Origin of the sequence: Deinococcus arcticus (assembly GCF_003028415.1) — a bacterium.
Classification (GTDB): Bacteria; Deinococcota; Deinococci; order Deinococcales; family Deinococcaceae; genus Deinococcus; species Deinococcus arcticus.
Genome location: NZ_PYSV01000010.1, coordinates 54331 through 149559, shown reverse-complemented (window position 1 = coordinate 149559; position 95229 = coordinate 54331). Strand labels below are relative to the sequence as shown.

Here is a 95229-nt window from a genome sequence, read left to right as displayed (position 1 = left end):
CTTCGTCTCTTGACCTTCTGTTCTTCATCAGGACCTTTGCGGCCCTGTGATTCGCAATTTCTCGCTCGCTTCCATCGGTTGTCATGCACCTCGCCTCGCTTGAGGCTCAGAAAAGATACAGGTCATTCCGCTGCTTGTCAACACCCTGTCCTCAAGCTTCCTTTCGGTTGGCGCCTGGGGGCCCGTGGTAGCCTCTGCCCATGCAGCTCAACGTGGTGTTTTTTGCGCGTCTGAAGCGGGAAACTGGAATAGAGGGGCTGGCGTTGCACGTTCCGGAAGGCAGCGATGTCCGGGCAGTGGCCGCGCAGATAGAGGCGCAGCTGGGCGTGAGCCTGCGCGGCTGCATGGTGGCGGTCAATGAGCAGTACGCCCTGCCCGACACGGCGCTGAACCCAGGCGATGAGGTGGCCTTCCTGCCCCCTGTCGCAGGCGGTTCGGGTGAGGACGACTCCACCTGCTGCGGTGTCACCGACGAGCCGCTGAGCCTGGCCGCCGCAGACGCCTTTCTGGTCCGGCCGCTTTACGGCGCACAGGCCTACTTTGTGGGAACGGTGCGCAGCCCCAACGCGGGTAAGACGGTGCAGTGGATTGACTACGAGGGCTACGTGCCCCTGGCCCTGAACGTGATGCGTCATGCAGCGCAGGCTGCCCGCGAGCGCTTCGGTGACTTACGCCTCTATCTCTGGCACCGGGTGGGCCGCCTTCGCCCCGGCGAGGCCAGCATCCTGATCGGGGTGGCCAGTCCCCACCGCCGGGCTGCGCTGGAAGCGTGCGACTTCCTCATTGAACATCTGAAGGTGCATGTGCCGGTCTGGAAACACGAGCGTGACGACACCGGGGAGCACTGGGTGGCCGGACAGACAGCCCACGAGACGCTGTAGCCCTGGACTCCAATCAGCTCTCCCCGGCGCCCATCAACTGCTCCGTCTTTCCCTCTGTCCCCAGACATCTGCAAGGCCCTTTCGCTTGGATCAACGGGTCAGGATCACCTGCTCATACGGACTGCCGTACATTCCCCGACTCCGTCTCTGTTCCTGCTCTGCTCCGCAGTGCCGCGAGTCCCTCCGGTCGGAACGATGCCGTCACACATGAGGGAATTATTCGGAACTCGTATCAGGGGTATGGCCTCACCTCTGCCATGGGCACAGGCCCACAGCGCGCGGTCTCAGGATGAGCGCCTTTTCTGGGCCTGTTCGTGCAGGAAGTACGGCGAGGGCCCAAATTGACGGGCATGGGCCTCGAAAGCCAGATAGTAGCGGCCGGCCAGAAAGATCATCATTAGGGTAATTACGCCCAGCGAGGCGAGTTGCGGCCAGCCGGCGCTGCCCACGAGCAGGCCATTGAACACCGCGTGCAGAATCACGCTGACGGCCAGCCCCCGCACCACCCAGGCGCGGCCCCGTTGCCAGTGCAGCCCACCCAGCGCGTAGCCCTGCGGCGCACTGAACAGGGCGTGGGCCAGCGTGGCGAACACCGCGTGCCACGCCCCGGCGCCGCTGCCAAAACCCAGGGTATAGGTGACGTTTTCCATCAGGGCAAAGCCCAGGGCGGCGGTCACCGCGTAGACAAGGCCGTCCATGGGTTCGTCAAAGCTCAGCTCTGTGATGGCCGTGGTGGCAGCCACAAACTTGAATCCTTCTTCCAGCAGCGCCGTGAGCAGCAGCACCAGCGCAGCCACCAGCGGCAGAGGCGAGGCCAGCCAGTGCCCCAGACTGGCTTCGAAGGCTGCGGCGATCACCCAGGCCAGCATGCCCCAGGCGAAGGTGCGCGCCAGCAGCCACAGGGGTTCTGGGTGGCGGTCGCGCCGCACGAAAAACCACAGCCACGCGAAGGTCAGCGCCACCGACAGCAGCAGCGGCAGTGCCAGCGAGAGGCGCACCTCAGCGCGCCAGCAGCTGGGCGGCGCGGCTCTGCAGCGGCGCGCTGGCCAGGTGGGTCAGCGCCAGGGCCAGGGCGTCGGCGGCGTGGTTGTTGAACAGTTCGCGCACGCCCAGCGTCGCCTTGACCATGTAGATCACCTGCTCTTTCTCGGCGCGGCCGGTGCCCACCAGCGAGCGCTTGACCTGCATGGGGCCGTAGCTGTGCACCGGCACCCCCGCCTGGGCGCAGGCCAGTTGCACCACCCCGAACGCCTGCCCCACCTTGAAGGCCACATCCGCCTGCTTGCGCAGAATCTGGTCCTCGATGGCCACCGCGTCCGGGCGGTATTCGGCCAGCAGACGCGACAGTTCCTCGTGGATGTACTGCAGGCGCCGGGGCATGATCCAGGCACTTTCCGTGGTCAGGCACACGTGGTAGAGGTGCTGGGCCTTGCGGACATCACCCTCGACCAGCCCAAGGCCGAGGTTCGCCAGTCCAGGATCAATCCCAAGCACAATCACCCTGTCAGCATACGCGAAAGAGAAAGCAGCCAGGAAAAAACCCCCGCTGGGCGGGGGCAAACACAGAGGGGCAGGGGTTGCCCGGGACGATTACAGCCGGCTCTTGGGGTCGAAGGCGTCGCGCAGGCCGTCGCCCAGGAAGTTAAAGGCCAGCACCGTGATCAGGATAATCAGGCCCGGATACAGCGCGAGGTAGGGGTGTTCCAGCACCACTTCGTTGGCACGCGACAGCATGTTGCCCCAGGTGGACACAGGCGGCTGAATACCGAAGCCCAGGAACGACAGCGCCGCCTCGCCCAGGATGGCGCCGCCCACGGCCAGCGTGCCGTTCACGATGATCACAGCGATGATGTTCGGGGCAAGGTGACGGAACATGATGCGCGCGCTGCGGGCGCCCAGGGCACGGGCGGCGTCCACATATTCAAGGTTCTTGAGTTTCAGGACCTCGCCGCGCACCAGCCGCGCCGTGCCCATCCAGCCGAAGAAGGTAAACAGGCCCACGATGATAAAGACGCTGGCATTGGGGTATTCCCGCAGGCGCTGCAGCGTGGGGTTGTCGCTGGACAGCAGCAGGCCGCTGATGGTGAGCAGCAGGGGCAGCTCTGGAATGGAGAGCATGATCTCGATAAAGCGGCTGATCACGGTATCCACCCGGCCACTGAGAAATCCGGCCAGCAGACCCATCAGGGTGCCCAGCGCCACGCTGAACAGCGCAACGGTGAAGCCCACCAGCAGGCTAACGCGGCTGCCGTACACGATGCGCGAGAGCAGATCGCGGCCCAGTTCATCCTGCCCCAGCACATGCTGGGGGCCGGGCGGCGCAAAGAAACCCGTCAGGTCCTGTTCGTTGGGGTCGTAGGGGGCAATCCAGGGCGCGAAGATCGCCGTCAGAATCAGTAGGGCAATCACCACCAGGCTGACCATGGCAGCCTTGTGCTTGCGCAGGCGGCGCATGGCAATGCTCATGGTGGAACGGCTCTGGGCACGGGGCGGAGCAGCAGGAACAGTCGTGGTCATGGGCAGGTCCTCACGAGTACCGCACGCGGGGGTCAACCAGACCGTAAGCAAGGTCGGTCAGAAGCTGAAACACCACGGTCAGCAGGGCCAGCAGCATCAGGCAGACCATCACCACGTTGAAATCCTTGCTGACCAGGGCGTCCAGAATGGCCTTGCCCATCCCGGGCCAGGAGAACACGTTCTCGGTAATCACGGCGCCGCCGAACAGGCCGGGAATCGCCAGCCCCATCAGGGTCACGATGGGCGTGACCGCGTTGCGCAGCGCGTGCTTGTAGAGCACCCGGCGGTCGGCCAGCCCCTTGGCGCGGGCGGTGCGCACATAGTCCTGCGTGAGGGTTTCAAGCATGTTGGCGCGCATGAAGCGCAGGGTCACGGCGATCTCGCGCAGCATCAGAATCATCAGCGGCAGCAAGAGGTACTTGATCTTGTCCAGGGTCACGGCCAGCCAGCCCGCCTCTGGGGGCAGGTCGCCGCCCAGGCCGCCGGGCGGCAGCGCCACCAGCCCACCCGTGGCCTGCGGCAGAAAGATGGCAAAGAAATACATGGCCAGGGCGCCCACCCAGAACACCGGCGCGCTGACAGCCACAAAGGCGAAGAACGTCAGCACGTAGTCCAAGAGGGAATACTGGCGCACGGCACTGAAAATACCCAGCGGCACCGCAATAAGGGTGCTCAGCAGCAGGGCGGGAACAGTCAGCAGCAGGGTGTTGGGCAGGCGGTTCTGGAACACAAAGTCCAGGGCGGGAATACCGTGGTCCTGGGAGTATCCGAAATTACCAGTAACGGCCTCTTTGAGCCAGAAGAAATAGCGGGTGTACCAGGGCTGATCCAGGCCGTAAGCGGCCTTCAGGCGGGCAATGTCTTCGGGGGTGATGTTGCTGTTGCCAAACACCAGTTGATCCACCGGATCGCCCGGCTGCAGGGCAGTGAGCATAAAGATCAGCAGGCTGATGACCAGCAGCAGCGGAATCATCTGCAGAACGCGGCGAAGTGCGTAGGTTCCCATATGTGTCCTCTAAACGGTGGGCCGGGGCCCAAGAAAGGCGGGAAGCGCCGCCGCAGTGGCGAGGCTTCCCGCTCCGGGTGGCCGGGGGCACGCAGGCGGTGCCTGGGCGCCCCCGGCAGAACCGGCTTACTTCTGCTTGTACTCCTCGGCGGCGCCTCTGGAGGCCCAGCCGATCTTGGCCGAGTTCCAGCTGGGGTACAGGGTGTAGGCGCTGAAGGTGTAGTTCACCAGACCCGGCACCTTGGTGTACACGTTCACGCGGTAGTACAGCGGCAGGGCCGGCACCTCGCTGTTCCAGATGGCCTGCATGCGGTCAAAGAGCTTGATGCGGTCCGCGAGGTTGAATTCCACCTGCGCCTGCTTGTGCAGGCGGTTGTACTCGGCGTTGTTCCAGCCCGCGTTGTTCTGGCCGGCGTAGCCGTTGGCGGCGGTGGGAATGCCCTCGCCCTTGAACAGGTTGCCTTCTTCAAAGATGGGGTTGCCGGTCCAGGCATACATGGCCAGGTCCCACTTGCCTTCCTGGCCCTTGCTCAGGAAGTCGGGGCCGAAGAACACGCTCGACGGGTAGTTCTGGATGTTCACCTGCACGCCCACCTGCTTCCACTGGGCCTGCAGAATCTGCTGCACGCGCTCGCGCACGGTGTTGCCAGCGGTGGTGCCGAAGTTCAGGCTGAGCTTCTTGCCACCCTTTTGCAGGATGCCGTCCGGGCCGGGGGTCCAGCCCAGGGCGGCGAACAGCTGCCGGGCGCGCGCCGGGTTGTAGTTGTAGTCGTTGACATCCTTCTTGTACAGCTTGGAAATGGGGTTGACCCAGCTGTTGGACACTGCCTGACGGCCCTGGAACAGCGCCTTGGTCAGGGCGTCGCGATCAATGGCGTACAGCAGCGCCTGACGCATGCGGGGGTCGTCCAGGTCCAGATCCTTGGCCTTCTGGCCCCGGGTGTTCACGTCAATGTGCTCCCACACCGCGCCGGGCACGAAGTAGGTCTTGTACTTGCCGCGCTCGGTGCGGGCGAGGTCCACGCCCTGGTCGAAGGTGAGGCCCACGGCGCTCACCGCGTCCAGCTGACCGGACAGGATGTTCACCTTCAGGGTGTTGGTGTTGGGGATGAAGCGGTAGGTGACGGTCTGGATGTACTTCTCCTGATCCTTGGGGTGCATCCAGTAGTTGGGGTTGCGGGTGAGGGTCAGGCTGTTGCCGCTGCGCCACGCCGTGGGGCGGAAGGGGCCGGCCACCACCTTGGGCAGGTTGCGCGCCGTGGTGTAGCTGGAGATGAACTTCTTCCACTCCTCGTTGACCACCTTGGCGTCTTTCTCGTTTTTCGTCTTGGCGTCAAAGGCGTTCCAGGCGGCGCCCATCACGTGGCTGGGGGCCAGGCCGGGGCTGGTCTGGTCCGCAAACAGGTACGGGGGCTCGTAGGTGATGGTGAAGGTGTCGCCATCCGCCACTGAGATCTTGGCGCGGTTCCAGGGCGAGCGGTCGGGCACCGGCACACGGTCGTCGTTGACCAGGCGGTGCCAGAACTGGAAGTCAGCCACCTTGATGGGCGTGCCGTCGCTCCACTTGGCATCCTTGCGAATGGTGTAGGTCACGGAGTTGCGCACCACGTCGCCCGCCGCATTCCTGACAATCTTGTAATCGCCGTTGGCAATGCTGGGCACGCGGGTGGCAATGTCCGCATAGGGCTCGCCGTCGTCATCCAGGCCAATCAGGGCGGCGCCCATGTAGCCGTTGATCTCGCTGGTAATGGCGAGGTTGTTGGTGTTCCAGGGATCGTAGATGTTTGGCGGTTCCTGCGACGTGCCCACCACGAGGCTGTTGTTGGCTGGGCCCGCCAGAGCGGCGCCAAGCAGGAATGCGGTCAATGCCAAGGTCTTCTTCATATGAGCCTCCGGTCCAGCGGGCAGCACTGCTTTCCCTATGTGATGATGAAAGTCAGTATAAGGCCCGCTGAAGGCGCGTCAAGAAGAACTCGGGTCAGCGCCTGCCGGGGCTGTGCCTGGGGCGACCGCGCCCAACCAGAAAAGCCGGCCAGAGAATCTCCCTGACCGGCCCACGCTGGTGTTCGTGACTGCCTGTTAGTGGCTGCCGCAGCCGCTGCTGCCCTCGCTGTCAGGCGACTGACTGCCGTCGGTACGGAACGAGGAGCCGCAACCGCAGGCCGACGTGGCGTTGGGGTTGTTCACGGTGAAGCCACCGCCCATCATGTTCTCCACGAAATCCACCTCGCTGCCGCGCAGGAGGGGCAGGCTCATGCGGTCAACCAGCAGCTTCACACCCCGGTCGTACACGATGGTGTCGCCGTCCAGCTCGCGGTCATCAATGGCCATGCCGTACTGATAGCCGCTGCAACCGCCGCTCTTGATAAACACGCGCACGCCCGCGTTTTCCTTGCCGCTGCTGGCCAGGATGCTCAGGGCCTTTTGCGCACCAAATTCGCTGATGCTGATGTCATGGGCAGGCACGCTGCCGGTGTGTTCGGGAGTAGTGGTCGCCGTCATGCGTGAAGCGTAACACCATTGGAGAAATAAAAACGTGCGTGGAAAGCAAAGTCGGAGCGGACCGGCTGGGCGCCAGACGTGAGGTTCATCTGCACCGAACAGCGCCGCCGCGCGCTGAACAGGGGCAGCGCCGCTTACATTCCTTGAGCGTCCTCCTGTTAAGATAGACCCATGACGAACCCCTACGCCGAGTGGTTCGAGCAGCTCCGCAGCGAATACGGGGAGCAGCTCCGCGCCATGCCCCTCCCCGACGGTCTGCCCGAGCATCTGCGCCAGCTGATCAGCGCGCACGACGAGGACGCCATTCAGTTCATGATCAAGCTGGCGTGGCAATTCGGCGCCCAGGTCGGTTACGCCGCTGGCAGCCGTGAAGGCGTGTCGCCGGCCCTCAAGATCAACCCCAACCGCGTTGAGGCTTAAATCTTCTCTGCCCCGCCGCTCCCGCCCCGTGTGTGGAGCGGTGTTCAGTTGGTCGGCTGGCGAGCCTGGGCCCAGCAGCCCAATTCTGGCTCGGGGCTGGGCAGCAGGCCGAGGGCCATCAGTTCCTCCAACACCACGGCAGCGAACGCCGCGAGGCTGGCCGGATCAGGCACCTCATCCGTTGCCAAACCCAGGCGGCGGGCTTCGGTAGCCAGATGACGCGCCAGATCGTTCATGGGCCCAGTCAAGCACAGCCAGCGCTGACGATGGGGTAGCTGCCAAGAGAAGCCGCCCTGGCGAGATCACCAGGGCGGCCGGGAAAAGGCGGGTTCAGTCGTCCGCGTGGGCGTGGGCCAGTGCGTCACGCTCGTCGGCTTCGCGCAGGGCACGGATGCCGCGCACGATGCCCAGGGTAGCGAAGTAGCTCACGAGCGGTACGCCGATGGTCAGAATCCAGAGGATCGTGTTGGCGCTGGCTTCAGGCAGCAGGCCACTCTGAACCAGTTCCACCTTATAACCGGCCACTGACAGCACGATCATCATGGCCATGAATGCCACGCCAGCTGCCAGCCGCACCGGGTGGTTGGTGGGGTTCTCGGCGTAGTACTGGTTATCCTTGGCGCGGTCCAGCATGGGTACCGCGAACATGGCGCCAATAATCAGGCCCGGGAAGACCATGGCGCCCACGAATTCGGCGCTGATAATGCCGCCCAGAACTTCCAACTCGAAGCCAGGAATAATGGCCAGAGCGCCGAACACCCACAGCAGATACCAGTCAGGCTTGATGCCACTGATGGGCTGTGCGCTGGGCGGCCCGTAGTGCTCAATAGGATGCACGGGAATAAAGGCCGAGAACAGCACGACCAGGCCCGTGAACAGCAGGACCAGCAGCAGCATGATGGGCGTTTGCTGCGTGCTCAGTGGCACCCCTACAATCTTCTTGTAGGCAATGCGCTTGGCGTACTGCGGCTGGGTGTGCTTCTGCTTGATCATGATCAGCATGTGGGCACCCGTCAGGGCCAGCAGAATGCCAGGTAGCAGCATGATGTGGTAGCCATAAATACGGGGGATGATGCCCTCGCCCGGAAAACGACCCGCGAAGGCTGCCTGCGCCAGCCAGTCGCCCACCCAGGGCACAGATTTCACGATGGCGTAAATCACGCTTACCGTGTTGTAGGCGTAGTTGTCATAGGGCAGGATGTAGCCAGTCACAGCGGTCAGGGCGGCAAAGATCAGCAGCAGCATGCCAATCCACCAGTTGATTTCGCGGGGCTTCTTGAATGCACCTGTGAAGTACACGCGCATCATGTGAATCACGGCCGCCGCCACCATGATGTTTGCCATCCAGTGGTGAATGCGGCGCAACATGTCACCAAAGGGCATCGCGTTGATTTTCAGCGCAGAGTGGTAGGCCGCTGGAATCATGTTGGGCTCTGCCCGCGTGCCTGGGTCGAATGAATTTACCACTGGAGAGTTGCTCGGCTCATAAGACAGCGCCAGCAAGATACCGGTGATAATCAGGACGATCAGACTGAACAGCGTGATCTCACCCAGAAAGAACGAGTGATGCACGGGGAAGGCTTTGCGCAGGAACTTGTCGTTCAGGCGCGAGATATGCAGACGATCATCCAGCCACTGGTTCATCCCAAGATCTCCTTCACCCGCTGCAGATATGTTTCCCAGTCCAAGTTATTCAGAAAGCCGAACGGTGCAGACACAAAGGTTTCAGTGACCACGAGTCGGTCGCCCTCTACCTTGATCGGCAACTGTGGCATGGCGCGGGGAGGTGGCCCACCTATCACCTTGCAACCCTGCAGAGGATCGTAAAGCCCAGAGTGGCAGCTGCAGAACAGCTTGCTGGTGTCTTTGGCATAGTTTTCCGGGCTGCAACCAGCATGGGTGCATTTGTTGGAATACACGACGATGCCGTCTTCCGCGATCCCTTCCAGCTTGAGTTCAACGTGCTCGCCTTCTCCCGGCACCTTGAAGCTGTCCTTGCGAAACCGCTGAACCCCTACCAGATTGTTGGGCTCGGCCTTTCGAATGACATCATTACCATCTTGGTCTTTGCCCATGGGCCAAGCCTGAATCACCCGGTCGGTAATCTCCGAAGGGCGGATAATCTGCCCCTCCTTGGCCGCTGTGGCATGCACCAGGATGTCGCCGGCACGCGGCGGCGCCTTGTCTGGCGTGATACGTAAGACAGGTTTGGCACCGCCCAGGGCACTCACTAGGCCTAGCGTGCCCACAGCGGCCGCCCCACCCATGGCCGCGTTTACGAAGCGGCGGCGCGTCATTTCCGGGTCTTGTTTCTTGTAACGGGTCATGTCTCTACCTCTCTTACCAGGGGAATTCGCCGCTGGCGTCTTCAACGAGCACTTCGCCGTCCATGAAGAACTTCTTGTACAGCGCGATGCTGGCCGCCAGCATCAGCAGGATCATGGCCGCGTAGAAGCCTTCCATCGTGACATTGGGCATCACGGGTTCCTTGGCCGCCCAGCCCGCAAAGTCGGTGATCATCTGGCGCACGAACAGAATGCTGAACAGTACGGTCAGGCCCAGGGTCGTGATGATGCCCAGGGTTGCCAGGGGCGTGGAACGGACCTTGTGAATGCCGGGGTGCAGTTCCTGCCCTTCAGCCCACACGCTGTACAGCCCGATCAGGCCATACGTCAGCAACACCATGACGAAGGTGGCCAGGAAGATCTCGGGCAACTTCAGATCCTCGGGAACGAAGCGGCTGCGATTTTTCAGGACCGCCGGGTCAATCTTGCTCTGGCTGGCCTGGATAACTGCGGGGGTCAGCGGCTCCTCAATCTTGTTGCCCCAGGAGTTCAGGACGTAGTTGGCCACCGCAAAGACCTGACTTTCATTCAGCTGAGTCTGCGCGGGCATTGTGCCTTTGCCCTTCACGATGACGTTGTAGACGTAAGCCGGGTCCTTGACGATCTTGGTATTTCCTGCCAGAGCTGGGCCCAACCCACCTTGGCCCTCTGCGCCGTGGCACCCAGCACAAGAACCGTTGCTATAAACATCTTTACCGACAGTCGGCCACTCCTGACTGATCTTGGCTGCCGCCGCCGGGTCAATCGTCACCGGCTTGGGCGCTGTTTCCTTGTTGAACAAGAACAGCAGGATAATCCACATAATGGCCGCACAGACGATGGCGACCCAGGGCATGACAGCGTCGTTTCTTTCCACGTTCCCTCTCCCTCAGCGTGAAGTGGCCTGTACAGTTCCGCTCCGCTTGGCGGACGGGAAAACCTGCGCTCAACTGGCCTAATGCGGGTCAGCATACCACGCGCCGAACACGCGCCCAGCCGCGCTCTCCAGGCAGAAAGCAGGGCTCTGGCACCCTGCATGATGCGCCTGACCGAGCGGTTAAATGTCCCCCCCTGACCCCACCTGCCCCAGTTCGGCCAGCAGGGGCCACAGGGCGGCGGCCAGGGCCAGGACATCGCGGTTTTCCGGGTGTTCGCGGGGGTCGCCGCCGTCCCGGGACAGCAGGGCCACCAGGAGGGGCCGGGGGGTCCAGAGCACGCCCACATCGTGGCGAACACCCAGCAATTCGCCGCTCTTGCTGGCCACGCGGAAGCGCAGCTGGCCTTCCTCATCGCGCGGAAGGCGGCGGCCAATCAGGTCGCGGTACTGCTGGCGCTCCAGAATGCTCAGGGCCAGCGCCGTGTGTGTGGGGTCCAGCCACTCGCCCGCCACCAGGGCGCGCAGCACCTCGGTCTGGTCGCGGGCGGTGGTGGCATTACGCTCGCCCCGGCGCTGGGCCTCGTTCTGCAGGTGCGGCGGGCGCTGCAAGGGGCCCACCAGTCGGGTGCCGCCCAGGCCGTGGGCGGCCAGCCAGTCGTTCACCGCCTCCAGTCCCAGCGCTTCAATCACCATATTCGTGGCGGTGTTGTCGCTCACTACGATCATCAGGGTCAGCACGTCCTGCCACGTGAGGGCGAGGCCCGGGGCCAGTTCGTGCAGCACCCCGGCGCCCCCGGCGCGGTCTTCGGCCGTCATGGTCACGCGGCCATGCAGGGGCAGCCGGCCGGTCTGCGCCGCCTGCAGCGCCATCACCAAGAGGGGCACCTTGATGGTGCTGGCGGCCGGAAACACCTCGTCGGCCCCGGTGGCCACCAGTTCAGTGCCGTCCAGGGCACAGACCCGCAGCCCCACGCGGCCGGGAAAACCGGCCCCACGCAGCCGCTCGTGGAAGGCCGCCAGCCCACCCAGCACAGTCAGTCCTCCGGCCACGACAACCCCGAAAGCGCTGCAAACGGATGGGCCGTGCCCACCGGGCGCAGGGTGCAAAACGGCAGCGTGCCTTCCGGCTCGACCCGGTGCAGGCAACCGGGGCACTCTGGAAACGCCTGCTCGGTATAGGCGAGATCCGGCTCCGCGCTGGGCAGGCTCCACTCGCGGCCACAGCCGGCCTGAAAGGTGACGGGGGCGGCGGCCGGCGGGCGCACGTGGCGGTTCTGTGGGCCCTTTCTACTCAAGGTTGGCAATGCCCTCGCGAATGGCGTACAGCGCCGCCTGGGTGCGGTTGTTCAGCTGCAGCTTGGTAAAGATTTCCGAGAGGCGGTTGCGCACCGTCTTCTCGCTGATGTCCAGGCGCAGGGCGATGTCCTGGTTGGAAAAGCCCTGGGCCAGCAGCTTGAGGATCATGGTTTCACGCTCGTTCAGGTCGGCGTGCTTCTCGCTGGGCAACTCCTCGCGCTTGTCGCGGAAGTCGTCGAGCACGTTCTGGGCCATGTCGGCGTCCAGGAGCGCCTCGCCGGCCGCCACCCGGCGAATCACGTCCAGCAGGGTGGTGGCGTCGGCGTCCTTGAGCACGTAGCCGCGCGCGCCAGCCTTGACTGCCTCGAACACATAGCGGTCCTGGCGGTACATGGTGATCATGATGACCCGGGCCTGCGGGTCAATTTCCAGAATGCTCTGGGTGGCTTTCACGCCGTCCAGATCGGGCATCTGAATGTCCATCAGGATCACGTCGGGGTGGGTGTCGGCGGCGTAGCGGATGGCCTCGCGGCCATTGGCGGCTTCGCCAATCACGCGCATGCCCTCGCTTTCAAGCAGGCTGCGCAGTCCCTGGCGGAACAGCGCGTGGTCATCCACGAGCAGAACGCGAATCATGGCCCCAGTGTAGGGCAGCCCCCGGGCCCACACCGTGGCAAAGGCGGGCAGGAATTTGTAAGCGCGCCCCCTGTACACTGGCAGGGTGATCACGTGGTTTGATGCGCTGCTGGTGACCCTGTGGGCTGTGTTGACGGCCCTGGGCGCGCGGCGCGGGCTGGCGGGGCTGGCCTGGGGCGCCGGGGGGCTGGCCGCCTGCTTTCTGGCCAATGCCCTGGTGGACAGCCCGGCGGCCGCGCTGCTGGCGGCCCTGCTGGGCGTGGGCGTGGCAGTGGCGACCCTGCGCCTGATTCCCACGCCGCTGGAGCACCCCTGGCACCTGGGCGCGGGGGCGCTGGGCGGCTTTCTGCTGGGCGGCGCCCTGATCTCGGCGCTGGCGCTGGGCTTTCCGCTGGACGTGAAGGTGGGCACCCAGGGCACGCGCGCCGTGTATCCGTCGGCCAGCCTGCAGCCAGCGCTGTACCGCGCCGTACGCGATTCGGCCCTGCAGGGCAGCCTGCGCAGCGTGTGGGGCAGCAGCCCCGCCCTGAAGACTCTGCTCATTCCCGACCAGACCCGCCCCCGCTGAGCCCCCGGCGTTGAGCGCCGTCACCCGGCCTGGGGCTCCTCAGCCTGGGGCGCAGGTGTTTCGGCGTGGGGCGTGGCGCGCTGGCTGAGCACCGTGGCAACCACCACCAGCACGCCCCCCAGGGCCCCGCGCAGCCCCACCTGCTCGCGCAGCAGCGCGTAACTGAAGGCGGTGGCGGTCACCGGTTCCAGGGCGTAGATCAGGCTGGCCTCGGCGGCGCTGACGTGGCGCTGGCCCACCGTTTGCAGCAGGGTGGTGACCGCTGTGGCGGCCACGCCCAGGTACAGCAGCGGCGCCCAGGCGTCGGGGGGCGGCAGCACGGTGGCCGGGGCGCTCAGCAGCGCCCACCCCCAGGCCAGGCCTGTCACGCTGAGCACCTGCGCGGCCGTGAAGGGCAGGGCCGCGTGGCGGTGCGCCGTGCCCTCCAGCGCCACGATGAACCCGGCGTAGGTGACGGCGCAGGCCAGCGCCCAGGCGTCGCCCACCACCCAGGCGCCGCCCTCCCAGGACAGCAGGCCCAGCCCCGCCACCGCCAGCGGCAGCGCCGCCCACAGGGTCAGCGGCAGGCGGCGGCGCTGGGCCAGGGCCAGCCACAGCGGCACCAGCACCACGCTCAGGGCCGTGAAAAAGGCTGCGCGGTTGGCGGTGGTGGTCTGCAGGGCGATGGTCTGGGTGCCGTAACCCGCAATCAGCCACGCGCCCAGCATCAGACCGTCGCGCCACAGGGGGTGGGCGGGGACTGGCAGGGTCCGGGGCGTACGCGGGCGCCACAGCAGCAGTGGCAGCAGGGCCACGGCCGCAATGGAAAAGCGCCACGCGATCAGCAGCGGCGCGCTCAGGCTCTCGCCCAGCGTCTTGACCACAGCGAACGTGCTGCCCCACAGGCAGGTGACCAGCAGCAGAAGCAGCGCGCCGCGCGCACGGGCAGACATGGGCGGCAGTCTAGACCAGCGTGGACCGGGGGCTGGGGTCTATGTATTCAGGTGACGGTACAGGGCCGCCCCCGTGCCCACCGCTCCCGCCACAAACACCAGCAGCAGGGCGTACAGCGGCGCGTCCTGGGTCAGGAGCAGCACCAGCAGGGCCATGGTCAGCCCCTCACCCAGCAGTCCCGGCACCGAAAGTCGGGGCAGGGCCCGGCCCAGCGCCAGCACACTCAGGGGGGCCAGCACACAGGCCAGCAGGGTGACCAGCCAGAGGGTCCAGGGCATGGGGGCAGTGTAGAGCGGCTGCACCCACAGAGCAGGGAATAGAGTCCAGAACAGCCACCAGGAGCTCAGAAGTGGGCGGTTGACCCGGAAGCTGGGCCCGGCACTCCGCCGCATACGGACGGCCGTCCATGTCCGGAACATCCGGGAAGAAGGGGGATGTTTCCTGCCTTCGGCTGGGGGCAGTCCAATGCCCGGACCGCCGTCTTTTTTCCTGCGCCGCCGCTCTGCGCGTCCCTCAGGTCAGAACAATCCCGTCACGCATGACGGGATGTTTCGGAAGTCGTCTCAGTCGAGCGGTTCCAGTTCATTCACCGGCCCCTCGCCCTCCTCGCCCGAATCGTCAAAGCCATCGGCAGGCAGGGGCTCGGGGTCTTCCGGTGCCTCCAGGGCAGGGTCGGTTGGCGGCTCGGGCAGCGGTTCTGGTTCGGGCACCGGCGCCGGCTCGGGCAGCGGTTGAGGCTGCGGGTCCGGCTCGGTGGGTGGGGGCGGGGTCACAGGCACGGCGGGGTCAGGCTCGGCGGGCACGGGGTCCTGCGGCGCGGCGGGGTCCTCGGGCAGGGGGGTGGGGTCAGGCGGGGGTTCTTCAGGCAGGGGCGCCGGTTCAGGTTCCGGGGCCGCCGGGGTGGGCTCGGGCTGGGGGACGGGCTGGGGTTCGGGTTCGGGCGGTGCCGGGGCCGGCTGGGGAGCGCGGCGGCCAAAGAAGCCGCCCTGGGCTCCGCTGCCGTCGCGCGCCACCGGGGGATCGTCGCCCTCGCCAGCGCGAAAAGCCATGTTCACCTGCCGCACCACGCGGTACTCAATGCCCTCTGGCTCGCGGAATGAGGCGGCGGGCTGGCCCTGCAGCGCCCCGGCCACCGCCTGCTGCCACACCGGCGTGGGCACGTCGCCACTGGTGGCCCAGGCCGGCAGCGCGCCGCCCTCCTGCCGGCCCACCCACACCGCCCCGGCCACGGTGGGCGTGACCCCCGCAAACCACAGGTCCTTGATGTCGTTGGTGGTGCCGGTCTTGCCGCCCACAGGCCACCCCGGAATGCGGGCGCGGGTGGCCAGTCCGCCCTGCGGAGCTGAAAGGTCATTGACCACGCCGCGCAGCATGTCCAGCCCCAGCCACGCCGTGCGGGTATCCCAGACCCGCTTCGCCACCGGGGCGGGACGGGTGTACAGCAGCTTGCCGCGCGCGTCTTCTACCTTGCGCACCAGCGTGGGCTCGTAATACAGCCCGCCGTTGGCGAAGGTGGCGTAGGCCGCCGCCATCTGCAGGGGGCTGGCCTCCAGGGTGCCGATGCTGAGGGGCAACCCGGCGTTGGCCGGTGGGGTAAGGTTCAGCTCGCGCAGCTTGGCCTCAAAGGTGTTCAGGCCCAGTTCCTGGGCCATGCGCACCGTCGGGAGGTTCAGCGAGTGGTCCAGCGAGTAGCGCAGGGTCACGTAGCGCCCGGTCCAGCGGCGGTTGTAGTTCATGGGCTGGTAGTCGCCGCGAATGGGCGCGTCCAGCACGGTGTCGCTCTGCTTCCAGCCCTTTTCCAGGGCCAGGGCGTACAGCAGCGGCTTGATCGAGCTGCCCACCTGCCGCCGGGCCTGGGTGGCGTTGTTCCAGTCGCCGGGGCGCCCGCCCGTCAGCTTCTGGCCCACCAGCGCCAGCACCTCGCCGCTGTCGGGCCGCACCAGGGCCACGCCCAGGGTGGCGCCGCCGGGCAGCCGGGCGTCCTTGCTGGCCTGTTCGGCGGCGGCCTGCGCCTGGGCACTCATGCCGGTATAGATGCGCCCGCCGCCATACAGCGCCTTGCGCCCAATGACCGGCAGCAGTTCCTTTTCCACCGCCTGCAGGTAGGAGAAGTTGGCGTAGTTGCCTGCGCCTTCCAGCCGCTTCAGGTTCTCGTCCAGCCGCTCCGGGCGCTCCAGGGTGGCCGAGCGCAGCGTGCCGTCGGCGTTCCAGCCGATGCGCCAGCCTGCCGGGTAGATGGGCGTTTTCCAGGCGGCGTCGGCCTCGGCCTGGGTGATCTGGCCGTCCTCGACCATCCGGGCCATCAGGTTCTTCATCAGGGGGCGGTACGCCTTGAAATCCTTGTAGCGGCGGTTGGGCGCCGGAATGATGGTCGCCAGATACACGCTTTCGGCCAGATTCAGCTCCGAGGCGCTCTTGCGGAAATACGCATGCGCCGCGCCCCCCGCACCGATGATGTCGCGGCTGCCCCCATCGCCCCAGTAGATAACATTCAGGTAGGCGTTCAGAATCTGGCCCTTCTCGAAGTTGCGCTCCAGCTGATAGGCCAGCACCGCTTCCTTGAACTTACGCTCGGGGGTGCGGGCGCCTTCCAGATCGTCGAGCAGCGTGTTTTTCACGACCTGCTGCGTGATGGAGCTGCCGCCTTCCAGGTCATTCTGCAGCAGGCCCTTGAGGAGGCCGCGCGCGATCCCAATGGCGTCCACGCCGCTGTGCTGGTAAAAGCGTCGGTCCTCGCTGGTCACCACAGCCTTTTGCAGCCACGGGCTGATCTGTGAGGCTTTGAGCAGATTGCGGTTCACGCTGCCCCCGCTGCTGAGGCTGGGGGTCAGGGTGCCCACCAGGGTGCCGGCGCGGTCGTACACCCGCGTCTGGCCGCTGAATTCCAGCACGTCCAGGTCCGAGACGCTGGGCAGGTCGCGGCCCCAGGTGTACCACAGCCCCCCGGCGCCCGCTGCACCTGCGAGCAGCAGCGCGGCCAGTCCATTGAAAACCCTCATCCGGGTCACTGTACCCGCTTCCGGTGAGCGCTGATGGGCACGGCGTCACGGACAGGGGCGCGGGGCGGGGCCGTCATGCGGGGCAGTCTGCCACGCCGCCCACAGGCCCCTCATCCCCCCAAAGCATGAGCGGGGCTTGATGGAACGCCCCGGGTCGCCCCCACGTGGCCCAGGAGAGCCAGGGAACATATGCCCGCGCGCCCAGCGCGTACCATGGGCCGTTAGCGCGCCATGACCCACCCTGCCCCCACCTCTGCCCCCGACACCGCCCGCCTGTTTGCTCCCATCGTGAAGGGGGTGGGGCAGGCCATTGGCGATTACCGCATGATTGAAGACGGCGACCGGGTAATGGTCTGCCTGTCCGGCGGCAAGGACAGCTACACGCTGCTGGACGTGCTGCTGCACCTGCAAAAACGGGCGCCCATTGACTTTGAGCTGGTGGCGGTCAACCTGGACCAGGGCCAGCCGGGCTTTCCCAGGGACGTGCTGCCGCGCCACCTGCGCGAACTGGGCGTGCGCTTTGACGCGCTGAGTGAAGACACCTACAGCGTGGTGAAGGACAAGACGCCTGAGGGAAAAACCACCTGCGCGCTGTGCAGCCGCCTCAGAAGGGGCATTCTGTACGCGCACGCCCGCAAGATTGGCGCCACCAAGATCGCCCTGGGCCACCACCGCGATGACATTCTGGAAACGCTGTTCATGAACCTGTTCTTCGGCGCCCGCCTCAAGGCCATGCCGCCCAAGCTGCAAAGCGACGACGGCACGAACGTGGTGATCCGCCCGCTGGCGTATGTGGCCGAAAGCGAGATCATCCGCTATGCCCAGGCGCGCGCCTTTCCCATCATTCCCTGCAACCTGTGCGGCAGTCAGGAGAACCTGCAGCGCAAGATTGTGGGCGAGATGCTCCAGGGCTGGGAGCGCGAGCACCCCGGACGCCTGAACAACATCCTGCGGGCCCTGACCCGCGTGACCCCCAGCCACCTGCTGGACCGCGCGCTGTTCGATTTTGCCTCGCTGAGCGTGACCCCGGCCGAGGGCGACACCGGCTTTGACGCCGAGCGTTACCCCGAGCGCGAATTCCTGACTGACCTGAACGAACTGAGCCTGCTGGGCTAAGACGAGTTCCGAACAAAGCCGTACCCCATGACGGGATGTTTCCGACCGGAGGAACTCGCAGCGCTGCGGAGCAGAGCAGGAAAGGAGACAGCTGCCCGGGCATTGGGCTGGAGCAGTGCCGCAGGCGGGAAACCTCCCCTTCTTCCCGGATGTTCCGGACATGCACGGCCGTCCGTCTAAGTGCCTCGCACCGGGAAACGTTGCTGCGCCCTTCTGAACCGTTGGCCTGGGGGAGGGGCGAGGGACTTAGGCTGCGGCATGCGCGCCCTTCCCTTTGCCCTGGCTGTGCTGGGTTCAGCTCTGGCCCTCTCCCCTGCCCCGCTGCGCTGGAGTGCCCCCGCCGCGCTGCTGGGCTTCGGCGGTCAGGGGCAGGTGGTGACTGCTCCACTGGTGACAGGCCGGGGCCCGGACTTCTCGCAGCTGGAGGTGCGCGGTCCCAACACCGGCAGGGTCACGCAGACCCTTACGCTGCCCACCGCCAAGGCCGGGCCGCCCCTGGCCCCGGCCTGGACGCCGGACCTGAACACGCTGGCGTGGCTGAGCCAGCCGGGGCCAGGACAGGCGCCCACCCTGCATGTGCGGCGGGGAGAAACCCTGCGCACTCTGGGCGGCCCGGGCCAAGGCCTGGAAGGTGCACAGGTCCTGGCCCTCAGCCCAGATGGCCAAGCGCTGTATGTGGGCAACTTCAACGGCGACGTGCAGGTGTGGAACACGGACAGCGGCGAGCGGGAACACACGCTGCTGCAGAACAGCTGGGGCGCCGAACGTCTGCGGCCCAGCCTGGACGGCACACGGTTGTTCGTGGGGACGCGGAGCCACGCCACGGTGTACGACACCCGCACCTGGGCGGCCCAGGCCCTCCCGGGCGCCTTTGCCAAAACCGCGCGCTCGCTGGCCTTTACCCCGGACAGCCGCGCCCTGTATGTGGCCGACGGCCACGACCCGGTGCGCCGCTACGCCCTGACCACGCCCGGCCGCGTGACCACGCTGCCGCGCCCCACCGCACCCTGCGACATGCCCTTCTGGCAGGGCCGCTGCGCGGCGGGCCCCGTTACCCTGAGCCTGAGTGCCGGTGGCCGCACGCTACTGGTGGGGTACTTTAGCGGCCTCGCCGTGGTGTACGGCGCAGCCACCGGGCGGGAACAGGGCCGGCAGGCTGGCACGCTGCCGTTCTTCACGGCCATGACCCCGGACGGCCAGACCCTGCTGAGTGGCGGGGTGGGCGGCACGCCCCTGCAGGCCCGGCCGCTGCCCCAGGCCGCTTGATCCATGCCAGGCGCGGCTGTCCGCGCTGTTGGGGTCAGGCACGGCCAACGACTCGCCGCGCGCATTCGTCTCAAGGTCCACATCATCGCTCCGGTGAAACACCGGGACCGGCCGCTGCTGGGTGGAGGTGAGAGCGGCCATGGTGTCAGGGGCGTCCCCGCCGCGCACCGGCAGAGCAGCCCCGCAGGGCAACGTGAGGGGCCGCCGTCTGTCCAGCACAGACGCGGCCCCCTGGCAGAGCCGGTTACCCCTGCTCGGTATAGGCCCCCAGCCGGCGAAAGCGCGCCGCACGGCTCTGTTTCAGTTCCTCCGGGCTTTGCCCCATCAGCTCGCGCAGGTGGCGGCTGACCGCCTCGCCCACCGCCTGGGCCGCCGCGTCGGCGTTGCCGTGGGCGCCGCCCGCCGGCTCGGGAATCACCTCTTCCACGATGCCCAGCTCCAGCAGGTCCGGGGCAGTCAGCTTCAGGGCCTCGGCGGCCAGGGGGGCCTTGCTGGCATCCTTCCAGATAATGCTGGCCGCGCCCTCAGGGGAAATGACCGAGTACCACGCATTTTCCTGAATCAGCACCCGGTTGCCCACGCCAATGGCCAGCGCGCCGCCCGAGCCGCCTTCCCCAATCACCACGTTCACCACCGGCACGCGCAGGTTCAGCATGCGGCGAATGCTCTCGGCAATGGCCCAGCCCTGGCCGCGCTCCTCGGCTTCCAGGCCCGGGTAGGCGCCCTGGGTGTCCACCAGCGCCACCACCGGCAGACCAAACTTGTCGGCCAGATCCATCAGACGCACGGCCTTGCGGTAGCCCTCGGGGTTGGCGCTGCCGAAGCGGCGCTTGATCTTGCTTTTGGTGTCGCGGCCCTTCTGCTGCAGCAGCAGCATCACGGGCACGCCCTGCCAGCGCGCCGGCCCGCCGATCAGCGCGGGGTCGTCGCCGTAGCGGCGGTCGCCGTGCAACTCGGTAAATTCGGTGCACAGGCGCTCCACGTAGTCCAGCGCGGTGGGCCGCCCGGGCGCGCGGGCCAGCCCCACCCGGTCCCAGCGGCTGAGTGGCTCCCGGGCCTGCTCGGCTTTGAGACGCTCCACCTCCGCGCGCAGGGGCACAATGGCGGCGTCCAGGTTCTGCCCGGTCCGCTGGGCGGTGCCTTCCAGATCGCGCACGCGGGCTTCAAGTTCACGCAGGGTGTCCACGGTCCGGGTCATGCGCCCGCCCCCACGGCCGTTTCCCGGCGGGTCAGCAGCCCCAGCAGCGAGGCCAGATACGCGCGGTGCTCGCGGCGGTCCACCACCGCGTCTACCATGCCGTGCGCCAGAAGGAACTCAGCGCGCTGAAAGCCCTCAGGGAGGCTCTGGCGAATGGTCTGCTGAATCACGCGCGGCCCGGCAAAACCAATCAGGGCGCCGGGCTCGGCCACGATCACGTCAGCAATGGTGGCGAAGCTGGCGGTCACGCCGCCCGTGGTGGGGTCGGTCAGCACACTCACGTAGGGCAGGCCGCGCTCGGTCAGGGCTTCCAGGGCCACAGTGGTTTTGGCCATCTGCATCAGGGAGAGCGCACTTTCCTGCATGCGCGCCCCGCCGCTGGCGGTCACGATCACCAGGGGCGTGCCGGCCTCGGCGGCGTGCTCGGCGGCGCGGGCAATCTCTTCGCCCACCACACTGCCCATGCTGCCCCCCGAAAAGGCGAAGTCCATCACGGCCACGGTTACCGGCAGCCCCAGGATGGTGCCGCTGCCAGTCAGGATAGCGTCGGGGCGGCCGGTTTTCTTCTGGGCGCGCCTTAAGCGCTCCGGGTAGCTCTCGGTGTCCTGGAACCCCAGGGCGTCGGTGGGGTGCACCCGCCCAGAACGCTGGACGAAGCTGTCTTCATCCAGCAGCACGCTCACGCGCTGGCCGGCGTCCAGGCGCAGGTGGTGGCCGCACTTGGGGCACACGAAGGCGGCCGCTTCCAGTTCGCGGTTGTATAGCCCCTCTTTGCAGGCGGGGCACTGGGTCCACAGGTCGGGCACGTCGGAGCCCGGCTGCACCTGCGGGCGACGGCGACGAAAAAAACGGTCAAGGGCCATGCGGTCAAACTCCTCTTTGGGATGAACTGCCTACCCGCGCATTCTAGGGCGGGCACCCGCAGAGGGCTGCACCGGGTTCAAGTGCCGGGCGCCGCGCCGCTTCAGCCCAGCCTGGTTTTCAGGTAGTCGTCCAGCTGCGCCAGTTGCAGGTTCATGTCGCGCCCCAGGGCGTCTACGCGGGCGCTCAGGGCCGCCACCTCGCTGCTCTGCCCGCTGCCAGCCTCCAGCGCCTGCAAGCGGCGGTCCAGGTGCTCTTGCAGCTGGGCAAAGCGGCTGCCCTCCTGGCTGTCCAGGCTCACGCGCAGGGCTTCCATATCGCGCAGCAGCCGGGCGCTGTCGGCCTGGGCACGCAGGCCCGTCAGCCCGGCCCAGAAGTAGAACAGCAGCGTCATCAGCGTGGCCAGGACCAGCAGCACCAGCCCCATGGGCACGCCCCGGTAGGTCACGAAGCCCAGGCTCAGGGTGTGCGGGTACATCAGGGCGTTGGTGTTCAGCACCGCGAACAGCCCCAGCAGCACCAGCAGAGCGATCAGCACGGCGGTCCGCATAATGGGGGCAGCCTACACCGCGCCCAATAGGGCGCACTTGCGCAAACGTTCACGCATCCGCCTTGCCCCACCACTGTCCGGTGTAGGCTGCGGCTTGTATGTCACTCGTCGTGCTGGTCACCCTTCCCCCGGAACGGGCGCTGGATCTGGCCCGGATTCTGGTCAACGAGCATCTGGCTGGCTGCGTGAATATCGTGCCGGGCCTGCAAAGCGTGTACCGCTGGCACGGCGAGGTCGCCGAGGACCCTGAGAGCCTGCTGCTGATCAAGACCACCGGCGAGCAGTACCCCGAGCTGGAAGCGCGCATCAAGGCCCTGCACCCCTATGAGGTGCCCGAGATCATCGCCCTGCAGTACGACCGCGCCCTGCCAGAATTTCAGTCATGGCTGCGCGGGGCCCTGGAACCGGGGCCGCGTTAAACCTCTCAGGCAAAGCGCGCCGCCCAGAGAATGCCGGGCGGCGCGCTTTGCCTGCTGTGCCTTACTGGAAGTTGCTGAGCACCACGCTCACGTCTTTCAGGGTAAAGGCCATGGTGCAGCCCGCCAGCTCGTTCTGGCTGGCGCGAATCTTGGCTTCCACGGACGCGGTGTTCCTGCCGCCGGAAGTCAGCACGGTAAAGAAGTTGACCACCGTGCCCGCATCGGGGGCCGTCACGTTCAGGGTGCCTGCCGAGACGTCATAGGTGGCGGTGCCCACCCCTTCAGACTTCCTGGTCAGGGTGAAGGCGGCCAGATCACGGTCCGCGCCGCTGTCGAACGTGGCCTTGTTGGCGGCGTCGCTGGCCTCCAGCTTCACGCGGCGCACCGTCAGGTTGACCTGTTGGGGCTTGGCGCACAGGCCATTGACATCCACCCTGGCAAACCCGGTCTTGAATTCCAGACCCGTGGGTTTGATGTTCAGAGGCAGCTCGGGAATGGTGATGTCATCGAAGGGGGCGCCGGCGGTGCTGTAGCTGACGGTGCCCACCACCGCTTCAATCGTGAGCGGCGAGGACGCCACCAGCTGCTTGCCTTCCAGACCAGCAGGGTTGCTGACCGTCTGGGGCGGAATAAACGAGCCCACAACCCGCCCGCAGCCTGACAGGACCAGCGCGGCGCTCAGGGCGGCAACCGAAACAATGACCTTTTTCATGGGAACTCCTTGAAACACAACGGGGCCAGAGGGCGAACTACCCGGACCCCTCAAGTGTACAGAAAGGCTCAAGGCCAGCCCATGAAGTGGCTCACGACAGGGTCAGGCGGCAATAAAAATCCCCGCCACATCTGGGCGGGGGGACTTCTCTTGTGGCGGGCCCTGTAGGACTTGAACCCACGACCTACGGTTTTGGAGACCGCCGCTCTACCAACTGAGCTAAGGACCCTTCTCGCGCCTCACAGCAGCGCGGGCCTGTGCAGAGTAGCAGAGCCCCCGACAGGCGTGCAAGGGGGCCACAGACACGCCGGGGCTGTCCCAGCAGGCCGATCACGGCTGCCGCCCAGCCCTGCGCCAAACGGCTTAGACGACCCCCCGCCCAGGCCCAAATACTCTAGGTTAAGCGGTGATGACCGCCAAGCAAGCGGCGCAGCGGCCCCGGGGCGCGAGGACGCGTGCAGCCCAGGTGTTGAGCGCGCTGGAGACCCTGTACCCCGACGCCCGCACCGAACTGGAGTTCCGCACTCCCTTTGAACTGCTGGTGGCTACGGTGCTGAGTGCCCAGGCCACCGACGTGAGCGTGAACGCGGCCACACCCGCCCTGTTCGCCGCCTACCCCGATGCCCAGGCCATGAGCCGGGCCGAGCCCGAGGACATAGAGCCCCTGATTCGCCGCATTGGCCTGTACCGCGCCAAGGCCCGCCATCTGGCGGCGCTGGCCCGGCTGCTTCTGGAGCGCCACGGCGGCGAGGTGCCCAACGACTTTGACGCCGTGGTGGCCCTGCCCGGCGCCGGGCGCAAGACAGCCAATGTGGTGCTCAGCAACGCCTACGGCTTTCCGGCCATTGCTGTGGACACCCATGTGGGCCGCCTGAGCCGCCGCCTGGCCCTGAGCACCCAGACCAACCCCGACAAGGTGGAGGCCGATCTGCAGGCCCTCTTTCCACGTAAGCGCTGGGTGTTTCTGCACCACGCGCTGATTCTGCATGGGCGCCGGGTCTGCACGGCCCGCAAGCCCGACTGCCCGGGCTGCGTCATGAATCCCTTTTGCCCCAAGGTGGGTGTGGCATGAAGGGGCGCGGCCTGTCCTGGCACTTTTCCCGGCAGGTGTGGCTGTTCCTGATCTCGGTGTTCGTGTTCGGACTGTCGCAGGCGTTCACGGCCCTGTTCCTGAACTTCTACCTGCGCGCCCTGGGCCTGGGCGCCGAGTGGCAGGGGCTGATGAACGCTCTGCCCGCCGTCACCCTGGCCGCCCTGAGCCTGCCGGCCGTGGCCCTGGCCCGGCGCATCAGCAACGCGCACACTCTGAAGGTGGGGGCCGCGCTGGGCCTGGTGGGCACCGCGCTGCTGGTGGGGGCCACCGGCCCGGTGCTGGTGATCCTGGGGGCCATCGTGCAGGGGGCCGGCGCCGCCCTGAGCATCGTGGCGGGCTCACCCTTCATGGCCAACCACAGCAACGAGCGCACCCGCGTGACCCTCTTCAGCGTGCAAAGCGCCCTGATGACCGGAGCCGGGTTCCTGGGCAATCTGCTGGGCGGGCAGGTGCCCTCGGCCTACGCAGGCTGGACCGGCACCGAGCCGGACGGCCTGGGCGCCCTGCGCGCGGCGCTGGCGGTGGCTGCCGGCCTGCAACTGCTGGGCCTGCTGCCCGTGCTGGGCCTGAAGCCCACGGGCAAAACGGTGCGGGAGGGGCGCAGTTTCCGCGTGCAGGACAAGCGCACCATGGCCCGGCTGGTGCTGCCCAACATTCTGGTGGGCCTGGGGGCCGGGGCCACCATTCCCTTTCTGAACGTGTTTATCGAGGGCAAGTTTGGCATCAGTTACGCGGGACTGGGCACACTGTTTGCCTGGACCAGTTTGGCCACCGCCGCCACCGCGCTGCTGCAGCCGCTGCTGGTGCGGCGCCTGGGCCAGTTGCAGGCCGTGCTGCTGGTGCAGGCCACCAGTCTGCCGTTTCTGGCCCTGCTGGGCTTTGCCCCCAGCCTGTGGCTGGTCACGGCCGCCCTGTTCACGCGCGGCGCCCTGATGAACGCCGCGGGCCCGGTGTATTCCGCCTACGCCATGACCGCCCTGCCCGAGGATGACCGGCCCATGTACTCGGCGGTCAACGTGATTGCCTGGGACCTGGGCTGGGCGGCCAGCAGCGTGCTCTCGGGCGTGGTGCGCGGGGCGCTGCCCTTTGGGGCCGCCTTTCAGCTGCTGTTTGCCTGGACCCTGCTGATGTACGCCGCCAGCGTGCTGGCCATCTATCTGGGCCTGTACCGGCCAGCGCGCATGAAGGCGGCCCCAATTCCCACTTCACCGCCCGCCTGAACGTCTGTGCCCGGAAGGGGGGTAGACTGCGAAGTGATGAGTGATACGTCTCCCCTTCGCCGCCTGCACCGCGTTCAGGAGCTGGACCTGAACCTCGACCGCCTGCGCGACGAGGAACGCAATATTCCCGACGATCTGCGCGGAGCCCGCGCCGAGCAGGAGCGCCTGAACAACGAGCTGGAAGACACCGAAATTACCCTGGAAGGCGTGGACCGGCAGGTGCGCCAGCAGGAGCTGGACCTCGCCGGCACCCGCGAGCAGATTGCCCGCGCCCGCGAGGAGCAGGAGAAGAACGCCTTTGATGCCCGCGCGCAGTCGCAGTACGGCAGCCGCATTCAGATGCTCTCCGAGCGCGCCGACGAGATGGAAGAGGACCTGGGCCCCTTAAAGGCCCGGCAGCAGGAACTGAACGAGCGCTCGGCCGCCCTGCGCGCCCAGCACCGCGCCCTGCGCCCCACCCTGAACGAGCTGGAAACGCGCGACGAGGCCCGCGTCCAGGACCTGCGCGACCAGGGCGCCGCCGACCGCCAGGAACGCGCCGATCTGGTCGGGGCCCTGGACGCCCGCACCGTACGCGAATACGACCTGATTCGCCGCGCGAAAAAGGGCCTGGGCGTGGTGGAGATCAAGGCCGGGCGCTGCAGCGGCTGCAACGTGAACCTGCCGGTCAACGTGCAGCAGAAAGCCGCCCAGGGCAAGCTGCCCCCGGTGAAGTGCCCCAGCTGTGGCCGCTTCCTGATCCGCCTCGATCTGGCGTAAGAGGCTGGTGCGCCCGCCCTGTCCAGTGCGCTGGGGGGCGGGATTTTTCAGGCCATGGGCCATGAGTTCTGGGGGATGGCTCATGGCCCAGAGCCCACGGCCCTCTTATACGGATTCCGTTCATTTCCGTAACATCCGGGAAAGAGCCGAATGTTCCTCCAATTCCCGGAAATCCGCATCTTTTCCTGCTCCCTTCGGTCGAAAAAATTCCGTAACTCGTTACGGAATTTTTCGGAACCCGTATTAAAATTCGTCCCGGTCAAATACAGCCGCAATCTGCTCGCGGCTCAGGCCCTGGCCCAGCAGGATCAGCAGCAGCAGCCGGGCCTTGTGGGCGTTGAGAAAACTGGCGGGAATGGCCCCGGCCGCCACCAGCGTGGCGCCGCCGCCCGCGTAGCCATAGACCGGCAGCACGGGCCCGGCGTGGGTGCGCGTGGCAATGACCACGGGTTTCTCGGTGGCCTGAATGAGGGGCAGCAGCTCTGCGGGCAGGTTGCCGGTGCCCAGGGCGGCGATCACCAGCCCATCGGCCTGGGCGGCGGCCCCGGCGTAGCCCTCGCCCGTCCAGCCCGCGTAGGCGTACAGGATGTCCACGCGGCTGGTCAGGTGGGCCGGGTGGTAGGTGGCGCGCGGCTCGGGCATGGCGAAGTAATGCACCCGGGCGCGCGTGCCGTCACGGTCAATGCGGCCAATAGGCCCCGGGTACCCGCCAAAGGCGTCCACGGCGGTGGTGTGAATCTTGGTCACGGTGCGGGCGTCGAAAATATCGCCGCCGATCACCACCAGTGGCCCCCGGCCCCGGCTGCTGGCGTGCAGGGCCACGTGCGCGGCGTCCAGCAGATTGGCCGGGCCGTCCCAGGACACCTCCTCGGCGTGGCGCATGCTGCCGGTCAGAACCACCGGAATAGGCACGTCCAGCAGCAGGTGCAGGGCAAAGGCGGTTTCTTCCAGCGTGTCGGTGCCGTGGGTGACCACCACGCCGTCGTGGGCTGGCGCCAGGTCGCGGATCAGCGCGGCCAGCTGGCCCATGTGGGCCGGGGTCACATGCGGGCTGGGCAGGTTGAAGGGCTGGGCGTCCGTGACCTGCACGCCGCCCAGGCCCGGCAGGCTGGGGGGCTGCTGCGGGGTCAGGCCGCGCCCATCGGGGCTGGGGCGGCTGGCGATGGTGCCGCCCGTGTGAATCACCGCGAGCCGGGGTGGGGTGGACATGGCCGGCATGCTACCGCTGGGGCGGGCGGGCTGGCAGGGCAGCGGGCAGGGTCAGCGCCGCAGGCGCACCCACACGAGGGCCAGTCCGAACACCGCCGCGCCCAGGGGCAGTTCGGCCAGCAGCGCGGCCCCCACCTCGGTGCCGCCCCGGGTGCGCTGCCACAGGCCAATGCCCACCCACAGCAGGGCGGCGGCCAGGGCCATCAGCAACTGGCGGGCCAGCGGCGGCACGCGCCCCTTACTCCCGCGCCGCGTCAATCAGGGCCTGGGCGCCCTGGTTCAGCATGTCGGTGGCCAGCTCGGCGCCCAGATCGGCGCATTCGCCGGGGTCGCCCTGGGTGGTGCCGCGAATCACCTTGGTGCCGTCCAGCGCGCCCACCCAGCCTTCCAGGGTCAGCACGCCGCCCTTGACGCTGGCGTGCGCGCCCACCGGCGCCATGCACCCGGCGCCCAGCCCGGCCAGGAACTCGCGCTCGGCGGTAATGCGGTCATCGGTGGTGTGGTCGTGGATGGCGTAGGCCACCTCGATACTCAGGTCGTCATCGGCGCGGGTTTCCAGGGCCAGGGCGCCCTGGCCGGGGGCGGGCAGCAGGATATCGGGTTCCAGGAATTCGTCAATGCGGTGGCGCATCTCGGTGCGGATCAGGCCAGCGGCGGCCAGGATGATCGCGTCGTACTCGTCGCCGGCCAGCGCAGCGAGGCGGGTGTCGATGTTGCCGCGCAGGTTCACGATCTGCAGATCGGGGCGGTAGGCGCGCAGGAACGCCTTGCGCCGCACGCTGCTGGTGCCCACCCGGGCGCCCTGCGGCAGCTCCGCAAGCTTTTTCATGCCTTCTTTGCCGATCAACACGTCGCGCGCGTCCACCCGGCGGGGAATGGCGCTGACCTCCAGGCCCTCAGGCTGCTCGGTGGGCAGGTCCTTGAGCGAATGCACCGCAATGTCAATGCGCCCCCCCAGCAGGGCGTCCTCGATTTCCTTGACCCAGAACCCCTTGTCGCCTTTCTGGGCCATGGCTTCCAGGCTGCCCCGGTTGCGGTCACCGCCCGTACTGATCGTCTGGATGCGGAAGTCCGTGTCGGGCCATTCCTCTTTCAGCCGGGCCACCACCCAGTGGGTCTGTGCGAGCGCCAGAGTCGAGCCGCGCGTGCCTACCGTCACCATCCGCATAACCTGGCCAGTATACGGGCTGGGAACCGAACAGGCGGTCAGCCAGGTCCCGGCGCCCGGCACAATGGCGGTAGATGACGAGCTTGACGCACGCCTTGACCTGGGGGGTGGGCCTGGGCCCTGGCCCCCTTGAACCCGCCGACCTGTTCCTGCTGCGCGAGCTGGGGGTGGGCGCTGCCCGCGTTGCCGTTCCCTGGGCCGCCACGCAGCCCACGGGCCGGGGCCGACTGAACGCGGCGGCGCTGGGCCTTTACGACCGCCTGACCGACGACCTGCTGGCCCTGGGCGTGCAGCCGTGGCTGAGCCTGGACGGCGAGCTGCCCCCGGCCGTGGACGCGGCGGGCGGCTGGCTGTCCCGCGACACCGCTTCCCGCTTCGAGGAGTACGCCTCTTGGGTGGGTGAGGCGCTGGCGGACCGCGCGGCGGCCTTCTTGACGCTGTGGCCCACGCTGGGCACGCCCCCGGCGCCACCGTTCCTGAGCAGCTTCCCGGCGCACCACCACCGCCTGCTGGCGCACGGCCTTGCGGCCCGGGTGCTGCGCGAAACCGGCGCGCAGCAGGTGGGCCTGGGCCATCACTTCGCCCCGGCGTGGCCTGCCCGCGACCACGACGCCGACGGGCAGGCCGCGGCCCTGGTGGCCGCGTGGCGCAGCGGCCTGTGTACCGGGCCCGTGCTGCGCGCCGCCTACCCTGCCCCGGTGGTGGCCCTGCTGAACGAGCACGCCCCCGCCCTGCTGGACGCCGTGCGCCCCGGGGACCTGGACACCATCGCCACGCCACTGGACCTGCTGGGCGTGGGGTACGACCAGCCCGCCTGGGTGCAGGCCCGCCCGGGTGCGCCGCTGGGCCTGGACGTGGGCCCGGTGCCTGAACGTGAGCGCAACGGCGCCGAGGGGCTGACACAGGTGCTGACTGACCTGAAGGCACAACTGGGAGAGGCGGGGCCGCCGCTGCTGGTGGCGTTGGAGGGCGTATGGGCCGCTGCCCCCTTGCCGGATGGCCGGGTGCCGGACAGTGGGCGGGTTCGCTTTCTGGAGGGGCATCTTCCGGCGGTGGTGGAGGCGGCAGAGCGGGGGGTGGCGGTGCGGGGGGTTCTCGTGGGGGAACTGCTGGACCGGGGGGAGGGGCAGGGGTTGGTGAGGTTGGATGAAGGAACGGGAGCGCGGGTTCGGAAGGGGAGTTTTGGGTGGGTGGCAGGGGTGGTTCGGGGGGGATGAGGGCGGCGCTCCCTGGCGTTGCCCCACCCCCCCAGCCCCCCTCCCCCAGAGGAGCAGGGGGGAGTTTTCCGCTGCGCTCGGCCGTTGACTGACGGTGTGGGGTGGCCCGGCTTCGCCCCGCGATGTACGCCGTCGCCTTTCTCCGCCCATCACCGTACGCCCGTGCGCTGCGCGCACGACGGCTTCCGTTGCTGGCCCTGTAGAGGCTCAGGGCAGGGGTGCTTAAGACACGATTAAGGGCAGCTTCGGCTATTGGCTGTTGTGTTGTTCAAAGGAGAACCCTCTGGGCCGCACCAAGCCTTCTTGCCCCACCACGGCCCGGGTCCAGACGAGGCCGTCGTGCGCGCAGCGCGCGGGCCATTACGCTGGACGGCAGGATGGCGTCGAAGCCGGACACGTCACTTGGTTGAGCAACCCCAGCCGACTTCAGTCGAAACTCTTGCCTAGCGCAGCGCCGCTCCCCCCGTCCCCTCTGCTGCGCAGCTCTGCGAGTCTGGGGATGGGGGGCTGGGGGGGTGGGGCAAGGCAGCAACCGTCACCACAAACCACCCCCCAACTCCCCCCATGCGCCACTCGGCAGATGCGCCCCCCACCCCCTGCCCCCTAGCCTGACCTCATGACCCCGCCTTCCCCCGACTCCTCGCCCCCACCCGAACGGCCCAGAAGCGCCCTGGCCGTGCTGGGCACCTACCTGGGGCCTTTGAAGTGGCAGGTGGTTACCCTGGCCGCCCTGCTGCTGACCGGCACCGCCCTGAACCTGCTGCTGCCCCAGTTGCTGCGGCGCTTTGTGGACAGCGCCAAACTGGGCGCCGGGGCCGACGTGAGCCTGCTGGTGGGGCTGGCCGGGCTGTACATCGCGCTGGCCGTGGGCGTGCAGCTCATGACGGCCGGGGCCACCTATGTGGGCGCCCGGGTGGGCTGGACCGCCACCAACCGCCTGCGCGCCGATCTGATGGCACACCTGCTGTCGCTGGACATGCGCGAGCACAAGGAACGCACCCCCGGCGAGATGATCGAGCGCATTGACGGTGACGTGACCGCCCTGAGCAACTTCTTCTCGCAGTTTGCGGTGCGGGTGTTCGGCGCGGCGCTGCTGCTGACGGGCGCCCTGGTCATGTTCTTCCGCGAGGACTGGCGGGTGGGCCTGGGGGTGACCCTCTTTACGCTGGTCACGCTGGGCGCCATGAACCGCGTGCGCAAGCTGGGCGTGGAGCCCACGCGTCTGGAGCGCGAGGCCAGCGCCCGGCTGTTCGGGTTTGTGGAAGAGCGCCTCTCGGGCCTGGACGACATTCGCAGTCTGGGGGCCGGGGAGCACCACCTGCGGCGCTTCCTGCAGACGCAGCGCAGCTTCTTCACCCGCTCCGTGACCTCGTGGCGGCGCCGGAGCGTGGTGTGGCAGCTGAGCATGCTGCTCTTTGCCATTGGCTATGTGGGCGTGCTGACCGCCGCCGTGGGCCTGTACGCCGCCGGGGCCATCTCATTGGGCACCGCCTTTCTGATGTACCAGTACATGACCCTGGTGGAAGAACCCATTGACCAGCTCACCCAGCAGTTGCAGGACCTGCAAAAAGCCGGGGCCAGCCTGGGGCGCGTGTCTGAACTGCTGGCCCTGAAGAGTGCCGTGCTGGGCGGCCCGGCGCCGCTGCCCCCCGGGCCGCTGGCACTGGACTTTGACCACGTCACCTTTTCCTATGCCCCGGAAGACCCGGCCGCCCAGCCGGTGCTGCGCGGGGTGTCGTTTCACCTGCCTGCCGGGCAGACCCTGGGGTTGCTGGGCCGCACGGGCAGCGGCAAGACCACCCTCACGCGCCTGATCGCCCGCCTGTACGACGCCACCCAGGGCGAGATCCGCCTGGGCGGGGTGAACGTGACCCACACGCCCCTGCACGACTTGCGCCGCCGCGTGGCGGTGGTGACCCAGGACGTGCAGCTGTTTCAGGCCAGCGTGCGCGACAACCTGAGTTTCTTTGACCCGGAGGTCAGTGACGCGGCGGTGGAAGCTGCGCTGCGTGAGGTGGGTCTGGGCCCGTGGCTGGCGCGCCTGGAAAGCGGCGTGCGCACGCCCCTGCCCACCGGCAGTCTCTCGGCGGGCGAGGCGCAGTTGCTGGCCTTTGCCCGTGTGCTGCTGCGCGACCCCAGCCTGATCATTCTGGACGAGCCCAGCAGTCGCCTGGACCCCGCCACCGAGGCCCTGCTGACCGCCGCCATGACCCGGCTGCTGTCCGGGCGCACCGCCATCATCATTGCCCACCGCCTGGACACCGTGGCGCGCGCCGACCGCATTCTGGTGCTGGGCGACGGCCAGATTCTGGAACACGGCGCCCGGGACGCCCTGGCCCATGACCCGAACAGCCACTACGCCGCGCTGCTGCGCGCAGGCGTGCTGGATGAGGGCGAAGGGGTGCTGGCATGAGGGGGATGTGGGCCGTGGGTTGTGGGCTGTGGGAACCACACGGCGCTCTGCCGCCGGCCCTACACCCCACCACCGACAACCCACACCCATATGGAGCCCCCGCATGACCACCACTCCCCTGCCCCCACCCACCGAACGCACCTTCGCGCTGTCCAGAGAGCTGTTCAAGTACCGCCCCGGCCTGTTCGCCTTCAATCTGCTGATGTGGAGCATGGTGCACGCCTCGCCCGCGCTGCTGACCCTGGCGGTCAGTGGCATCTTCGGCGCGCTGGAACGGGCCGATGAGCTGCAGAGCGCCGGGCAACGCCTGGACCCGGCGGTTGCCGCCGCCTGGGTGGCCCTGGGCTGGTTTGCCTTCGTGCGCCTGAGCCGCTTTGGCATTTTCTATGGGGCGTTTCGCGCCTGGATTGAACTGTGGTACACGCTTGACGCCCTGGTGCGGCGCAACCTGCTGGGCTACCTGCTGACCGCCCGGCGCAGCCGCCGCCTGCCCGACACCCCCGCCGAGGCAGTCAGCCGCTTCCGCGACGATGTGGACGATGTGGCCGGCTATACCGAGGTCTGGGTGGACGGTGCGGGCTTCGTGCTGTACTCGGTGGTGGCGATCACCCTGATGGCCCGGGTGGACCCGCTGATTACCCTGCTGGTCTGCGCGCCGCTGCTGCTGATGGTGCTGTTCGTGCAGCGCCTGTCGCCCACCATCCGCAGCTACCGCCGCCGCATGCGCGAGGCCACCGCCCGCGTGACCGACTTTATCGGGGAGACCTTTGGCGCGGTGAGCGCCGTGAAGCTGGCCGCCCAGGAAGGCAGCATGGTCACGCACCTGCGCGCCCTGGGCGAGACGCGGCGCCACGCCGCCCTGCGCGACGTGCTGCTGACCGAACTGATCCGGGGCGTGAACACCAACATGGTGAACCTCGCCGTGGGGCTGGTGCTGCTGCTGGGCGCCAACAAGGTGCGCGGCGGCGCCCTGGGCATTGAAGACTTTGTGCTGTTTATCGGCCTGCTGCCGCGCCTGACCGGCTCCATGGGCTTTTTTGGCGACGCCATTGCCCGCCACCGCCGCACCGGGGTCAGCTACGACCGCATGACCCGCCTCCTGCAAGACGCCCCGGACACCACCATCGTGGCGCACCACGCGGTGTACCTGCAGGGCGACCCGCCGCCCGCACCCCCGGCCCCGGCGGCCCAGCCGCTGCAGGAGCTGCGGGTGCAGCACCTCACCGCCACCCACCCGGGCGGGCTGGGCATTCAGGACGCCAGTTTCACCCTGCGCCGCGGCGAATTTGTGGTGGTGACTGGCCGCATTGGCAGCGGCAAGACCACCCTGCTGCGCGCCGTGCTGGGCCTGATTCCGGTGCAGGGCGGGCAGGTGTTCTGGAACGGTGAGGCCGTGGAGGACCCTGCCACCTTCTTGGTGCCGCCCCGCAGCGCCTACACAGCCCAGCTGCCCAACCTGTTTTCCGACACCCTGGCCGAGAACATCACCAGTGGCGCTGACCCTGCCCACCTGGAGCGCGCGGTGCAGCTGGCGGTGCTGGAAGCGGACCTGGGGGCGCTGCACAGCGGCCTGGATACCCCGGTGGGCGCGCGCGGCGTCAAACTGTCCGGCGGCCAGATTCAGCGCGCGGCCGTGGCCCGCATGCTGGCCCGCCCCGCCGATCTGCTGGTGTTTGACGACGTCTCCAGCGCCCTGGACGCCCGCACCGAAGCCCAGCTGTGGCAGGGCTTGAGCACCACCGACGCCACCTGTCTGGTGGTCAGCCACCGCCGCGCCGCCCTGCTGCGCGCCGACCGCATTCTGCTGCTGCAAGCCGGCCGCGTGACCGACGAGGGCACCCTGCCACAGCTGCTGGAGCGCAGCCAGGAGATGCGGGCACTGTGGGCGGAGGAAGGGGAGTAAAGGGGGGTGAGACGTGGGTTGTGAGGTGTAGGGAAAGACGGGAGTAGGGCGTAGAGACAGCAGGAGGCGAGGGCCAACACGTCCCTCGCCTCCTGCCTTTGTGTTTTGAAGTTGAAAGTAGAACCTGCCGGGCCGCACCAAGTTGCCAGTGCTCCTTCACCGCCCGGGTCCAGACGAGGCCGTCGTGCGCGCAGCGCGCGGGCCATTGCGGTGGGGCGGAAGATGGCGTCGGAGCCGGACACGTCCCTTGGTCGAGCAACCCCAGCCAACACCAGTAAAAACTCTTGCCCAGTGCTAACGTCGCTCCCCCCTGCCCCTCCGGGGTAGGCGGGCTGGGGGGGTGGGGCCAGCCCGCAAGCCCCACCCTCACCCCCCTCAAATCTCCTGCAGCGGAATCGCTGCCAGCCACGCCGGCACCTCATCCGGCGCATACGTGTCAAACACCAGCCGCGTCAGCGCCACCAGCGGATACCCCCCCAGTTCGCCTCCCTCTTTGCGCCGGTCCACGATGCAGGCAATCCCCACGCACCGCCCCCCCGCCGCCTCCGCCGCCCGCACGGCCTTCAACACACTGCCGCCCGTGGTCAGCACGTCCTCCACCGCCACAAAGGTCTCCCCGGGCGCCACCGTAAAGGCTTCCCGGATCTTCATGCCGCCCTGCCCGTCTTTCTCGGCAAAGAGGGCGCGGGTGCCATAGTGGCGGGCCGTTTCGTAGGCCAGCACCACCCCGCCCATCGCCGGACCAATGATGAACTGGGCCTGAATCCCGGCGTCCCTGACCGCCTGCGCCAGTGCCCGCCCAATCTGCTCGGTGTACTGGGGGTGCTGCAGCACGGTGGTGCTTTGCAGGAACTTGGGGCTGTGGCGCCCGCTGGCCAGCAGAAAGTGACCCTCGTGGTAGGCGCCGGCCTGCTGATACAGCTCAAGAACGTTCATGAGGGCAGTATTCCCCATTCGGCGCCCGGGCCGCTGGCCTAAACCACCTGGCCGATGCGCGCGGGGCCCGGCGTGCGCTCTGATAGACGCTGCAGGCCAGAGGCCGCCCCCCGGCATCAAGAAAGCCATAGGGCGCGCGGGGCCACTGGCGGGAAAGAATAGGCGCAGTCCGCCGGGCGCCTCTGATCCGGGCCTCCTGTGCTTCCACAGCATCTTGGAAAGGCGCACAGATGCTTGTCCATCGCCGGCGGTCTGGCCCTGCTGGTGTTTGCTCGCCCCTCGCCCTCGGCGCACCCGAGTTCCATCTGAGACTGAGAGGTAGAAAGCAGCGTGAATCAGGCGTTTGTGGATGCAAGCTGGCACGAGGTGCCCACGGAAGAGGGGCTGAGCGGGATCGGCGGCTGGGGCCTGATCCTGATCGTGCCGGGCGCGCTGCCGGCCCGGGTGCAGGGCCAGCTGCGCGCGCCGGACAACAACGCCGCCGAGGTGCGCGCGGTTCTGGAGGCGGTGCGCGCCGCGCCCCCGGGGCAGCCCCTGACCGTGCACACCGACAACGAGGCGGTCATTGCCTCGGTGGGGCGGGGCCGGGGTCCGGAATTTCTCTCGGAGGCCGCCCGCGAGGTCCGCGAGGAGGCCGAGGTGCGCGGCGTGGACCTGCGCGTGCGCTACGCCCCCCGCACCCGGCGCCACATGCAGGCCGCGCACCTGCTGGCCAACGACGCCCGGCGTGGCCTGGGCACCCCTGGCCTGACCGAAACCCGCTCCGACGTACTGATCGAGCAGCGCGCCGCCGGCGACGAGGCCCGCGTGAGCCTGCGCCGCCCCGGCGAGCGCGTGACGGCCCACGTGCCGCTGGACTTTGCCTCGGAGGTGCCGCCCAGTGCCCAGGCGCTGCTGGCGGCGGTGGGGCTGGCCCTGCCGGGCGAGGTCCTGGTGGTGCGCCGGGCCAGCAAGGTGGCCCAGGCCCTGTGGCAGCGCCCCGAACGCGCCCTGCGCCCCGGGGCCCAGGCCCTGCTGCAGGGCGCCCGGCGCGCGGCCGATGAAAGCGGCGTGCAGGTGGAATTTCTGGGGGTGGGGTAGCGCAGGGAGTACGCTGAAACCATGCGCCTGAGTTCATTTGCGGTGGAAGTGGGAGGCGCCCCCGCCCCGGGGCGGCAGGGCACCCAGGTGCGGGCGTGGGGCGAGACGGACCTGCTGCTGGTCTCGGCCCCGCTGCCGGGCGTGCTGCGTGTGCGCCTGGTGCCAGAAGCGCGCGCCAGTGCGCTGTCCTTTCCCCGCCCCGCGCCCAAAACTAGCTTTGCCCTGCGCCCCGGGCTGCCCGAGGGCGTGAGCCTGAGTGCCAGCGAACAGGGCCACGACCTGCTGATCATTGGCGGGGGCCTGGGCCTGAAGCTGGACCGCCGCACGGGCGAGTGGCAGGTGCTCAGTGGCAGCGGCCCCGGCGCGCGGGTGCTGGCCGAGGCGCGGGCCTGGACCGGCGAGCCCCCACGCGCTCACCCGGCGCTCTCGCCGGATCAGGTGCAGCTGCGCCGCACCCGCCTGAGCCTGACGGCCCCCGAGGGCGCGGCGTACCTGGGCTTTGGCGAGAAGGTGGGCCCGCTGGACAAACGCGGCCTGCACCTGACCTTCTGGAACACCGACTGCTTTCCCCACCACCTGGAAACCGATCCGCTGTACGTCTCCATTCCCTTCACCACCGTGCTGCAGGGGGGCCGCGCCCACGGGCTGTTCGTGGATGAATCCTGGCGCCTGGAAGCGGACGTGGCGCGCACGCACCCGGATGAACTGCGCGTGGCCTCGGCGGGGCCAGAGCTGGACCTGTACGTGATCGCCGGGCCCCGCCCCGCCGACGTGCTGCGCCGCTACGCGGAACTGACCGGCACAGCCCCCATGCCGCCGCTGTGGGCCCTGGGCGCCGCGCAGAGCCGCTGGGGTTACCGCACCGAAGGCGACCTGCGCGCCGTGATTGCCGGCTACCGCGAGCGCGGCCTGCCCCTGGACAGCGTGTACGTGGACATTGACTACATGGACGCCTACAAGGTCTGGACGGTGAACCGCGCGAACTTCCCGGACCTGCGGGCGCTGGTCAAAGAGGCAGCGGGCCAGGGGGTGAAACTGGTGCCCATCGTGGACCCGGGCGTGAAGGTGGAAGCGGGCTACGAGGTCTACGAGGAAGCCGTGCGCGGCGACCATCTGGTGCGCACCGCCCGGGGCGACGTGCTGGTAGGCGAGGTCTGGCCGGACCCGGCAGTCTTCCCCGACTTCACCCGCCCCGAGGTGGTGGCGTGGTGGGCGGGCCATCACCGCTTTCTGGCCGAGGCCGGCATCCAGGGCCAGTGGAACGACATGAACGAGCCCGCGTGCTTTTCCCTGCGCCAGCCGCAGCCCACTGAGGGCAAGACCCTGCCTTATGGCGCCCGGCACGGCACCCGCACCCACCTGGAAGTGCATAACGTGTACGCCAACGGCATGAACGAGGCCAGCCGCGCCGGTTACGCCCGCTTCAGTCCGGGCATCCGGCCCTGGATTCTCACGCGGGCGGGCTCTGCGGGCATTCAGCGTTCGGCGGCGGTGTGGACCGGCGATAACGCGGCCAGCTGGGGGCATCTGGCCCTCAGTCTGCCCATGCTGGGCGGCCTGGGCCTGAGCGGCGTGCCGTTCGTGGGGGCCGACGTGGGCGGATTTGGCGGCGACAGCACGGGCGAACTGCTGGTGCGCTGGTATCAGGCGGCGCTGGGCTATACCTTCGTGCGCAACCACGCGGCCCTGGGCACCGCCGACCAGGAACCCTGGCGCTTTGGCGAGCCCTACACGGCGCTGGTGGGCGCGGCGCTGAACCTGCGTTACCGGCTGCTGCCGCACCTGTACACCCTGGCGCACGCGGCCACCCGCACCGGGCTGCCGCTGCTGCGCCCGCTGGCCCTGCACTTCCCCGGCGACGAGGACGCGCTGCGCGAGGACAGCCAGTACCTGCTGGGCGAGGGCCTGCTGGTGGCCCCGGTGCTGCGCAGCGGCGGGCGCCGGCGCCAGGTGTACCTGCCAGCGGGCCGCTGGGCCGAGGTGTTCAACCTGGGCCGCTTCGGGGCCATCCACGGGGGCGAGCGGTTTGTTACTGCGCCCGCGCCGCTGGACACGCTGCCTCTGTACCTGCGCGCGGGCGAGGCGCTGGCCCTGACCCAGGGGGCCCCGCACACCACCACCGCGCGCTGGGCAGACCTGACATGGCTGGTCCACGCCGGGCCCCACGGCTTCGTGGGCCAGCTGTACGAGGACGGCGGCGACGGCCCGGTGCGCGGCCGGATGACCCGGCTGCTGGGCGAGCGCCACGGCACGCAGGTGCTGATTCGCCGCGAGGTGGAGGGCGAGAGCTTCCCCGAACCGCGCGTGACCCTGCGTGTGGCGGGCCTGGGGCATGTGCGCCGCGCCGAGGGTGCCGTCAACTACACCTACGAGGACGGCGTGCTGTCCCTGACCCTCCCGGCGCGCTGGTCGGCCGTCACCCTAGAACTTGATGAAGACGAGGAGAGCGGCCCCGACCCCGACGCCCTGGAGGTTGAGGACCGCTAAACCAGGGCGCCGGACACCCTCTTCAAGGCGTCCGGCGCGTGACAGGCCACAGGGGCCGGGCTTTAGCGGCTGGCTTTATCCTGCGGCGCGGCGGTTACGGTCACCCGCTGGCCCTGGCGCAGGCCCTTAAAGGCCACGTCGGCGTGGGCCGTGACCGGCTGGCCCAGCGCGTTGGCCGCGTCCTGGGCCACGGTCTGCACGAAAAATTCCATGTCGCGCACCACGGGGTGCCCCACAAAGGCGTCTATGTAGCTGTCCAGGCTGAACAGTTCCAGCAGCCCCGGGCCCGCCTCGTAGCGCAGGGCCAGGGTGCTGCCGGGGCCCGGGTTGCCGGTGGCCGGGCACAGGGGAGGCAGGTGCAGCACATGCTCCACCAGGGTGCTCAGGTCCGGGCGGGCGTTGGCAATCACCCGCAGCCGGGCGGCGGGCTCAGGCGCCTCACTCACGCCGCGATGGACCGCGCCGCGTGCCGCAGCCGGATCGCGAACAGCGCGGCGATCAGGAACTTGGCCACGATGTCGGCAAAGATAATCTGGGTGATCTCGTTGCTGCTTTTATCGCCCCAGAACGCCAGCAGGGTAAACAGAATCGAGTCCAGCGGCACGCTGAGCGCGTTGCTGGCCAGCACCCGGGTCCACCAGCGGCGCCGGATCAGGCGCTGGTACACGGCCGTGTCGGCCAGCTCGCTCACCAGAATCGCCAGGAAGCTGGCGCCAATAAAGCGCCACGAGGTATCCGTGACCAGGGCGAATGCCGTGTTCACCAGCAGCGCCGTGCCTATGGCGAGATACACGGCGTTCAGGCCGCCCGCGCGGTGAATGCGGTCGCGCAGGGTGAACACGGCGGCGAAGAAGATGGTGCCCACGCTGAGCAGCCCAAACACGGGCAGCGGAATGAAGGTGTTCAGCGTGAAGTTGGCGAGCAGAATGCTCAGGGCATACAGGGCAATCAGGAGCAGGGGCAGCGGGGCAAGCAGGCCCCGAGCGGGAGAATGGTTCATAGATGCCTCCAGCCACAGCGACAAAACAGGTCGCGGGCCGCCCCGCAGGGTAGCAGATGCGCCCTTGTGGGGAACTCATACGGGTTCCGAAACATTCCGGAACGTGCTCCGGAATTTTTCCGACCAGCGGAAGAAGGAAAAAATAGGGATTTCCGGGAATTGGGCTGGAACAGCGCCGAAGGCGGAGAACATCCCCCTTCTTCCCGGATGGTACGGAAATGGACGGCAGTCCGTATCAGGTGAGCCGACAGCGGGGAAAAAGCAGACTCACCGAGGCGCAGCGCAGAGCGAACCCGGGAACACCCGGAAGGCCGGTCAGGAAACAGTCCCATCCCCTTCCAAGCGGCCCTGGACGCACAGGCGTTCCGTCCGGGGTGGCGCTTAAGTACGTTGCACCTCACGTTACGACTTTGCAGGAGAGCACCGCAAAGTCTCCACTCCCGGTGCAACGTACTTTTTTCGATACTCGCTCCGCTCGGTTGATCTAAAGATCAACAGCGAGCTACTTAAGTCCCTCGCCCTTCCCCCAGGCCAACGGTTCAGAAGGGCGCAGCAACGTTTCCATTCCCAGTGCGAGGCACTTTGCTTTGCCACTCGCTCTGCTCGGTTGATCTAAAGGTCAACAGCGAGGTACTTAGCGGCGGCGGCCGAAGCGCAGCTTGGAAGTGGGGGCAGGGGCGTCAGGAACAGGCAGCGGGGTGATGGCCTCGAAGTCGCGCACCGCGCCCTGCAACCACCCCGGGGCGCCGCCGGGGCTCAGCAGGTCCTCGCCCGGGACCCAGGTGGCGCCCGTGACTGTGCTGGGGTCCGGCTGCAGAATGCCCGCGCAGTACTCGGTGCCGAAAATCAGGTTCAGGCGCATGCCGCCCTCCGCGCCGTGCATGCCGCGCGCCGCGTGCGAGCCCACCAGTTTCAGCTCGCCCACCGCCAGGCTCACCTGCTCGCGGATGGTGCGCCGCAGCTGCAGTTCCACCGGATTGGTGCCGGTGGCGGCATTCAGAATGAAACCGGGCAGGTCGTGGCTGCCGCCGGGCAGCAGCGGCTGGCGCGGGCTGGTGATCAGGTAGGCGCCCCGGTGCACAATCAGGGCGAACGCCCCCACCTGATAGGCGGTGGGCAGGGTCTGCTCTTGGGGGGGGGTCATCACGGTGGGGGCTCCTACAGACCAGGGGGACTTGAGGTGAGGGCATTGTACCCTCCGCCCCCCGGCCCGTCATGACCGCCACAGGGGGGGCTGCAGCACCCGCGCGCGCAGCGCCGCCGCGAGGTCTCGCAGCGCCGGGTCATGCGCCGGGCTGGTCCAGGCCGGGGACTGCACCAGCAGCAGGGCCGTGACCCCGGCCGGGTCCGGCAGGCCCGCGCCGGGGGCCGCCTGCCGGGTCAGGGTGATCCGGTCATGGCGTTCAGCGGGCAGCAGCGGCGAGACCTCGGCCCAGGTGCGCGGCAGGTCAAAGCCCTCGGCCACCGGCAGCTCGGCGTGCCAGTGGGGATACAGCGTGGTGACGCGCCGGATGAGCCCCGAGCGCAGCCCCAGCCCCGCCCAGTTGCCAGGGCGCACCCGCGCCGGATCGCCGGAGACGCTGGCGAGGTCGTGGTGGGAATCCAGATTCAGCACGTCCTGACCAGGAAACTGCTGCAGCCACTCCCAGGCGTCCGCGTGGCTGAGGGTCACCCAGGCCGGCACCCCGGCGTAGGCCCGCAGCGTTTCCCAGCCGGGGTACAGGGGAAAATCGTCCTCCAGGGCGGCCCAGGGCGCGGCGCCGTGAGGGTCGCCGCCGCGCCGCGCCGCCCGCGCCGTCCAGGCGGCCAGCCGGTCCTCGTCGCGGTCGCGGGTGCCCCAGACCGGCGCGTCGAACACCAGTGCCCGGGTGCCGGAAAAGGCGTCCCAGTCCACGCTCAGCAGCATCAGAAGCGGCGCAGGTAGGAGGTGGTGGCCCCGCCCTCCCGCACAAAGCCCAGGCGGTCGTTGATGGCCAGCATGGGCGCGTTGTTGCTGGCGTTGTCGGTGCGGATGAGCGCGCCGCCCAGCGCCTGCCCCGCACGAATGGCCCCCAGCTTGAGCAGTGTGGCCACGCCCTGAGCGCGCCACTCGCGCGTGACGCCGGTCAGGCCAGTCAGCAGGTCCGGGCTGGCCTCGCTGCGAAACAGGGTGGTCTGCCCGATGAACGCTCCGCCGTGTTCAGCCACCAGATAGCCGTCCGGCAGCAGGCAGGGGTCGTCCAGCACCGCCTCCCTGAAGACCTCAAAGGACAGTGGAGTGGCGGGCTCGGCGCGGGGCACGTCCTGGCGCACGTCGCTCATCAGGGCGTGCAGGCGGGCGTCCAGGTCGGGCTCGCCCGCCGCGCGCAGTTCGCTGAACGAACGCAGGCGCACGCCCCGGGCCGCCAGCCGCCCGCGCAGGTCCGCGTAGGGCGCTTCATCAAAGGCCAGCAGGTCCAGCACGCTGAAAAAAAACCGCTGGTCACCCACGAAGCCCCGGCGGGTCAGGAAGCCGGGGGCCACCGGGTGCTCGTCGCGCGCCAGGATGCGGGCCGACTTGGCGCCCAGCCCGCGCAGGACCGTTTCCAGCGCCGTCCAGAGGGCAGCCCCGGCGCCCAGCCCCTGCCGGTCCGGGTGCACGCCCAGTTCCAGCGTGAAGCGCCGCGGGTGGTACGCGCCCGGATTCTGAAAGTACAAGGCGCTGCCCACCACCTCGGCGTGCTGCCGGGCCACGAGCACGCCCGCGTGGTAGCCCCAGCCGAGCTGCTCCTCGTCGCGGCGGCGCAGCTCGGCCCCGCTGACCGGATCACTGGGCTGCGCGGCGGTGTAGGCCCGCGCCGCCGCGTCCCACTCGTGGGGCTGCACGGGGCCAACGTCAATGGGGGCCGCAGACACAAGCCCCTGGGTCATACGCCGCCCCACTTCATTTCAATCCAGGCCACGCGCGGGCGAAAGCCCAGGCGCCCGTTCAGGGCCAGCATGGGCGCGTTGGTGGTGGCGTTCCCGGTCCAGACCTCGGCCGCGCCGCGCTCACGGGCCAGCCGCAGGGCCGCCAGCTTCAGGGCCAGCGCCAGCCCATGTCGGCGCCACGCGCGGCGGGTGCCGGTCAGGCCGGTGTTCAGGCGGGCGGGGTCGTGCAGGTCCAGATACAGCTCGGACAGGGCGGCCACCTCGCCTTCCGGGGTCACGGCCAGCAGCACGCCCTCCGGGAAAAACTCGGGGCGGATCAGGCGGTCGCGGAAGGTCTCAAAGGGAATGGGCGTGGCGGCCCCGGTGCGCGGCACATCCTCGCGGGCCTCGCGCCAGCCCTCGTAGAAGGCAAGGTTGGCGGCCGTCTCGCCCACCTCGGCGCGCAGCTCGGCCAGACTCAGGACCCGCAGGCCCGGCGGCAGCGCCGCTTGATCGGCCCACGCCGCCGGGTCAACGTCGGCCACCGTCAGCACATTGTCGAAAAAGCGCATGACCTCGGCAAAGCCCCGGGCCTGCAAAAAGGCCACGCCCTGCGGCTCGTCCTCGTAGCTGCCGGCCAGAATTTCCCGTGCGCGGCGTGCCCGCAGGTGGGTGTCCAGCTCGGCCGCCAGCGCCGTGCCCACCCCCTGCCCACGAGAGGCGGGGTGCACGCCCAATTCAGCGTGATAGCGGTCCGGGTGATACATGCCGCCAAACTGCAGCGCCGAGGCGGCGCCCAGCAGGGCGCCCGAAACCGCGTCCTGCGCCACCCACTGCGCCACATGCAGCCCCAGCGGGCTGTCGCGCAGGGCCTGCAGTTCATGCTTCAGGGTCTGGGCGGTCCAGGGGTGGCGGGGATTGACGGCGCTCAGCAGCTCGGCCAGAGCCGGCAGGTCGGTGTCGGTGGCCTCGCGGATGGCGAACGCCCTCACAGACTGGCCTCCACAGCGGTGGGCTGGCGCTCGCCGGTCACGGGGTCCAGGTGCAGTTCATAGCGGCTGCGGGTGGGGCCAGGCCGAAAGCCCAGCGCGCGGTTCATGCCCAGCATGGCCTTGTTGGGCGGGTCGTTGAAGGTGCGGATCTCGCCGCCGCCCGCCGCGTGCAGGGCGCGCATGGCGGCCACCTTCAGGGCCTTGGCCACCCCCAGGCCCCGGTCCTCGCGGCGCACGCCGGTCATGCCGATCACGTGGAAGCCGCCCGGCGTTTTCATCAGGCTGGAGTAGCCCACGTAGGGGCCGGTGAGGGGGTCGGCCAGGGCCGGCCGCAGGGCCACGAACGAGAATTCGTGGCTGAAGGTGGGGTCGTCCAGTTCCTGCTTGCGCCAGGTCTCAAAGGGCCGCCGGGTCAGGGTCTGGCCCATGGGCACGTCCTGGAACAGCTGCCAGTCCAGCTCCCACAGCTGGTGGTCGCGCCCCGGGTCGCCGGCCAGTTCCGCCACCGAGCGCAGTTCAATGCCCTGGGCCGCTACTCCACTCAGCAGGGCGTCAAAGGCGCCCAGGTCCAGGTCACCTGTGTGCAGGCGAGATTCGTAGCGGTCCCAGGTGCGCACAAAACCGCGCCGGTCCAGAAAGGCGCGCCCGGCCTCGTCGCGCGGCTGGTCACTGAGCATGGTGCGGATGTCCCGGGCGCCGCGCGCGCGCAGGCGGGCCAGCAGTTCGCTGTACAGCGCCCGGCCAATGCCCTGGCCCCGGGCCTGCGGATGAACGGTGATGTGGCCAAAGTAGCGCCAGTCCTCGTAGGCGAAATCGTCGTGGCCGGTCTGTCCCAGCCCCACAATGTGGCCGCCCTGTTCGGCCACCACGGCGGTGTGGTACAGCCCCGGGTCACGCGCGGCTTCCCAGATGGCCAGCAGCTCGGCCGTCACCGGCCAGTCGGGGTCGCTGTCGCTGAGCACGCGGGCCACGCCAGCAAAATCATCGGGTTTGCGCACGTCGCGCAGGGTAAAGGCACTCATGGGGCCCATCATGGGCTGGGCGTGGGCGGCGCGGCATCCGCCAGGGGGCTTAGGCTCATCTGCCTTTCAGTCGGGGCCCACCAGTCGCCGCCGCTCCAGCCGCTGGCCCCGGCTGCGCGAGACCCGCTTGAGGGCTGCCACCGGCAGCACCACGCGCGGCGTCCACCACGTCTGGGCCGCCTTGTGCAGCGCCCAGCCGCCGCCCAGGGTAACGGCGGTGTGCTGGGCCAGCCCGTCCCGGCTGCGCCACACCAGCACGGTGCCGGGCTGATCGTCGTGCCCCCCGGGCCGGGTGTGTGCCTGCAAGAAGGCTTCAAAGGGCGCCCGCTGCATCCAGGTCTGCGCGGCGCCGGGCACTCCGGCCGCGCCCATCACGGCGCCAAAGCAGTTGCCCGCGCTGCCGTCCGGAAAGGTGCCCGCCAGCGCCTGGGCCCCGGGCAGGAGCGCCGCCGCCCCCGCCCAGACCGCTTCCGGCACCTGCGCCCGCTGGCACGGCAGCCCATCTTGCTCCACCCAGCGGGTCAGCACCGCGGGGCCCAGGTGATCCGGGTGCCAGAGAAAGCGGCCCCGGGGCAGCCCTGGCAGGAGGTCGGCGTAGGCGCGGCCCAGCGGCAGGTTGCCCCGCCCATGCCGCACCTGGGCCCGCAGCAGCGTGCGCTGAAGGGCAGAGGCCAGGTTTGCCCAGTCGGCCCGGTCCAGCCACACGACCTGATCGGCCCCGGGCGCTACGGCCCACAGGGTGAAGGTGTCGCGGGCCTCGGGGGGAAAGGCCGCGTCGGCTCTGGGTTCACTGTTCAGGCCCAGGGTCTGCACCTCGGCGGCGGTCAGGAAGAAGGGCTGGCGTGCCGGGGCCAGCCACGCACGCCAGCGGGCGGCCAACCCGGGCAGCAGCTCAATATTCAGGACGTTCATGTTGGCGTTCCCAGTGCAGTCCGAAGTGCACTGCCCAGTTCCTCTGGGTGCGTGAGCCAGGCGTTGTGGGGCGCGCCGGGAACCTCGGCCCACGTGCCCAGGGGCAGCAGCGCCGCCAGTTGCCGCGCGGGCCAACCGGGGCGGATGTCGGCGCTCATGTGCAGAACTGTTGTGGGCACCGGCAGGTCTGCCAGACGGCGCAGCAGGTCCGGCGCCTTGATCAGGGCCCGCCAGTCGCTGAGCAGGGCGCGGTGCACTTCGGGGTTCCAGGCCACGTCCAGCGCGGGTTCCTGGCCCTTGCCGGCCTCATAGGCAGCCTTCCAGTCGCGGTCGTTCTGAATGCCGGTTCCAGCCACACTCAGCAGCTGCGCCACACGCGCCGGGTGCGCCAGGGTATAGGCCAGCCCCAGATCCGCGCCCCAGGAATGGCCCAGCACCCGCCAGCGCTCTATCCCCAGGGCCGCGCGCAGGGCTTCGAGGTCTGCCAGGGCCGTGGTGAGGTCATGAAGGCCACCACCACTTTGACCCACCCCGCGCGGGTCGGGCAGCAGGCAGCGCCAGCCGGGCAACAGCGCCGCCACGGGGCCGAGGTAATTCACGCAGCCCGGCCCACCGGAGAGCAGCAGCAGGGGCGCCCCCTTGCCCAGGGCGGTGACGTGCAAGGGCGTGCCATCGGCGGCAGAAATGACCATGTCACCAGTGTCGCGCCGCTTCGCCCCGGCCACATCCGCCACCTGACGCAGGGTTCTACGGGTTCCGAAACATTCCGTCACGTCTTCCGGAATTTTCCGACCGGAGGGACTCGCAACGCTGCGCAGCAGAGCAGGAACAGAGACGGAGTTCCGGGCATTGGACCGCCCCCAGCCCAAGGCGGGGACCATCCCCCTTCTTCCCGGATGTTCCGGATATGGACGGCCGTCCGTATTACAGCCCAGCGGCCGGGCTGAACCACCCCTGCACCTGGGCGAAGGGTAGAGCGGTGGCCGGGGCAAAACTGCCCTGGGTGCGCAACGCCTGGGCCAGTTGCGCCACATGACCCAGCGCGGCCAGCAGCAGCCCCGGCCCCACGCTGACCCGGCAGGCGCCGGCCGCCAGCAGTTCGGGGGCACCCGGCCCGCCGGGGAGCAGCATCACGGCCACGGGCCCGCCGATCCCCGCCCGCAGCGCCTGCACGGTGGCCGGGTCGGTCACGCCGGGCACGAACACACTGTCGGCCCCGGCCTGCAGGTAAGCCCGACCCCGCCGGACGGTTTCATGGAGCCGCTCGGCCGCGCTGGCCCCGAAACCGGTGAAATAGGTGTCGGTGCGGGCATTGAGATAAGCCGGCACGCCCGCCGCTTCAGCGGCCCCACGCGCGGCGGCCAGCCGGTCCACCTGGGCGGCCAGGGGGTACAGCGGCGCACCGGGTTCGCCTGTGGCGTCTTCCAGGTTCAGGCCAGCGGCCCCCAGGTCCAGCGCGGCGCGCACGGTGGCGGCCACCTCCGGCGGGCGGTGGCCGTACCCGGCTTCCAGATCGGCGGTCACGGGCACCTGCACCGCCGCCACCATGCGGCCCAGCGCATGCAGGGCCTCGGCGCGCGGCAGCACCTGCCCGTCGGGGTGGCCCAGCGCAAAGGCCACCCCGGCGCTGGTGGTGCCGATGGCCGGAAATCCGGCCTCCTGCAGCAGGCGGGCGCTGAGGGCGTCCCAGGCGTTGGGCAGCACCAGGCCGCCGCCGTGCAGGGCGCGCAACTGCCGAGCACGCGCAGCAGTGTCGGCCAGGGATGGGGGGGCGGGCAACGGGGCATTAGCACTCATGGGCGGCTCCTTGGGGGTGAAGGTGATGCCAGAGATGAAAGACGGCGAGGCTGCGCTGCGGGGCGTAGGGGGCCAGCAGGGCCTGCACCTGCGGCGGCGTGGGGCGGGCGGCCAGGGCGTGCGCGCGGTGCAGGGCCGCCGCCAGCGCCGCGTCCCCGGCCGGAACCACATCGGGAAAGCCCAGCACGCGCAGCAGGACATACTCGGCGGTCCAGGGTCCCACGCCAGGAATGGACCTCAGCGTTCGGCGGGCCGCGCCCACCGGGCCGCGGGCCAGCGCCTCCAGGTTCAGTTCGCCGCACGCCACCCGGGTGGCCAGCCCCTGCAACAGGGCAGCGCGGGCCCCGGTCAGGCCCAGGGCGCGCAGCTCGGACAGGGACAGGGCCGCCACCGCTTCGGGCGAAGGTGGGGCCCACAGCCCGCCGCCCAGGGGGCTGCCGCAGCGCTCCACCAGCCGCCGCCGCAGGGTGCAGGCCTGCGCAAAGGTAACCTGCTGGCCCACCACCGCCCACACCAGCCCGTCAAACGGGTCTGGCACCAGCGGCACCCGCAGGCCCGGCGGGGCCAGGGCGAGCCCGGGCGGCCCGGCCTGGACGGGCGCAGGCCCGTCCAGCCCCAGGGCCCGCCACGTCAGCCGGTGCAGCGCTAGCCCGTCGGCCGGGTCCAGGGGGCCGGGCACCTCGGGCTGCACGGTCACGGTGCCGCCCAGGTCGCCGGAAAAGTGCAGCGTCACGCGGCGCGGCCCCGAGGGCAGGCGCCAGCCCAGCGTCACCACCGGCCCCTGCACCTGCGCCGTGAGGCTGCGGGCGTCCCGGCCCAGGTCGCGCCGCAGGCTGGCCGCCGGGAAATCCACGGGCAGGGCCAGGGTCCAGCGGCCCTGCGCCGGTCCCTGGCGAAACGCCTGCGGGGCCACCCCCATGGCCCGCCGGAACTGCGCCCCAAAGGCCGAGAGGCTGCCGTAGCCGGCCTCAAAGGCCACCTGGGCCACGGACCGCTCCGGGCAGAGCAGCAGGGCCCGGGCGGCCAGCGCCACCCGCTCGCGGCCCAGCCACGCGGCCGGTGAACACTGCAGATGATCGCGGCACAAGCGGTGCAGCGCGCCGCGCCCCAGGCCCAGCGCGCGGGCAAGGTCACGGGCGGTGGGCACCTCGGGCACCGCAACGCGGGCCAGGGCTGCCCAGAAGGTGGCTTCTTCAGCTGGGGCCCCGGCCCCGAAGGCGTCGGGGTGGCAGCGCCGGCAGGCGCGCAGCCCGGCGGCGCGGGCCTGCGCCGGGCTGGCATGAAACGCCACGTGCCGCGCCAGCGGCTTACGCGCCCGGCACGACGGCAGGCAGTAGATGCCGGTGCTGGTGACGCCGGTATAGAACAGCCCGTCAAAGGCGGCGTCGGCGGCGTACATCCGCTCCAGCATGAAGTCGTGCGAGTACGGCAGGGCCATGCGGCTATTGTCCGCGCCGGGCCCCCGCCGCCTCTACCGGATCTGTGCGGGGCAATCCTGGCACGCCCGGCCGGCCGCTGCGGCCGGCCGGGCCTCGTCCCAGTCCTCTGAACACCCCCGGCGCGTGAAGGCACAGGGGTGTTACGCTGGGGCACGGCAGGCCCCGTTCCTGGGCGCTGCACACCCACCTTCCACTCCGCGTCCAGAGAGACGCCCCGCGCCCGCGCGCGGTAAGTCCGTCCGAGAGACGGCGACTGGAGCCCATATGTTCAGCACTGCGACATTCAGGCGTCGCCCCGGCACGGTTTCGGGGGACGCCTGTCCTACGTCTGGCAGACGGCACGCCCGCCGCGCCCTGCCCCCACGGGAGACCGCATGACCACCAGAGGCGAACTGAAGTACGAGGGCAAGGCCAAGCGCGTGTATGCCACGCCCCACCCCGGCGAGTACATCGTGGAATACAAGGACGACGCCACCGCCTTTAACGGAGTGAAAAAGGCGCAGATTGGCGGCAAGGGCGCCATCAACAACGCCATCACCGCGCACCTGTTTCCGCAGCTGGAACAGGCGGGCGTGCCCACCCACTTCATCGAGCGGCTCTCCGACACCGAGCAGCGCGTGCGGGCCGTGACGATCATTCCGGTGGAAGTGATTGTGCGCAACGTGGCGGCCGGGTCCTTCAGCAAGCGCCTGGGGATTGAGGAAGGCACGGTGCTGGCGCGCCCCGTGGTGGAGTACTGCTACAAGAGTGACGCCCTGGGCGATCCCCTGATCAACACCGATACCGCCGTGGCGCTGGGCTGGGCCACACCCGAGGAACTGACGCGCATCCGCGAACTGGCGCTGAAGGTACAGGCCTTTCTGGTGCCGTATTTCGCGGCGCGCGGGGTACGCCTGATTGACTTCAAGCTGGAATTTGGCCGCCTGGCCGACGGCACGGTGGTCCTGGCCGATGAAATCAGCCCCGACACCTGCCGCTTCTGGGACGCCGAAACGAACGAAAAGCTGGATAAGGACCGCTTCCGCCGTGACCTGGGCGGCGTGGAAGACGCCTACAGCGAGATGCTGGCGCGCGTAACGCGAGAGCTTTAAGGCCAAGTCCCAATCTCTCTGCGCCTGCTGCCCCGCACCCCAACTTGTCTGCCCCAGTCGTCCCAAGGAGCCCCCCCATGTCCACCTACAAAGCCAAAGTCTTCGTGACCCTTAAGCCCAGCATTCTCGACCCCCAGGGCCGCACCGTGGAGCGCGCGCTGTCGCACCTGGAGCACGGCAACGTGGCCGGCGTGCGCGTGGGTAAGTACATCGAACTGACGCTGCACGGTACCCGCGCCGAGGTTGAAGCCCAGCTGAAGGACATCACCGAGAACGTGCTCTCCAACCCCGTGATGGAAGACGCCCGCTGGGAGCTGGAGGGGGCGTGAGCGTGCCGCCGGTGGTCAATCTGAACGCCAAATTTGGCCTCTTTCACGAGCACTGGTCGCCCAAAGTGGTGGCCGCACTGAACGGTCAGCAGGTCAAGCTGGCGAAGATCAGTGGCGAGTTCCAGTGGCACTGGCACGAACACGAAGATGAACTGTTTTTCGTGGTGCGCGGCACCCTGCGCCTGAAATTCCGGGACGGCGAGGCTGTTTTAAACGAAGGCGAGCTGCTGGTGGTGCCGCGCGGTGTGGAGCACCTGCCTGTGGCCGAGACCGAGGAGACGTGGATCATGATGTTTGAACCGGCCAGCACCCTGAACACCGGGAATGTCACGAGCGAGCGCACGGTGGCGCAGCTGGAGCGCCTGTGAGCCGCAGGGCCTTCACCTCCGGGTCCTGCGGCGCTCTGCGGCAGGCCTCTGCGGTTTCGTCCCTGCGTCCTTTCTCCCTCTCGCCTCGCTCGGGTTTCGCCGCCTGGGCGGCTTCAACCGGAGCCCTATGAAAACCGCCGTTATTCAGTTTCCCGGCTCCAACTGCGACGCCGACGCACTGCACGCCGCCCGCTTGCTGCTGGACGAGCAGGCGCAGTTTGTCTGGCACACCGAGGCCGGGCTGCCCCAGGGCACCGACCTGGTGTTCCTGCCCGGCGGCTTCTCCTACGGCGATCACCTGCGCAGCGGCGCCATCGCCGCACGCAGTCCCATTATGGAGGCGGTCAAGGCCCACGCAGCGCGCGGCGGGTATGTGCTGGGCGTGTGCAACGGCTTTCAGGTGCTGACCGAGTCCGGGCTGCTGCCCGGCGCCCTGAGCCGCAACCGCGAACTGCATTTCCTGTGCCGCCCCGTGCACCTGCGGGTAGAAAACGCAGGCACGGCCTTTACGGGGGCGTATGCCGAGGGCCAGATCATTGAAGTGCCCATCGCGCATGGCGAGGGCAACTACTATGCCGACGCTGAAACGATTGCCCGACTGGAGGGCGAGGGGCAGGTGGTGTTCCGCTACGTGGACAACCCCAACGGCTCGCTGAACGACATTGCTGGCATTGTGAACGCGCGCGGCAACGTGCTGGGCATGATGCCCCACCCCGAACGCGCGGTCGAGGCCCTGCTGGGCAGCGAGGACGGGCAGGGCCTGTTCCAGAGCCTGACCGGCACCCTGGCCACCCGATGAACGTCCAGACCTTCCTGGCCCGCTCCTACGCTGCCGAGCTGGCGCTGTTCCGCACGGCACTGGATACGGTTCCGGAAGAAGATTTTGCCACCCCTCGCCTGGGCCACAGCCCGGCTTGGCACGCCCTGCACGTGGCGGAGTGGTTGCGCTTTTTCGTCTTTCAGGATTTCAGCGCCACCTATGACCACCTGGGCTGGGAGGACGACGCCCGCATGGGATTTGCGCGCGGCATCCCGCCTGTGACCACGGCCGATGGCAAGGCCGCCGTGCTGGCCGAACTGGACCGGATGGGCACAGAGCTGGACACCCACCTGCAGACCCTGCGGGATGACCAGCTGACCGACGAGCTGCGTTCACCCCCGGCACCAGGCGGTGTCCGGGTGCGGCTTGATGGCCTGAGCTTGCATCTGCGGCACGTTGCCTACCACCGCGGCCAGCTGCGGCTGGCGCTGAAACAGGCCTGAGATGAACGAGGCCCGCCCATGACCCCCGCTGGCACTGTGGCCGAACTGTACCGCTACCCCATCAAGTCGGTGGGCGGCGAGGCACTGGCGCAGGTTCCGGTGACGGAACGGGGCCTAGAGGGCGACCGCGCCTGGGCTGTCACCGACGTGGACGGCAAGTTCGGTTCTGGGAAGAGCACCCGCCGCTTCCGCCGGATGGACGGCCTGCTGAATTTCCAGGCGGTCCTTCCTTCAGGACACACCGAACCTCAGCTGATCCTGCCGGACGGCACAGTTCATCCGGCCACGGCTGAAGGCGCCAGCATTGCGCTCTGCGAGGCCACTGGACGCACAGTCCGGGTCACCGCTGAAGGCCCCATCTCTCATTTCGACGAGGGGCCGCTGCATCTGCTCACCACCTCCGCACTGGCATGGCTGGCGGAGGCCCACGGCGCACCAGTGGCCAGCCGGCACTTCCGGCACAACATTCTGCTGGGGACCGGCCAGACTCCTGACCATCTGGAAGAACGCTGGCTGGGCCGAATTCTGGCACTGGGCGACACGCTGATGGTCAGGATTTCGGCCCCCATGCCCCGCTGCGTGATGGTCAACATGGCCCAGCCCGACCTGGGGGCCAACCCGGGCCTCCTCAAAACCATTGCCTCGCTGCACCCCGACGCGTGCTTTGGCGTGCTGGCCCATGTGGTTCAGCCCGGCACCCTTCGCCTGGGCGACCCCGCCCGCATCCTCTGATGTCTCAAGGAGCTTCCATGACCCAAGCCGCCCCCTCCCTCCGTGACCGCGCCGGTACCTTTGGCCTGTCCACCGACGAATACGATCTGCTCGTGTCTCGCATGGGCCGTGAGCCCAATGCTCTGGAAGCCGCCATTGTGGGCGCCATGTGGTCCGAGCACTGCGGCTACAAGAACAGCCGCCCCCTGTTCCGGCACTTCCCCACCACCGGCCCGCAGGTGCTTCAGGGCCCCGGCGAGAACGCGGGCGTGGTGGATATTGGCGACGGCTGGGGCGTAGCGTTCAAGATGGAAAGCCACAACCACCCGTCGGCCGTGGAACCGGTGCAGGGCGCGGCCACTGGCGTGGGCGGCATTCTGCGCGACATTTTCGCCATGGGCGCGCGGCCCTTTGCCGTGCTGGATTCGCTGCGCTTTGGCAACCCCGACAGCCCCCGCACCCGCTTTCTGGTGAACGGCGTGGTGGAAGGGATTGCCCACTACGGCAACGCCATTGGCGTGCCCACTGTGGGCGGCGAGGTGACCTTTCACCCCAGCTACCAGGAAAACCCGCTGGTGAACGTGATGGCCCTTGGCCTGCTGCGCCACGAGGACCTGGCCAAGGGGACCATGGGCGAGGTCGGCAACACCATCGTCTACGTGGGCAGTAAAACCGGTCGCGACGGTCTGGGCGGCGCCGTGTTTGCCTCTGCCGACCTCAGCAACGCTTCTCAGGCGGACCGCCCCGCGGTGCAGGTGGGCGACCCCTTTATGGAAAAGCTGCTGCTGGAAGCCACCCTTGAAGCCATTCAGGCTGGCGTGGTGGCAGGCGTGCAGGACATGGGCGCCGCCGGACTGGTGTCCTCGACCTGCGAGATGGCGTACCGCGCCGGGCTGGGCATCACCATGGACCTGGATCTTGTACCCACCCGCGAGGAAGGCATGGTCCCCATGGAGCTGTGCCTGAGTGAATCCCAGGAGCGCATGATTCTGGTGCCGGTGCCCGGCAAGGAGCAGGCGCTGCTGGACCTGCTGGCGAAGTGGGAGCTGGACGTGGTGACCATTGGACAGGTGGAGGCCCACACCAACTACCGCCTGACCTGGCGCGGCGAGGTGGTGTGCGACCTGCCGGTGGACCTGCTGAACGAGGCCCCCAAGTACACCCGCGAGGGCGTGGAATCCGACGAAATCCGGGCCAAGCGCGAGCAGGACCTCAGCGCCATTCCGGTGCCCGGCGACCTGGGGGCCGTGCTGAGTGAACTGCTCTCGCACCCCACGATTGCCAGCAAGCGCCCGATCTTCGAACGCTTTGACCATCAGGTCATGACCAACACCGTGGTGGTCCCCGGCGCGGCCGACGCCGCGGTCATGCGGGTGAAAGGATCGGACATGGGGGTGGCTGCCACCAGCGACTGCAACCCGCGCTTCGTGTATCTCGACCCCTACACCGGGGCGGCCGCTGCCGTGGCCGAGGCAGCGCGCAACCTTGCCTGTGTGGGCGCGACCCCGCTGGCCATCACCGACAACCTCAACTTCGGCAACCCCCACCGCCCGGAGGTGTACTACCAGCTGGAGCGCGCCGTGCACGGCATTGCCGATGCCTGCCGCGCCCTGAACACCCCTGTCACTGGCGGGAATGTCAGCCTGTACAACCAGTACACCGAGGGCGATGAGCGCGTGGCCATTCACCCCACCCCGACCATTGGCATGGTGGGCGTTCTGCCGGACATCACCAAGCGCGCCACGATGAACCTGAAGGGCGAAAGGCAGACCCTGTTCCTGATTGGCGAGCACGCGGGCACCATTGGCGCCAGCCAGTATCTGGAAACCATTCACGGCCTGGAAGCCGGTCAGGTGCCTGCCCTGGACCTTGCGCGCGAGCAGGCAGTCATTGACGCAACCCTGCACCTGATCCGCGCGGGCCTGACTGACACCGCACACGACTGCGCCGAGGGCGGCCTCGCCGTGGCACTGGCGGAAATGGCGATTGCCGGGGGCACCGGCCTGAACGTGAAACTCAGCGCCCCCGAAGCGGCGCGGCCCGACGCCGTCCTGTACGGCGAGGCCCACGGCCGCGTCGTGGTGGCCACCCAGGACGCGGCGGGAGTGGCAGCCGCCCTGACCACCCTAGGCGTCCCATTCACGCGCCTGGGCACCACGGGGGGAACGAGCGTCACCATTGCCATCCCGGATGCACACATACACTTGAGCGTGAACCTCGCCACCCTGACACAGGCCTACGAAGAACCCCTGCGGGAGATTCTGGGATGATTTTCGATCCCGCCACCGACAAGCCCCAGGACGAATGCGGGGTGTTCGGCGTCTTCTCGCCCGAGCCCAACGATCTGGCGTGGCTGACCTACCTGGGCCTGTTTGCCCTGCAACACCGGGGACAGGAAGCGGCGGGCATGTGCGTGTCCGACGGCGAACGCTTTCACGTGGAAAAGGACCTGGGGCTGGTCACGCAGGTGTTCGACGAGCGGCGCCTGGATTCGGTGCGGCTGGCGAATGCCCGCGTCAGCATTGGGCACGTGCGCTACAGCACCACCGGCTCCAACCTGCGCTTCAACGCCCAGCCGCTGACCACCCGCACGAACAAGGGCATTCTGGGCCTGGCCCACAACGGCAACTTCGTGAATGCCCGAGAGGTTAGAGACGCCATGCTGATGGAAGGCGCGCTGTTTGCCACCACCAACGACAGCGAAGTGATGCTGAACCTGATTGCGCGGGAAAGCCATATGGACCTGATTGAGGCCACGGCGGCGGCCATGACGAAGCTCAAGGGCGGCTTTGCCTGCGTGCTGATGAGCCGCACCCAGCTGCTGGGTTTCCGTGATCCCAATGGCGTGCGGCCCCTGGTGATCGGTCAGCGGGACGACGGCGCCTACGCCATTGCCAGCGAGCCCTGCGCCCTGTACGCCGTGGGCGCCCGGTTCATCCGTGACGTGCAACCCGGCGAACTGGTCTGGATTGACCGCAGCGGCCTGCACTCGCTGATGGTGCAGCCCAGAGTGCCCACCCCCTGCGCCTTCGAGTGGATCTACTTTGCCCGCTCTGACAGCATGCTCGACGGCGTGGACAGCCACGAGAGCCGCATTCGCATGGGGCATCAGCTGGCCCGGGAACACCCGGTGGACGCCGATATCGTGGTGCCGGTGCCGGACAGCGGCATCGGCGCGGCCATCGGCTATGCGCGGGAAAGCGGCATTCCCTTTGACTACGGCCTGTACAAGAACCCATACGCGGGCCGCACCTTCATTGCGCCCACGCAGGAAGCGCGCGAGCTGAAGGTCAAGATGAAGCTCTCCCCCACCAGCGCGGTTCGGGGCAAGCGGGTCATTCTGGTGGACGATTCCATCGTGCGCGGCACCACCAGCCGCCAGATCGTGAATCTGCTGCGCGAGGCAGGCGCCACGGAAGTGCACTTCCGCGTGAGCAGCCCGCCCATCAAGCACCCGTGCTTTTACGGCATTGACACTGCTGCTCGCAAGGAACTGGTGGCCAGCACCCACAGCGTCGAGGAAATCCGGCAACTCATCGGCGCCGACACCCTGACGTTTATCAGTGAACCTGGTCTGCGGCAGGCCATTGGCGGGGGCGGTCTGTGTGGCGCCTGCTTCACGGGTGACTACCCGGCAGGCACCCCACTGCTGAACGACGTGGACAAGCTGGCGCTGGAAGTCTGACCGTTACTGGAGCTTAGGCCCCGCCCCCGGCGGGGTCTGCCCCTTTTGCCCCTAGCGCAGCAGCGACGCCCCGCCGTCCACGTACAGCTCAATGCCCGACACGTGCCGCCCCAGGTCCGAGGCCAGGAACAGGCAGGCGTCGGCCACGTCTACCGGCTCGCCCTCGCCGCCGTGCAGAGCAGGGCTGCCTTCCGGCAGTTCCACCTCAATGCCAATCTTGTCGGTGCCGCGCTGCTCCGTGCGCTCCTGAATATTCGTATGAATCAGGCCAGGGCATACCGCATTGCAGCGGATGTTGTGGCGCCCCAGTTCCAGCGCAATCATCTTGGCGAATGCCACCTGCCCCGCCTTGGACGAGCTGTAGGCGCTGGCCCCTGGGCTGGAGAACGTGCGGTTGCCGTTGACGCTGCTGGTGATGATGATGCTGCCGCCCCCCGCGCGCTTCAGATGCGGCACGGCGTAGTGCACCGTCAGGTAGGTGCCGCGTAGATTGATGTTCAGCGTCTTGTCCCATTCCTCAGGCTGCAGTTCGTCAATGGGCGCCCAGACGCCATTCACGCCCGCGTTGGCAAACACGATATCCAACTGCCCAAAGGCCGCCACCGTGGCCTCAATGGCCTGCTGCACAGACTGTGCGTCACTAACATCGCACTGGATGTACAGTGCCTCAGCCCCCGCCTGCGACAGCTCGTCTCTTAGCCTCTCGCCTTCCTCGGGCTGCACGTCGGCCAGCGCCACGCGCGCGCCTTCCTGGGCAAACCGCCGGGCGGTGCCCGCACCGATGCCGCTGGCGCCGCCGGTAATGAACGCCACCTTGCCTGTCAACATGCCCATAGGTTCCTCCGGGAGCCGTACTGGTGTGCAGTGCCTCTGCGCTGCAGGGTAGGCTGCCCGTGCCGGGCCCGCCTGATAACCGCCTTGAGCTTCCGGTCACAGAGCGGCCCACCCATGCACGCAGCTGGTCATCCGGGGCTCAGGCTCCGGCTTTACCCTGCCCCCATGCCTCCTGCGCGCAGCCAGATTCAGCCCGGCCTGACGGTGGACCTCGTGCAGAAACAGGACCAGGCCAGCGGCCGGCTCACCCGTGGCGTGGTGGCGGCCCTGCTCACGCGCTCGCCCTCTCACCCACACGGCATCAAGGTGCGCCTGACCAGCGGGCAGGTGGGCCGGGTGCAGGCGGTGATCTCCCCCACCGGGGGCGAGCACAACCCCGGCTGACGCGGCGGGCACGCGCCCCTATCTTCTGAGGATGACCCCTGATCTCGCTCCGCAGGGCGCGCTCGACCGGGCGTGGCAGCGCGTGGCCGACCGGGAAGCGGCGCGCCTGCGCGATCTGTTCGCCGCCCACCCGGCCCCCATCCTGCCGGCCCGCGCCGCCCTGGCCCGCATCCTGGCGGCCCTGATTCTGCTGGGCTCGGCGGCCCTGACCCTTCTGGGCCTGTGGCTGCTGCTGCGCGCCCTGGGGCTGGGCGGGGTGTCAGGCGGCGCGCGGGTGACCTCGGGTCTGGGGGCCGCGCCGCTGCTGCTGTTTACCTGGGTGGCCCGGCCCCGGGTGCCCCGCGTGGAGGGCACTCCCCTGCCCGAAGCCCAGGCGCCGCAGCTGCACGCGCTGGTGCGCCGGGTGGGCGAGGCCGTGGGGGTCACCCGCCCGGTGCATATGGTGCTGAGCCCCGATGCCAATGCCTTTATGGGCCTGCACGGCCCCCGGCGCACACCCGTGCTGGGCCTGGGGCTGGCCCTGTGGTACGGCCTGCGGCCCCAGGAGCGCGTGGCACTGATCGCCCACGAACTCGCCCACCTGAAAAACGGCGATCCCACACGGGGCGGGGTGGTGCAGGCCGCCCTGAACGTGCTGCACCAGACGGTGAGCGTGCTGTGGCCAGACCCGGTCATGGAAGCGCGCGCTGGCTTACCTGAAAAACTAGGGAACCTGATCCTCAAGGGCGCCGCGCTGCTGCCCCTGGGCCTGATTCACCTGCTGCTGGGGCTGGTGGGCGCCGATCAGCAGGCGGCCGAATACCGCGCCGACCTGCTGGCCGCGCAGGTGGCCGGCTCTGAGGCCAAGGCAGGATTGCTGGACCGGCTGCACATGGCCCACCTGCTGGACAGCGCCCTGCACAAGCAGCGCCACCAGCCGCAGCGCCCAGACGCCTTTGCCGAATTCCGCCACATGCTCGATACCCTGCCGCCGGCCCAGTGGGCACAGGTGCGTGAGGAACATGCCCGGCTGCGCGTGCGCCTGGACGGCTCCCACCCGCCCACCGCCGACCGCCTGCGGGTGGTGCAGGCGTGGCCCAGCGAGCCCCTGCTGACCCTGAGCCCCGAGGACGCCGCGCGGCTGGACGCCGAGTTGCAGCCCTTCGTGGCCGCCCTGGAGGCCGCCGCCACCGAGGAGTATCTCTACCGCACCTCTGGCTAGGGCGTGGCTTGATGCGCTGCTCAGGCAGCCTTCATAGGGTGCCCGCCCGTACGTTCTGCGCGCGGGGGGTGCGCTTTGCTGGGGACGTTCGCTTTCTGGGCAGTCCTCCCCTGCCCGCGCCGGACGCCCCCTATTCCTGCCCGCGCCGCCTCTGCGCGCTGGCCATCCCACCCGGAGGTGGAGTTCATGAAACTGCACAACATCCTGTATCTGCTGGGCTTCGGCTCGATTCTGCTCAGCGCCTCGCAGTACTTCAAAGACGAGTCTTCGGAGAAAGAGCGCGACGGCCTGTTTGTGGGCCACTGGGCGCCCACCTTCTTTATCCTGGGCAAGATCGCTGAGGACAAGGCCCGCTTGAACCGCACCCTCACCGAGTAAGCCCCTGCCAGCACCGACGCACCCACCCGCCCGGTGCTGGCCTTCTGCTGCGCTGACGGCGCAACCACCAGCATAAAAAGAGGGGGCCCACGCTGCTGCAGCGTGGGCCCCCTCTTTTTTATGGCTGCTTAGCGGCTGTTGCCGTTGCCATTCCCGTTGCCAGGAGGCGGCGTGGTGGGGCAGCCTTCGGGCGGCGCGGGAATGATGTCCCCGTGGCCCCGGTGGGCTTCCAGGGCGTTGGCACTGACGGTAATCAGGTTGTAGGGGTTGTTGGCGCTGCCCGTGGCGTGACAGATGCTCACCTTGTCATTGCCGCCCTCGGGGGGGGTGGGGCTGGGGGGCGCCGGGTTGGGTGGGGTGGGGGCCGGCGGTGTGGGGCTGGGTGGTGTGGGGCTGGGCTGGGCTCCATCAGCCGTCGTGGGGCAGCCTTCAGGCGGCGCGGGGATGATGTCCCCGTGGCCCTGGTGGGCGTCCAGCGCATTGCGGCTCACCGTGATCAGGTTGTAGGGATTGGTGGCGCTGCCCGTGCGGTGGCAGATGGTCACCTTGTCGTTGTCCGAGCCGCCCTCAGGGGGCGCGGGCGGGGTGGGGGCCGGGGGCGTGGGGCTGGGTGGGGTGGGGCTGGGCGGCGTGGGAGTGGGCAGCGTGGTGCCGGGCGCACTGACCGTCACCGGGCAGCCAGCGGCGGGCGCCGGAATAATGTCGCCGTGGCCCCGGTGGGCCGCCAGCGCACTGGCGCTGACGGTGATCAGGGTGTAGGGGTTGGTGGCGCTGCCCGTGCGGTGACAGATGGTCACGCGCCCGCTCACCGCGCCGCCGGCAGGAGGGGTGGCGGCAGGGGGCGTGGGGTTACCGGCTGCCGGAGGGGTCACGGGCCGGGGCGTGACCACGGGCGCTGGCGCGGGCAACTGGCCCGGCAGCAGGGTCACGGGCGCCACTGGCAGCAGGCGCACACTGCCCACCGCCACCGGGGTACCGGGCGCAATGGGCCTCTGCAGTTCGTAGCGCTGCGCCACGTTGCCGCGCATCACCACCACCGCCGTGGCCGGCTCGCTGCCCGCAGACAGCACCACTGTGGGCCCGCGCACCGCGCCGGCACTGACGTTGCGGCCCGTGATGAGCGTCAGGGTAGTGCCGCCGCGCTGCAGATCAGCCAGGGTCACGGGGGTGGCGGGCACAGCGGCGCCAAAGGGATTCAGGGCCGTGCCAGCCGGGCGCGTGGCCGTGGGGCCACCGCCGCCGGCCAGGGCAGGGGTCAAAAGCAACAGGGCAAGAGAAAGGGCGAGTTTACCGTTCATGTCGGCCTCCTGGAAAGGGGAACTGCTGGGAATGTTCACCGATGGTAGGCGCCTCACCCGCCGCTGTCTTTTAAGTGACGTTGGTTTTTCTGTGTTACACCACACGGTTGAAGGGAGCACCAAGGCGTTCCTCATCTGACCAGGCGCCAGGGGTGACGGGAGCAGGGCAGCAGGACTCCCTGCGGGATTCCTCTGATGCCCAGGCCTGTTAAGAAGCGCGCAGGGGTGCTTTTTCATCGCCGGGGTCCCGCTTTTTTCGTTCTCGCTCTGCGCGGCAGCTCTCCGAGTCTGCTCAGCTCTGGCCTGCGGCTTACCCGAGCTCCGTAGCGGCGCCGTTGTGCCAGGGCCAGCCCTGCGGGGCACACCAGAAGCGCCGGCCCCACCCCGGTGTGTGGGACCAGCGCCCGGTGGTTCTCTGTGGCTTTCCCTGTGGCAGCTTTCTCTGTGGCGGCTTTCCCTGCAGCACAAGGTGGCCGCGCCCAGACCGCCGCGCCGGGGTCAGCCGCCCCTGAACGGTCAGGGCAGGGGCGCGCCGCGCTCTGGGCCAGGGGCCGGGCGCCCGGGTCGGCGCAGGCCCAGGCCCGCCAGAAAGCCGCCGGCCGCGGCCAGCGCCACCGTGATCAGCACGTTGTTCAGTGGACTGGGAAAGTTGGTGCTGCGGTTGGCGTTGGCCACGGCATGCAGCTGGTTGATGTCAATGACGTCCTTGCCCAGCAGCACCGCCGCCGCAATGAGCAGAACCACACCAAGCAAAAGGGCCACGCGCGACAGCAGGGACATGCCCCAGTGTAGGCAGCCGGCGCGCGCCGCAGCCTTGAGCCGTTCTTGGGGCTACTGTTCCAGCCCCTGCCCACGCACCCGGGTCGCCACGCGCCAGAACCCCGTGCTGGCCGTCACGTACAGCGTGGTGCCGTCTGGCCCGCCAAAGCACAGATTGCTTACCGTCTGGGGAAAGAGGATGCGGCCCAGTTCTGTGCCCCCGGCACTCAGCACGTGAACCCCGTCCCCCGCGCTGCTCCAGATCCGCCCGGCCTCATCCACACGCAGGCCGTCGGTCTTGCCGGGGCTGACCCGGAAGTGCTCGCCCGCGCAGGTGGCGCCGCCGTCCGGGTGCAGGTCGTAGCGGTAGGTCGCTCCGTCGCCGGTGTCGGCCAGCAGCAGGGTGCGAGCGTCCACAAAGGCCAGCCCGTTGGGTTTCAGGCGGTCCCGGATGGGGGCGGTCAGTGCGCCGTCCGGGCCCAGGCGAAAGACCCAGCGGCCGGGCAGTTCCATGGGGGCCCCGGTGCCGCCCTCTTCAGGCTTGTCCAGGCCATAGGTGGGGTCGGAGAACCACAGGCTGCCGTCGGGGTGCAGGGCCACGTCGTTGGGAGAATTCAGGCGCTGGCCTTCAAAGCGCTCGGCCAGCACGGTCCAGGTGCCGTCCTCCTCCTGGCGCAGCAGCGCGCGCTGGCCGTGCGAGCAGGCGATCAGGCAGCCCTGGGCGTCCAGACAGTGCCCGTTCTGGTGGCCGCTGGGGTTCAGCTCCTCTCGCAGCGCCCCCGTATCCGTGTAGGCCCAGGTGCGGTTCTGGCGCACGTCACTGAAGATCACCGCCTGCCGGGCGGGCACATACACCGGGCCCTCGGCCCAGGTCAGGCCCTCGGCCAGCTGTTCGGGGGCCGCGCCGGGCGGAAACAGGGACAGGAACTCGGGGTGGGCGCTGTGCAGGGCGGGATGCGGCATGGCCCTATGGTGGCGCGTTTTGCCTCCAGGCGCGAGGCCAGACCTGAGCAGCGGCCCGTACGGGGGGTTACGCGTCCAGAGACAAACCGGGGGCGCCGGGGTGCCATTTGCGGCGGCGGCCAGCGGTATGCTGAGGCGTTATGACGCAGTCGCAGACGATCATGTCCGGGGGCAACGCGGCCTTTATTGAAGGGCTGTACGAAGCCTACCTGGCTGACCCGCAGAGTGTTGATCCGCAGTGGCGGGCCTACTTCGACGAGGTGCGGGCCGGCGCCCCGGACACCGCGCACTCCGCCATTCAGCAGGCGTTTTACCAGCTGGGCACCCAGCGCCGGGGCCAGGCCGTGCTGCCGGCACCCCAGGGGGTCAGCGGCGCGCAGCAGGCGGCCGGCGCCCTGATCACCGCCCACCGCGTCTACGGGCACATCAGCGCGCGCACCAACCCGCTGAAGATGCGCGGCACGCCCACGGTGCCCGAACTGACCCCCGAGTACTACGGCCTGTCGGCCGCCGACCTGAACGAGCCCGTGCAGGACGGCGTGTTCCGGGGGCCGCTGCGCGACGTGATTGCCCAGCTGCAGGACACCTACTGCGGCGCCATCGGCTTTGAATTCTCGTACCTGCCGGCCACCGAGCGCGCGTGGTTTCAGGAGCGCGTGGAGGCCGGGCGCGGCCGGGGGGAGTACACCCGCGAGGAACGCCGCCGCCTGATGCAGAAGCTCACGGCCGCCGAGGGCCTGGAACTGTACCTGAAAAACAAGTACCCCGGCGTCAAGCGCTTTGGCCTGGAAGGCGGCGAGAGCTTTATTCCGCTGCTGGACCGCATCATCCAGCAGGCGGGCAAGGCGGGCGTCAAGGAGGTCGTGCTGGGTATGGCCCACCGTGGCCGCCTGAACACCCTGGTCAACATCTTCGGCAAGCCCAGTTCGGCGCTGTTTGATGAATTCGACGGCAAGAAGAAGCTCAGCGACAACCCCGATGTGGCCGGCGACGTCAAATACCACATGGGCTATTCCAGCGACGTGCGCACGCCGGGCGGCCCCATGCACCTCGCGCTGGCTTTTAACCCCAGCCACCTGGAAATCGTGGCGCCGGTGGTGCACGGCTCCGTGCGCGCCCGCCAGGACCGCCGGGGCGACCAGGACCGCCGCTCGGTGCTGCCGGTGACCATTCACGGCGACGCGGCCGTCAGCGGCCAGGGTGTGGTGATGGAAACCCTGAACCTCTCGCGCCTGCGCGGCTTTGCCACGGGTGGGGCGGTACGCATCGTGATTAACAACCAGGTGGGCTTTACCATCTCCGACCCGCGTGACACCCGCAGCAGCCGCTACTGCACGGACGTGGCCAAGATTGCCAACGCGCCGGTACTGCACGTCAACGGCGACGACCCCGAGGCCGTGGCCTTCTGCGGCGACCTCGCGCTGGCCTACCGCCAGGAGTTCGGCAAGGACGTGTTCATTGACCTGATCTGCTTCCGGCGCAACGGCCACAACGAGGGCGACGAGCCGCGCATGACCCAGCCCATCATGTACCGCGAGATTGACGGCCACCCCGGCACCCGCGCCCTGTACGCGAAAGAACTGGAGGCGGCGGGTGTGCTGGACGCCGGTGAAGGCGACCGCCTGGTCGAGCGCTTCCGCGACCAGCTGGACGCGGGCGAAGCTGTGGTCGAGGAGATGGAAAACCTGGCCCAGAGCAAGCTGGCTGTGGACTGGAAGGAGTACACCGGCACCCACTGGCGCGACGAGGTGCCCACCAGCGTGCCGCAGGAGAAACTGACCGAACTGGGCCTGAAGCTCACGGAAGTCCCTGAAGGCTTCAAGGTGCACCGCACCATCGAGCGCACGGTCATCAAGCCCCGTCAGGCGATGGCGCGCGGCGAGCAGCCCCTGGACTGGGGCATGGGCGAGATGCTGGCCTACGCCACACTGCTGGACGAGGGCTACGGCGTGCGGCTGGTGGGCCAGGACTCGGGGCGCGGCACCTTCGTACACCGCCACGCCGTGCTGCACGACCAGAATGCCACCGACCCCATGAACGAGGAATACATGGCGCTGGCGCACCTGGGGGCAGAACAGGGGCGCGTGGAGGTCATTGACTCCACCCTGTCCGAAGAAGCCGTGATGGCCTTTGAATACGGTTACTCCACCTCCGAGCCCAAGGCCCTGATCGCCTGGGAAGCGCAGTTTGGTGACTTTGCCAACGGGGCGCAGGCCGTTATTGACCAGTTCCTCTCGGCCGGAGAAAGCAAGTGGCAGCGCCTCTCAGGGCTGACCCTGCTGCTGCCCCACGGCTACGAGGGCGCGGGCCCGGAGCATTCCAGCGCCCGCCTGGAGCGTTACCTGCAGCTGTGCGCGCAGAAGAACATGCAGGTGGTGGTGCCTTCGAGCGCCGCGCAGATCTTCCACCTCCTGAGGCGCCAGGTGCTGCGCCCCTACCGCAAGCCGCTGATCGTGATGACCCCCAAGAGCCTGCTGCGCAACAAGCAGGCCATGAGCCCACTGTCGGAACTGGCCGAGGGCCGCTTCTGTGAGGTGATTGGCGACGAGGCGGTGCAACAGGCCCGGCGCGTGGTGATCAGCTCCGGCAAGCTGCACTGGGAACTGGAAGAGGCGCGCAACGCCGACAAGGAAGGCTATGCCGGCACCGCCCTGATTCGCCTGGAGCAGCTGTACCCGTTCCCTGCCCAGGCACTGGCCGAGGAACTGGCGAAGCACCCCGGCGCCCAGGTGGTCTGGGCCCAGGAAGAACCCGAGAACCAGGGCGCGTGGCTGATGATCTGGGAGGACCTGGAAAGGGTGCTGGCCCCCGGTCAGACCCTGAAGTCCGCCACCCGCCCGCGCGCGGCCAGCACCGCCGCCGGCTACGCCAGTGTGCACGCCAAGGAGCAGGCCAAGGTCATTGCCGACGCCCTGGGCGAGAAGATCAGCCGCGAGGTGGTGCAGGAGCAGAAGGAGCTGGCCCAGACCGCCCAGCAGGACGGGTAAAGGTCCGGCTTAGCCAGGAAGCCCCCCAGACCATAGACCTGGGGGGCTTCCTGGTTGCCGTTGTCCGGCGTGGGTGCGGCCTGCCCCTGGGGACAATCCCTGGGCGCGCCGGCTCGTCCCCGGCCCAGGCACAGGCCCCGGGGGGTATAACAGAAGGCGTTATGGCGGACATCAAGGTTCCTGTTTTTTCCGAGTCGGTGAGCGAGGGCACGCTGCTGGCGTGGCACAAGAAGCCCGGTGACCCGGTCAAGCGCGGCGAGGTGCTGGCCGAAATTGAGACCGACAAGGTGGTGCTGGAAGTCACCGCCCTGCAAGACGGCATGCTGGTCAGCACCGCCAAGAACGAGGGCGACACGGTGCTGAGCGAGGAAGTGCTGGGCGTGGTGGGCGACGCCGGCAGCGCGCCGGTCGCCTCCACGCCCACCACGACCGGCCCCAGCACGAACGGCACCAGCGCGCCCGCGGCCAGCGAGGCCCCAGCCCCCACCGAGAACCCGGCCGGCAACGAGGCCACGCGCCGCGACGACCTCTCGCCCGCCGTGCGCAAGATCGTGGCCGAGCAGGGCCTGGACCCCGCGCAGATTCCGGCCACTGGGCCCCGGGGCAACATCACCAAGGCCGACGCCGTGGCCGCTGCCCAGGGTGGGCTGACCTACCAGGGCCCTCAGGACGCCGCCCGGCCGGTGAGCCAGCAGACCAGCAGCGCCCCGGCCACTCCCGCTGTGACGCCCGCCGCCACCATTCCGGCCGGCGCGCGCCCCGAGCAGCGCGTGCCCATGACCCGCATTCGCCAGCGCATTGCCGAGCGCCTGAAAGACGTGCAGAACACGGCGGCCCTGCTGACCACCTTCAACGAGGTCAACATGAAGCCGGCGATGGACCTGCGCAAGAAGTACCAGGACCCGTTTGTGGCCAAGCACGGCACCAAGCTGGGCTTCATGAGCCTGTTCGTGCGCGCCGCCACCGAGGCTCTCAAGGCGTTCCCGGTGGTCAATGCCAGCGTGGACGGCAAGGACATCATCTACCACGGCTACTACGACATTGGCATTGCGGTTGCCAGCGACCGGGGCCTGGTGGTGCCCATCCTGCGCGACACCGACACCATGAGCCTGGCGGGCATTGAAAAGCAGATTGCCGAATTTGCCAACAGGGCCAAGGGCGGCAAGCTGACGCTGGACGATATGTCGGGCGGCACCTTCTCCATCACCAACGGCGGCACCTTCGGGTCCATGATGAGCACGCCCATCATCAACGCGCCTCAGAGCGCGATCCTGGGGATGCACAACATCATCGAGCGCCCCATTGCCCAGAATGGCCAGGTGGTGATCGCCCCCATGATGTACATCGCCCTGAGCTACGACCACCGCATCATTGACGGCAAGGAAGCGGTGCAGTTCCTGGTGATGATCAAGAACCTGCTGGAAGACCCAGCGCGGATGCTGCTGGAGCTGTAAGACGAGTTCCGAACAATGCCGTACCCCATGACGGCATTGTTCCGACCCGAGGGACTCGCAGCGCTGCGCAGCAGAGCAGGAAGGGAGACGGCTGTCCGGGCATTGGGCTGGAACAGCGCCGAAGGCGGGGAACATCCCCCTTCTTCCCGGATGTGACGCAAATGGACGGCCGTCCGTCTCAGGGTGACCGTTGAAGGGTGATGGGGAAATCACCTTCCACTGGAAAGGGGCAGGCCGGCGTAAAAACGCGCCGGCCTGCCCCTTTCGCTCGTGGCCCGTCAGGGCACTTCTGGGGTGTAGGCCACCCGTCCCGCGCGGTCCATCCGCACCTCAGGGCCCAGGCGCAGCAGCGCCACAGCGGGCTTGGCGGCGCCGCTGTTGCCCAGCGCCTGCAGGTCACCCGTAAAGCGCACCTGTGCCTGGACTGAACGGAAGGGCAGTTGCCCCTGGGCATCCACGGTCACCAGGTCCATGCCCAGCCCACTGACGCCCCGGAAGGTGATGGGGCGGAGCACGGCGTACACTTCGCCGGGCGCGCCCCGCACCCGGACCCGCTGGGCAAAGCTCGGCACGATGCCCCTCGATTCGTGGGGCCGGGGGATCAGGTGGGCGCCGGTGTAGATCGTCACATCGAGCGTTCTGGAGAGGGTGAACGTGAGCCACTCTTCGACCGTGGGCAGGAGACTTACCCCCTCTCCGGGGGACGCGAGTTCCAGCCGCAGGCGGCCCAGCATCAGCACCGGACCATCGAACGGGCGCTCAATCTTCAGTGGTTGGTTCAGGGTGGAGCGCACACTGCCCAGGAGAATGTCGCTGTCCAGCAGACGCTCGCCGTCACGCTCCAGCACAGGGCCGGGCCAGAACGCGGGCCGCCCCTGCTGGACAGCCCGCTCGATCATCGCCTCAAGGACGCGGTTGGTGCGGGGAATTTCCACCTGTCCCACCTCGCCCGCCGCTTCGGTCCAGCGCACCACCAGCACGTCCTCGGTGAAACTGACCAGTGGGCTGTCTCTGTCTGAAGGCCCCACCACAGTACGCTGGACCGTCTCCACCGTGGCCCCCTGCGCCTGCAGGCGGGCGGTCAGGCTGCCCAGCCCCACCCAGAACTTCTGGGCATGGGTGCACAGGCTGGGGGCGCCCGCCCGGGTGGGTCGGCACTCGGGCATCTGGATCACCAGGGGCGGCGCACTGGTGCTCTGGCGCGGCAGGGCCAGCAGGGTCCCCGCCAGCGCGAGGCTACACAGCCCGCCCAGCAGCCCCAGCCGGGGCCACAGATGCACCCGCCGCAGCCCGGCCGCCAGCGGCGCCGGCGCCCCAAAGTCCTGCAGGGCGCGGCGCAGCGCCTCCTCTGCGGGCACGCCCATCACCTGAAGCTCCGCCGCCCGCTCCAGAATGTTGCCCCGCAGTTCTTCACGAACCTGGCGCCGCTGACCCCCAGGCAGGCCGCGCGTGGCCCGGTTCAGAAAGCGCTCCAGCGCCTTCACCGGTTCCCCCAGTGCCCGGTCAGGCCCTGGTGCCAGCGGTGATAGGCGTCCCGCTTGGCATCCAGCGCCGCCTGTCCAGCCGGGGTCAGGCGGTAGTAGCGCAGAGGGTGACCCCCCCGGGGGCTGGGCCGGCTCTCGCTGCGCAGCCAGCCGCGCTGCTCCAGACGGTGCAGCGCCGGGTACAGGGTCCCGGCGTTCAGATCAAGGTCGCCGCCTGTCAGCGTGTGCAGGGCCTTGGCCAGTTCCAGGCCGTAGTGCTCCCCAGTCTCCAGCAGCGTCAGCAGCGAGAGCTCCAGATCCCCGTTGTGAATGGCCATGCTTCAATATACATTTTCGTTATCGGTTTTCAATTATGGTTGCGGCTTGCAGGCTTTCTCCGGGCGCTTGCTCCGTCCTACTCTGAAGGCATGACCCAGACGCACGATGCCCTTTCCGGTCGCTTCGGCGGCATTTCAGATGGGGTGGCCCTGTCGGCCACCTGGGACGGAGAACGCCTGACCGGGCGCGTGGGCGGCTACGTGGACGGCACCGATGTGACGGTGTGGATTGACGAGGGCGTGCTGCTGGGCCGCGTGGGCGGCGTGACCCACGGCTTCGACGTGCGCGCCAGTATTGCGGCGGGCGAGATGACCGTGCGCCTGGGGAGCTACATCAGCGGCGTGGATGTGACGCTGAACTTCACCCCCGACACGGTCACCGGCCGCTACGGCACCTTCACCGACGGCCTGGACGTGACGCTGCGCCACTACGCCGGCGAGGTGCGTGGGCGCTTCGGGTCGTTTACCCGGGGGGTGGACGCCCGCATGGATCTGGGCGCGGTGCCCTTTCCGCTGGGCGCCCTGCTGCTGGCCTGCACCCTGCACCTGTGGCTGGGCCAGGGCCGCGCGCTGAGCGCCAGCCGCTAAGGACATTGCACCTGACGTTGCGACTGTGCAGGAGAGCACCGCAAAGTCTCCACTCCCGGTGCAATGTACTGTGTTCGCCACTCGCTCTGCGGCGCAGCTGTTTCAGCCCGCTTGGTTGATCTCAAGATCAACAGCGAGCGACTTAGAGCCCCCGGGCGTGGCCTACAGCTTGTCGCCCACGTGAATGGCGGCGATGCCAAAGGTCAGCAGGCGAAAGCGGGTGCGAAAGCCAGTGGCCTGCATCAGGCGCTCCAGGCGGGCGGGGTCGGGAAAGGCCAGCACGCTTTCTGGCAGGTAGGTGTAGGCCCCGGCGTTGCCGCTGACCAGGGCGCCGATGCGCGGCAGCACGTGGCGGAAGTAGAAGCGGAATACGGCGCCGAACAGCCCGGGCCGGGGCGGCGGGAACTCCAGAATGACCGCCCGGCCGCCCGGGGCCAGCACCCGCCAGAATTCCGAGAGGCCGCGCTCGTAGTCGGCGAAGTTGCGAAAGCCAAAGGCGCAGGTCACGGCGTCGAAGCTGCCGTCTGGGTAGGGCAGGTTCAGGGCGTCGCCCTCTTCCAGAGAGATGCTGAGGTGCCGGGCCTGTGCTTTCTGGCGGCCGATGGCCAGCATCTGCGGCACGAAGTCACTGCCCACCACCTCGGCCTCTGGGGCGCGCGTTTTCAGTTCCAGGGCAAAGTCGGCGGTCCCGGTGGCCACGTCCAGAACGCGGCGGGGCTGCAGCGCCAGCGCCTCCTGGGCGGCCACGCGGCGCCAGCCCCGGTCCACGCCCAGGCTCAGCACCCGGTTGAGCAGATCGTAGCGGGGTGCAATAGAGGCGAACATCGCCTGCACGTCCTGCCCCTTGTCCTGCCGGTCGCCCACCGCTGGCCGCTTGGTCATGGGGGCATGATAGGGGCGCGGGGGCGGGACAGGCCGGCAAGCGGCCCCGGCTGTGGGGCCCGTATCAGCCCCCAATCGTGCCCAGGGCGCGGCCCACCTTCTCGTAGGCGGCCAGGGCCCGGTCCAGATCGTCGCGGGTGTGCTCGGCGGTCACGATGTTGCGGATGCGGGCCAGGGTGCGGGGCACGGTGGGAAAGCCCAGCCCCACGGCAAAGATGCCCTCATCGAACAGGCGGCGGCTGGCCTCAAAGGCGGCGGGCGCTTCCCCGAAAATGACGGGCGTGATGGGCGTGACGCTGCCAAAGGTGTCGAAGCCCAGGCGCCCCAGTTCCGCCTTGAAGTAGCGGGTGTTGGCCCACAGGCGCTCCATCAGCGTGGGGTCGCGCTGCACCTCGTCCAGCGCGGCGGCCAGGGCGCCCACCGTGGCGGGGGCCTGCGCGGTGGAAAACAGGTAGGGCCGGGCGCGGTTGATCAGCAGCTGGCGCAGCCCGGCGTGCCCCGCCGCGTAGCCGCCCACGCCGCCCCAGGCCTTGCTCAGGGTGCCCACCTGAATCACGTCGTCGGCGTACTCGAAACCGAAGTGATGCACGGTGCCCCGCCCCTGCGCGCCCATCACGCCGCTGCCGTGGGCGTCGTCCACATAGGTCACGGCGCCGTACCGGCGGGCCACCTCGACCAGTCTGTCCAGCGGGGCCAGGTCGCCGTCCATGCTGAACACGCCGTCGGTCACCACCATGATCAGCCCTTCCGTGGGGTTCTCGCGCAGCACGCGGTCCAGGTCCTCGGGGTCGGCGTGCTTGAAGACCTTGCGGGTGGCTTTGGTCAGGCGCAGGCCGTCAATGATGCTGGCGTGGTTCAGCTCGTCGCTGACCACGAGGTCGCCCTCTTTGAGCAGGCCGCCCAGCACGCCCTGGTTGGTGGAAAAGCCGCTGTGCAGCACCAGCGCGCTGCCAGTGTGCTTGAAGCCTGCAATCTGCTCTTCCAGTTCCTCGTGAATGCGCAGGGTGCCGGCAATGGTGCGCACGGCCCCGGCCCCCACGCCCCACTTCTGCAGGTATTCGGCGGCGCGCGCCTTCAGGGCCGGGTGATTGGCAAAGCCCAGATAGTTGTTGCTGGCAAGGTTCACGACCTCGCGCCCGTCCACCGTGGTGCGGGCGTGCTGCGGGGCGTCCAGCACGCGCGGGCTGATCAGCAGGCCACTTTCACGCAGGCCGGAGAGTTCGGCGCTCAGGCGGTCGGACAGGGTGACAGGCATGGGGGCAGTGTAGGGGGCTGGGGGGCCGCTTGTCCGTGAGGCGGGGACGGATAGGATGAGGCGGAATGCACCTGAGAAAAGGAGCGCTCAAGCTGTCCCTTGAGCTTGTGGAGTATCAGTTTCCAGACCCAGCTATTGGATGGGACGCCAACTGGCTGAATGTCCGGCTGAAGCTGTCGTTGCCGGATGGCCGGCTCTGGGAAGTTGTAGACCCTTGCCTGACCGCACAGGAGGCCCACCAGTTGGTCGCCTGGCTGGAAGAGGTGGCAGAACACGCCCCGACCTTTATTGGCTGGCAGGGGGCTGTGCTAAGCAGCGAGGAATCCTTCACCGAACCCTGCCTGATGATCGCGGCCCGCTCGCCCTGGTTCAGCCACCCTGAGTGGGACGAGCAGCTGCACCTGCGCGTCACGCTGAGTTCAGAGTATCTGCCGCCCTTTGCCCATGAACTGGACCATTCACCAGCCTGGGCCGAAGCGGGCGAAGTCTCGGCCGCGTGGCTGGATTTTCCTGTAACCCAGGCGGACCTGCGCGAGTTGCGCGCCCAGTGGGCCGCACAGGTGCAGCGGTTCCCGGTTCGCGACCCGTCCCGAACCCCCTGCCGCTAGATTTCTTGGCCGCTCGACTCGCGGCCCACCGCCAACCACATCCAGTGCTCCTCGTACACCTGCCCGTCCCGGCGCAGGGCGTCGGGCTGCGTGCCCCACACCCGAAAGCCGCAGCGTTCATACAGGCGCCGGGCGGCGTGCTGGGTGTCGGTCACAGTCAGGTGCAAAGAGGTCACGCCGGGCCAGGTGCGGGCGTGGTCAATGGCGGCCCTTACCAGCCCCACGCCCACACCCTGCCCGCGCGCCGCCGGGGCCACCGACACACTGAAAACGTTCACGCGGTGGGCCTGGGCCGGGGATTCCTCCCGCATCAGGGTCAGCAGGCCCACCAGTTCGCCGCTTAAAAAGGCCCCGAAGGTCACGCCGGGCGCGCCCGGGGCCAGGCGAACGGCCAGCCGCTCAAGAGGCCAGGCCGCAAACTGCTCGGCGGTGGTCACGAAGGCGGCGGGGTCGGCGCGCAGGGCGGCCAGCCTCGCTTCCCGGTAGGCGGGGGCATCGGCCAGGGTCAGGCGGCGAATCTGAAGGCTCACACCGGCTCCGGGGCCCCCAGGGCCACCGCCTCGGCGGGGCCGGGGCGGCTCTGGCCGATGTGCCGGTCGCGCCAGTTGAGCACGTGGCCGTCCCGGCGCACATGCCGGGTCAGGGCCAGGTCCAGGTCGGCCACCAGCCAGCCGCTGTCGTTCCAGCCGCGCTGCGCCACCACGCCGTCAGCGGGCAGCCCGTTGTCGGCGGGCGCGTAGAGGCCCGCCGCGCCGTGGGCGTCCTCCACGGCGTAGGTCCAGGGGGCGTCGGCAATCAGGGGGGCGTGCAGCACGTAGCACTGATTTTCCAGGGCGCGGGCCATGCTGCCCACCCGCACGCGCGTGTACCCGGCGCGGCTGCCGGTGAACGACGGCACCACCAGCAGTTCTGCGCCGCCTTCGGCCAGCTGGCGGGCCAGCGCCGGAAACTCGCTGTCGTAGCAGATGGCCACGCCAAAGCGCAGCGTCCAGCCGGGCAGCGGCAGCTCGAACACGCGCACGCCCTCGCCGGGAGCGATGGCCCACTCCTCGGCCTCAAAGCGGGTCATCAGCAGCTTGTCCTGGTGGGCCTGGGTGCCGTCCGGGCCAAACACGTAGGCGCGGTTCACGAACAGGTCGCCGTGCGCCACCGGGAAGCTGCCCGCCACGATTCCCACCCCGTGCTCGCGGGCCAGCCGGGCGTGCAGCGCCAGAAACGCCGGCAGAAACGCCTGCAGCGCCGGGCGCATGCCCAGCACGTCGTGGTGAAGTTCGCTGGGCAGCAGACTGATGAGTTCCAGTGGCGCGTATTCAGGAAAGATCAGCAGTTGCGCGCCCTGGGCCGCCGCCTCGGCCACCCAGCGCGCGAGCTTGGCCTCGTAGGCGGCCCAGCCGTTCAGACGCTCCACCGGATACGCCGCCGCCGCCACCCGCACCACACTGCCCTGGTCTGTCATGCGCCCGAGTGTAGGCCAGGGCCCCCGCCGCGCGCCGCCGCCAGATGACCTACCCTGCGGGCCATGATGACGGCCGGGGCCTACCGCGAGCAGGTGTGGGATGAGTTGATGCAGCGCCGGGCCTGCGCCTACCCGCTGCCGCCACATGGCCACTGCCCCAACTTCACCCACGCGCGCAGGGCCGCCGCCGCCCTGCTGGCCTGCGCCCAGGTGGCGGCCCAGCACACGCTGATCGTGGGCCCCGAACGCGCCCTGTACCCGCTGCGCACCCTGGCCCTGAAGGCAGGCAAGACCCTGTATGTGCCGCACCAGAAAAAGGCAGGCTGGTACTGGCGCCTGACTGACCCCCGGGGCGCGCGCCTGAGTGCCCTGCCGGAGTACGGCGAGGCGGTGCTCGTTCCAGACGGCGCCCAGGCGGCCGTGCTGGCCTGCGTGGCGGCCGACCCCCAGGGCGGGCGGCTGGGCAAGGGCTTTGGCTGGGGGGCGCGTGGCCTGGGGCTGGACCTGCCGGAATACACCCTGGCCCACCCGCTGATGCTGAGTGCGCGCCTGCCCTGCCCGCCGGACTCGCAGGTGACCCTGATCGGCACGGCGGGCGGCGTGGTGGCCTGTGACCCAGCCTGAAACCCCACTGACCCCCAGCGCGTACCATGCGGCATGAGCCGACGCGCCAGTCCTTACGTGCCCGCCCTTGTCACGGTTGCCACGGTGGGCGTGGCCGCCGGGGCCGCCTACCTCGCCCGCACCCGCAAGAAAGAGGTGACCGGGCTGGTGGTCAGCCGCGTGCTGGAACGCCCGGCCTCGCGCTCCTCTTACAGTGATCTGGCGCAGAGCCTGGAACGCGCCGGCACCTTTCTGACGGGCCGCAGCGAGCGCGCCGCCGACACGCCCGCCAACCGCGAACTGCTGGGCCACATCATTGGCATTGAGCGCTGGGGCCAGAGCCGCATTGAAGCGGCCCTGCGCGGCCAGGCCCCCACCGAGGACAGCTATCACCCGCACCGCCCCCCGCTGGACACCCCATTGGCCGGATTGCGCGCGCAGGTGACCACCACGCGCGCCGCCACCGTGGACCTCGCGCGGCGCCTGCACCGCGTGGCCCCCGACGACGCCCTGACCGCCCCGCACAACCAGCTGGGTGCCCTGAGCCCCAAGGCGTGGCTGCGCTACCTGACCCAGCACGCGGACCTGGAAAGCCGGCGCCTGCGCGGCGCACCGGCCCAGACGGCGCCGGGCGGGGGCACCCAGGCGCTGCCGGCGCCTGCATCAAAACTGTAAGAGGCGCTGGCCTACCCTGAGGGCGCCATGAGTGTCCTTAACAGCGTTCTGTCTGCCCTGGTCAAGGAAGGGGCCAGCGACATCCACCTGCGTACCGGAAGCGCACCTGCGGGCCGCGTGAACGGCCTGATCAAGCGCTACGGGGAAACCAGGCTGGCCCCCGACCACGTGGAGGGCTTTGCGCGCGAGATGATGACCCCCGCCATGTGGGAAGAATTTACCCAGCGCCGCGAGGCTGACTTTGCCTACGGCATCCCCGGGCTGGCGCGCTTTCGCGTGAACGCCTACTGGCAGCGCGGCAGCATTGGCCTGATCATGCGGGTGATCGAGGAAAAGCCCATTCCCACCTTCGAGCAGCTGGGGCTGCCCCAGGCCACCTTTGAGCAGCTGGCGCAGCATGAACGCGGCCTGATTCTGGTCACCGGGCCCACCGGCAGCGGCAAGACCACCACGCTGGCCAGCCTGCTGGACCACATCAACGACACGCAGCCCGTGAACATCGTGACGCTGGAAGACCCCATCGAGGTGCTGCACAGGGACAAGACGGCGATGATCAGCCAGCGCGAGCTGGGCATGGACACGCTGACGTTTGCCAACGGCCTGCGCGCCTCCATGCGCCAGGACCCCGACGTGATCCTGATTGGCGAGATGCGTGACAAGGAAACCGTGGAAGCGGCCCTCTCGGCGGCGCAGACCGGCCACCTTGTGTTTTCCACGCTGCACACCCAGGACGCCATTCGCACCGTCAACCGCATCATTGACTTCTTCGCGCCGCACGAGCGCGACCAGATTCGCCAGGGCCTGTCGGAGAGCATCGTGGGCATCATCAGCCAGCGGCTGCTGCCCAAGGCGGGGGGCGGGCGCGTGCTGGGCCTGGAAATCCTGCTGGGCACGCCCACCGTCCGCGAGTGCATCAAGGACCCCGAGCGCACCGAGGAAATCAAGCAGGCCCTGCTGGAAGGCGGCGCGCGCGGCATGCACACCTTCGACCAGCATCTGGCCAGCCTCGTGCAGGCCGGGCTGATGACCGAGGAAGACGCCCTGGCCAGCGCCACCAGCGCGCACGAACTGAAGATCATGATGATGCGGGCGCAGTACGCGTAAAGAGGGCTGCGGGACGCAGGGAGGAAGTGGGAACAAAGGAGGGCGGGCCTGTGGGGCTCGCCTTCTTGTGTGGGGCTGGCCAGGGCTCACGGTTGCCTGGGGGCGCGCTCCCCTACCCTGCGGGGCATGACCGCGCCGACCCTCTGGACCATTGGCTACGAGGATGCCGAACTGCCGGCCTTTCTGGACGCGCTGAAAGCCGCAGGAGTGACGATGCTGGTGGACACCCGCGAGCGTGCCCAGAGCCGCCGCCGGGGCTACAGCAAAACCGCGCTGGGGCAGGCGCTGGCGGAGCAGGGCATGAGCTACCGGCACCTGCGCGCGCTGGGCACGCCGCCCGCGCTGCGCAAGGCGTACCAGCTGGACAAGAACTTTGCGGCGCTGAAAGCCGGCTACACCCTGCATCTGGCCACCCAGGGCGAGGCGCTGGACGAACTGGGCGCCCTGGCGGCGCGGGAGCGGGTGGCCCTGCTGTGCTACGAGCGCGAGGCGGGCGCGTGCCACCGCAGCCTGATTGCCGGGCGGTTGCAGGCGCTGGGGTGGGTGGGGGATGTGGTGGATCTGGTGTCACCGCGCCGCTGAAAAGCGTCTGAACAGAGCGCCGCGCCCTGGTATGGTGGTGTCCACATCCCGCCCCAGAGGAGCGTTCTCATGTTCGAGCCCCCTGCACGAAAACCGGCCCAGCCCGGCGCCGCCCCCGCGTCCACCCTGACGCCCCAGCCGCCCGCCCTGCGTCAGGCGGCGGCGCCCACCCGCACGGCTGCGGCCCCGGCCAAGCCTGTGCAGGTCAAGCGGCAGGTGTCGGACCCACCGTATGGCTGGACAGCGGCGTATCAGGTGCAGAACACGCCCAGCGCCTACCGGGTCGAGATTCACGCTCAGGTGAAGGCGGCTGGGGGCGTCAAGGCCAGCGACGTGAAGAACGTGCAGGCGGCCACTGCCCTGGAATTCGCCCGCTACTGGGACGCCCGCTTTTTGCTGAAAGACAAGCAGGGCCGCAGCAAACCCCTGCAGATGGCCCTGAAATTCGTGAGCACCAAGGCCCACCTGAGCCTGACCCTGAACCCCGGCGAGGGCCGCGACAACCTGACGAACTGGTACGTGAAGTCCGCCCCGCAGGACCGCGCGCACGAACTGGGGCACCAGCTGGGCCTGAAAGACGAGTACGTGGACGCGGGCGCCGCGAACCGCAAAACCGCCACGTCCCCCGGTGTGAAAACCGACCACTCCTTGATGGGCAACTACTACGCCGAGGGCGAGGCGAAGGCCGACGTGAAGCTGCGGCACGGGCAGGTGCTGGCCCGGGACATTTCCAGCGCCCTGGGCCAACCGCTGACCGGGGTGCTGAGCCCCACCTACACCGTGCGCCGGGGCGACACGCTGCTGGGGCTGGCCCTGCGCTTCTACGGCACCAGCAAGCAGGCCGAAGCCCTGTACCAGAAGAACAAGGCCGTAATTCCCGACACCCGGGTTCTGAAGCCCGGCACGGTGCTGCGCCGATGAGCCTGAAAGCCGCGTTGCTGGGCACCGCCTTGCTGACCGGAGGTGCCCCCATGACACCGCTCCTCTCCACCGCCACCGACACCCTCACCTATCAGGCCGGGCAGAACACGTTTGGTGGCATCACCACTGTGACCCTGTACGGCAATGGACAGGCGAAAGTGACGCGCCAGCGAGGGCAAACGCGGCAGGCGTTTACCGGCACGGTGCCCCCCGCCTTGCTGAAACAGGTGAATGCCGCTCTAGCCGTTGCCCTGGCGGTGAAAGTGCCGGGCAATTACCAGCCGGTGCCGGACGAGGCACGCATTCAGGTGAAGGTGCAGGCGAATGGGCAGGTAAAGACGCTGGCCTTCTGGCAGAACCAGGCGCAAAACACAGCAGCACTAGGTGAGGTGCTGAAAGTGTTGAACAAGGTGGTAGGGATAGTTTCTGGGGGAAGAGTAACGCATTAAGGATCAGCGAGCAAAGAGAAAGGCATTCCCTTCACTGCTTTGCATTGAATCTGACAATTTTAGATTTAGGAGATGCAGATATGTCTATAGTAATGTTCGCATGTCGATCAAAAGCGACTAAAGCGCCGTTAGTGTGAATACTCCCAGATAGTTAAAGGTTTAGATTAAGTGAGGTCAAGCATGAAGATCGAACGACTCAGTGTACGCAATTGGCAACTTTTTAGGGATATAAATATTGATTTTCATGATAGAATAACCTTCCTTACCGGAGTTAATGGTACCGGAAAAACGTCTATATGTAAAGTTATAGCCGCTTTTCTTGGACATGATGTCAAATTTATACAGTCCGAAGACCCCGTAAATTTGCCAGAAAGCAAGATAGCTGAGATAACCTACGGAGGGTCATATTTCGAAATTAAGAAGAGTTTTAGATATGGAGAGTCGTACTCCTACAGTTTAAACGTTAGCAACCATGCCAATAGCACATTCAAAGGTGCGTACATCAAATCAAACAGAGAGGCATATACTGCCACATCTATATCTTCAGTTCGGGCTGGACCTGCTATTGAATCTTCAATGATAAAAAGTTTGGTCAATCCGTCTTACAAACCTCTAGATGGAGAGAAGGAAATAATAGAAAATGTCCCGCTAAGAGGCATGAAGGACTCAATTCTATCATGGGCTGTTTTCGGATTTGGCAATCAATATGTTAATCCTAATATAACCTATCAAGTCTACTTAAATGAGTTTATTGATATATTAAGATTGGCCATCCCGGAAGAGATTAAGTTTCGCACACTCGAGATTGATAAGGAGGACGTTAAAGTAGTTACAGACTTGGGGCGGTTTAGTATTGATAGTGCTTCCAGTGGACTTTCGACAATCTTTGATCTTTGTTGGAAATGCTTTGTAGCATCAAAAATGTGCTCGGAACACACCATAGTAGTTATAGATGAGCCGGAGAATCATTTGCATCCGTCATTGCAGAGAAAGCTGATTCCCAGCCTTATGAAGGCATTTCAAGATCACCAATTTATAGTCTCCACTCACAGTCCTTTGATTCTGTCTTCGGTAGAACTCTCCTATATTTACAAATTTGAATTTGGCGAAAGCACAATATCTGCTAAACTTCTTACAGCTGTAGACACCGCCACTGATTATGAAGGGATTTTGCAGAATGCACTAGGAACATCGTCCTCCATGCCCATTTGGGCCAGAGAAAGGTATGAGAAAATTATTAGAGATTTTAGTTTTAGTGAGCCTTCTGCCGAGAATATGAAGCGTGTTGAGACTAGATTGGAGCAAGAGGGACTAGGTGAGTATTCTCTTCGAGCTTTTACTGAGCTCATGAAATTAAGACATGAGAAGAATAAATAAGCTTACCCCCGACCAAGTGATTCTAGACTATATTAATGAAAATATTTCGGAAGCACAAAAGATTTTAGATACAAACTCAGCAATTCCCAATGATCTCCTAAGAAAGTATAATTACGCACCCCTAAAAGAGCTGATTATCAGGGAAGTCAGTGGCAAGTGCGTCTATTGCGAAACAAAAATAATGGGTAATCAATTTGGAGATTTGGATCACGTCATACCGAAAGCAAAGTTTATAGCTTCTCACGACGCCTCCGGGATCTTCAGTCATAGGAATCTAACTATCTGTTGTTCCGTATGCAACAACAAGAAGAGCAATTTAGGCACAACAATTTCCTTGCTGTCACCATACACCAATAAACCAGAGCATCATATCTATTACGTGGGGAGCCAAATATACTACAGCACGCCAGAGGGCAAGAAGCTCATATTAGCCCTTGAACTAGATATTAGAGATGATTTAATAGTCAATATAAACAAAAAATTAAAGGAGCTCCATAATCTTATATACCAGTTTGACACAGAGCGTGACCCAGAAGTGAAAGCATTGATTAAAAAACGCCTTTTACGAGAATCTAAAAAGGAAATGGAGTATTCTTTAGCGACATTCCATTTCCTAAAAATTCATAAGTTGATTTAAGAATAAGGCTCTTATTTTAACAACTTCACGCCCGCATCCCCCCCCCATTCTGCCTGTTCATCCAAGCCGGCGGCTTGGGCGCAAAGCGGCCCAGGATCGTCTGCTGGTCGTAGGCCAGATAAGCTTCGGCCCAGGGAAAGGTCTGGTTCAGCACGCGAATGGCCTCCGGGCTGCCCATGCCGTGGTCCAGCTGGTACAGCACGAACTGTTCGGGCGTTTCCAGGCGCAGGTAGGTGGGCATGCTCCCCGCGTGTTCGTCCAACACGCTCTGAAACTCGCCCACCGCGTCCGGGCTGGCGGTTTCTAAGTCAATGGTCACGTACATGACCTTGGGCACGTCGGCCAGCTGCTCCACGCTCACCACTTCCTCGGCGATGGCGCGCAGGCCGCCGTCCTCGGATTCCAGTTCCACGATCACCAGGGCGGGCGTGTCGTTGACCAGCCGCTCCTGAATGCGGTCGTAGGCGCGGGAAAAGGCCACCAGTTCGGTCTGCCCGGATTCGTCGGCCAGGATAAAGCGGGCCATCATGCCGCCCGATTTGGTGGGCTTCTTGACCACGCTCTCGATCATGCCCGCCAGCACGGCCTTGATGCGTTTGCCGGGGGCCACCTTCTGCGTCTGGAACCACGTGTCCAGGTCCGAGATGCGGCAGCTGGCCGCCTCGCGCAGCCCTTCGTGCTGTTCCAGCGGGTGGCCGGAGATGTACAGGCCCAGGGCCTCTTTCTCAATGCTCAGGCGTTCCAGGTCGGTAAAGGGCGCGATGCCGGCGCGCAGGGGGCGCTCCTGCTTGACCTCGTCCATGCCGAACATCATCGCCATCCCGCTCTGGGCGCGGGCGTTCACTTCAGCGGCGCCGGCGGCGTCGGCCAGGGCGTCTTCCAGGCTGTGCAGCAGCTGGTTGCGCTCGCCGAATTCGTCAAAGGCGCCGCTCTTGATCAGGCTTTCCAGCGCCTTGCGGTTGCAGACCTTGTTGCCCAGGCGCGCGCAGAAGTCCGCCAGCGACTTGTAGCGCCCGGCGCGCTCGCGCTCGTCCAGAATCTTCAGCACGGCGGCCTCGCCCAGCCCCTTGATGGCGTACAGGCCGAACAGAATCTCCTCGCCCTGCACCGCGAAGTCAGCCGCTGAGCGGTTGATGTCGGGCGGCAGCACCCGCACGTCCATCTTGCGGGCGTCACTGATATATTCTGCAACTTTGTCGGAATCCTTGCGCTCCACCGTTAAAAGCGCGGCCATAAATTGAACGGGGTAGTTTGCTTTGAGCCAGGCCGTTTGATAAGTGATCACGCCGTAAGCAGCCGAGTGGCTGTTGTGCACCACCAGGTCGTTGGCCACGAAGTTGTGCGTACCGGGCACTTCCAGGTCGTAGGTTTGCGCCTCGCCGGCTGGCTCAATGCTGACGATGGTGTCCCAGTACAGGTCATCCGAGCAGGCGTCCAGCAGGGCGGTGTCCTCGAAGAACTCGCCCAGGATCTGAATGGTCGTGCGGCGAAAGCCCTTCTTGTGGGCCCTGGGCGCGCCATACAGTTCCTTGGTACAGACGCCTGTGTGGGCCTCAATGTCACCCCAGCTCAGGCCGCTGGCCAGCTTGGCGCTCTGCACCCGCACCTTGATGCTGGCCGGCACCGTGTCCACCGTTTCGCGGCCCTGCGGCATACCCGCGTAATACGCGCGCAGGCCAGCCAGTTGCTCCTCGCGGCCCACCAGATGTGGCGCCACCACAGCCAGAAACTGGTCTATGGAGCGCCGCCCCACCAGATGCACGGTATAGCCGGTGCGGCCTGCCTTGTCCTGGCCGCGCGCGTAGCCGAAGTGCTTCTCGGTGACTTTGGCGACCATGCCCAGGCGCAGCAGCACGTGGGCCAGGTCATCGGCCAGCTGGCGCGACGAGGTGGCGGCGTAGGGCGTGGTGTTCCCCGGCCCGAACAGGAAGCCGTCGCCCGACCAGTAGCGGCCCACCAGCACGGCCAGCGAGGCGTTGTTCAGGCGAAAGGCGGCGGCAGGCAACGCCTTTTCAGTGGCCTTGACGCCCACCAGGCCCAGCTCCTCCAGCCACAGGCGCACGCCAGATTTACCGCCTGCGCTGCCGCGTACGCCGCTGCCCAGGTACACGTCGTGCACGTTCTGCCGCTCGGGGCGCAGCTTGACGCTGGGCTGGGTGTTCGGAAACTGCCCGGCCAGCGCCACCATGTCGGCCACCTGCGCTTCACTCTGCGAGTACAGGTACGCGCCGCAGGGGTGACAGGTGTTGCCCTCGGCCAGCACCCAGCCCAGCAGGCCCGCTTCGTAGTCAGGCCAGCTGTCGGTACCCAGTTCAGGCAGGCGGGCGGGCGCGGCAATCCGGTCGCCCGCCGTCAGGTCCTCCACGTTCCGCCAGCCGTCCAGCGTCAGCAGCGGGTGGTTGCCAGTGGCGGTCAGTTCGCGGCCCAGCGCGGTTCTTACCCTGAAGACAGGCTTGACGCCGTTGTCGAAGAACTGGCCGGTGGGCCGCAGTTCCAGGCGATACGCGGCGTTCACGCTGGGCAACTGGACCGGCTGGCCCTCCCGGTACAGGTCTTCCATGCGGCGCAGCTCGCCGCCCGCCACGGGCACACGGGTGTCGCCCGTCAAACATTTATTGAACCCGTAATTTGCAAATGCGTCCAGCAAATCAAAGAGTTTATTGCCTTCTTCTTTTAAAACGCCGTTCTTCTCTGCACCGTCCACGAAGATCTGGCGCTGCCGCTTCATCTCCTCGGCGTCCTTCTTGCCCATCGCTCGGCGCAGCAGGTCGGCGCCGCCTAAGCTGAAGCCCGCAACCTCCGAAGCAATCTGCATGATCTGCTCCTGGTACACGGGAATGCCGTAGGTTTCCGCCAGGATTTTCTCCAGATACCTGGCGCTGGCCGAGAACCCGTCGCGCACGTAGTCCACCTCTTCCAGGCCGTGGTGACGGCGAACGTAGGTGGGAATGTTTTCCATCGGCCCTGGGCGGTACAGCGCCGAGAGCGCGATGATGTCGGCCAGTCGGCGCGGCTTGAGGCGGCGGCTGGCGTCGGCAATCCCGGCCCCTTCCAGCTGAAAAACGCCCTTGGTGTCGCCCCGGCTCATCAGCTCGTAGGTCCGGGCGTCGTCGAAGGGAATGTTGTCGAAGGTGCCGTAGGTGTCCTCGAAGTCGGTGCCGGATTCCTTGAGGATGCGTTTGGCCTCGTCCAGAAAGGACAGGGTGCGCAGGCCCAGAAAGTCCATCTTGATCAGGCCGATGTCCTCAACGGCCTTCATGTCGTACTGGCAGACCATGCCCTCGCCGCTGGTGTCGCGCATGACCGGCACGAGGTCAGTCAGCTGTGTCTTGCCAATCACCACGCCGGCCGCGTGCACCGAGGCGTGGCGGGTCAGCCCTTCCAGCTTCTGGGCAAATTCATAGGCTTCCAGCAGCTGCGCGTCCTCGGCCAGCATCTGCTGAATGTCCGGCACGGCGTCGCGCGCCTGCTCCAGGCTGTAGCTCTTGCCGAACTTGATGGGAATGAGCTTGCTGACCTTGTCCACCTTGGCGTATTCCAGGCCCATCACGCGCGCCACATCTTTCAGGCACGCCTTGCTGGCCATCGTTCCGAAGGTGGCAATCTGCGCCACCTTGTCCTCGCCGTATTTGTCCTGCACGTAGGCAATGACCTCACTGCGCCGCGCGTCGTTGAAGTCAATGTCGAAGTCGGGCATAGAGATGCGGTCGGGGTTCAGGAAGCGCTCGAACAGCAGCTCGAATTCCAGCGGGTCCAGGTTGGTAATCCGCATGGCATAGGCCACCAGCGACCCGGCGCCCGAGCCGCGCCCCGGCCCCACCGAAATGTCCTGATCCTTGGCCCAGTTGATGTAATCCGCCACGATCAGGAAGTAGTCGGGGAAGCCCATGTTGTTGATGACGCTCAGCTCGTACTCGGCGCGGCGCAGGATGACCAGGGCGTGGGCGTGGTGCGCGCGGGTGGTTTCCTCGTCAGGCTGGGCCGGGTCCAGTTCAATGCGGGTGTCGCTGTCTCTCTGGCTGGCCTTGCGGCAGTCCTCATGGGCGTAGGCGGGCAACTGGCCCGCTTCGGCCTCGGCTTCCATCAGCTCCAGCGCCGGGTACTTGGTGTACTTCTCGCCCGCCGCCTTGCCCCGGTCCTCCCAGACGCTACCCATAAAGGCGATCAGGGTCAGCAGGGTCTCGAGGTCGCAGGTGCGGGCATCGCAGCCCTTGACCCGGGCCAGCACGGCCGGCGCGTCCTCACCCAGCGCGGCCAGAGACCGCTGGGCGTAGTCGCGCAGCAGCCCTTCGGTGGCGTGACCCGGATACCGCTTGACCGTGCCCCGGTAGGTCTGCACCCGCAGTTCCTCGCGCATGGTGCGGCCCTCGGGAATGGGCAGCTCGGGCATCTGGTACACGCGCTTCTTGCCCACTGGCAGGTCCACATTGCACCACTCGGCAATCATGGCGGTGTTGTCAAAAGGCTCCTCGCCCCAGTCGGCCACCGGCAGGGCGCGCTGCATCTCCTCTAAGTCCTTCACATAGAACTCGTCGCAGGGAAACTTGAAGCGGTTCTCGTCGGCCAGGGTGGCTTTGGTCTGAATGGCCAGCAGCGTTTCGTGCGCAGTGGCGTCGGACTTTTTCACGTAATGGCCGTCGTTGGTGGCCACCAGCCCAATGCCCAGTTCCTGCGCCCAGGCCCTCAGGATGGGGTTGTTCTTCTTCTGCTCGGGCAGCCCGTGGTCCTGAATCTCAATAAAGTAGTTCTCGCCAAACAGCTCGCGGTACCACAGCAGCCGCTTTTTGGCGTCGTCCTCGCGCCCCTGCAGCAGCAGCTGCTGCACCTCGCTGCCCAGGCAGCCGGAAAAGGCGATCACCCCTTTGTGGTGCTCCTGCAGCAGTTCGTGGTCAATCCGCGGCTTGTAGTAATAGCCTTCCGTGTACCCCCGGCTGCTCAGGCGGCAGAGGTTCTGGTAGCCCTCGAAGTCGCGGGCCAGCAGCGTCAGGTGAAAGATGCCTTTCTCGCCGTCCTGCCCGCGCGTACGGTCGCGCCGGGTGCCCTGCCCGGGGACCACATAGGCCTCGTACCCGATGATGGGCTTGACCCCCATGCCGGTGGCGTAGTTGTAGAAATGCACCGCGCCGTGCATGTTGCCGTGGTCGGTCATGGCCAGGGCGGGCGTGCAGCCCTCAGGCGTGACCTCCTTGGCCCACTTCAGCAGGTCCTTGAGCTTGGCCGCGCCGTCCAGCAGGCTGTATTGCGTGTGCTGGTGCAGGTGGGCGAACTTCTTCGGCTTGCAGCAGGAGCCGTCGGGCAGGTGAAGATGGGGGGCAGCGGCGTCGGGGGCGGTCACCGCTTCAGGATAGGGCGAGGCCCAGAACGCTTCAGTGACGCCCGGGGGTTGACGGCCCTAGTCCTCGGGTGTCACCACCAGCAGGGTCTGAAACACCTGCCGACCCAGCCAGTCCGCCAGGGCCCGTGAGGCCGGGGGCACGGAGCCTGTTCGCTGCGCTGTGCGGCTCAGGAACAGCAGGCGGTGGTTCACGGGCACTTCCTGTGGCTCGTTCCCCCGGCGCACGCGCAGCGCCACGCGTTGATCCGCTCCAGCAAAACCGCCTCCCTGCCACACCTTCAGCGTCAGGGGGGGCGCTTCACGCCAGACGGGTTCCGGGCCGCTCCAGTCCACCCAGGCCCGCATGTGGTCGGTCCAGGCGTCCAGAAAGCGCTGCGGGTCCGGCTGCGCCGCCCTCGGGGAGAGAATGAAACAGCGGCTCTGTGCGGTGGTGAGGAGGGGCACCGCCGCGCAGTCCAGCTGAATCATGGGAAAACCTGGCAGCCGCACCGCTCTTGGCTCCAATTGCGCTTCGTCCTGAACCGCGGCGCCGACATCATTCATCCGGGCCGAGATTTGCGACTGCAGGCCAAACAGCCCCGCCATCGCCAGCAGAGGCACGCCGTAGCACAGCGCCAGTTTCCAGCGGGGCAGCGGGGGCAGCTCTGGCAGGTCGCGCAGCGCCGGGTTGCGCCACAGCTGCCACAGCGAGGGCACACGCCCGGCCTGCGCCCCCAGCTGGGCGTGCAGCGCGGCGGCCAGCACCAGAAAATTCAGCGTGCCCAGCGCCACCATCAGCTCTTCCAGAAACGCGGGCGGGCCCCCCACTCTGCCGGGTTCAAGGAACAGGGTGCCCAGCAGCAAGCCCGCCAGCACCATCAGCAGGGCAATGCAGACCTTCAGTACCCGCACTCCCGCCCGGCGGGGCCGCGCCACGAAATGCGGCGCCACCGGTTCCAGGGCTGGGCCGCTCATGGCGTCTCCAGACGAACGATGGACGGCGTGAGCTGCTGCGCCAGCCAGTCTTGCAGGGAGGATGACGGGGGCTGTTCAGGGCTGAAGGTCAGACCGAAGAAGGAGACCTCCACGCCACCCCCACGGCCCAGGGGAGGCGTCACGGGCACCGGCAGAGTTCCCATCATCAGGCCGCCGTTCCGGGACCGCTCGGCATTCACAGACCCGAACTGGTCGTTGAGTACCGCCAGGAGCTGGGGCCAGGCTGTCGGCCCATCGGCCATAACGCCCACACACCTGGCCGGGGCTTCGGAGGCATGGGGCGCAGGTGGGCAGGCCACGGGTTGCCAGCCCCGGCTTTGCAACACCTCACGGAGTTTAAGGGCGGTGGCCTGGGCCGTCACCGCTGGGTCGGTCCACGGCCGAATCAGCACCAACGCGGCGGCCACTGTCATCAGGCAAAGCCCCACAGGTACGTTGACCAGCCGGCGGGCCACCGGCCGCGTCAGGGGCGGGCGCACCTGGGGATGGGCCGGGTCCGGCGGGGTGCCGGGGGCCGCCGGCCAGTAGGCCTGCAGGAGGCTGCCCAGCGTCTGGCCCCACAGCGCAGCCACCGCCAGCGCCTGCAGGCCCAGCAGCATCAGGGCCACAGGCTCCGCAGGCCCGCTCCGGAGCGTGGCCCACAGCGACAGGCTCAGCAGCGCCGCCGCCAGCCCCGTGGAGCGGGCCAGCATCAACCCCTGCGGGCGCGGACGAGCCATGGCCCCAGTGTAGGGGGGCCCGGCGCTGCACGTTGCCGCACCTGCCCCAGCCCTCAGTCAGACTTCTGTAAGAGCCCTGTAACCCTGGTCCGCGCACCCTAAGGCATGAGACCAGGCCAGCTGGAGCTGCGCTGGGCGTACATGCTGTTCGCCCTGCTGGCGCTGGACAGTTTTCTGGTGGTGTGGCTGGTGCCGCGCCCGGAGGCCTTCTGGGTACTGGCCCCCCTGATCGCCGTGCAGCTGATTGCCGCGTGGCTGGCCCCGCGCGTGGTGCGCATGGTGCGTGGCCACCGCCTGTTGCAGGAATCCTACGGCGAAGAGCTGGCCTTTGCCCGGCAGCTGATGGAAAGCGTGGAGCACGGCCTGACGGTTACCGATGAAGACGGGCGCTTTGTGTACGTGAACCGCGCCTACGCCCGCATGCTGGGGGTGGCGCCCGAGCGGGTACTGGGGCGTACCCCGTTTGAATTCACGCTGCCCGAGGACCATGCCCGCCTGCAAGCGGCCCGCACCGAGCGCCGGGGCGGCCAGAGTTCGTCGTACCGCACGCGGCTGCGGCGGCCCGACGGGGTGCTGGTGGACGTGATTGTGACGGGCACGCCCCGCTGGCACGCGGGCCGCATCGTGGGCAATGTGGCGGCGGTGGTGCCGCTGGGCGAACTCAGCGAAACCTGAACCTCAGGTTGAGGGCACAGAAGCGCCCCTCCGGGCGTGGACAACCTGACTCTGGTCCACCCGCCCCCCGGCACAGACGGCCAGGGGCCTGCATCCGGCTGGCGTCGTCCATCTAAAGTTGAGCGCAATACACTCAACTCTATTGACACTCCTCAACTGTGGGCCTATGATGGATGGCAGTCAGAACTGCTGCCCATGGGGCGGCAAATCCCCACACTTACAGGAGTCAACATGCCCAAAGCCGTCGGAATTGACCTTGGTACCACCAACTCCGTGATCGCCGTGATGGAAGGCGGTCGCCCCGAAGTGATCGTGAACGCCGAAGGTGCGCGCACCACCCCCTCCGTTGTGGCCTACAAGGGCGACGAGCGTCTGGTGGGCCAGATTGCCCGCCGTCAGGCCGCGCTGAACCCGGCCGCCACCCTCTTTGAAGTCAAGCGCTTCATCGGCCGCCGCTGGGACGAAGTGAAAGAGGAAGCCGCGCGCAGCCCCTTTACGGTCAAGGAAGGCCCTGGCGGCTCCGTGCGCATTGAAGTGAACGGCAAGGACCTGGCCCCGGAGCAGGTCAGCGCCGAGGTGCTGGGCAAGCTGGTGCAGGACGCCAGCGCCAAGCTGGGCGAGAAAATCAAGGACGTGGTGGTCACCGTGCCCGCGTACTTCGACAACTCTCAGCGTGAAGCCACCAAGCAGGCCGGCGAGATTGCAGGCCTGAACGTGCTGCGCGTGATCAACGAGCCCACCGCCGCCGCGCTGGCCTACGGCCTGGAGCGCAAGGGCAACGAGACCGTGCTGGTCTTCGACCTGGGGGGCGGCACCTTCGACGTGACCATCCTGGAACTGGGTGACGGCGTCTTCGAAGTCAAGTCCACCTCCGGCGACACCCACCTGGGCGGCGCGGACTTTGACCAGCGCATCGTGGACTGGCTGGCGGGCGAGTTTCAGAAGGACAACACCTTTGACCTGCGCAAGGACAAGCAGGCCCTGCAGCGCCTGATCGAAGCCTCGGAAAAGGCCAAGATCGAGCTGAGCAATGCCAGTGAGACCACCATCAGCCTGCCCTTTATCACCTTTGACCCCGAAACCCGCACCCCCATGCACCTGGAGCGCACCCTGTCGCGCGCCAAGTTCGAGGAACTGACCGCCGACCTGCTGCGCCGCGTCCGCAAGCCCGTGGAGCAGGCCCTGGCCGACGCCAAGCTGGACGCGGGCAAGATTGACGAGGTGATTCTGGTGGGCGGTTCCACCCGTATTCCCGCCGTCAAGCGCATCGTGCAGGAGATCGTGGGCAAGACCCCGAACGAGTCCGTGAACCCCGACGAGGCTGTGGCGCTGGGCGCCGCCGTGCAGGCCGGGATTATCCAGGGCGACGCCTCGCTGGGCGACATCGTGCTGGTGGACGTGACCCCGCTGACGCTGGGCGTGGAGGTCAAGGGCGGCATGATTGCCCCGATGATCACCCGCAACACCACGGTCCCCGCCAAGAAGACCGAGATCTACACCACCGCCGAGAACAACCAGCCCGGCGTGGAGATCAACGTGCTGCAGGGCGAGCGCCCCATGGCCAACGACAACAAGTCGCTGGGCCGCTTCAAGCTCGAAGGCATTCCGCCCATGCGCGCCGGCACGCCGCAGATCGAAGTCACCTTCGACATTGACGCCAACGGCATCCTGCACGTCACGGCCAGGGAAAAGCAGAGCGGCAAGGAAGCCAGCATCCGCATCGAGAACACCACCACACTGGACAAGGGCGATGTGGAGCGCATGGTCAAGGAAGCCGAGCAGAACGCCGAGGCCGACAAGAAGCGCCGCGAGCGCGTCGAGAAGCGCAACAACCTTGACAGTCTGCGCGTGCAGGCCCTGGGCCAGATTGAGGAGCAAGGGGGCGCGGCTCAGGATGCCAAGGACAAGCTCAAGGCCGCCGCCGACGAGGCCGAGGAAGCCGTGAAGGCCGACGACGACGCCAAGATTGACGCCGCCCAGAAGCGGCTGGAAGAGGAACTGCGCGCCTTTATGACCGCCGCGCAGGCGGGCAGCCAGGGGCAGGACGCCGGCGCCGGTGCCCCGGGCCAGCCCCAGGCGAGCAAGGCCGACGACGACGTGATTGACGCGGACTTCAAGCCGGCTGAGTAAACGCGCGTCCTCCGCAAGACACACCACCCCAGGGGAGAGGACGGCCAGCGCGCCGCCTCTCCCCGCCGCTTCTCCACTACTCTGAATCCAATGTTCCGCAAGCGAGGCCCCAAAATGACTGATGAGCACAAACCCGGCGACACCGACCCGTCCACCGCAGAAGCCAAGACCATTGATGCCGACACCGGCCTGGACCTTCCCGAGACCGATACCGACAACATGGAAGAGGACGCCGACACCATGTTTGCCGGCCTGAACGACATGGACGAGGGCATGCTGGGCCAGGTGCAGGAGATGATGGCCAAGCTGGGGCGCGCCGACGAGCTGGAAAAGGAAAACGCCGAGCTCAAGGGCCGCCTGGCCCGTCTGGCCGCCGACTTTGAAAGCTACCGCCGCCGCACCCAGGACGACGTGCAGGCCGCGCAGGGGCAGGGCGTCAGCAAGGCCGCCGAGGCCCTGATGCCGGTTTACGACGACCTGGACCGCGCCGTGACCATGGGCGCCGCCGATCCCGCCAAGCTGATTCCCGGCATGCAGGCCGTGCAGGGCAAGGTGCTGGGCGTGTTTGCTGGCCTGGGGCTGGAAGCCACGGGCAAGGAGGGCGAGGCCTTTGACCCCCAGTGGCACGAGGCGCTGCAGGTGGTGCCCGGCGACGAGGACGACGTTATCGTGCAGGTGTACCAGCTGGGCTTCCGCATGGGGGACCGCCTGGTGCGCCCGGCGCGCGTGGTCGTGAGCAGGAAAGGGTGAGGGGGAACCGTTGATGGGTGATGGAGAAGGGCAGGAGCGTCAGCCATCAACGGCGCCGCGTGATCCCCTGCACGGCGTGACGCTGGAACGGCTGGTCACGCACCTGCACGATGAATACGGCTGGGAAGAACTGGGCCGCCGCATTCCGGTGAAGTGCTTTCAACAGAGCCCCAGCGTGGGCAGCAGCCTGAAGTTTCTGCGCAAGGTGGGCTGGGCACGCGAACAGGTGGAAGGCGAGTACCGCCAGCTGGTGCGCCGCGAGGACGCCAACCCGCTGATTGCCGCCCTGAAAGCCGGAACGCTGGCTGCGGACCTGAAGGCCCCGAGCCAGACCCGGGCCCACGAGGCCCTGGGCTGGGCGCTGCGCCACGGCCAGCCCGAGGAGGCGCTGCGCACCCTGCTGGGCTTCGTGCAGGACGTGTCCTTCTGGCCCGAGCGCGAGAAATTGCCGCTGCTGAACCTTGCCATTGACCGGGACGCACCGCCCACGTTTATCCGCGAGCTGCTGAAAAAGGGCGCCAACGTGAACGACCCCCGGTACTGGCTGCCCCTGCTGCACACCGTGGATGTGGAGGGGCTGGCCTACCAAACCGGCCGCCGCGCTCCCCGCACCGATGTGCTGGACCTGCTGCTCGCGCACGGCGCCGACCCGGAGGCCAGCGACAAGCGCGGCCACACCGCCCTGGAAATGGCCCGCGCCTACGGCCTGAAAGCCGTCCTGAACAAGCTGGGCCCGGCTGCCCCCTAGCCCCTTCGACCCACCGACTGAAAGGAGGTGTTATGGCCTACAAGGAGTATTACGACGTGCTGGGCGTGTCGCGCGGCGCGTCCGACGCGGATATCAAGAGTGCCTACCGCAAGCTGGCCAAGCAGTACCATCCCGACAAGAACGCCGGCGACGAGAAGGCCGCCGAACGCTTCAAGGAGATTGGCGAGGCGTACGCCGTGCTCTCCGACCCGGAAAAGCGCAAGGTGTACGACCAGTTTGGTCACACCGGGCAGGTGCCCCCCGGCTACGCGGGGCCCGGCGCGGGCGGATTTCAGGGCGGGGACTTCTCGGGATTTGATCCGGGGCAGTTCAGCGACTTTTTCCAGGGCCTGTTCGGCGGCGGTGGGCGGCGTGGGGGCGGCGCGGGCCCCGGCTTCCAGGGCGCCCAGGTCAACCTGGAGGACCTGCTGGGTGGCTTAGGCGGCGCCGGACAGGGCCGCCGCTTCGTGCAGAACGTGGAAGGCGAGCTGCAGGTGACGCTGGAAGAGGCCTTTCACGGCAGTGACGAGGTCATCAACGTGGACGGCAAACGCCTGTCGCTGCGCGTGCCCGCCGGCACCCGAGACGGCGCCCGGCTGCGGCTGGCGGGCCAGGGCCCCGGCGGCGGCGACGTGCTGCTGACCATCCGTGTGCTGGAAGACGCCCGTTTTGACCTGGACGGCGACCACCTGAGCACCAGCGTGGACGTGCCGGCCCCGGTGGCGGCCCTGGGCGGCGACGTGACGGTGCAGACGCTCTCCGGCAAGGGGAACCTGAGCGTGCCGCCGGGCAGCAGTGGCGGGCGCCGCATGCGGCTGCGTGGGCAGGGCTGGCCCCGCAAGGACGGCACGCGCGGCGACCTGTACGTGAAGCTGAACGTGACCGTGCCCGCGCAGCTGAGCGAGGAACAGAAAGAGCTGTACCGCCGGCTGCGCGATCTGGGCTAGGCAGGCGCCAGGGCCACGGCAGCGGGCCACCCCCCACAGACTCTCGGGGTGGCCCGCTGCCCTGTCGTCAGATGGTCGGCTGGCTGATGCCCTGCAGCGCCTGCTCGTCGGCGCCGCCGGAGGTCCGGGTGGCGAGGTCGCCCAGGCTCACGATGCCCACCACCTGGCTGTTCTCGGTGACGGGCAGGCGACGCACCTGGCGCTGGGCCATCTGGCGGGCCGCGTCCTGCACGTCGGTGCCGGCGTCCAGGGTGAACACGCTGCCGGTGGCGTAGTCGCTGGCCACGCTGCCCAGGTCGTGCCCGTAGGCCACGGCGCGCACCACGATGTCGCGGTCGGTGATGATGCCGCGCAGCGTCTCGCCGTCCATGATCAGCACGTTGCCAATGTCCTGCTCACGCATCAGGGTGGCGACTTCCTTCAGGGTGGCGCGGGGGTCGGTGGTGGTGAGGTCGCGGGTCATGATGTCTTTGAGGGTCGGCATACCCCGAAGGTAAAAGGCGCCCAGCAGAGCCGCATGGGAAAACGAAAAAGGCCAGCCGCAGAAACCCTACAGCCCGCCTTGAGGGAAAGGGCGCCTCTGGACAGCGAGCAGCCCATTCTCTTCTGGGGCCGCAAACGGAGCATCTCCCGGCTGCCTGCGGCTGTGCCAGTCACTCCTTTCACAACAGAGCCGCCCCGGGGTATCCCTGAGGCGGCCTCTGTGCCCAGACTGCTGCTCTTACTTCATCAGCCAGTCAAAGGCGGTCTTCATCAGGATGGTGCGGCTGTTGGGTGTCAGGCCCTCCAGCCCGAAGCCCATGGTCACGGTGCGGTACTTGCCCGCGTCGTTCGCCACGATGGCCCCGGCGTTCTCGCCCGCATTCTGGGCACTCACGCGCGGCTGGTTGCGGTTCTGGGCCTGGGTATTGCCGCCCAGAATCTGGTTCAGGATGCCGCCGATCAGGTTGGCCGCGATCTGCTCCACCAGTCCGCGTGGGTCCTGCACCTTCTGGGCGGCGCGGTTGCGGTTGGGGTCCACGCGGATGCTCTGGGCAGTGATGGTGCCCGCCGTGGCGTTGGCCGTGCCCCACGAAGCCACCACGCTGCTGCCGCCCTGGTCGGCAATTACATCGGGGTAGTACTGGTTGCCTGCGCTGCCCTGGGCGTTCAGGGTAAAGGCCGTGTTGCCAAAGGCCCCGCGGGTCACGAACTTGGCCTGCCCGCTGCTGTCGGCCACAAAGCGCGTCTTCAGCACGCTGGTGTAAAAGGCACTGGTGCCGATGTCATAGCCAATGTCCTGGCCAGTGATCAGCAGGTTGCCGCCGCCGTCCACATACTGGCGCAGCAGGTTCTGGTCAGCCGCCGTGATGGTGTTCTGATACTGCTCCCCCGTGGCCCACACCACGATGTCAGCGCGCCGCATCTCGCTCAGGGGCACGGCGCCCTGGCTCTGGGTGTTCCACACAAAGGCCCCGCCGCTCACCGCGTTCGCCTTGATGGCCTCACGCAGCGCGTTCGTGACGTCGGCGCCCTGGCCCATATCGTCATCGACCAGCAGCACGCGCGGTTTCTTGCCGCTGCTGGGCGGGGTGGGTGCCGGTGCAGGCGGCGTGGGCGCGGGGGCCGCGCCGGGGCGGTCCTTGATAAAGCAGCCCTTGCGCTGGCCCGGGGCAGGGTCGCGGCCCCATTCGGCCACGGTGCAGTTAAAGCCGTCGGTGCCAATCCCGGTCAGGTACTTGCCGGCCGTGCCGAAGGCGGCGTCCTTCTGGCCACTGAAGTCGCACTTGCTGCCCTCAATGGCGCACAGGGTGTAGCCGGCCGGGCCCGTGGGGGCCGCCGGCGGCGTGGGAGCAGGTGGCGTGGGCGCAGGAGGGGTCGGCGCCGGGGGCGTGGGGGCGGGTGGTGTGGGCGCAGGCGGGGTGGGCGCAGGAGCGGCGCCCCCCACGCCCAGCTTGCCCAGAGCGCCGGGCACACTGATCAGGCCGTAGCCCACGTTGTTGTTCTTGCTGCCCGCATTGCTGGCGCTGGTGTACAGGGCGTTCTTGATCGCGTCCACGCCCGCGCCGGGTTTGGCCGAGAGCATCAGCGCCACAGCGCCCGCCGCGATGGGGCTGGCCTGAGAGGACCCGCTCAGAGCGCCGTACTGCCCATTGGGAAAGGCGCTGGTGATTTCCACCCCGGGCGCGGCAATGTCGGGCTTCACGAACACGCCCTTGATCGTGCTGTTCCAGTTCACCGGGCCACGACTGCTGAAGGAGGCCACCTGCCCGTTGCGGTCCACAGCGCCCACGCCAATCACATCGGGAATGTTGCCGGGGCTGCCAGTGCTGGCCGGAGAGGGACCGAAGTTACCGATAGCGAAGACCGGCACCACGCCTGCCTGCAGCATGTTCTGCACGGGCACGATGAATTCATCAAAGGTCCCGGGAATACCCAGGCTCATGTTCACCACGTCGGCGCCGTCGTCGGTGGCCGCGTTGTTGTCGGGGTCCAGCACGTACTGCATACCGGCGATCACCTGGGCGAAGGTGCCCTCGTTGTTCGGCAGCACCAGCGCGCTGATAACTGTGGCGCTGGGGGCCACGCCGACGGTGTCGCCCACCAGCAGGCCCGCTGTGTGGGTGCCGTGGTTGGTGGTGTCGCGGGTGGCCGCGCCCTGCACCCGGTCACCGGCCGCGTTGAATTCAGCGAAGGCCCGCACCTTGCCGTTCAGCTGGGGGTGGCCCGCGTCAATCCCGCTGTCCAGGTGCCCAATTTTCACGTTCTGACCCTTGAAACCGGCGGCCCACGCCTGCGGGGCGCCGATCTTGGCCAGGTGCCACGCCTCGCCGGGGGCCGCCGCAGCGGCGCTCAGGGCCACAGCGCGCTGCGGCTTGGGAATCTGCACCTTGAAGTTCTCGAACACGTCCGAGACAAAGGGCAGCAGGGCCAGGGCGCGCGCCTGCACCGGCGTCAGGGGCAGGTAGATGCTCTGGTCCAGCCACAGTTCCGTGACCTTGCCGGAATTGATGGCCTGCTTCACGAAGCCCGCTGCCGGCCCCAGCTGGGCCAGGCGGCTGTTCAGCTGCCCGCGCAGGTTCTTGAACTGGGCCCGGCCCCGCTCGTCGTTGGCGAACTGAAAGCGCACAATCACGCCCACGGGCGTCTGGTCGCCCTGCTGCGCGCGCTGCAACAGGGTGGGCGACAGGCGCCCCGCGTGGGCCTGGGACAGCCCTCCCAGGGTCAGGGCCGCGCCCAGCATCAGCAGATTCCTCTTCATGTCGCCCAGGGTAGGCGCCGCGCCGTGACGTGCCCTGAAGAGAAGGTGAGGACACCTTGACCTGCGGTCAGGCGGGCATCAGGGCCAGCCCAGGGCCCGGGTGCCTCAGGGCCGGGTGTATTCGACGATCAGCTCGCCCACATTCAGCTTGTAGTCCAGCATGCTGTTACGCGTGTAGGCCAGCACAATTCGCCCGCTGTTCAGCTGCAGCAGGCTGAGGGTGCCGTTCACGGCGCGCCCCGCACTGCCGTTGCCGAAAATGCGCCACTGAAAGCCGGTGCGCACTTCCAGGCCCCGGCTGGGGTCGTCGTTGGGCGGCACGCTGACCGGCCGGGCACTGAAGCCTTCTGGCGAGCGCATCTCGCCGGTTTTCAGGTCAACACTCACGCCGCGCAGCACCCCATTCATGGAGGGACCGTCCCCAAACGTCACGCGGCCAGCGTCACGTGTGACCGACAGGCGGAAGGTCT

Annotated in this window: 93 protein-coding genes and 1 tRNA gene (1 of these 94 only partly in view); 42 read left to right on the top strand and 52 right to left on the bottom strand. The window is 67.8% G+C overall.

The window, feature by feature from the left end; translation table 11 throughout:
• Window positions 1-200: 200 nt before the first annotated feature.
• Complete coding sequence (locus C8263_RS11730; protein WP_107138303.1) at window positions 201-881, top strand: molybdenum cofactor biosynthesis protein MoaE; 681 nt, start codon at window positions 201-203, stop codon at window positions 879-881.
• 284 nt (window positions 882-1165) lie between these two features.
• Here C8263_RS11730 and C8263_RS11725 read toward each other — a convergent pair whose 3' ends face one another.
• From C8263_RS11725 to C8263_RS11700, 6 genes are all read right to left on the bottom strand, one after another.
• A complete protein-coding gene (locus C8263_RS11725) occupies window positions 1166-1879 on the bottom strand; it encodes a PrsW family intramembrane metalloprotease (protein ID WP_233218783.1) in 714 nt (237 codons plus the stop codon).
• A 1-nt stretch (window position 1880) separates the two neighbouring features.
• Complete coding sequence (ruvC, locus tag C8263_RS11720; RefSeq protein ID WP_107138302.1) at window positions 1881-2381, bottom strand: crossover junction endodeoxyribonuclease RuvC; 501 nt, start codon at window positions 2379-2381, stop codon at window positions 1881-1883.
• Window positions 2382-2471: 90 nt separating this feature from the next.
• Window positions 2472-3398 (bottom strand): ABC transporter permease, encoded by a 927-nt coding sequence (locus tag C8263_RS11715; protein ID WP_107138301.1) that lies wholly within the window; start codon window positions 3396-3398, stop codon window positions 2472-2474.
• Between the two features lie 10 nt (window positions 3399-3408).
• The gene (locus C8263_RS11710) at window positions 3409-4404 is read right to left on the bottom strand and encodes an ABC transporter permease (RefSeq protein WP_107138300.1); all 996 of its coding nucleotides are present in this window, start codon (window positions 4402-4404) and stop codon (window positions 3409-3411) included.
• Between the two features lie 126 nt (window positions 4405-4530).
• Window positions 4531-6288, bottom strand: a complete 1758-nt coding sequence (locus tag C8263_RS11705; RefSeq protein WP_107138299.1) for a peptide ABC transporter substrate-binding protein — start codon at window positions 6286-6288, stop codon at window positions 4531-4533.
• A 195-nt stretch (window positions 6289-6483) separates the two neighbouring features.
• Window positions 6484-6906 (bottom strand): HesB/IscA family protein, encoded by a 423-nt coding sequence (locus C8263_RS11700; RefSeq protein ID WP_107138298.1) that lies wholly within the window; start codon window positions 6904-6906, stop codon window positions 6484-6486.
• Window positions 6907-7077: 171 nt separating this feature from the next.
• Here C8263_RS11700 and C8263_RS11695 point away from each other — a divergent pair, with 171 nt between their 5' ends.
• Window positions 7078-7326 carry a DdrH gene (locus C8263_RS11695; RefSeq protein WP_107138297.1) on the top strand — a complete coding sequence of 83 codons (249 nt, stop codon included), beginning with the start codon at window positions 7078-7080 and terminating at the stop codon, window positions 7324-7326.
• 44 nt (window positions 7327-7370) lie between these two features.
• Here the strand turns inward: C8263_RS11695 and C8263_RS11690 are convergent, their stop codons facing one another.
• The 7 genes from C8263_RS11690 to C8263_RS11660 all read right to left on the bottom strand — a co-directional run bounded on the left by C8263_RS11690 (window position 7371) and on the right by C8263_RS11660 (window position 12459).
• Window positions 7371-7562 carry a hypothetical protein gene (locus tag C8263_RS11690; protein ID WP_107138296.1) on the bottom strand — a complete coding sequence of 64 codons (192 nt, stop codon included), beginning with the start codon at window positions 7560-7562 and terminating at the stop codon, window positions 7371-7373.
• A 94-nt stretch (window positions 7563-7656) separates the two neighbouring features.
• Entirely contained in the window at window positions 7657-8970 is a 1314-nt protein-coding gene (locus C8263_RS11685) for a cytochrome b (protein ID WP_107138295.1), read from the bottom strand.
• Window positions 8967-9653 (bottom strand): Rieske (2Fe-2S) protein, encoded by a 687-nt coding sequence (locus tag C8263_RS11680; RefSeq protein WP_107138294.1) that lies wholly within the window; start codon window positions 9651-9653, stop codon window positions 8967-8969. Before C8263_RS11680 ends, C8263_RS11685 begins: the two co-directional genes overlap by 4 nt.
• 13 nt (window positions 9654-9666) lie before the next feature.
• On the bottom strand, window positions 9667-10527 hold the full coding sequence (locus C8263_RS11675; protein WP_199188387.1) for a c-type cytochrome: 861 nt from the start codon (window positions 10525-10527) through the stop codon (window positions 9667-9669).
• A 180-nt stretch (window positions 10528-10707) separates the two neighbouring features.
• Entirely contained in the window at window positions 10708-11577 is an 870-nt protein-coding gene (locus tag C8263_RS11670) for a serine hydrolase (protein ID WP_233218782.1), read from the bottom strand.
• Window positions 11562-11792 (bottom strand): hypothetical protein, encoded by a 231-nt coding sequence (locus tag C8263_RS11665; protein WP_233218781.1) that lies wholly within the window; start codon window positions 11790-11792, stop codon window positions 11562-11564. Before C8263_RS11665 ends, C8263_RS11670 begins: the two co-directional genes overlap by 16 nt.
• A 22-nt stretch (window positions 11793-11814) precedes the next feature.
• Window positions 11815-12459, bottom strand: a complete 645-nt coding sequence (locus tag C8263_RS11660; protein WP_107138320.1) for a response regulator transcription factor — start codon at window positions 12457-12459, stop codon at window positions 11815-11817.
• A gap of 85 nt (window positions 12460-12544) precedes the next feature.
• Between C8263_RS11660 and C8263_RS11655 the strand changes: the two genes are divergently transcribed.
• On the top strand, window positions 12545-13027 hold the full coding sequence (locus C8263_RS11655) for a hypothetical protein (protein ID WP_332888944.1): 483 nt from the start codon (window positions 12545-12547) through the stop codon (window positions 13025-13027).
• Between the two features lie 20 nt (window positions 13028-13047).
• Here C8263_RS11655 and C8263_RS11650 read toward each other — a convergent pair whose 3' ends face one another.
• From C8263_RS11650 to C8263_RS11640, 3 genes are all read right to left on the bottom strand, one after another.
• Window positions 13048-13959 (bottom strand): DMT family transporter, encoded by a 912-nt coding sequence (locus C8263_RS11650; protein WP_107138290.1) that lies wholly within the window; start codon window positions 13957-13959, stop codon window positions 13048-13050.
• 39 nt (window positions 13960-13998) lie between these two features.
• Window positions 13999-14238: a hypothetical protein gene (locus C8263_RS11645; protein WP_146160664.1), complete on the bottom strand. Its 240-nt coding sequence runs from the start codon at window positions 14236-14238 to the stop codon at window positions 13999-14001.
• A 285-nt stretch (window positions 14239-14523) separates the two neighbouring features.
• The gene (locus C8263_RS11640) at window positions 14524-16959 is read right to left on the bottom strand and encodes a transglycosylase domain-containing protein (RefSeq protein WP_107138288.1); all 2436 of its coding nucleotides are present in this window, start codon (window positions 16957-16959) and stop codon (window positions 14524-14526) included.
• Between the two features lie 231 nt (window positions 16960-17190).
• Here C8263_RS11640 and ttcA point away from each other — a divergent pair, with 231 nt between their 5' ends.
• On the top strand, window positions 17191-18075 hold the full coding sequence (gene ttcA / locus C8263_RS11635) for a tRNA 2-thiocytidine(32) synthetase TtcA (protein WP_107138287.1): 885 nt from the start codon (window positions 17191-17193) through the stop codon (window positions 18073-18075).
• Between the two features lie 258 nt (window positions 18076-18333).
• A complete protein-coding gene (locus tag C8263_RS11630; RefSeq protein ID WP_107138286.1) occupies window positions 18334-19341 on the top strand; it encodes a WD40 repeat domain-containing protein in 1008 nt (335 codons plus the stop codon).
• A 244-nt stretch (window positions 19342-19585) separates the two neighbouring features.
• On the opposite strand, the gene C8263_RS11625 is transcribed toward C8263_RS11630, so the two are convergent.
• The 3 genes from C8263_RS11625 to C8263_RS11615 form a co-directional block, all read right to left on the bottom strand.
• Window positions 19586-20539 (bottom strand): acetyl-CoA carboxylase carboxyltransferase subunit alpha, encoded by a 954-nt coding sequence (locus tag C8263_RS11625; RefSeq protein ID WP_107138285.1) that lies wholly within the window; start codon window positions 20537-20539, stop codon window positions 19586-19588.
• Window positions 20536-21402 carry an acetyl-CoA carboxylase, carboxyltransferase subunit beta gene (accD, locus tag C8263_RS11620; RefSeq protein WP_107138284.1) on the bottom strand — a complete coding sequence of 289 codons (867 nt, stop codon included), beginning with the start codon at window positions 21400-21402 and terminating at the stop codon, window positions 20536-20538. Before accD ends, C8263_RS11625 begins: the two co-directional genes overlap by 4 nt.
• Window positions 21403-21503: 101 nt before the next feature.
• Window positions 21504-21950 (bottom strand): hypothetical protein, encoded by a 447-nt coding sequence (locus tag C8263_RS11615; protein WP_107138283.1) that lies wholly within the window; start codon window positions 21948-21950, stop codon window positions 21504-21506.
• A 98-nt stretch (window positions 21951-22048) separates the two neighbouring features.
• Here C8263_RS11615 and cutA point away from each other — a divergent pair, with 98 nt between their 5' ends.
• Complete coding sequence (gene cutA, locus C8263_RS11610) at window positions 22049-22369, top strand: divalent-cation tolerance protein CutA (protein WP_107138282.1); 321 nt, start codon at window positions 22049-22051, stop codon at window positions 22367-22369.
• 61 nt (window positions 22370-22430) lie between these two features.
• Here cutA and C8263_RS11605 read toward each other — a convergent pair whose 3' ends face one another.
• Window positions 22431-23081 (bottom strand): hypothetical protein, encoded by a 651-nt coding sequence (locus tag C8263_RS11605; protein ID WP_107138281.1) that lies wholly within the window; start codon window positions 23079-23081, stop codon window positions 22431-22433.
• A 153-nt stretch (window positions 23082-23234) separates the two neighbouring features.
• Window positions 23235-23310, bottom strand: a tRNA-Trp gene (locus tag C8263_RS11600).
• 180 nt (window positions 23311-23490) lie between these two features.
• Here C8263_RS11600 and nth point away from each other — a divergent pair.
• The 3 genes from nth to C8263_RS11585 are packed head-to-tail and all read left to right on the top strand — an operon-like array spanning window position 23491 to window position 26153.
• Entirely contained in the window at window positions 23491-24153 is a 663-nt protein-coding gene (nth, locus tag C8263_RS11595; protein ID WP_107138280.1) for an endonuclease III, read from the top strand.
• Between the two features lie 11 nt (window positions 24154-24164).
• Window positions 24165-25394: an MFS transporter gene (locus C8263_RS11590; RefSeq protein WP_107138318.1), complete on the top strand. Its 1230-nt coding sequence runs from the start codon at window positions 24165-24167 to the stop codon at window positions 25392-25394.
• Between the two features lie 36 nt (window positions 25395-25430).
• A complete protein-coding gene (locus C8263_RS11585) occupies window positions 25431-26153 on the top strand; it encodes a zinc ribbon domain-containing protein (RefSeq protein WP_107138279.1) in 723 nt (240 codons plus the stop codon).
• Window positions 26154-26396: 243 nt separating this feature from the next.
• On the opposite strand, the gene C8263_RS11580 is transcribed toward C8263_RS11585, so the two are convergent.
• The 3 genes from C8263_RS11580 to hemC are packed head-to-tail and all read right to left on the bottom strand — an operon-like array spanning window position 26397 to window position 28530.
• Window positions 26397-27362 (bottom strand): asparaginase, encoded by a 966-nt coding sequence (locus C8263_RS11580; protein WP_408608055.1) that lies wholly within the window; start codon window positions 27360-27362, stop codon window positions 26397-26399.
• Between the two features lie 51 nt (window positions 27363-27413).
• The gene (locus C8263_RS11575; protein ID WP_107138277.1) at window positions 27414-27593 is read right to left on the bottom strand and encodes a hypothetical protein; all 180 of its coding nucleotides are present in this window, start codon (window positions 27591-27593) and stop codon (window positions 27414-27416) included.
• Between the two features lie 7 nt (window positions 27594-27600).
• Entirely contained in the window at window positions 27601-28530 is a 930-nt protein-coding gene (gene hemC / locus C8263_RS11570) for a hydroxymethylbilane synthase (protein WP_107138276.1), read from the bottom strand.
• Window positions 28531-28604: 74 nt separating this feature from the next.
• Here hemC and C8263_RS11565 point away from each other — a divergent pair, with 74 nt between their 5' ends.
• The 3 genes from C8263_RS11565 to C8263_RS11555 all read left to right on the top strand — a co-directional run bounded on the left by C8263_RS11565 (window position 28605) and on the right by C8263_RS11555 (window position 34063).
• Complete coding sequence (locus C8263_RS11565; RefSeq protein WP_107138275.1) at window positions 28605-29747, top strand: family 1 glycosylhydrolase; 1143 nt, start codon at window positions 28605-28607, stop codon at window positions 29745-29747.
• 616 nt (window positions 29748-30363) lie between these two features.
• Window positions 30364-32160: an ABC transporter ATP-binding protein gene (locus C8263_RS11560; protein ID WP_107138274.1), complete on the top strand. Its 1797-nt coding sequence runs from the start codon at window positions 30364-30366 to the stop codon at window positions 32158-32160.
• Between the two features lie 103 nt (window positions 32161-32263).
• Window positions 32264-34063, top strand: coding sequence for an ATP-binding cassette domain-containing protein (locus C8263_RS11555; protein ID WP_107138273.1), 1800 nt, complete (start codon window positions 32264-32266; stop codon window positions 34061-34063).
• Between the two features lie 375 nt (window positions 34064-34438).
• Here the strand turns inward: C8263_RS11555 and pyrE are convergent, their stop codons facing one another.
• Window positions 34439-34999 (bottom strand): orotate phosphoribosyltransferase, encoded by a 561-nt coding sequence (pyrE, locus tag C8263_RS11550; protein WP_107138272.1) that lies wholly within the window; start codon window positions 34997-34999, stop codon window positions 34439-34441.
• Window positions 35000-35329: 330 nt separating this feature from the next.
• On the opposite strand from pyrE, the gene C8263_RS11545 reads away from it, so the two are divergent.
• Complete coding sequence (locus C8263_RS11545) at window positions 35330-36079, top strand: ribonuclease H family protein (protein ID WP_107138271.1); 750 nt, start codon at window positions 35330-35332, stop codon at window positions 36077-36079.
• Between the two features lie 21 nt (window positions 36080-36100).
• On the top strand, window positions 36101-38566 hold the full coding sequence (locus tag C8263_RS11540) for a glycoside hydrolase family 31 protein (RefSeq protein ID WP_107138270.1): 2466 nt from the start codon (window positions 36101-36103) through the stop codon (window positions 38564-38566).
• Window positions 38567-38628: 62 nt separating this feature from the next.
• Here C8263_RS11540 and C8263_RS11535 read toward each other — a convergent pair whose 3' ends face one another.
• The 11 genes from C8263_RS11535 to C8263_RS11485 form a co-directional block, all read right to left on the bottom strand.
• Window positions 38629-39012 carry a hypothetical protein gene (locus tag C8263_RS11535; RefSeq protein ID WP_107138269.1) on the bottom strand — a complete coding sequence of 128 codons (384 nt, stop codon included), beginning with the start codon at window positions 39010-39012 and terminating at the stop codon, window positions 38629-38631.
• Complete coding sequence (locus C8263_RS11530) at window positions 39009-39566, bottom strand: VUT family protein (RefSeq protein WP_199188386.1); 558 nt, start codon at window positions 39564-39566, stop codon at window positions 39009-39011. The genes C8263_RS11535 and C8263_RS11530 overlap by 4 nt, the downstream gene beginning before the upstream one ends.
• Before the next feature lie 634 nt (window positions 39567-40200).
• On the bottom strand, window positions 40201-40710 hold the full coding sequence (locus C8263_RS11525; protein ID WP_107138268.1) for a hypothetical protein: 510 nt from the start codon (window positions 40708-40710) through the stop codon (window positions 40201-40203).
• Between the two features lie 69 nt (window positions 40711-40779).
• Window positions 40780-41472, bottom strand: a complete 693-nt coding sequence (locus C8263_RS11520) for an arginase (protein ID WP_107138267.1) — start codon at window positions 41470-41472, stop codon at window positions 40780-40782.
• Window positions 41472-42455: a GNAT family N-acetyltransferase gene (locus C8263_RS11515; RefSeq protein ID WP_107138266.1), complete on the bottom strand. Its 984-nt coding sequence runs from the start codon at window positions 42453-42455 to the stop codon at window positions 41472-41474. The genes C8263_RS11520 and C8263_RS11515 overlap by 1 nt, the downstream gene beginning before the upstream one ends.
• Entirely contained in the window at window positions 42452-43426 is a 975-nt protein-coding gene (locus C8263_RS11510) for a GNAT family N-acetyltransferase (protein ID WP_107138265.1), read from the bottom strand. Before C8263_RS11510 ends, C8263_RS11515 begins: the two co-directional genes overlap by 4 nt.
• Complete coding sequence (locus tag C8263_RS11505) at window positions 43423-44448, bottom strand: GNAT family N-acetyltransferase (protein WP_107138316.1); 1026 nt, start codon at window positions 44446-44448, stop codon at window positions 43423-43425. The genes C8263_RS11510 and C8263_RS11505 overlap by 4 nt, the downstream gene beginning before the upstream one ends.
• A gap of 66 nt (window positions 44449-44514) precedes the next feature.
• Window positions 44515-45360 (bottom strand): hypothetical protein, encoded by an 846-nt coding sequence (locus tag C8263_RS11500; protein ID WP_107138264.1) that lies wholly within the window; start codon window positions 45358-45360, stop codon window positions 44515-44517.
• Window positions 45357-46052, bottom strand: coding sequence for an alpha/beta fold hydrolase (locus C8263_RS11495; RefSeq protein ID WP_158263791.1), 696 nt, complete (start codon window positions 46050-46052; stop codon window positions 45357-45359). The genes C8263_RS11500 and C8263_RS11495 overlap by 4 nt, the downstream gene beginning before the upstream one ends.
• Window positions 46053-46284: 232 nt before the next feature.
• Window positions 46285-47157: an isocitrate lyase/PEP mutase family protein gene (locus C8263_RS11490; RefSeq protein WP_107138262.1), complete on the bottom strand. Its 873-nt coding sequence runs from the start codon at window positions 47155-47157 to the stop codon at window positions 46285-46287.
• Window positions 47147-48595, bottom strand: coding sequence for a DNA-3-methyladenine glycosylase 2 (locus tag C8263_RS11485; RefSeq protein ID WP_107138261.1), 1449 nt, complete (start codon window positions 48593-48595; stop codon window positions 47147-47149). The genes C8263_RS11490 and C8263_RS11485 overlap by 11 nt, the downstream gene beginning before the upstream one ends.
• A 375-nt stretch (window positions 48596-48970) precedes the next feature.
• On the opposite strand from C8263_RS11485, the gene purC reads away from it, so the two are divergent.
• The 8 genes from purC (at window position 48971) to purF (ending at window position 56043) form a co-directional block, all read left to right on the top strand.
• Window positions 48971-49687 carry a phosphoribosylaminoimidazolesuccinocarboxamide synthase gene (gene purC, locus C8263_RS11480; protein ID WP_199188385.1) on the top strand — a complete coding sequence of 239 codons (717 nt, stop codon included), beginning with the start codon at window positions 48971-48973 and terminating at the stop codon, window positions 49685-49687.
• A 77-nt stretch (window positions 49688-49764) separates the two neighbouring features.
• Window positions 49765-50016: a phosphoribosylformylglycinamidine synthase subunit PurS gene (gene purS, locus C8263_RS11475; protein WP_107138259.1), complete on the top strand. Its 252-nt coding sequence runs from the start codon at window positions 49765-49767 to the stop codon at window positions 50014-50016.
• A complete protein-coding gene (locus tag C8263_RS11470) occupies window positions 50013-50384 on the top strand; it encodes a cupin domain-containing protein (protein WP_107138258.1) in 372 nt (123 codons plus the stop codon). Before purS ends, C8263_RS11470 begins: the two co-directional genes overlap by 4 nt.
• 127 nt (window positions 50385-50511) lie before the next feature.
• Window positions 50512-51183: a phosphoribosylformylglycinamidine synthase subunit PurQ gene (gene purQ / locus C8263_RS11465; protein ID WP_107138257.1), complete on the top strand. Its 672-nt coding sequence runs from the start codon at window positions 50512-50514 to the stop codon at window positions 51181-51183.
• Window positions 51180-51647 carry a DinB family protein gene (locus C8263_RS11460; protein ID WP_107138256.1) on the top strand — a complete coding sequence of 156 codons (468 nt, stop codon included), beginning with the start codon at window positions 51180-51182 and terminating at the stop codon, window positions 51645-51647. The genes purQ and C8263_RS11460 overlap by 4 nt, the downstream gene beginning before the upstream one ends.
• A gap of 18 nt (window positions 51648-51665) precedes the next feature.
• Window positions 51666-52379 (top strand): MOSC domain-containing protein, encoded by a 714-nt coding sequence (locus C8263_RS11455; protein ID WP_107138255.1) that lies wholly within the window; start codon window positions 51666-51668, stop codon window positions 52377-52379.
• 17 nt (window positions 52380-52396) lie between these two features.
• The gene (purL, locus tag C8263_RS11450) at window positions 52397-54628 is read left to right on the top strand and encodes a phosphoribosylformylglycinamidine synthase subunit PurL (RefSeq protein WP_107138254.1); all 2232 of its coding nucleotides are present in this window, start codon (window positions 52397-52399) and stop codon (window positions 54626-54628) included.
• Window positions 54625-56043, top strand: a complete 1419-nt coding sequence (purF, locus tag C8263_RS11445; protein ID WP_107138253.1) for an amidophosphoribosyltransferase — start codon at window positions 54625-54627, stop codon at window positions 56041-56043. Before purL ends, purF begins: the two co-directional genes overlap by 4 nt.
• 51 nt (window positions 56044-56094) lie before the next feature.
• On the opposite strand, the gene C8263_RS11440 is transcribed toward purF, so the two are convergent.
• Complete coding sequence (locus C8263_RS11440) at window positions 56095-56877, bottom strand: SDR family oxidoreductase (protein ID WP_107138252.1); 783 nt, start codon at window positions 56875-56877, stop codon at window positions 56095-56097.
• A gap of 165 nt (window positions 56878-57042) precedes the next feature.
• Between C8263_RS11440 and C8263_RS11435 the strand changes: the two genes are divergently transcribed.
• The 3 genes from C8263_RS11435 (at window position 57043) to C8263_RS11425 (ending at window position 58840) form a co-directional block, all read left to right on the top strand.
• Entirely contained in the window at window positions 57043-57261 is a 219-nt protein-coding gene (locus C8263_RS11435; RefSeq protein ID WP_107138251.1) for a YwbE family protein, read from the top strand.
• Window positions 57262-57292: 31 nt separating this feature from the next.
• Complete coding sequence (locus tag C8263_RS11430) at window positions 57293-58462, top strand: M48 family metalloprotease (RefSeq protein WP_107138250.1); 1170 nt, start codon at window positions 57293-57295, stop codon at window positions 58460-58462.
• Window positions 58463-58648: 186 nt separating this feature from the next.
• On the top strand, window positions 58649-58840 hold the full coding sequence (locus C8263_RS11425; RefSeq protein WP_107138315.1) for a hypothetical protein: 192 nt from the start codon (window positions 58649-58651) through the stop codon (window positions 58838-58840).
• Between the two features lie 128 nt (window positions 58841-58968).
• Here C8263_RS11425 and C8263_RS19300 read toward each other — a convergent pair whose 3' ends face one another.
• The 3 genes from C8263_RS19300 to C8263_RS11405 form a co-directional block, all read right to left on the bottom strand.
• A complete protein-coding gene (locus C8263_RS19300; RefSeq protein WP_158263790.1) occupies window positions 58969-60138 on the bottom strand; it encodes a hypothetical protein in 1170 nt (389 codons plus the stop codon).
• Between the two features lie 516 nt (window positions 60139-60654).
• Window positions 60655-60918 (bottom strand): hypothetical protein, encoded by a 264-nt coding sequence (locus C8263_RS11410; RefSeq protein WP_107138247.1) that lies wholly within the window; start codon window positions 60916-60918, stop codon window positions 60655-60657.
• A gap of 51 nt (window positions 60919-60969) precedes the next feature.
• Window positions 60970-61860: an SMP-30/gluconolactonase/LRE family protein gene (locus C8263_RS11405; RefSeq protein ID WP_107138246.1), complete on the bottom strand. Its 891-nt coding sequence runs from the start codon at window positions 61858-61860 to the stop codon at window positions 60970-60972.
• 140 nt (window positions 61861-62000) lie between these two features.
• Here C8263_RS11405 and C8263_RS11400 point away from each other — a divergent pair, with 140 nt between their 5' ends.
• Together C8263_RS11400 and odhB are read left to right on the top strand one after the other, a co-directional pair.
• Window positions 62001-64847, top strand: coding sequence for a 2-oxoglutarate dehydrogenase E1 component (locus C8263_RS11400; protein ID WP_107138245.1), 2847 nt, complete (start codon window positions 62001-62003; stop codon window positions 64845-64847).
• Between the two features lie 161 nt (window positions 64848-65008).
• Window positions 65009-66301 carry a 2-oxoglutarate dehydrogenase complex dihydrolipoyllysine-residue succinyltransferase gene (gene odhB, locus C8263_RS11395; protein ID WP_107138244.1) on the top strand — a complete coding sequence of 431 codons (1293 nt, stop codon included), beginning with the start codon at window positions 65009-65011 and terminating at the stop codon, window positions 66299-66301.
• Window positions 66302-66579: 278 nt separating this feature from the next.
• On the opposite strand, the gene C8263_RS11390 is transcribed toward odhB, so the two are convergent.
• Complete coding sequence (locus C8263_RS11390) at window positions 66580-67785, bottom strand: permease prefix domain 1-containing protein (protein ID WP_107138243.1); 1206 nt, start codon at window positions 67783-67785, stop codon at window positions 66580-66582.
• A complete protein-coding gene (locus tag C8263_RS11385) occupies window positions 67782-68102 on the bottom strand; it encodes a PadR family transcriptional regulator (protein WP_107138242.1) in 321 nt (106 codons plus the stop codon). The genes C8263_RS11390 and C8263_RS11385 overlap by 4 nt, the downstream gene beginning before the upstream one ends.
• A 90-nt stretch (window positions 68103-68192) precedes the next feature.
• Between C8263_RS11385 and C8263_RS11380 the strand changes: the two genes are divergently transcribed.
• On the top strand, window positions 68193-68690 hold the full coding sequence (locus tag C8263_RS11380; protein ID WP_107138241.1) for a hypothetical protein: 498 nt from the start codon (window positions 68193-68195) through the stop codon (window positions 68688-68690).
• Window positions 68691-68852: 162 nt separating this feature from the next.
• Here the strand turns inward: C8263_RS11380 and ubiE are convergent, their stop codons facing one another.
• Both ubiE and C8263_RS11370 read right to left on the bottom strand, forming a co-directional pair.
• The gene (gene ubiE, locus C8263_RS11375) at window positions 68853-69572 is read right to left on the bottom strand and encodes a bifunctional demethylmenaquinone methyltransferase/2-methoxy-6-polyprenyl-1,4-benzoquinol methylase UbiE (protein WP_107138240.1); all 720 of its coding nucleotides are present in this window, start codon (window positions 69570-69572) and stop codon (window positions 68853-68855) included.
• A 64-nt stretch (window positions 69573-69636) separates the two neighbouring features.
• Window positions 69637-70827, bottom strand: a complete 1191-nt coding sequence (locus C8263_RS11370) for a BioF/Kbl family PLP-dependent acyltransferase (protein ID WP_107138239.1) — start codon at window positions 70825-70827, stop codon at window positions 69637-69639.
• A gap of 65 nt (window positions 70828-70892) precedes the next feature.
• Here C8263_RS11370 and C8263_RS11365 point away from each other — a divergent pair, with 65 nt between their 5' ends.
• A complete protein-coding gene (locus C8263_RS11365; protein ID WP_442873432.1) occupies window positions 70893-71435 on the top strand; it encodes a WapI family immunity protein in 543 nt (180 codons plus the stop codon).
• On the opposite strand, the gene C8263_RS11360 is transcribed toward C8263_RS11365, so the two are convergent.
• Window positions 71432-71965 (bottom strand): GNAT family N-acetyltransferase, encoded by a 534-nt coding sequence (locus C8263_RS11360; protein WP_107138237.1) that lies wholly within the window; start codon window positions 71963-71965, stop codon window positions 71432-71434. The genes C8263_RS11365 and C8263_RS11360 overlap by 4 nt on opposite strands.
• The gene (locus C8263_RS11355) at window positions 71962-72891 is read right to left on the bottom strand and encodes a carbon-nitrogen hydrolase family protein (RefSeq protein WP_107138236.1); all 930 of its coding nucleotides are present in this window, start codon (window positions 72889-72891) and stop codon (window positions 71962-71964) included. Before C8263_RS11355 ends, C8263_RS11360 begins: the two co-directional genes overlap by 4 nt.
• Window positions 72892-72954: 63 nt before the next feature.
• On the opposite strand from C8263_RS11355, the gene C8263_RS11350 reads away from it, so the two are divergent.
• From C8263_RS11350 to C8263_RS11315, 8 genes are all read left to right on the top strand, one after another.
• Window positions 72955-73515: a 5-formyltetrahydrofolate cyclo-ligase gene (locus tag C8263_RS11350; RefSeq protein WP_233218779.1), complete on the top strand. Its 561-nt coding sequence runs from the start codon at window positions 72955-72957 to the stop codon at window positions 73513-73515.
• 33 nt (window positions 73516-73548) lie between these two features.
• Window positions 73549-74169 (top strand): DinB family protein, encoded by a 621-nt coding sequence (locus C8263_RS11345; protein WP_233218778.1) that lies wholly within the window; start codon window positions 73549-73551, stop codon window positions 74167-74169.
• 27 nt (window positions 74170-74196) lie between these two features.
• Window positions 74197-75273, top strand: coding sequence for a PilT/PilU family type 4a pilus ATPase (locus tag C8263_RS11340; protein WP_107138235.1), 1077 nt, complete (start codon window positions 74197-74199; stop codon window positions 75271-75273).
• A gap of 126 nt (window positions 75274-75399) precedes the next feature.
• On the top strand, window positions 75400-75855 hold the full coding sequence (locus tag C8263_RS11335) for a DUF488 domain-containing protein (protein ID WP_107138234.1): 456 nt from the start codon (window positions 75400-75402) through the stop codon (window positions 75853-75855).
• A 69-nt stretch (window positions 75856-75924) separates the two neighbouring features.
• Window positions 75925-76776: a LysM peptidoglycan-binding domain-containing protein gene (locus C8263_RS11330; protein ID WP_107138233.1), complete on the top strand. Its 852-nt coding sequence runs from the start codon at window positions 75925-75927 to the stop codon at window positions 76774-76776.
• A 50-nt stretch (window positions 76777-76826) separates the two neighbouring features.
• On the top strand, window positions 76827-77225 hold the full coding sequence (locus C8263_RS11325) for a hypothetical protein (RefSeq protein ID WP_146160663.1): 399 nt from the start codon (window positions 76827-76829) through the stop codon (window positions 77223-77225).
• Window positions 77226-77405: 180 nt separating this feature from the next.
• Window positions 77406-78602, top strand: coding sequence for an AAA family ATPase (locus tag C8263_RS11320; protein ID WP_107138231.1), 1197 nt, complete (start codon window positions 77406-77408; stop codon window positions 78600-78602).
• Between the two features lie 16 nt (window positions 78603-78618).
• On the top strand, window positions 78619-79239 hold the full coding sequence (locus C8263_RS11315) for an HNH endonuclease (protein ID WP_158263789.1): 621 nt from the start codon (window positions 78619-78621) through the stop codon (window positions 79237-79239).
• Between the two features lie 25 nt (window positions 79240-79264).
• On the opposite strand, the gene dnaE is transcribed toward C8263_RS11315, so the two are convergent.
• The 3 genes from dnaE to C8263_RS11300 are packed head-to-tail and all read right to left on the bottom strand — an operon-like array spanning window position 79265 to window position 86268.
• Window positions 79265-84574, bottom strand: a complete 5310-nt coding sequence (gene dnaE / locus C8263_RS11310) for a DNA polymerase III subunit alpha (protein WP_107138229.1) — start codon at window positions 84572-84574, stop codon at window positions 79265-79267.
• Between the two features lie 57 nt (window positions 84575-84631).
• Window positions 84632-85528 carry a hypothetical protein gene (locus tag C8263_RS11305; protein ID WP_107138228.1) on the bottom strand — a complete coding sequence of 299 codons (897 nt, stop codon included), beginning with the start codon at window positions 85526-85528 and terminating at the stop codon, window positions 84632-84634.
• Window positions 85525-86268 carry a hypothetical protein gene (locus C8263_RS11300; RefSeq protein ID WP_146160662.1) on the bottom strand — a complete coding sequence of 248 codons (744 nt, stop codon included), beginning with the start codon at window positions 86266-86268 and terminating at the stop codon, window positions 85525-85527. The genes C8263_RS11305 and C8263_RS11300 overlap by 4 nt, the downstream gene beginning before the upstream one ends.
• A 105-nt stretch (window positions 86269-86373) precedes the next feature.
• On the opposite strand from C8263_RS11300, the gene C8263_RS11295 reads away from it, so the two are divergent.
• The 5 genes from C8263_RS11295 to C8263_RS11275 all read left to right on the top strand — a co-directional run bounded on the left by C8263_RS11295 (window position 86374) and on the right by C8263_RS11275 (window position 91518).
• A complete protein-coding gene (locus tag C8263_RS11295; protein ID WP_107138226.1) occupies window positions 86374-86943 on the top strand; it encodes a PAS domain S-box protein in 570 nt (189 codons plus the stop codon).
• Between the two features lie 231 nt (window positions 86944-87174).
• The gene (dnaK, locus tag C8263_RS11290) at window positions 87175-89073 is read left to right on the top strand and encodes a molecular chaperone DnaK (RefSeq protein WP_107138225.1); all 1899 of its coding nucleotides are present in this window, start codon (window positions 87175-87177) and stop codon (window positions 89071-89073) included.
• A 114-nt stretch (window positions 89074-89187) separates the two neighbouring features.
• Window positions 89188-89823, top strand: a complete 636-nt coding sequence (locus C8263_RS11285) for a nucleotide exchange factor GrpE (protein WP_107138224.1) — start codon at window positions 89188-89190, stop codon at window positions 89821-89823.
• Window positions 89824-89836: 13 nt separating this feature from the next.
• Entirely contained in the window at window positions 89837-90571 is a 735-nt protein-coding gene (locus tag C8263_RS11280) for a VF530 family DNA-binding protein (protein ID WP_107138223.1), read from the top strand.
• 32 nt (window positions 90572-90603) lie between these two features.
• On the top strand, window positions 90604-91518 hold the full coding sequence (locus tag C8263_RS11275) for a DnaJ C-terminal domain-containing protein (RefSeq protein WP_107138222.1): 915 nt from the start codon (window positions 90604-90606) through the stop codon (window positions 91516-91518).
• A 67-nt stretch (window positions 91519-91585) separates the two neighbouring features.
• Here C8263_RS11275 and C8263_RS11270 read toward each other — a convergent pair whose 3' ends face one another.
• The 3 genes from C8263_RS11270 to C8263_RS11260 all read right to left on the bottom strand — a co-directional run.
• A complete protein-coding gene (locus tag C8263_RS11270) occupies window positions 91586-92002 on the bottom strand; it encodes a CBS domain-containing protein (protein ID WP_107138221.1) in 417 nt (138 codons plus the stop codon).
• Window positions 92003-92239: 237 nt separating this feature from the next.
• Entirely contained in the window at window positions 92240-94759 is a 2520-nt protein-coding gene (locus tag C8263_RS11265; protein ID WP_107138220.1) for a S8 family peptidase, read from the bottom strand.
• Window positions 94760-94864: 105 nt separating this feature from the next.
• Window positions 94865-95229: the 3' portion of a hypothetical protein gene (locus tag C8263_RS11260; RefSeq protein WP_146160661.1), read on the bottom strand. Its footprint extends 364 nt past the window's final position; only the last 365 of its 729 coding nucleotides appear in the window; its start codon lies off the right edge, out of view; its stop codon occupies window positions 94865-94867.

Coding starts and splice junctions, on each gene's coding strand:
- odhB (WP_107138244.1), top strand. CDS start 65,009: ATGGCGGACATCAAGGTTCCTGTTTTTTCCGAGTCGGTGAGCGAGGGC.
- C8263_RS11700 (WP_107138298.1), bottom strand. CDS start 6,906: ATGACGGCGACCACTACTCCCGAACACACCGGCAGCGTGCCTGCCCAT.
- C8263_RS11500 (WP_107138264.1), bottom strand. CDS start 45,360: ATGAACGTCCTGAATATTGAGCTGCTGCCCGGGTTGGCCGCCCGCTGG.
- C8263_RS11485 (WP_107138261.1), bottom strand. CDS start 48,595: ATGGCCCTGCCGTACTCGCACGACTTCATGCTGGAGCGGATGTACGCC.
- ttcA (WP_107138287.1), top strand. CDS start 17,191: ATGACCCACCCTGCCCCCACCTCTGCCCCCGACACCGCCCGCCTGTTT.
- C8263_RS11440 (WP_107138252.1), bottom strand. CDS start 56,877: ATGGGCATGTTGACAGGCAAGGTGGCGTTCATTACCGGCGGCGCCAGC.
- C8263_RS11525 (WP_107138268.1), bottom strand. CDS start 40,710: ATGACCCCCCCCCAAGAGCAGACCCTGCCCACCGCCTATCAGGTGGGG.
- C8263_RS11530 (WP_199188386.1), bottom strand. CDS start 39,566: ATGAACCATTCTCCCGCTCGGGGCCTGCTTGCCCCGCTGCCCCTGCTC.
- C8263_RS19300 (WP_158263790.1), bottom strand. CDS start 60,138: ATGAACGGTAAACTCGCCCTTTCTCTTGCCCTGTTGCTTTTGACCCCT.
- hemC (WP_107138276.1), bottom strand. CDS start 28,530: ATGCGGATGGTGACGGTAGGCACGCGCGGCTCGACTCTGGCGCTCGCA.
- C8263_RS11615 (WP_107138283.1), bottom strand. CDS start 21,950: ATGCGGACCGCCGTGCTGATCGCTCTGCTGGTGCTGCTGGGGCTGTTC.
- ubiE (WP_107138240.1), bottom strand. CDS start 69,572: ATGACCAAGCGGCCAGCGGTGGGCGACCGGCAGGACAAGGGGCAGGAC.
- purC (WP_199188385.1), top strand. CDS start 48,971: ATGACCACCAGAGGCGAACTGAAGTACGAGGGCAAGGCCAAGCGCGTG.
- C8263_RS11505 (WP_107138316.1), bottom strand. CDS start 44,448: ATGAGTGCCTTTACCCTGCGCGACGTGCGCAAACCCGATGATTTTGCT.
- cutA (WP_107138282.1), top strand. CDS start 22,049: ATGTCACTCGTCGTGCTGGTCACCCTTCCCCCGGAACGGGCGCTGGAT.
- C8263_RS11345 (WP_233218778.1), top strand. CDS start 73,549: ATGAGCCGACGCGCCAGTCCTTACGTGCCCGCCCTTGTCACGGTTGCC.
- C8263_RS11275 (WP_107138222.1), top strand. CDS start 90,604: ATGGCCTACAAGGAGTATTACGACGTGCTGGGCGTGTCGCGCGGCGCG.
- C8263_RS11555 (WP_107138273.1), top strand. CDS start 32,264: ATGACCACCACTCCCCTGCCCCCACCCACCGAACGCACCTTCGCGCTG.
- C8263_RS11430 (WP_107138250.1), top strand. CDS start 57,293: ATGACCCCTGATCTCGCTCCGCAGGGCGCGCTCGACCGGGCGTGGCAG.
- C8263_RS11410 (WP_107138247.1), bottom strand. CDS start 60,918: ATGTCCCTGCTGTCGCGCGTGGCCCTTTTGCTTGGTGTGGTTCTGCTC.
- C8263_RS11565 (WP_107138275.1), top strand. CDS start 28,605: ATGACGAGCTTGACGCACGCCTTGACCTGGGGGGTGGGCCTGGGCCCT.
- C8263_RS11680 (WP_107138294.1), bottom strand. CDS start 9,653: ATGACCCGTTACAAGAAACAAGACCCGGAAATGACGCGCCGCCGCTTC.
- C8263_RS11330 (WP_107138233.1), top strand. CDS start 75,925: ATGTTCGAGCCCCCTGCACGAAAACCGGCCCAGCCCGGCGCCGCCCCC.
- C8263_RS11690 (WP_107138296.1), bottom strand. CDS start 7,562: ATGAACGATCTGGCGCGTCATCTGGCTACCGAAGCCCGCCGCCTGGGT.
- C8263_RS11380 (WP_107138241.1), top strand. CDS start 68,193: ATGACCCAGACGCACGATGCCCTTTCCGGTCGCTTCGGCGGCATTTCA.
- C8263_RS11645 (WP_146160664.1), bottom strand. CDS start 14,238: ATGCCCTGGACCCTCTGGCTGGTCACCCTGCTGGCCTGTGTGCTGGCC.
- C8263_RS11280 (WP_107138223.1), top strand. CDS start 89,837: ATGGGTGATGGAGAAGGGCAGGAGCGTCAGCCATCAACGGCGCCGCGT.
- C8263_RS11295 (WP_107138226.1), top strand. CDS start 86,374: ATGAGACCAGGCCAGCTGGAGCTGCGCTGGGCGTACATGCTGTTCGCC.
- C8263_RS11355 (WP_107138236.1), bottom strand. CDS start 72,891: ATGACAGACCAGGGCAGTGTGGTGCGGGTGGCGGCGGCGGCGTATCCG.
- C8263_RS11710 (WP_107138300.1), bottom strand. CDS start 4,404: ATGGGAACCTACGCACTTCGCCGCGTTCTGCAGATGATTCCGCTGCTG.
- pyrE (WP_107138272.1), bottom strand. CDS start 34,999: ATGAACGTTCTTGAGCTGTATCAGCAGGCCGGCGCCTACCACGAGGGT.
- C8263_RS11560 (WP_107138274.1), top strand. CDS start 30,364: ATGACCCCGCCTTCCCCCGACTCCTCGCCCCCACCCGAACGGCCCAGA.
- C8263_RS11305 (WP_107138228.1), bottom strand. CDS start 85,528: ATGAGCGGCCCAGCCCTGGAACCGGTGGCGCCGCATTTCGTGGCGCGG.
- purQ (WP_107138257.1), top strand. CDS start 50,512: ATGAAAACCGCCGTTATTCAGTTTCCCGGCTCCAACTGCGACGCCGAC.
- C8263_RS11300 (WP_146160662.1), bottom strand. CDS start 86,268: ATGGCTCGTCCGCGCCCGCAGGGGTTGATGCTGGCCCGCTCCACGGGG.
- C8263_RS11490 (WP_107138262.1), bottom strand. CDS start 47,157: ATGAGTGCTAATGCCCCGTTGCCCGCCCCCCCATCCCTGGCCGACACT.
- nth (WP_107138280.1), top strand. CDS start 23,491: ATGACCGCCAAGCAAGCGGCGCAGCGGCCCCGGGGCGCGAGGACGCGT.
- C8263_RS11520 (WP_107138267.1), bottom strand. CDS start 41,472: ATGCTGCTGAGCGTGGACTGGGACGCCTTTTCCGGCACCCGGGCACTG.
- C8263_RS11580 (WP_408608055.1), bottom strand. CDS start 27,362: ATGTCCACCCCACCCCGGCTCGCGGTGATTCACACGGGCGGCACCATC.
- C8263_RS11495 (WP_158263791.1), bottom strand. CDS start 46,052: ATGGTCATTTCTGCCGCCGATGGCACGCCCTTGCACGTCACCGCCCTG.
- C8263_RS11540 (WP_107138270.1), top strand. CDS start 36,101: ATGCGCCTGAGTTCATTTGCGGTGGAAGTGGGAGGCGCCCCCGCCCCG.
- C8263_RS11685 (WP_107138295.1), bottom strand. CDS start 8,970: ATGAACCAGTGGCTGGATGATCGTCTGCATATCTCGCGCCTGAACGAC.
- C8263_RS11285 (WP_107138224.1), top strand. CDS start 89,188: ATGACTGATGAGCACAAACCCGGCGACACCGACCCGTCCACCGCAGAA.
- C8263_RS11270 (WP_107138221.1), bottom strand. CDS start 92,002: ATGCCGACCCTCAAAGACATCATGACCCGCGACCTCACCACCACCGAC.
- C8263_RS11400 (WP_107138245.1), top strand. CDS start 62,001: ATGACGCAGTCGCAGACGATCATGTCCGGGGGCAACGCGGCCTTTATT.
- C8263_RS11350 (WP_233218779.1), top strand. CDS start 72,955: ATGATGACGGCCGGGGCCTACCGCGAGCAGGTGTGGGATGAGTTGATG.
- C8263_RS11705 (WP_107138299.1), bottom strand. CDS start 6,288: ATGAAGAAGACCTTGGCATTGACCGCATTCCTGCTTGGCGCCGCTCTG.
- purF (WP_107138253.1), top strand. CDS start 54,625: ATGATTTTCGATCCCGCCACCGACAAGCCCCAGGACGAATGCGGGGTG.
- dnaK (WP_107138225.1), top strand. CDS start 87,175: ATGCCCAAAGCCGTCGGAATTGACCTTGGTACCACCAACTCCGTGATC.
- C8263_RS11605 (WP_107138281.1), bottom strand. CDS start 23,081: ATGAAAAAGGTCATTGTTTCGGTTGCCGCCCTGAGCGCCGCGCTGGTC.
- C8263_RS11585 (WP_107138279.1), top strand. CDS start 25,431: ATGAGTGATACGTCTCCCCTTCGCCGCCTGCACCGCGTTCAGGAGCTG.
- C8263_RS11365 (WP_442873432.1), top strand. CDS start 70,893: ATGCACCTGAGAAAAGGAGCGCTCAAGCTGTCCCTTGAGCTTGTGGAG.
- C8263_RS11650 (WP_107138290.1), bottom strand. CDS start 13,959: ATGTCTGCCCGTGCGCGCGGCGCGCTGCTTCTGCTGCTGGTCACCTGC.
- C8263_RS11265 (WP_107138220.1), bottom strand. CDS start 94,759: ATGAAGAGGAATCTGCTGATGCTGGGCGCGGCCCTGACCCTGGGAGGG.
- C8263_RS11370 (WP_107138239.1), bottom strand. CDS start 70,827: ATGCCTGTCACCCTGTCCGACCGCCTGAGCGCCGAACTCTCCGGCCTG.
- purL (WP_107138254.1), top strand. CDS start 52,397: ATGACCCAAGCCGCCCCCTCCCTCCGTGACCGCGCCGGTACCTTTGGC.
- C8263_RS11405 (WP_107138246.1), bottom strand. CDS start 61,860: ATGCCGCATCCCGCCCTGCACAGCGCCCACCCCGAGTTCCTGTCCCTG.
- C8263_RS11695 (WP_107138297.1), top strand. CDS start 7,078: ATGACGAACCCCTACGCCGAGTGGTTCGAGCAGCTCCGCAGCGAATAC.
- C8263_RS11455 (WP_107138255.1), top strand. CDS start 51,666: ATGACCCCCGCTGGCACTGTGGCCGAACTGTACCGCTACCCCATCAAG.
- C8263_RS11435 (WP_107138251.1), top strand. CDS start 57,043: ATGCCTCCTGCGCGCAGCCAGATTCAGCCCGGCCTGACGGTGGACCTC.
- C8263_RS11625 (WP_107138285.1), bottom strand. CDS start 20,539: ATGACCCGGACCGTGGACACCCTGCGTGAACTTGAAGCCCGCGTGCGC.
- accD (WP_107138284.1), bottom strand. CDS start 21,402: ATGGCCCTTGACCGTTTTTTTCGTCGCCGTCGCCCGCAGGTGCAGCCG.
- C8263_RS11340 (WP_107138235.1), top strand. CDS start 74,197: ATGAGTGTCCTTAACAGCGTTCTGTCTGCCCTGGTCAAGGAAGGGGCC.
- C8263_RS11715 (WP_107138301.1), bottom strand. CDS start 3,398: ATGACCACGACTGTTCCTGCTGCTCCGCCCCGTGCCCAGAGCCGTTCC.
- C8263_RS11730 (WP_107138303.1), top strand. CDS start 201: ATGCAGCTCAACGTGGTGTTTTTTGCGCGTCTGAAGCGGGAAACTGGA.
- C8263_RS11335 (WP_107138234.1), top strand. CDS start 75,400: ATGACCGCGCCGACCCTCTGGACCATTGGCTACGAGGATGCCGAACTG.
- C8263_RS11385 (WP_107138242.1), bottom strand. CDS start 68,102: ATGGCCATTCACAACGGGGATCTGGAGCTCTCGCTGCTGACGCTGCTG.
- C8263_RS11325 (WP_146160663.1), top strand. CDS start 76,827: ATGACACCGCTCCTCTCCACCGCCACCGACACCCTCACCTATCAGGCC.
- C8263_RS11425 (WP_107138315.1), top strand. CDS start 58,649: ATGAAACTGCACAACATCCTGTATCTGCTGGGCTTCGGCTCGATTCTG.
- C8263_RS11660 (WP_107138320.1), bottom strand. CDS start 12,459: ATGATTCGCGTTCTGCTCGTGGATGACCACGCGCTGTTCCGCCAGGGA.
- C8263_RS11640 (WP_107138288.1), bottom strand. CDS start 16,959: ATGAGGGTTTTCAATGGACTGGCCGCGCTGCTGCTCGCAGGTGCAGCG.
- C8263_RS11460 (WP_107138256.1), top strand. CDS start 51,180: ATGAACGTCCAGACCTTCCTGGCCCGCTCCTACGCTGCCGAGCTGGCG.
- C8263_RS11515 (WP_107138266.1), bottom strand. CDS start 42,455: ATGACCCAGGGGCTTGTGTCTGCGGCCCCCATTGACGTTGGCCCCGTG.
- purS (WP_107138259.1), top strand. CDS start 49,765: ATGTCCACCTACAAAGCCAAAGTCTTCGTGACCCTTAAGCCCAGCATT.
- C8263_RS11320 (WP_107138231.1), top strand. CDS start 77,406: ATGAAGATCGAACGACTCAGTGTACGCAATTGGCAACTTTTTAGGGAT.
- C8263_RS11630 (WP_107138286.1), top strand. CDS start 18,334: ATGCGCGCCCTTCCCTTTGCCCTGGCTGTGCTGGGTTCAGCTCTGGCC.